This is a genomic window from Gemmiger sp. An50, from assembly GCF_002161595.1.
In the GTDB taxonomy this organism is placed as follows: Bacteria; Bacillota; Clostridia; order Oscillospirales; family Ruminococcaceae; genus Allofournierella.
The window spans coordinates 56696-172038 of the sequence record NZ_NFID01000005.1 but is presented as its reverse complement, the minus strand read 5'-3'; the positions used below and the strand labels follow the sequence as shown (position 1 = coordinate 172038).

At 60.9% G+C, this 115343-nt stretch carries 105 protein-coding genes, 2 tRNA genes and 2 pseudogenes (2 of these 109 running past the window's edge); 69 read left to right on the top strand and 40 right to left on the bottom strand.

Translation table 11 applies throughout. The features are described from left to right. Both yqeC and yqeB read left to right on the top strand, forming a co-directional pair. On the top strand, positions 1-285 hold the final stretch of the coding sequence (gene yqeC, locus B5G03_RS06880) for a selenium cofactor biosynthesis protein YqeC (RefSeq protein ID WP_087180997.1). It extends 450 nt beyond the left edge of the window; only the last 285 of its 735 coding nucleotides appear in the window; its start codon lies beyond the left edge, outside the window; the stop codon is at positions 283-285. Beyond that, positions 279-1073, top strand: a complete 795-nt coding sequence (gene yqeB / locus B5G03_RS06875; protein ID WP_087180996.1) for a selenium-dependent molybdenum cofactor biosynthesis protein YqeB — start codon at positions 279-281, stop codon at positions 1071-1073. Before yqeC ends, yqeB begins: the two co-directional genes overlap by 7 nt. 417 nt (positions 1074-1490) lie before the next feature. On the opposite strand, the gene B5G03_RS06870 is transcribed toward yqeB, so the two are convergent. Further along, positions 1491-2204 carry a LytR/AlgR family response regulator transcription factor gene (locus B5G03_RS06870; protein ID WP_087180995.1) on the bottom strand — a complete coding sequence of 238 codons (714 nt, stop codon included), beginning with the start codon at positions 2202-2204 and terminating at the stop codon, positions 1491-1493. Between the two features lie 31 nt (positions 2205-2235). Next, entirely contained in the window at positions 2236-2826 is a 591-nt protein-coding gene (locus B5G03_RS06865) for a nucleotidyltransferase family protein (protein WP_087180994.1), read from the bottom strand. Between the two features lie 191 nt (positions 2827-3017). Here B5G03_RS06865 and B5G03_RS06860 point away from each other — a divergent pair, with 191 nt between their 5' ends. Then, positions 3018-3347: a hypothetical protein gene (locus tag B5G03_RS06860; protein ID WP_087180993.1), complete on the top strand. Its 330-nt coding sequence runs from the start codon at positions 3018-3020 to the stop codon at positions 3345-3347. 53 nt (positions 3348-3400) lie between these two features. Here the strand turns inward: B5G03_RS06860 and B5G03_RS06855 are convergent, their stop codons facing one another. Then, positions 3401-4750, bottom strand: a complete 1350-nt coding sequence (locus B5G03_RS06855) for an MATE family efflux transporter (RefSeq protein ID WP_087180992.1) — start codon at positions 4748-4750, stop codon at positions 3401-3403. Between the two features lie 225 nt (positions 4751-4975). Here B5G03_RS06855 and B5G03_RS06850 point away from each other — a divergent pair, with 225 nt between their 5' ends. Further along, a complete protein-coding gene (locus tag B5G03_RS06850; protein ID WP_087180991.1) occupies positions 4976-6493 on the top strand; it encodes a glycosyltransferase family protein in 1518 nt (505 codons plus the stop codon). A gap of 16 nt (positions 6494-6509) precedes the next feature. Further along, on the top strand, positions 6510-7355 hold the full coding sequence (locus B5G03_RS06845; RefSeq protein ID WP_087180990.1) for a hypothetical protein: 846 nt from the start codon (positions 6510-6512) through the stop codon (positions 7353-7355). A gap of 40 nt (positions 7356-7395) precedes the next feature. On the opposite strand, the gene B5G03_RS06840 is transcribed toward B5G03_RS06845, so the two are convergent. Next, positions 7396-8178: a hypothetical protein gene (locus B5G03_RS06840; protein WP_087180989.1), complete on the bottom strand. Its 783-nt coding sequence runs from the start codon at positions 8176-8178 to the stop codon at positions 7396-7398. A 118-nt stretch (positions 8179-8296) separates the two neighbouring features. Here B5G03_RS06840 and B5G03_RS06835 point away from each other — a divergent pair, with 118 nt between their 5' ends. The 3 genes from B5G03_RS06835 to B5G03_RS06825 all read left to right on the top strand — a co-directional run bounded on the left by B5G03_RS06835 (position 8297) and on the right by B5G03_RS06825 (position 9633). Next, positions 8297-8509 carry a helix-turn-helix domain-containing protein gene (locus tag B5G03_RS06835; protein WP_343286893.1) on the top strand — a complete coding sequence of 71 codons (213 nt, stop codon included), beginning with the start codon at positions 8297-8299 and terminating at the stop codon, positions 8507-8509. A 187-nt stretch (positions 8510-8696) separates the two neighbouring features. Beyond that, positions 8697-8978 carry an autorepressor SdpR family transcription factor gene (locus tag B5G03_RS06830; protein ID WP_087180987.1) on the top strand — a complete coding sequence of 94 codons (282 nt, stop codon included), beginning with the start codon at positions 8697-8699 and terminating at the stop codon, positions 8976-8978. Continuing rightward, positions 8968-9633, top strand: a complete 666-nt coding sequence (locus tag B5G03_RS06825) for an SdpI family protein (RefSeq protein ID WP_087180986.1) — start codon at positions 8968-8970, stop codon at positions 9631-9633. Before B5G03_RS06830 ends, B5G03_RS06825 begins: the two co-directional genes overlap by 11 nt. Positions 9634-9691: 58 nt before the next feature. Here the strand turns inward: B5G03_RS06825 and clpB are convergent, their stop codons facing one another. The 8 genes from clpB to B5G03_RS06785 form a co-directional block, all read right to left on the bottom strand. Beyond that, positions 9692-12292 carry an ATP-dependent chaperone ClpB gene (gene clpB, locus B5G03_RS06820; RefSeq protein WP_087180985.1) on the bottom strand — a complete coding sequence of 867 codons (2601 nt, stop codon included), beginning with the start codon at positions 12290-12292 and terminating at the stop codon, positions 9692-9694. Between the two features lie 210 nt (positions 12293-12502). Continuing rightward, positions 12503-13549, bottom strand: coding sequence for a sulfate/molybdate ABC transporter ATP-binding protein (locus B5G03_RS06815; protein WP_087180984.1), 1047 nt, complete (start codon positions 13547-13549; stop codon positions 12503-12505). After that, a complete protein-coding gene (modB, locus tag B5G03_RS06810; RefSeq protein WP_087180983.1) occupies positions 13546-14211 on the bottom strand; it encodes a molybdate ABC transporter permease subunit in 666 nt (221 codons plus the stop codon). The genes B5G03_RS06815 and modB overlap by 4 nt, the downstream gene beginning before the upstream one ends. Positions 14212-14272: 61 nt before the next feature. Beyond that, a complete protein-coding gene (modA, locus tag B5G03_RS06805) occupies positions 14273-15163 on the bottom strand; it encodes a molybdate ABC transporter substrate-binding protein (RefSeq protein ID WP_087180982.1) in 891 nt (296 codons plus the stop codon). A 130-nt stretch (positions 15164-15293) separates the two neighbouring features. Next, a complete protein-coding gene (locus B5G03_RS06800; protein WP_087180981.1) occupies positions 15294-16316 on the bottom strand; it encodes a molybdopterin-binding protein in 1023 nt (340 codons plus the stop codon). Then, positions 16313-16828, bottom strand: coding sequence for an HD domain-containing protein (locus tag B5G03_RS06795; protein ID WP_087180980.1), 516 nt, complete (start codon positions 16826-16828; stop codon positions 16313-16315). The genes B5G03_RS06800 and B5G03_RS06795 overlap by 4 nt, the downstream gene beginning before the upstream one ends. After that, positions 16825-17802, bottom strand: coding sequence for an NTP transferase domain-containing protein (locus tag B5G03_RS06790; protein WP_087180979.1), 978 nt, complete (start codon positions 17800-17802; stop codon positions 16825-16827). The genes B5G03_RS06795 and B5G03_RS06790 overlap by 4 nt, the downstream gene beginning before the upstream one ends. 77 nt (positions 17803-17879) lie before the next feature. After that, positions 17880-18542 (bottom strand): TetR family transcriptional regulator, encoded by a 663-nt coding sequence (locus B5G03_RS06785; protein ID WP_087180978.1) that lies wholly within the window; start codon positions 18540-18542, stop codon positions 17880-17882. A 353-nt stretch (positions 18543-18895) separates the two neighbouring features. Between B5G03_RS06785 and B5G03_RS17995 the strand changes: the two genes are divergently transcribed. The 6 genes from B5G03_RS17995 (at position 18896) to B5G03_RS06755 (ending at position 28486) form a co-directional block, all read left to right on the top strand. Next, positions 18896-19780, top strand: a complete 885-nt coding sequence (locus B5G03_RS17995) for an MFS transporter (RefSeq protein WP_087180977.1) — start codon at positions 18896-18898, stop codon at positions 19778-19780. Next, a complete protein-coding gene (locus B5G03_RS06775) occupies positions 19777-22071 on the top strand; it encodes a xanthine dehydrogenase family protein molybdopterin-binding subunit (RefSeq protein WP_087180976.1) in 2295 nt (764 codons plus the stop codon). The genes B5G03_RS17995 and B5G03_RS06775 overlap by 4 nt, the downstream gene beginning before the upstream one ends. A 3-nt stretch (positions 22072-22074) precedes the next feature. Beyond that, the gene (locus B5G03_RS06770) at positions 22075-24441 is read left to right on the top strand and encodes an FAD-dependent oxidoreductase (protein WP_087180975.1); all 2367 of its coding nucleotides are present in this window, start codon (positions 22075-22077) and stop codon (positions 24439-24441) included. Between the two features lie 100 nt (positions 24442-24541). After that, positions 24542-24955, top strand: a complete 414-nt coding sequence (locus B5G03_RS06765) for an iron-sulfur cluster assembly scaffold protein (RefSeq protein WP_087180974.1) — start codon at positions 24542-24544, stop codon at positions 24953-24955. Positions 24956-25082: 127 nt separating this feature from the next. After that, positions 25083-26480, top strand: coding sequence for an aldehyde dehydrogenase family protein (locus B5G03_RS06760; protein ID WP_087180973.1), 1398 nt, complete (start codon positions 25083-25085; stop codon positions 26478-26480). Continuing rightward, entirely contained in the window at positions 26477-28486 is a 2010-nt protein-coding gene (locus B5G03_RS06755; protein ID WP_087180972.1) for an FUSC family protein, read from the top strand. The genes B5G03_RS06760 and B5G03_RS06755 overlap by 4 nt, the downstream gene beginning before the upstream one ends. Positions 28487-28540: 54 nt before the next feature. Here B5G03_RS06755 and B5G03_RS06750 read toward each other — a convergent pair whose 3' ends face one another. Continuing rightward, positions 28541-28918: an HsmA family protein gene (locus B5G03_RS06750; RefSeq protein WP_087180971.1), complete on the bottom strand. Its 378-nt coding sequence runs from the start codon at positions 28916-28918 to the stop codon at positions 28541-28543. 290 nt (positions 28919-29208) lie between these two features. On the opposite strand from B5G03_RS06750, the gene B5G03_RS06745 reads away from it, so the two are divergent. From B5G03_RS06745 to metA, 3 genes are all read left to right on the top strand, one after another. Beyond that, a complete protein-coding gene (locus B5G03_RS06745) occupies positions 29209-30489 on the top strand; it encodes an O-acetylhomoserine aminocarboxypropyltransferase/cysteine synthase family protein (protein WP_087180970.1) in 1281 nt (426 codons plus the stop codon). Between the two features lie 302 nt (positions 30490-30791). Next, a complete protein-coding gene (locus B5G03_RS06740) occupies positions 30792-33356 on the top strand; it encodes a heparinase II/III domain-containing protein (protein WP_087180969.1) in 2565 nt (854 codons plus the stop codon). 87 nt (positions 33357-33443) lie between these two features. After that, entirely contained in the window at positions 33444-34376 is a 933-nt protein-coding gene (metA, locus tag B5G03_RS06735; RefSeq protein WP_087180968.1) for a homoserine O-acetyltransferase MetA, read from the top strand. Between the two features lie 80 nt (positions 34377-34456). Here metA and B5G03_RS06730 read toward each other — a convergent pair whose 3' ends face one another. Beyond that, a complete protein-coding gene (locus B5G03_RS06730) occupies positions 34457-35620 on the bottom strand; it encodes a trigger factor (RefSeq protein WP_140401648.1) in 1164 nt (387 codons plus the stop codon). Between the two features lie 701 nt (positions 35621-36321). Between B5G03_RS06730 and B5G03_RS06725 the strand changes: the two genes are divergently transcribed. The 3 genes from B5G03_RS06725 (at position 36322) to B5G03_RS06715 (ending at position 39129) form a co-directional block, all read left to right on the top strand. After that, a complete protein-coding gene (locus B5G03_RS06725) occupies positions 36322-37350 on the top strand; it encodes an ABC transporter substrate-binding protein (protein WP_242962324.1) in 1029 nt (342 codons plus the stop codon). 68 nt (positions 37351-37418) lie between these two features. Beyond that, a complete protein-coding gene (locus B5G03_RS06720) occupies positions 37419-38324 on the top strand; it encodes an ABC transporter permease (protein WP_087180966.1) in 906 nt (301 codons plus the stop codon). Between the two features lies 1 nt (position 38325). Then, a complete protein-coding gene (locus B5G03_RS06715) occupies positions 38326-39129 on the top strand; it encodes an ABC transporter ATP-binding protein (protein ID WP_087180965.1) in 804 nt (267 codons plus the stop codon). A gap of 58 nt (positions 39130-39187) precedes the next feature. Here the strand turns inward: B5G03_RS06715 and B5G03_RS06710 are convergent, their stop codons facing one another. From B5G03_RS06710 to aroF, 4 genes are all read right to left on the bottom strand, one after another. After that, positions 39188-40339 carry an FAD:protein FMN transferase gene (locus tag B5G03_RS06710; protein ID WP_087180964.1) on the bottom strand — a complete coding sequence of 384 codons (1152 nt, stop codon included), beginning with the start codon at positions 40337-40339 and terminating at the stop codon, positions 39188-39190. Positions 40340-40481: 142 nt separating this feature from the next. Continuing rightward, complete coding sequence (locus B5G03_RS06705) at positions 40482-41573, bottom strand: hypothetical protein (RefSeq protein WP_087180963.1); 1092 nt, start codon at positions 41571-41573, stop codon at positions 40482-40484. A gap of 179 nt (positions 41574-41752) precedes the next feature. After that, complete coding sequence (locus B5G03_RS06700) at positions 41753-42172, bottom strand: DUF3783 domain-containing protein (RefSeq protein WP_087180962.1); 420 nt, start codon at positions 42170-42172, stop codon at positions 41753-41755. Between the two features lie 86 nt (positions 42173-42258). Next, entirely contained in the window at positions 42259-43272 is a 1014-nt protein-coding gene (gene aroF / locus B5G03_RS06695) for a 3-deoxy-7-phosphoheptulonate synthase (protein ID WP_087180961.1), read from the bottom strand. A 440-nt stretch (positions 43273-43712) separates the two neighbouring features. On the opposite strand from aroF, the gene ybaK reads away from it, so the two are divergent. From ybaK to purB, 11 genes are all read left to right on the top strand, one after another. After that, positions 43713-44198 carry a Cys-tRNA(Pro) deacylase gene (gene ybaK / locus B5G03_RS06690; protein ID WP_087180960.1) on the top strand — a complete coding sequence of 162 codons (486 nt, stop codon included), beginning with the start codon at positions 43713-43715 and terminating at the stop codon, positions 44196-44198. Positions 44199-44543: 345 nt separating this feature from the next. Further along, positions 44544-45047, top strand: coding sequence for a 5-(carboxyamino)imidazole ribonucleotide mutase (gene purE, locus B5G03_RS06685; RefSeq protein ID WP_087180959.1), 504 nt, complete (start codon positions 44544-44546; stop codon positions 45045-45047). A gap of 65 nt (positions 45048-45112) precedes the next feature. Next, positions 45113-45820, top strand: coding sequence for a phosphoribosylaminoimidazolesuccinocarboxamide synthase (gene purC, locus B5G03_RS06680; protein WP_087180958.1), 708 nt, complete (start codon positions 45113-45115; stop codon positions 45818-45820). Positions 45821-45838: 18 nt separating this feature from the next. Next, complete coding sequence (gene purF / locus B5G03_RS06675; protein ID WP_087180957.1) at positions 45839-47278, top strand: amidophosphoribosyltransferase; 1440 nt, start codon at positions 45839-45841, stop codon at positions 47276-47278. A gap of 73 nt (positions 47279-47351) precedes the next feature. Then, the gene (gene purM, locus B5G03_RS06670; protein WP_087180956.1) at positions 47352-48392 is read left to right on the top strand and encodes a phosphoribosylformylglycinamidine cyclo-ligase; all 1041 of its coding nucleotides are present in this window, start codon (positions 47352-47354) and stop codon (positions 48390-48392) included. Beyond that, entirely contained in the window at positions 48386-48982 is a 597-nt protein-coding gene (gene purN / locus B5G03_RS06665) for a phosphoribosylglycinamide formyltransferase (protein ID WP_087180955.1), read from the top strand. Before purM ends, purN begins: the two co-directional genes overlap by 7 nt. Before the next feature lie 41 nt (positions 48983-49023). Next, on the top strand, positions 49024-49761 hold the full coding sequence (locus B5G03_RS06660; RefSeq protein WP_087180954.1) for an IMP cyclohydrolase: 738 nt from the start codon (positions 49024-49026) through the stop codon (positions 49759-49761). Between the two features lie 16 nt (positions 49762-49777). Next, complete coding sequence (locus B5G03_RS06655; protein WP_087180953.1) at positions 49778-50950, top strand: phosphoribosylaminoimidazolecarboxamide formyltransferase; 1173 nt, start codon at positions 49778-49780, stop codon at positions 50948-50950. 339 nt (positions 50951-51289) lie between these two features. Further along, entirely contained in the window at positions 51290-52579 is a 1290-nt protein-coding gene (gene purD, locus B5G03_RS06650) for a phosphoribosylamine--glycine ligase (protein ID WP_087180952.1), read from the top strand. A 4-nt stretch (positions 52580-52583) separates the two neighbouring features. Continuing rightward, positions 52584-56285: a phosphoribosylformylglycinamidine synthase gene (locus B5G03_RS06645; RefSeq protein WP_087180951.1), complete on the top strand. Its 3702-nt coding sequence runs from the start codon at positions 52584-52586 to the stop codon at positions 56283-56285. 80 nt (positions 56286-56365) lie between these two features. Continuing rightward, positions 56366-57799 (top strand): adenylosuccinate lyase, encoded by a 1434-nt coding sequence (purB, locus tag B5G03_RS06640; protein WP_087180950.1) that lies wholly within the window; start codon positions 56366-56368, stop codon positions 57797-57799. Between the two features lie 98 nt (positions 57800-57897). Here purB and B5G03_RS06635 read toward each other — a convergent pair whose 3' ends face one another. Further along, the gene (locus B5G03_RS06635; protein ID WP_058962830.1) at positions 57898-58482 is read right to left on the bottom strand and encodes a TetR/AcrR family transcriptional regulator; all 585 of its coding nucleotides are present in this window, start codon (positions 58480-58482) and stop codon (positions 57898-57900) included. Positions 58483-58710: 228 nt separating this feature from the next. On the opposite strand from B5G03_RS06635, the gene B5G03_RS06630 reads away from it, so the two are divergent. The 22 genes from B5G03_RS06630 to B5G03_RS06530 all read left to right on the top strand — a co-directional run bounded on the left by B5G03_RS06630 (position 58711) and on the right by B5G03_RS06530 (position 80636). Beyond that, the gene (locus B5G03_RS06630) at positions 58711-59199 is read left to right on the top strand and encodes a pyridoxamine 5'-phosphate oxidase family protein (protein ID WP_087180949.1); all 489 of its coding nucleotides are present in this window, start codon (positions 58711-58713) and stop codon (positions 59197-59199) included. Between the two features lies 1 nt (position 59200). Continuing rightward, positions 59201-59929, top strand: coding sequence for a pseudouridine synthase (locus B5G03_RS06625; protein ID WP_087180948.1), 729 nt, complete (start codon positions 59201-59203; stop codon positions 59927-59929). Positions 59930-60186: 257 nt separating this feature from the next. Further along, the gene (locus tag B5G03_RS06620) at positions 60187-61269 is read left to right on the top strand and encodes a PucR family transcriptional regulator (protein ID WP_087180947.1); all 1083 of its coding nucleotides are present in this window, start codon (positions 60187-60189) and stop codon (positions 61267-61269) included. A 210-nt stretch (positions 61270-61479) separates the two neighbouring features. Then, complete coding sequence (gene ftsE / locus B5G03_RS06615) at positions 61480-62184, top strand: cell division ATP-binding protein FtsE (RefSeq protein WP_087180946.1); 705 nt, start codon at positions 61480-61482, stop codon at positions 62182-62184. After that, positions 62181-63089, top strand: a complete 909-nt coding sequence (ftsX, locus tag B5G03_RS06610; RefSeq protein ID WP_087180945.1) for a permease-like cell division protein FtsX — start codon at positions 62181-62183, stop codon at positions 63087-63089. Before ftsE ends, ftsX begins: the two co-directional genes overlap by 4 nt. A gap of 52 nt (positions 63090-63141) precedes the next feature. After that, complete coding sequence (locus tag B5G03_RS06605) at positions 63142-64296, top strand: murein hydrolase activator EnvC family protein (RefSeq protein WP_087180944.1); 1155 nt, start codon at positions 63142-63144, stop codon at positions 64294-64296. Then, a complete protein-coding gene (locus B5G03_RS17380; protein ID WP_162613360.1) occupies positions 64296-64433 on the top strand; it encodes a hypothetical protein in 138 nt (45 codons plus the stop codon). The genes B5G03_RS06605 and B5G03_RS17380 overlap by 1 nt, the downstream gene beginning before the upstream one ends. Positions 64434-64467: 34 nt before the next feature. Further along, entirely contained in the window at positions 64468-65808 is a 1341-nt protein-coding gene (locus B5G03_RS06600; RefSeq protein ID WP_087180943.1) for a S41 family peptidase, read from the top strand. Between the two features lie 116 nt (positions 65809-65924). Then, complete coding sequence (gene rsmA, locus B5G03_RS06595) at positions 65925-66785, top strand: 16S rRNA (adenine(1518)-N(6)/adenine(1519)-N(6))-dimethyltransferase RsmA (protein WP_087180942.1); 861 nt, start codon at positions 65925-65927, stop codon at positions 66783-66785. A gap of 122 nt (positions 66786-66907) precedes the next feature. Further along, a tRNA-Thr gene (locus B5G03_RS06590) sits at positions 66908-66983 on the top strand. Positions 66984-67140: 157 nt separating this feature from the next. After that, entirely contained in the window at positions 67141-67512 is a 372-nt protein-coding gene (locus B5G03_RS06585) for a four helix bundle protein (protein WP_242962322.1), read from the top strand. A 143-nt stretch (positions 67513-67655) separates the two neighbouring features. Continuing rightward, positions 67656-68537 (top strand): ROK family protein, encoded by an 882-nt coding sequence (locus B5G03_RS06580; RefSeq protein ID WP_087180941.1) that lies wholly within the window; start codon positions 67656-67658, stop codon positions 68535-68537. 37 nt (positions 68538-68574) lie between these two features. Continuing rightward, the gene (locus B5G03_RS06575; protein WP_087180940.1) at positions 68575-69189 is read left to right on the top strand and encodes a hypothetical protein; all 615 of its coding nucleotides are present in this window, start codon (positions 68575-68577) and stop codon (positions 69187-69189) included. 73 nt (positions 69190-69262) lie between these two features. Further along, positions 69263-69339, top strand: a tRNA-Ile gene (locus B5G03_RS06570). Positions 69340-69500: 161 nt separating this feature from the next. Continuing rightward, a complete protein-coding gene (locus tag B5G03_RS06565) occupies positions 69501-70763 on the top strand; it encodes a glycoside hydrolase family 10-like protein (protein ID WP_087180939.1) in 1263 nt (420 codons plus the stop codon). A gap of 161 nt (positions 70764-70924) precedes the next feature. After that, positions 70925-72610, top strand: a complete 1686-nt coding sequence (locus tag B5G03_RS06560) for a cache domain-containing sensor histidine kinase (protein ID WP_242962330.1) — start codon at positions 70925-70927, stop codon at positions 72608-72610. Between the two features lie 40 nt (positions 72611-72650). Next, complete coding sequence (locus B5G03_RS06555) at positions 72651-73676, top strand: helix-turn-helix transcriptional regulator (protein ID WP_087180937.1); 1026 nt, start codon at positions 72651-72653, stop codon at positions 73674-73676. Between the two features lie 124 nt (positions 73677-73800). Continuing rightward, positions 73801-75159 carry an ABC transporter substrate-binding protein gene (locus B5G03_RS06550; RefSeq protein ID WP_087180936.1) on the top strand — a complete coding sequence of 453 codons (1359 nt, stop codon included), beginning with the start codon at positions 73801-73803 and terminating at the stop codon, positions 75157-75159. 82 nt (positions 75160-75241) lie between these two features. Continuing rightward, complete coding sequence (locus tag B5G03_RS06545) at positions 75242-76138, top strand: carbohydrate ABC transporter permease (protein ID WP_087180935.1); 897 nt, start codon at positions 75242-75244, stop codon at positions 76136-76138. Continuing rightward, the gene (locus tag B5G03_RS06540) at positions 76135-76980 is read left to right on the top strand and encodes a carbohydrate ABC transporter permease (RefSeq protein WP_343286892.1); all 846 of its coding nucleotides are present in this window, start codon (positions 76135-76137) and stop codon (positions 76978-76980) included. The genes B5G03_RS06545 and B5G03_RS06540 overlap by 4 nt, the downstream gene beginning before the upstream one ends. A 52-nt stretch (positions 76981-77032) precedes the next feature. Beyond that, positions 77033-79837 carry a glycoside hydrolase family 2 TIM barrel-domain containing protein gene (locus tag B5G03_RS06535; RefSeq protein ID WP_087180934.1) on the top strand — a complete coding sequence of 935 codons (2805 nt, stop codon included), beginning with the start codon at positions 77033-77035 and terminating at the stop codon, positions 79835-79837. A gap of 226 nt (positions 79838-80063) precedes the next feature. Next, positions 80064-80636, top strand: a complete 573-nt coding sequence (locus B5G03_RS06530; protein WP_087180933.1) for a hypothetical protein — start codon at positions 80064-80066, stop codon at positions 80634-80636. A gap of 52 nt (positions 80637-80688) precedes the next feature. Here the strand turns inward: B5G03_RS06530 and B5G03_RS06525 are convergent, their stop codons facing one another. From B5G03_RS06525 to B5G03_RS06490, 9 genes and pseudogenes are all read right to left on the bottom strand, one after another. After that, positions 80689-81507 carry an N-acetylmuramoyl-L-alanine amidase family protein gene (locus tag B5G03_RS06525; protein ID WP_087180932.1) on the bottom strand — a complete coding sequence of 273 codons (819 nt, stop codon included), beginning with the start codon at positions 81505-81507 and terminating at the stop codon, positions 80689-80691. A 160-nt stretch (positions 81508-81667) separates the two neighbouring features. Beyond that, the gene (locus B5G03_RS06520) at positions 81668-82684 is read right to left on the bottom strand and encodes a C39 family peptidase (protein ID WP_087180931.1); all 1017 of its coding nucleotides are present in this window, start codon (positions 82682-82684) and stop codon (positions 81668-81670) included. A 201-nt stretch (positions 82685-82885) separates the two neighbouring features. After that, positions 82886-83986: a hypothetical protein gene (locus B5G03_RS06515; RefSeq protein ID WP_087180930.1), complete on the bottom strand. Its 1101-nt coding sequence runs from the start codon at positions 83984-83986 to the stop codon at positions 82886-82888. Positions 83987-84010: 24 nt separating this feature from the next. Then, a complete protein-coding gene (locus tag B5G03_RS06510; RefSeq protein ID WP_087180929.1) occupies positions 84011-85117 on the bottom strand; it encodes a hypothetical protein in 1107 nt (368 codons plus the stop codon). Continuing rightward, complete coding sequence (locus B5G03_RS06505; RefSeq protein WP_162613359.1) at positions 85114-86583, bottom strand: sensor histidine kinase; 1470 nt, start codon at positions 86581-86583, stop codon at positions 85114-85116. The genes B5G03_RS06510 and B5G03_RS06505 overlap by 4 nt, the downstream gene beginning before the upstream one ends. 14 nt (positions 86584-86597) lie before the next feature. Then, complete coding sequence (locus B5G03_RS06500; RefSeq protein WP_087180927.1) at positions 86598-87251, bottom strand: response regulator transcription factor; 654 nt, start codon at positions 87249-87251, stop codon at positions 86598-86600. A gap of 254 nt (positions 87252-87505) precedes the next feature. Next, a complete protein-coding gene (gene nrdG, locus B5G03_RS06495; protein WP_087180926.1) occupies positions 87506-88027 on the bottom strand; it encodes an anaerobic ribonucleoside-triphosphate reductase activating protein in 522 nt (173 codons plus the stop codon). 5 nt (positions 88028-88032) lie between these two features. Then, positions 88033-88137: pseudogene (gene nrdD / locus B5G03_RS17010) on the bottom strand (anaerobic ribonucleoside-triphosphate reductase); the annotation flags it as partial. Between the two features lie 711 nt (positions 88138-88848). Further along, positions 88849-91134, bottom strand: a complete 2286-nt coding sequence (locus B5G03_RS06490; RefSeq protein ID WP_087180925.1) for an anaerobic ribonucleoside triphosphate reductase — start codon at positions 91132-91134, stop codon at positions 88849-88851. Positions 91135-91407: 273 nt separating this feature from the next. Between B5G03_RS06490 and B5G03_RS06485 the strand changes: the two genes are divergently transcribed. After that, entirely contained in the window at positions 91408-91956 is a 549-nt protein-coding gene (locus tag B5G03_RS06485; protein WP_087180924.1) for a M48 family metallopeptidase, read from the top strand. Between the two features lie 143 nt (positions 91957-92099). Then, a complete protein-coding gene (locus B5G03_RS06480; protein ID WP_242962320.1) occupies positions 92100-93527 on the top strand; it encodes a lipopolysaccharide biosynthesis protein in 1428 nt (475 codons plus the stop codon). A 68-nt stretch (positions 93528-93595) separates the two neighbouring features. On the opposite strand, the gene B5G03_RS06475 is transcribed toward B5G03_RS06480, so the two are convergent. Then, the gene (locus B5G03_RS06475; protein WP_343286891.1) at positions 93596-94423 is read right to left on the bottom strand and encodes a glycosyltransferase family 8 protein; all 828 of its coding nucleotides are present in this window, start codon (positions 94421-94423) and stop codon (positions 93596-93598) included. A gap of 226 nt (positions 94424-94649) precedes the next feature. Between B5G03_RS06475 and B5G03_RS06470 the strand changes: the two genes are divergently transcribed. Continuing rightward, complete coding sequence (locus B5G03_RS06470) at positions 94650-95876, top strand: glycosyltransferase family 2 protein (RefSeq protein WP_162613358.1); 1227 nt, start codon at positions 94650-94652, stop codon at positions 95874-95876. A 60-nt stretch (positions 95877-95936) separates the two neighbouring features. Here the strand turns inward: B5G03_RS06470 and B5G03_RS06465 are convergent, their stop codons facing one another. After that, complete coding sequence (locus B5G03_RS06465) at positions 95937-96752, bottom strand: putative ABC transporter permease (protein WP_087180921.1); 816 nt, start codon at positions 96750-96752, stop codon at positions 95937-95939. 147 nt (positions 96753-96899) lie between these two features. On the opposite strand from B5G03_RS06465, the gene dinB reads away from it, so the two are divergent. The 3 genes from dinB to B5G03_RS06450 are packed head-to-tail and all read left to right on the top strand — an operon-like array spanning position 96900 to position 99197. Beyond that, complete coding sequence (dinB, locus tag B5G03_RS06460) at positions 96900-98171, top strand: DNA polymerase IV (protein ID WP_087180920.1); 1272 nt, start codon at positions 96900-96902, stop codon at positions 98169-98171. A gap of 48 nt (positions 98172-98219) precedes the next feature. After that, complete coding sequence (locus B5G03_RS06455) at positions 98220-98870, top strand: HAD family hydrolase (protein WP_087180919.1); 651 nt, start codon at positions 98220-98222, stop codon at positions 98868-98870. A gap of 45 nt (positions 98871-98915) precedes the next feature. After that, on the top strand, positions 98916-99197 hold the full coding sequence (locus B5G03_RS06450; protein ID WP_087180918.1) for a Dabb family protein: 282 nt from the start codon (positions 98916-98918) through the stop codon (positions 99195-99197). A gap of 73 nt (positions 99198-99270) precedes the next feature. Here B5G03_RS06450 and trmB read toward each other — a convergent pair whose 3' ends face one another. Together trmB and B5G03_RS06440 are read right to left on the bottom strand one after the other, a co-directional pair. Further along, a complete protein-coding gene (gene trmB / locus B5G03_RS06445; RefSeq protein ID WP_087180917.1) occupies positions 99271-100029 on the bottom strand; it encodes a tRNA (guanosine(46)-N7)-methyltransferase TrmB in 759 nt (252 codons plus the stop codon). Positions 100030-100080: 51 nt separating this feature from the next. Next, positions 100081-101250 carry an alanyl-tRNA editing protein gene (locus tag B5G03_RS06440; RefSeq protein ID WP_087180916.1) on the bottom strand — a complete coding sequence of 390 codons (1170 nt, stop codon included), beginning with the start codon at positions 101248-101250 and terminating at the stop codon, positions 100081-100083. 213 nt (positions 101251-101463) lie between these two features. Here B5G03_RS06440 and malQ point away from each other — a divergent pair, with 213 nt between their 5' ends. Both malQ and B5G03_RS06430 read left to right on the top strand, forming a co-directional pair. Then, positions 101464-103062, top strand: coding sequence for a 4-alpha-glucanotransferase (malQ, locus tag B5G03_RS06435; protein ID WP_087180915.1), 1599 nt, complete (start codon positions 101464-101466; stop codon positions 103060-103062). Positions 103063-103139: 77 nt separating this feature from the next. Then, a complete protein-coding gene (locus B5G03_RS06430; RefSeq protein WP_087180914.1) occupies positions 103140-103601 on the top strand; it encodes a hypothetical protein in 462 nt (153 codons plus the stop codon). A gap of 114 nt (positions 103602-103715) precedes the next feature. Here the strand turns inward: B5G03_RS06430 and B5G03_RS06425 are convergent, their stop codons facing one another. Further along, positions 103716-103937 (bottom strand): hypothetical protein, encoded by a 222-nt coding sequence (locus B5G03_RS06425; protein WP_087180913.1) that lies wholly within the window; start codon positions 103935-103937, stop codon positions 103716-103718. Between the two features lie 116 nt (positions 103938-104053). Between B5G03_RS06425 and B5G03_RS06420 the strand changes: the two genes are divergently transcribed. After that, positions 104054-104356 (top strand): hypothetical protein, encoded by a 303-nt coding sequence (locus B5G03_RS06420; protein ID WP_087180912.1) that lies wholly within the window; start codon positions 104054-104056, stop codon positions 104354-104356. On the opposite strand, the gene B5G03_RS06415 is transcribed toward B5G03_RS06420, so the two are convergent. From B5G03_RS06415 to B5G03_RS06385, 7 genes are all read right to left on the bottom strand, one after another. Further along, positions 104353-105042 (bottom strand): 5'-methylthioadenosine/adenosylhomocysteine nucleosidase, encoded by a 690-nt coding sequence (locus tag B5G03_RS06415; protein WP_087180911.1) that lies wholly within the window; start codon positions 105040-105042, stop codon positions 104353-104355. The two genes, B5G03_RS06420 and B5G03_RS06415, sit on opposite strands and share 4 nt — an antisense overlap. A 16-nt stretch (positions 105043-105058) precedes the next feature. Then, positions 105059-106171, bottom strand: a complete 1113-nt coding sequence (ychF, locus tag B5G03_RS06410) for a redox-regulated ATPase YchF (RefSeq protein WP_087180910.1) — start codon at positions 106169-106171, stop codon at positions 105059-105061. Between the two features lie 99 nt (positions 106172-106270). Beyond that, positions 106271-107464 (bottom strand): tyrosine-type recombinase/integrase, encoded by a 1194-nt coding sequence (locus tag B5G03_RS06405; RefSeq protein ID WP_087180909.1) that lies wholly within the window; start codon positions 107462-107464, stop codon positions 106271-106273. Between the two features lie 115 nt (positions 107465-107579). Continuing rightward, positions 107580-107786 (bottom strand): excisionase, encoded by a 207-nt coding sequence (locus B5G03_RS06400; RefSeq protein WP_006573485.1) that lies wholly within the window; start codon positions 107784-107786, stop codon positions 107580-107582. A gap of 117 nt (positions 107787-107903) precedes the next feature. Continuing rightward, the gene (locus B5G03_RS06395) at positions 107904-108311 is read right to left on the bottom strand and encodes a cysteine-rich VLP domain-containing protein (protein WP_083870425.1); all 408 of its coding nucleotides are present in this window, start codon (positions 108309-108311) and stop codon (positions 107904-107906) included. Then, complete coding sequence (locus B5G03_RS06390) at positions 108277-108690, bottom strand: replication initiator protein A (protein ID WP_052647213.1); 414 nt, start codon at positions 108688-108690, stop codon at positions 108277-108279. Before B5G03_RS06390 ends, B5G03_RS06395 begins: the two co-directional genes overlap by 35 nt. 228 nt (positions 108691-108918) lie before the next feature. Then, complete coding sequence (locus B5G03_RS06385; RefSeq protein ID WP_006573488.1) at positions 108919-109248, bottom strand: plasmid mobilization protein; 330 nt, start codon at positions 109246-109248, stop codon at positions 108919-108921. 610 nt (positions 109249-109858) lie between these two features. On the opposite strand from B5G03_RS06385, the gene B5G03_RS06380 reads away from it, so the two are divergent. The 7 genes and pseudogenes from B5G03_RS06380 to B5G03_RS06350 all read left to right on the top strand — a co-directional run. Further along, positions 109859-110452, top strand: coding sequence for a type IV toxin-antitoxin system AbiEi family antitoxin domain-containing protein (locus tag B5G03_RS06380; RefSeq protein ID WP_087180908.1), 594 nt, complete (start codon positions 109859-109861; stop codon positions 110450-110452). Beyond that, positions 110449-111273, top strand: a complete 825-nt coding sequence (locus tag B5G03_RS06375) for a nucleotidyl transferase AbiEii/AbiGii toxin family protein (protein ID WP_242962317.1) — start codon at positions 110449-110451, stop codon at positions 111271-111273. The genes B5G03_RS06380 and B5G03_RS06375 overlap by 4 nt, the downstream gene beginning before the upstream one ends. A gap of 162 nt (positions 111274-111435) precedes the next feature. After that, positions 111436-111849, top strand: a pseudogene (locus B5G03_RS06370) (DNA methyltransferase); the annotation flags it as partial. Positions 111850-112016: 167 nt separating this feature from the next. Further along, positions 112017-112997, top strand: a complete 981-nt coding sequence (locus B5G03_RS06365) for a hypothetical protein (protein WP_206423608.1) — start codon at positions 112017-112019, stop codon at positions 112995-112997. Positions 112998-113033: 36 nt separating this feature from the next. Further along, entirely contained in the window at positions 113034-113819 is a 786-nt protein-coding gene (locus B5G03_RS06360; protein WP_087180907.1) for a hypothetical protein, read from the top strand. Positions 113820-113825: 6 nt separating this feature from the next. Beyond that, on the top strand, positions 113826-114266 hold the full coding sequence (locus tag B5G03_RS06355) for a hypothetical protein (protein ID WP_006573576.1): 441 nt from the start codon (positions 113826-113828) through the stop codon (positions 114264-114266). A 200-nt stretch (positions 114267-114466) separates the two neighbouring features. Continuing rightward, on the top strand, positions 114467-115343 hold the 5' portion of the coding sequence (locus B5G03_RS06350) for a recombinase family protein (protein ID WP_006573578.1). 326 nt of this gene lie beyond the right edge of the window; 877 of the gene's 1203 nt are visible here — the first part of the coding sequence; the start codon lies at positions 114467-114469; the stop codon falls past the right edge of the window.

Below are 115343 nucleotides of genomic sequence, written 5' to 3'. Positions count from 1 at the left end.
CCTCTGGAGGAGGTCTGTTTCCGGGCCGAGCTGGCCGCCCGGCGGCTGGAGATACAGCCGAATCAGCCGGTCACGCCGGAGCTGCTGGCCCGGCTGGCGGCTTCGCCCTGGGGCCTGGCCAAGGGCAGCGAGGGGCGGCAGTTTGTGGTCCTGCTGAACCAGAGCGATATCTGTGAACAAGCGGACCTGCGCCGGGCGGTGCAGGCCGTAAAAAAAGAGAGCAGCGCCCGTGTGGTGAGCGCCGCTTTGCAGAAAAAGGAATGGAAAGAGGAATCAATATGTTGATTGTGATTCGAGGCGCCGGAGACATTGCCACCGGCATCGGCTGGCGTCTGTGGCAGTGCGGGTTTGATGTGGCCATGACCGACCTGCCCCAGCCCACCTGCATCCGCCGCACGGTGGCCTTCTCCACCGCGTTGGAGGAAGGGCAGTACACCGTGGAAGGCGTTACCGCCCTGGCCTGCCCGGATGTGGAAGCTGCCCGGGCGGCGCTGGCAAAGCGCTGCGTGGCGGTGATCCCGGACCCGGAGGGCGTGTGCATTGCAGCACTGCAGCCCGCCGTGGTGGTGGACGCGGTGCTGGCCAAGAAAAATCTGGGCACCACCCTTGCCGACGCGCCGCTGGTGATCGGGGTCGGCCCCGGCTTCTGCGCCGGGCAGGACTGTCACTATGTGGTGGAGACAAAGCGCGGTCACCGGCTGGGCCGGGTGATCGAGGAGGGCCCCGCCGCCCCCAATTCCGGCCTGCCCGGCAACATCATGGGCTACACCGGCGAGCGGATCATCCGCAGCACGGTCAGCGGCCGGTTCGAGCCGCTGTGCGCCATCGGCGATCTGGTCGAGGCCGGTCAGACGGTGGCCCGGGTGAACGGGGAGGAGCTGAAGGTGCAGATCCCCGGCATGATCCGGGGCATGCTGCACGAGGGTATTGAGGTTACGCCGGGCTTCAAGTGCGGCGACGTGGACCCCCGGAGCCGGGAAGCGGACTACACCACCATATCGGACAAGGCCCGGGCGGTGGCGGGCGGCGTGCTGGAGGCGGTGCTGCGCCGCTACGGCAGCCGGATGCAGTAAACCGGGAAAAGAGAAAAAAGACGGCAAGGGCAACACCGCACAATTCACGCCTGCCGGCTCAGGCGGCGTATCACGCCAAAATTTTCCGTGGGATTTTCCAAAAATGCTCGCCAATCCACCAAGGATTGGCTGTGCTTTTTGGTTCATCCCGCAAAAAATTTCCGGCGCGCTCCACCACCTGGAATCGTGCGGTATTGCCCAAAAACACAGGCCGCCGCGTACCCAAGCGGGTATGCGGCGGCCTGTGTTCCCTTGACCGACTCCGAAGAGATCGTGCAATTCCCCGCAGCTCCGCCCAAACCGGAACTGCGTACCATTATTATAACGCATTTTATGAAATAAAGAACAAAAAATGCACAGAATCAAGGCGATGCGACACAAAACGCGGGTTTTCTGCCCCAAAAGGGCAGGCGAGTCTCAGCCGTTCTGCCAGCGCAGAAACTCCTGACGCAGTTGGGAAAAGCGCTTGACGCTCACCGGGATGCGCTGGCCGTTTTTCAGGATGACCATGTAGTTGGAGAACCGGTCCACATAGCGCAGGTTCACCACGAAGCTGCGCTGCACCCGCAGAAAGCCCCGGCCCTCCAGCCGGTCGGCGATTTCCTGAATCGACACCCGGAATACCCGGGTACTCCAGAGAGCCGCGGCGGAAAAATGGGCGGTGACCGTGTGCCCGGCGGCTTCAAAATAACAAATCTGCTCCAGCGGCAGGAACACGTCCTCCCGGTCCGCCCGCAGGCACAGGGTGTTGGCGGGGGAGAACAGGGTCTCCCACAGGCTGTCCATGCAGGTGGTGAAGCTCTCCGGCAGGCGGGTCTTGAGCAGGTAGGCGAAGGCCCGCACCCGGTAGCCGTCCGGCGCGCAGTCCAGGGAATCCGAGGTCAGAATCACCGGCGTTTCCGGGCTCAGCGCCCACAGGCGGCCGGCGATCTCCAGGTTGGGGCACCCTGCGGCGCTCACCTGCAGAAACACGGCGGTACAGGGGTAGCTGCGGCAGAATTCCAGCAGCAGCTCCGGGCGGCTGAACTGCTCCACCCGGCAGTGAAGGTCACGCTGCTCCAGATAACTCTCGAGCAGGTCGGAAAGACGCCGGGCATCGGCAGGCTGCGTGTCGCAGATGGCAAACAGCATGAGGGGGACACTCCTTTGGGGATCATGGGGATCAGGGCAACGGGGGGGACTGCAGGGCCCGGGCGATACGCTCCAGCGCCTCGGGGGTATCGGCGTCCCACAGCTCGCAGGGCGACTGGGCTTCGGTGAGCCGTATCTGCTGGGGGCACTGCTTCAGAACGGCGCTGCCGCCGGTTTTCGGGGGCAGGCTGGCCAGCGCGGAAAAATGGGCCGCGCCGAAGAGCACCGGGCTTGCGCCCACCCCCTGCCAGGCAAGGCGGTGGATGCACTCCGGCTGCCGTTCAAAAGCCTGCGCCAGCGCGGCCAGGCTGGCAGGGCGGCACAGGGGCTGGTCGCCCTGGCAGACCAGGCAGCCGTCCATCCCCTCCATATACCGGATGCCCAGGCGGATCACGTCGCTGCGGTCCTCCCGGTCGTGCAGCAGGCAGGCGACGCCCCGTGCCGCGCACAGGTCCGCCACCTGGGGCCAGCGGGTGACCACCAGCGTTTTGGCAAACACGCCGGCCGGCAGGCAGTCCAGGGTATGCGCCAGCAGCGGCCGGCCGCACAGGTCCGCCAGCAGCTTGTTGGAGCCGAAGCGCTTGCCCTGGCCGCTGGCCAGGATCAGGCAGCCGATCTTCATGGCGCAAGCCCTCCTTTTTTACAGAAAATAAATGGTGACGAATGTCACTGTTTTTGGTTCTTATTGTAATATAATCGGGTAAGGGATGCAAGTATATGCGGCAAAACCCGTCGAATTGGTGGCATTTTTTGCAAAAAGAGCCTATAATGATGAAAACACCCGTGCGCCGGGCCTTCAAAGGAGAAGCGAGCATGATCCATTTCAACTATCCCAATTATCCCATGCAGTGGTACAAAAACAAGAACCCGGTGTCCGGCAACGCGGGCCAGTTCAACTACAAGGTCCTGCGGGACGGCGACGAGCTGGCCGCCTGGTGCTGGATGGGCATGTGGTGCATGGAAAAAACCAAGGACGTGAAGGAGCGGCGGTTTGCCTTTGGCGAGGAGGGCGTGGCCCAGGCCATTGCCTGGCTGAAGGAGGAATTCGACAGCCACAGCCGGGAGGAGATCGAGAGTAAGCTGGGCTTTTTCACCACCGAGCCCTATACCCCGCCGAAGGAAGAGAGCGGCGACGAACAATAAAACAGGGAGCGTCCCGGCCGGGGATGCTCCCTGTTTCTTTGATGAAAATGAAATTATACGGTTTTAATACGCCGCCAGCCGCCCCGCTTCCAGCGGATGACGAAGATCAGCGCCCGCAGATTTTCGTCCAGCGCAAAGGCCATCCACACGCCCACGAGCCCCAGCCCGAAGTGGATGCCCAGCAGCCAGGCCACGCCCACGCCCACGATCCACTGGCTGGCGATGCCCACCAGCACTGGAAAACGCACGTCGCCCACCGCCTGCAGGTTGCGCACCATCACGATGTTGAAGCAGCGGCCCAGCTCCAGAAAGACCTCCACGATCATCACGTTTCGGCCCAGCGCGATCACCTGCGGGTCGCTGCTGAACAGGCCCAGCAGCGGCTGGGCGAACACCGCCAGCACCGCCGCGATGATCAGGGTGATGGGGGTGAAGGTTTTCAGCGCGTTCCAGTTCTGCCGGTCCGCCTGGTCGAAGTCCTTCGCGCCCACGCAGTAGCCCACCACGATGGCCACCGCCTGGCTCACCGCGCTGATGAGCATGTAGCACACCTGGGCGAACATGGCGCAGTACATGCGGGTGGTCACCGCGAAGGTGCCCATCAGGTTCACGAACACCAGACTGGTGGACTGGGACAGATTGTAGGAAAGACCCTCGCCCCCGGCGGGCAGGCCGATGCCCAGAAACCGCTTGAGCAGACCGGTGGGGAAGGGCCGCAGCGCCTTCAGGCTCACCCGGGCGTTTTCAACCGTGTGGAAGAAGGCAAAGATCATCATCAGCATACCGGCGGTGCGGCAGATGCTTGTGGAGAGGGCCGCGCCCGCCGCGCCCAGCCGGGGCATGGGGCCGAGGCCATAGATGAAGGCGGTGTTGCCCACGATGTTGATCAGGTTGATCACGCCGGTGCTGAGCATGATGACCAGCATCTTTGCGTGGGCCCGCAGAAAGGCGCTGAAGGTGAGCATCAGCGCCTGGCAGGGCAGGCTGAGGGCGGTGATGAGCAGATAGCTCTTTGCTTCCGGCCGGGCCTCCATGGGCACCTGCATGATGCTGAACAGCCCGTCCGCGCCCAGCAGCAGGCCCCCGGTGATCACCAGGCTCACCGCCAGGTTCAGGCAGACGGCCAGGGTGTAGATCTGCTCCACCTTGTCGTACTCCCGCGCGCCCAGATACTGGCTGAGCATGATGGTGGCCGCCAGACTGATCACATTGAAGGTGAGGATCAGGGTGGTCATGATTTGGTTTGCGTTGCCCACGGCGGCAACGGCGGTGGCGTTGTAGCGGCTGAGCATGATCTGGTCGATGTTGCCCACCAGCATCTGCAAAAGCAGTTCGATGAACACCGGCCAGGTCATGGCCAGCAGCGAGAACTCGTGCCCCGCTACGGTGATTTTCTTGTTCAAAACGATTCCCCCTCTGCGGCGGCCCGGGGCCGCCTTGTAAAACCAGAAACATTATAGCGCAAACAAATTTGGCTTTACAGTTGGAAAATTGACGATTCTCACAGAAAGTGCACGCGTAATTTATGCACAATTTTGCCAACACCCGGTTTGGTTTACTTTTGCGGGGGTTTGTGATACCCTGATAAAGGATTTTTCGTGATTCTGAGCCATAAAGGAGGGCGCTTTTTGAACAGGACCATTCCCCGCACCACCCGGCTGGCCGCTGCCGTACTGGCGGTGCTGGCGCTGGCCGCCGCGTTCGTGCTGCGGTTTTCCTATTCCACCAGCTTTTTGTACCCGGAATACTGTGGGTTTGACTCCGCCATCTTTCAGACCATCGGCAAGTACTGGGCCCAAGGGGTTACCCCCTATGCCCAGCTGTTCGACCACAAGGGCCCGCTGATCTTTTTTGTGGACGCGGTGGGCTACTGGCTCCACGGCCGGTCCGGGGTGCTGGTGGTGCAGACCCTCAGCCTGGCCGCCGCCATCTGGGGGCTGTACCGGCTGGGGCGCACCGCCCTGTCCCGTCCCTGGGCGATGGGGGCCGCGGCGCTGGCGCTGGTCTATCTGGCCCGCACCTTCGACGAGGGCAACATGACTGAGGAGTACAGCCTGCCTTTTCTGGCCGTCAGCCTGTATCTGGCGGCGCACTGGTGCCTTGCCCGCCGGAACGACCCGGCCAAGCCCCATCCCTGGCAGTGGGCGGTGGTGTATGGGGTGTCCTTCGGGACCATTCTGATGCTGCGGGTCACCAGCGCGGTGGCGGTGTGCAGCTATGTGCTGGTGATCGCTCTGGCGCTGATGGTAAGCCGCCAGTGGAAAAACCTCTTCGCCAACATGGGCGGTTTTGTGGGCGGTTTTGCCCTCATTACCGGTCCCTTCGCGGTGTACTTTGCCTGCAAGGGCTCGCTGGGCGATATGCTCTACGGCACCATCGGGTACAACATCTTTTATGCCACAGAGTTTTCCATCGCGGAATACTACGGGAACAGCCAATGGGCAGCGCGTACCCTGACCCGGGTGCTCACGGATTTCGGCGCGCCGCTGTTTTTGCTGGCGGTGCTCTGTATCGCCAGCCTGGTACGGCGGAAAACCGACCTGCTGGCCTGGGGCGGGCTGCTGAGCACGGCGCTGAGTATGTATGTGCTGTTCACCAACCGCCCCTACGTGCATTACTTTATGATCGTCACCCCGCTGATTCCGCTGGCTTTTGTGCTGGCGGCGGAGCTTTTGCGGGGCGACAAGGGGCGTAAGCTGGCCTGGGCGGCGCCGGTGCTGTGCGGGCTGTGGGCGGTGAGTCTGCTGATTCGCCTGCCCGGCTGGAACGGGGACAGCTTCATGGCCCGTTACCCCTACGAGGTGTTGGATTACAACAACGCCGCCCGGTCCGCCGCGGCGGTGATCCCGGCCGAGGAGCGGGATTCGGTGCTGGGCTACAATGTGGACGCCCAGTGGTATCTGGCCACGGACATCCGGCCCTGTCAGCGGTATTTCATCCATCAGGACTGGCAGGCCGCCGAGGACCCGGGCATGCGCGGAGAGATCAATGAATCGCTTGGGCAGGACCCGCCCCTGTGGCTGGTGGTGGCCGGCCCGGCGGAGGACACGGTACAGCAGCTGCTGGACGAGCAGTACACCGCCGTGAGCGGCGAGCAGCAGTTCGACGAATATGCAAACTATGTGCTGTACCGCCGCAACAGCTGAAAGGAGAGAAAAACGCATGAAAGGGAAACGAGGCGTTTTTGCCCTGGCGGCGGCGATGTTGCTGTTGGCCTGCGGCTGCGCGGGGGAGCAGACTTCTTCCCAAAGCACGGCGCAGCTGCGCGCTTTGAAACCGGTGGAGGGCGCTGTGGTGGTGACCCAGCACGCCGGATTGTATGACGGGTATGAGGCGTACGGAGCCTTCACCGGCGATTGGGCCTTCGTGTATGGACAGGGCCAGGCGGGCTACCGGGCGGCGGGCGGCGAGTACAAGCCCTTGTATACGGCCAGTGCGGATGTGATTCTGCAGCAGTACGACGGCCCGACGGACGAGACCGGCCTGTGGCAGCGGATGGACTGGCTGGCCCAGCAGTATGCTTATCTGCCGGGAGCATCCATGGCCCCCTATTGCGCGGACGGGCTGTGGGGCTTCTGCGATCTGAACGGGACCCCTGTGCTGGAAGCCCAGTTCGCCAGTCTGGCGGAGCTGTGGGCCTATCAGGAAACGGTGGCCCCGCCGCTGCCCACTGCCGAGCCCCAGCAGCAGCCCGAGGGAGCCGAGACCTGGTGGGAGGACCCGGCGGACGAGGGCTTTTATGTGCTGGTGGGGGAGAAGATTCGCCGCTACAACGCCCAGGGCACCGAGCTGACCAGCCAGCCGCTGGCCCGGCTGACCCTGGAAACCGACGGCAAGGGAAAAAGCACCCTGACCATCACCGACCAGGACGGCTATCAGCTGCTGCAGCTGACCAGCACCCAGCCGGACCCGCTGCACACCGAAAGCGAGCTGCGCTTTGACGGCGACTGGTTCTACTGGAAAACCGACGAGGGCAGCGTGCTGCCCTGCCGCATCACGGTGGAATAACCAAACAGAAAACGCGCTGCGAGGATTCGCAGCGCGTTTTTTATTGCATCAGTTTAGCTACAAGGCTTCGACGAGCCTCGTCGTATTCCTGCTGTGTGATTAGCTCATTGGCCAGCATGTCGCTCAGTTCTTTCAGCTTGTCTGATGTGGCTTTTTCAGGGGGTGTATGCGGTGCGGGGGTCTGGCTTCGAGCAACCGTTTCATAGTCCTTGCCTGGCAGGAGGCGACGCAGATAGTTCAGGTCCTCAAAGGCCAGGTCAAACCGGTTGTCTGCGCCGTTTTCTTTGTAGTAAAGCTGGATGCAGCGGGTATCCTGAATGGTGGTGGATACGTTGATCGGATCGATCTTCCCGTGAAAGCCGGTGAGAAAGGAATAAGAGGAATTGCCGCCGGTTCCATTAATGATGGTGTTTACGTCTCCGGATTCTACATAAAAATAGATTTGATCCTTCGGAATCTGAACCAGCTTGAAATTTTCTTCTCCCACAGAAAGCTCAATGGGAAACCAACATAATGATTGGTCGGTACACCACATCAAATATTCGCCTTTTCGCACGGGTTCTGCGTTTTCGGGAATTTGATTTTCCACACTTTCCCGAACGGAGTTGAATTTACACTTCAGGAGCCAGTGCTCTTCAAACTCCTCCTCTTTTTGCCTGCGTTCCTCAGATTCTTCTTTCTGATAGATGCGATATCCAATAAAGAAGACAACTGCGCTGATTGAAAAGCAAATCAGCGCTTTGGGAAGATTGCCTCCAATCAGTGCGAACAGCCCAAGAACCAGTGGCCAGCCAAACAGGTTGAACAGAATCAAAAAACTCATGATCTCCTCTCTTTCTCATAAGTGTTCCAATACCCATGAACATTTTAATAAAGATATTTACTAAATTCAATAGTAAATATCTTTATTATGATAGGCTTGCCTCATTGAGGTGATCGAAATGATGGACTATGTGCGGATTATCCGGGATTTGCGGGAAGATGCGGATAAAACTCAGACGGAAATTGCGCAGGTTTTAGGTACGTCACAAACAATGTACGCGCGTTATGAGCGGGGGGCGAATGAACTGCCTATCCGCCATTTGATTTCACTTTGTCGGTATTACCGGGTTTCGGCAGACTATATTCTGGGGTTACGTTCAGATAAGCAGTAAACGTTATTCATTTACAAAAAGGAGTGAAAAGGGGCGCGGCAAAATTTTTGCCGCGCCCCTTTCGCTGCTCTTGACAGTGCCCGGGACCGGTGCTATACTGAAGATGCGAAGATATTTAGAAAAATATCTAAATATCGAAAAGAAAAAGAGAAGCAGCCCGAACCAGGGCGAAAGGAGGCTTGCGATCATGGGGGATGCGTTCAAGGCGTTGGCGGACCCGACCCGGCGGCATATTCTGGAGCTGCTCAGCGGCGGAGAGATGACCGCGGGCGACATTGCCGCCCAGTTTCAGATGGCAAAGCCGTCGGTCAGCCACCATCTGAGTATTCTGAAGGCGGCGGGCCTGGTCACCGACGAGCGGCGGGGGCAGAACATTGTGTATTGCCTGAACCTGACGGTGTTCCAGGAGCTGATGAAATGGTTTTACGATATGGGGTTTGCCAAGGGAGGCGAAAACAATGAAAAATAAAAAACTGCTGATCGCGCTGGGGGCGGTGTGCCTGGTGAATTTCATCGCACATCTGTGCTTTTATCCGACTATGCCGGACACGGTGCCCATGCACTGGGGCTTCAACGGTCAGGTGGACGGCTGGGGCCCGAAATACATGGTTCTGGTCACCGCGCTGATTCCGGCGGCGATCCTGCTTTTGATCGCGGTGGTGCCCAAGATCGACCCCCGCAGCGAGAATTTCCAGAAATTCGGCGGCATCTACCGGGGCTTTCTGGCGGGCATCGTGCTGTTTCTATGCGGAATCAGCTGGCTGAGTGAGCTTACCGTCTACAACGTCCTGCCGGACGGCAGCAGCCTGGTGGGCGTGCTGGTGAGCGGGGGCATCGGTATCCTGTTCATCCTGCTGGGCAACTACATGCCCCGTATCAAGCAGAACTACACCTTCGGCTGCCGCACCCCCTGGGCGCTGGCGGACGAGCACAACTGGAACCGCACCCAGCGCATGGGCGGCATCACCTTTGTGGTGATGGGCGTGGCGCTGCTGTTCCTGGGGCTGTTCGCCAAGGCCCTGGGCGAGGGGCTTACCTTTGGCGCGCTGCTGGTGGTCGTGCTGGGCGGCACTGCCTGGATCTTCGTCTACTCCTTCCTGGTGTTCAAGAAAATCATGCGATAAGCATAAAACTCCCCGTGGCCAGCGGCCACGGGGAGTTTTGCGTATTGGGAAAGGGGAATCAGCGCAGGATGAGCGCGCCGTTCTCCACGTCCACGGTGAGGGTATCGCCAGCGTTGTGAACGCCGCCGATGATCTCCCGGGCGATGAGGGTCTCCACACGGCTCTGGATAAACCGCTTCAGCGGCCGTGCGCCGTAGATGGGGTCGTAGCCCTCGTCGATGATGAAGTCCTTCGCCGCGTCGGTGACCGCCAGCTTCAGCTGTTTATCGGCCAGACGGCGGCGCAGGTCGTCCAGCTGCAATTCCACAATGCCGCCGATCTCATTCTTGGTCAGAGGTTTGTAGAAGACGATCTCGTCCAGACGGTTCAAAAACTCCGGACGGAACTGGCTCTTGAGCAGGCCGTCCACCGCCTTGCGGGCGTCCTCGCTGATCTGGCCGTCCTTGCCAATGCCCTCCAGAATATACTGGCTGCCCAGGTTGCTGGTCAGGATGATGATGGTGTTCTTGAAGTCCACCACACGGCCCTGGCTGTCGGTGATGTGGCCGTCGTCCAGCACCTGCAAGAGGATGTTGAACACATCCGGATGGGCCTTTTCCACCTCGTCGAACAGCACCACGCTGTAGGGATGGCGGCGCACCGCTTCGGTGAGCTGACCGCCCTCCTCATAGCCCACATAGCCCGGAGGCGCGCCGATCAGACGGCTGACGCTGAATTTCTCCATGTACTCGGTCATGTCGATGCGGACCATGTTTTTCTCGTCGTCGAACAGGGCCTGGGCCAGCGCCTTGGCCAGCTCGGTCTTGCCCACGCCGGTGGGGCCCAGGAAGAGGAAGCTGCCGATGGGGCGGTTGGGGTTCGCGATACCGGCCCGGCTGCGCAGGATGGCCTCGCTTACCTTGGTGACTGCCTCGGACTGGCCAATCACCCGCTTGTGCAGGATGTCCTCCAGGCCCAGCAGCTTCTCCCGTTCGCCTTCCACCAGCTTCTCCACCGGGATGCCGGTCCAGCGGGCCACGATGCGGGCGATTTCCTCGTCGGTCACCCGGTCACGCAGCAGGTTGTCCTGGGTCTGACCGGCGGCTTCGGCCTTCTTTTCCTCTTCGGCCAGCTGCTTTTGCAGTTCGGGCAGCTTGCCGTATTTCAGCTCGGCGGCCTTGTTCAGATCGTACTCCCGTTCGGCCTTTTCGATGGCGGCGTTCGTCTGCTCGATCTGCTCGCGGATGCTCTGCACCTTGCCGATGCTGTTCTTCTCGTTGTCCCACTGGGCCTTCATGGCCTTGAACTGCTCCCGCATCTCGGCCAGCTCCTTTTGCAGGGCGGCCAGGCGCTGGGCGCTCAGGGTGTCGGTCTCCTTTTTCAGGGCGGCCTCCTCGATCTCGTGCTGCATGATCTTGCGGCGCAGATCGTCCAGCTCGGCGGGCATGGAATCCATCTCGGTGCGGATCATGGCGCAGGCCTCGTCCACCAGGTCGATGGCCTTATCCGGCAGGAAACGGTCGGAGATATAACGGTTGGACAGGGTGGCCGCGGCGATCAGGGCACTGTCCTGAATCTTTACGCCGTGGAACACCTCGTAGCGTTCTTTTAAGCCGCGCAGGATGGAGATGGTGTCCTCCACGGTGGGCTCATCCACCATGACCGGCTGGAACCGGCGCTCCAGGGCAGGGTCCTTCTCGATGTACTGGCGGTACTCGTCCAGGGTGGTGGCGCCGATGCAGTGCAGCTCACCACGGGCCAGCAGCGGTTTCAGCAGGTTGCCCGCGTCCATGGCGCCGTCGGTTTTGCCCGCGCCCACGATGGTGTGCAGCTCGTCGATGAACAGGATGATCTGGCCTTCGCTCTTCTTGACCTCCTGCAATACGCTCTTCAAACGCTCCTCAAATTCGCCCCGGTACTTGGCACCGGCCACCAGAGCGCCCATGTCCAGGCTGAAGACCTTCCGGTCCTTCAGGTTCTCGGGCACGTCGCCCCGCACAATTCGCTGGGCAAGGCCCTCGGCGATGGCGGTTTTGCCCACGCCGGGCTCACCGATCAGGCAAGGGTTGTTCTTGCGTTTGCGGCTCAGAATACGGATCACATTCCGGATCTCGGTATCACGGCCGATCACCGGGTCCAGCTTCTGCTGCCGGGCCAGCTCCACCAGCTCCTGGCCGTACTTTTTCAGTACGTCGTAGGTGTCCTCGGGATGGTCGCTGGTCACCCGCTGGTTGCCCCGCACGCCGGAAAGTACGCTCAGGAATTTGTTCTTGTCGATGGAGAAGCGCTTCATCAGCTCGGATACCGCGCTGTTGGGGTTCTCGATGAGAGCCAGGAACACGTGCTCCACGCTCACATACTCGTCCTTCATGGCGGTGGCGGTGCTCTCGGCCGCGTTCAGCACCTTGTCGGTGGCGGCGGAGATGTAGATCTTATCCGCCTCCCGGCCGGAGCCGGTCACATGAGGCAGCAGCGCCACCTTCTGGGCGGCGGCGGAAACAAAATTGCCGGGCTCCACGCCCATCTGCTGTAACAGTTGCGGGATCAGACCCTGCTCCTGGTTAGCAATCGCGAAGAGCAAGTGCTCGGGTTCCAGGGTCTGGTTCTGGTATTCAATGGCGGTCTGCTGGGCACTTTGCAGCGCTTCCAGCGTCTTTTGTGTAAATTTGTTGGTGTTCATTGGGCAAGCCCCCTTTTCATTACCGAACAAAGTAAGAATTTTTATTTGTTTTAGCACTCTCGCGCTTCGACTGCTAACATTGTAAAACTGCTGGTTTTGCTTGTCAAGAGGGTTCACAGAAAATTAACATTTTTTCGGTGAGCGGGGCGCGAAAAAGCCCGGCCACCCTATTTTTAAATAGGATGGCCGGGCAAATCTTGGCGCAATCACTCAGCGGGTGAGCAAAAGAATGTTTTCCGGTGCGATGCCCAGCTGAGTGGGCAGGGGATTCGGGCGCTTGTCTTTGGTCATGCGCCACCAGATGTCCGGGGTGCCGGGGGTCTGGTTCGCGGCGCGCATCTGTACGATCCACTCAAAGGGCTCCTCGATCTGGCCGGTGTATTCCACGTCGAACCGGTTGGCCGGGGCCTTGGGGTGGAAGTAGTGAGCCCGGATGCCGATGGCGCACAGGTCCTCCGGCACAGGGCGGGCGGTGGTGAATTCCAGGCCGCCCCAGTCCTCCACCCAAACAGTGTTCGGGCCGGTGCGCCGGGCTGCCGCGATGTTCTTGCAGCCGGTGAGCCGCGCCGCCGCCCGGCTGCCCGGGTCGGCGAACACCTCCTTGGTGGCCCCGCAGCGCAGCACCTCGCCCTCGTCCAGAATGGCCAGACGGCCGCACATGTGGTAGGCCTCGTCCCGGCTGTGGGTCACCAGCAGCACGTCGCCGGAGAATTCCTTCAGTACCCGCAGCATGTCCAGCTGCAATTGTTCGCGCAGATGGCTGTCCAGCGCGGAGAAGGGCTCGTCCAGCAGCAGAACCTGAGGCCGGTTCACCAGAATACGGCCCAGCGCCACCCGCTGCTGCTGCCCGCCGGAAAGCTCGGCCGGGCGGCGGTGCTCCAGTCCCTGCAAACCCAGCAGCTCCACCGCCTGGCGGTAAAGGGCCTGCTTCTGGGTTTTGTTCTTTTCCCGGTGCAGGCCTGCCAGCAGGTTCTGGCGCACGGTCATGGTGGGGAAGAGGGCGTAGCTCTGGAACAGATACCCCACCCCACGCTGCTGGGGCGGCAGGTCGATGCGTTGTTCCGAGTCAAAGAGCGCCCGGCCGTCCAGCAGGATGCGGCCCCGGTCCGGCGTTTCCACTCCGGCGATGCAGCGCAGGGTCATGCTCTTGCCGCAGCCGGATGCACCCAGAAGGCCGGTGATGCCGCCGTTTGTCTCCAGCTTTACCTTTAAACGGAAGGAACCCAGGTCCTTCTCAATGTCCACAAACAGGCTCATGGGGCGCGCCTCCTTTGCTTTTGTTCCAGCAGGTTCACGGTGAGCAGCACCGCGGCGCTGATGGCCAGGTTCACCAGTACCCAGGCAAAGGCGGCCGCGTCGTCGCCGGTGCGCCAGAGCTGGTACACGGTGGTGGAGATGGTGGCGGTGCGCCCCGGGGTGTAGCCGATGAGCATGCTGGTGGCGCCGTACTCGCCCAGTGCCCGGGCGAAGGCCAGCACCGCGCCCGCCAGAATGCCCTGGCGGCAGGCGGGCATGCGCACCCGCCAGAAGATGTAAGTGTTGGAAAGCCCCAGCGTGCGGCCCGCGTCCGCCAGGCGCTCGTCGAAGCTCTCGAACGCGCCCCGGGCGGTGCGATACATCAGCGGGAAGGCCACCACCGAGGCGGTGAGGATGCCGCCGTACCAGGTCATCACAAACTTGATGCCGAAATTGGCGAGGAAGATGCCCAGCGGGCGCTTTGCGCCGAACACCAGCAGCAGAAAATAACCCACCACCGTGGGCGGCAGCACCAGCGGCAGGGTGAGCACCACGTCCAGCAGCCCCTTCACCGCCCGGGGCAGCCGGGCCACATAGTAGGCGGCGAAGATGCCGGAAAAGAACACCAGCACGCTGCTGATGGCCGCGATGCGCAGGGAATTCAACAGGGGATACCAGTCCATGTGGAAAACTCCAATCCGAAAAACGGGGCAAGGCAGATTCGCCTTGCCCCTGTTTGTGCCGTTATTTTACTGGGGAGAAACCGACCTCTTCAAATACCTGCATGGCCGCATCGGTCTGCAAGTAGTCCAGGAAGGCCTGCGCCTCCTCGCTGTGCTGGGAAACGTTCAGCACGGCGGCGGGGTAGATCACCTGGCCGCACATCTCCTCGGTGGCGTAATCCACCGGGGTGATCCCGGCGCTGAAAGCGTCGGTGCAGTAGACCACGCCGCAGTCCACGCTGCCCTCGGTGATCTGGGTGGTGACCTCCTTCACGTTGGAGCCGTAGGTGATCTTGCCGGCGTTTGCCAGGGCCTCCTCGTCCAGATTGTAATAGGCCAGGATCTGCTGGGTGTACTGGCCCACCGGCACGTCGCTGTTGCCCATGGCCATCAGGATGTCGGTGCCCTCCAGGGCTTTGGCCAGATCGTCAAAGCTGGCGATGGAGGCGTCGCTGCCCTCGGCCACGCACAGGGCCACCTTGTTTTCCAGCAGGTTCACCCGGGTGCCCTCGGCCACAAAGTCCAGGCCCTCGGTGTTCACGCTGGCGTCGGCGGTCTTGTCCAGCTGGTCCATCTGCTTCTGCCCGGCTGAGAGGAACACGTCACAGACCGCGCCCTCCTGGATCTGGGTCTTCAGGGTGCCGGAGGAGTCAAAGTTGAAGGTCAGGGTCACATTGGGGGCCACGACCTTGTAGTCCTCGGCGATCCGGTTCAGAGTCTCGGTCAGGCTGGCGGCGGCAAACACCGTCAGCTCCACCGGTTCGCCCCCGGTCTCGGTCTGAGAAGCGGATGCGGACGCCGCGCCGGAACCGGCGGACGCGGCAGAGGAGGGGGAAGCGGCGGAAGATGCGCCGCCGCCGCAGCCTGCCAGCGAGAACGCCAGCGCGAAGGCTGCGGCAAGTGCCTTTTTCATGGATAAAACTCCTTTTCCCGTATTTCAGGGAGATTTATTTTCAAAATGTGGATTTACACATTCTGAATCCAAACGGAGGAGCGCCCGCCCGACCGGCACGCAGCCGACAGAGCAGGAAAAAAGGTGCGGTTCAGGCCTTGCCGAAGCCGCAGTTGGGGAAGGTGCACACCGGGCAGTTCAGGCACAGCCCGCCGTTGCCGTAGGCGGCCAGCTGGTCGGGAGTGACCGGCACGCCTGCCACCAGATAGGGCAGCACCAGGTCGAAGATGGTGCGCTTGGCGTACATCACGCAGCCGGGCAGGCCGCACACCGGGCGGTTGCCCTCGGCGTAGGCCAGCAGGAACATGGCGCCCGGCAGCACCGGCGCGCCGTAGCTCACCACGCTGGCTCCGGTGTTCTTGATGGCCAGAGGGGTCTTGTCGTCCGGGTCCACGCTCATGCCGCCGGTGCACAGAACCATGTCCGCGCCCTCGCGCAGCATCTCGTTGGCCGCGGCGGTGATCTTCTCGTGATCGTCATTCAGAACGGTGTGCCAGGCCATCCGGCAGCCGTATTCCGCCAGCTTTTTCTCGATCACCGGGGTGAAGGAGTCCTGGATGCGGCCGTAGAACACCTCGTTGCCGGTGGTCACCACGCCCACCTTCAATTCCCGGAAGGGCACCAGCCGGAACAGCGGCTCCTCACCCACGGCGGCGCGGGCGGCTTCCATTTTGGAGGCCTCGATCACCAGCGGGATCACCCGCATGCCGGCCAGCTTGTCGCCCTTTTTCACCGCGAAACCGCTGTGACGGCAGGCCACCATCACCTCGTCCAGACGGTTCAAACGGAACAGGCGCTGGGTGTCGGCCAAAAACAGACCGTCCACCTCGGCGGTCAGCTCGATCTTGCCCTCGCTGGGCTCGCTGGCGGTCATGTGCTCGTTCTGGCACAAGCCGCGCAGGATTTCGGCCGCGTCGTTCTCGTGCAGATGGTTCTCGTCGTTTTCCCAGATATAGATGTGGTCCTTGCCCACGCTCAGCAGCACGGGCACATCCTCGGCCTTGATCACATGGCCCTTTTTGAACACGGGGCCTTTTTTCACGCCGGGAATAATCTGGGTAATGTCGTGGCAGAGCACCTGGCCCACCGCGTCCTCAGTCTTCATCAGTTTCATAACGGTTCTTCCTCCAGTATTTGCATGATCTCGTTCTCAATGGCAAGGGCAAGCGCGAGCTGATGCCGGTGGGCGGCCTTTGCCTCGGGAGTGGTGCATTTCACAGCGCTTTTTTCAAAGCGGTCTTTGATGGAAACAAGCGTGGTGCCCTGGACCCGCTTGTCCGCCCAGAAGAGGATCTGTTCCTCCCCCAAGGGAGAGGGGGCCAGCCCGGCGCCGTGGTGGCAGGCCACCAGCCGGGCGATCTGCTCAAACCCCATTTCCTCCAGAAGGAGGGCGGCCTTTTGGGGATGGGTGTGCCCGGCGGGGCGGCAGATGTCGTGCAGCAGCGCGGCAGACTGCAAAAGCGGAATGTCCAGCAAAAAGCCCTTTTTCTCCAGCGCCAGCGCGGTGCAGATGGCCAGACGGCTCACCGCCTGGCTGTGAGCCGTCACCGGGGCGGGCACCCGGCAGCGGCGCAGGAGGATGCCGATCTGAACCGCCGAGGGCGCGGCGGCGACCCCGGCCCTCATGAACGGCGGCGGCCAGCGGCCGCCGGGGGAAGGGGAAAGTCGGCAAAATGCTTCTGGAAAATGGCGTCGGCACTGGCGGCCAGTTCCTTCTGCATGGCCTTGCAGCGGATCAGCAGGTCATGGCCCCGGGGCGTGAGCCGGGAGCGGCCGCCCTGTGCGCCGCCGCTCTCCCGCTCCAGCAGGGAAAACCCCAGTGCCTCCTCGGCGTTCACGATGCGCCGCCAGGCGGTGGAGTAGGAGATGTGCATGCCGCGGCAGGCGTTCTGCATCGAGCCGCAGGCCTCCACCAGATCCAGAAAGCGGATGGTGGTCTCGTCAAAAACAGGGGCCTCCGCCAGGATGGCGGTGGTCAGGTCCAGCCGCAGGGTGCGGGGACCGCCGCAGGCCCGGGTGTAGTAGTGCAGCAGCTGGCTGTAGCTTTCGGGGGTGTCGGCGTCCATGCAGACGGCCGGGTCGTTCACCAGCACGTGAATGGGGCGGACCTCCAGCCGGGCCAGCGCGCTTTTCATGTTTTCCTGAGAGGGGGCTTCCAGCAGCGGGGCGATCAGCCGGGCGCTGAGCATGGCCGGGTGGCCTTTTTTGCCCTCGCACATGGGGCAGGCGAAGTCGGCCTTGCAGGCCATCAGCAGCTCCATGGTACGGCGGCTGGGCAGGGGAACGTCCGCCGGGGAAAACAGCAGCCGGTCACAGGTTCCCTCCAGGGCGGCGAGGCCCAGCTGGATGGAGTGGAACATCTGGGTGTGGGCGAAATCCGGGTTGTGTACCAGGGTGATATCCGTCCGTCCGGCAAAATGCTCCTCCAGCTCGTGGGCGTGCCAGCCGGTCACGATCACCACCGGGCCGACCCCGGCGGTGCGCATGGTTTGGATGATGTGGTCGATAAAGGCGCTTTTGCCGATGGGCAGAAGCGGTTTGAAGCGACCCATGCGGGAGGAGAGCCCTGCCGCAAGGATCAGTGCGCCAGTGGTTGACATGAACGATGCCTCCAGTGTCTGCCTGGAGGAAGAGATGCGGGCTGCAAAAACGCGCCGCAGGCAAAAACAAGCAGGGCTCAGGGCTGGCCGCACAGGATGGGCACGGTGGGCGGGGTGTGGGCGTCCGCAAAGGCGAAGGCGTCCTGAATGTCCCGCGTGATGGTGGCCTCATCCAGCCGGGCCAGCAGGCCCATGTGGTAGACGTGATAGTAGCAATACCGGTCGATGGGCAGAAAGCTGCTGTCGGTCAGGTACTCCCGGTACATCCGCCGCCGGGCGCCCAGGTCCAGATAAGCGGTGATGCGCAGGTCTTCCTCGGTGAACTCCTTGTGGAAATCCTCTGCGATGTCCCGGTAGATGTTCTCCATCGTGGCGACCTCGGTCACCTCCCACAGGCTCATCTGATTCTTATGGTAGAACAGGCCCCGGGTGCAGGGTGAGGCCATGATGGCCCGGTAGGCATAGATGTACATGACCGAATAACGCCAGTAGGCGTCCCGGTAGGCGTCGGGGAAGCTGTCGATATGGGCGCGCAGCGCGGCGAAGTACTCCTCGAACAGGGTGCCCATGATGAAATGCTTGTTTTTAAAGTGATAGGTGATGCTGCCCTTTGTGATGTGCAGCTCATCGGCGATTTTTTGAAAAGTGGTGGCGTCGTATCCGTACTGGCAGAACATGGCTTCCGCCACCCGCAGGATCTCTTCCTTCAGATTTTTTTTCGGTTCGGTCACAGCAGGCATGGTTCGTGTTCTCCGTATCAAAGTAAAGTCCAATATGGATTCTAACACATTATCCGTTATTTCACAAGAGAATGAACGCTTTTGTGAAAGAAAAAACTATACAAATACTAAAAAGTATAGCTATGCAAAACGCCAACTGTTTTTGCCGAAACGAAAGAAAAAGGAACAAAAAGCATGAAATCTTTCGGATAGCATCCACAAAAAACAAAGGATTCAGAAGAAAAGCGGGATAGTTTGTTGGCTGTTTAACGAACTTGGATAAAATTGTACTATACAAACGTGTGCTTGTATAGTAAAGTCCAACACAGTACAGGCATGGAAGATGAAATGAAGAGTTTGAAAGGAGTTTTTTTATGGCACAACAAGCTGCGCCGCAAGGCGCAAAAGCCTCCAAATGGCTGGCGCTTACCGCCGCCGTGCTGGCTTTTTCCTACACCTTTCTGAGCCGTTACATCTGGAGCCCCCTGATGACGGACGTGTCCAATGAGTTCGGCATCAGCGCCACCCAGGCGGGCCTGTATATGTCTGCCTTCTTCATGGGCTACCTGATCACCCAGATCCCCGGCGGCCTGATGGCGGACAAGCTGCAGCCCAAGTACATTCTGATCGTGTGCACCCTGTGCAGCGGCCTGGCCACTGCGCTGATGTCGGTGATCCCGGGCTATGCGCCGGGCCTTGCGCTGCGCATCATCACCGGCGTTTGCAGCGGCTGCGTTATGGCCAACTGCTCCAAGATCGTTGCGGTGAACTTTGCGCCCCAGGAGCGCGCCATCGGCATGGGCATCCTGCTTGCTTCGCCTCCCTTCGGCATCACTCTGGCCAACACCCTGCGCGACCGGCTGGGCTTCACCGGCCTGAAGGTGGGCTGCGGTGCAGGCGCCTGCGGCGCCTGCACCGTCATCATGAACGGCAAGGCTGTGACCTCCTGCATGATGCTGACCATGGACTGCGACGGCGCCCGTATCGTGACCATCGAGGGCCTGGCCGACGCGGTGACCGGCGAGCTGAGCGGCCTGCAGCGCTCCTTCGTGGACAACTGCGGCTACCAGTGCGGCTTCTGCACCCCGGGCATCATCATGACCGCCCAGGCGCTGCTGGAAAAGAACCCTGAGCCCACCGAGGAAGAGGTGCGCGAGGCTCTGGCGGGCAACTACTGCCGCTGCGGCACCCATTACAGCGCCGTGGAATCCATCATGGCTTATGTGGAAAAGAAAAAGAAAGAGGGGTGCGCACAATGAGCAATGAGATGCGTCATGTGGGCAAAGAGTCCAAGCGCCTGCTGGGTGAGCAGATCGTAACCGGCCGCGCCAAATACACCGGAGACTTCAAGCTACCGGGCATGAAGTACGGCAAGATCCTGCGCAGCCCCCATCCCTATGCCCGCATCAAGAGCATTGATGTGTCCGAGGCTCAGGCCATGGACGGCGTGCAGGCAGTGGTCACCTGGAAGGATGTGGACCGCAACATCTACATCACCAACGGCTTCACCCCGTCCAAGCATCACCACATCCTGGACGAGTACGTGCGCTACATCGGCGACGCGGTGGCTCTGGTGGTGGCCGACACCGAGGACCTGGCCTGCGAGGCCATGCAGAAGATCCGGGTGGACTACGAGGTGCTCAAGCCGGTGTTCACCATCGACGAGGCCCTGGCAGAGGGCGCTCCCCAGCTGTACCCCGAGTTCCCCCGCAACATCGCACCCCATAAGAACAACCTGAACTTCACCGTGGGCGACCCCGAAAAGGGCTTTGCCGAGTCCGACATCGTGGTGGAGCTGGACGCCGAGCTGGCCAGCGGCCAGAACCCGCTGCCCCTGGAGCCCCCGGTCATCATCGCCGAGTGGGTGGACGACACCGTGAACTTCATCGCCAGTGCCGCCGCGCCCGCCTATTGCCACCAGAACGTGGCCTCCTCGCTGAACATCCCCTATGAGAACGTTCGCTTGGTGGCTCCCGCCGTGGGCGGCAGCTTCGGCTCCAAGCTGTACAGCGGCAACGTGCACTGCCTGGTGTTCGCCGCCATCATGGCCAAGGCGGCCCACTGCCCGGTGCTGCTGCGCTACACTAAGGAAGAGCACTTCGCTGCGCACCAGAACCGCATGACCACCCGCGGCCATGTGAAGCTGGGCATGAAGAAGGACGGCACCGTCTGCGCCGTGACCCTGGACCAGCTGGCCGACGCGGGCTGCTGCGCCTCCACCCAGGAGTTCATGCTGGCGGTGGGCACCAACACCCTGCCCCTGCTGTGCAAGACCGACAACAAGCGCTTCAACGCCGACGTTGTGGTCACCAACCACGTGCCCTCCGGTTCCTTCCGCGGCTACGGTTATCTGGAATCCACCAACATCGTTGCCCGGGCCATTCAGGACGCCTGTGAGCAGGCCGATCTGGATCCCATGGCCTATTACGAAAAGAACGCTCTGCTGCTGGGCGAGCGCTACCACAACTCCATGGCGGAGCCTCACCCCTGGCAGCACAACAAATCCGCCGACTGGTCCGAGCTGGTGCGCGAGACCGCCAAGGCCTGCCGCTGGAACGAGCGCTGGAAGGGCTGGGGCGTGCCCACCTGGGTTTCCCCGGACGGCAAGCGCGTGCGCGGCATCGGCGTGGGCGCTGCCGGTCACTCCGACACCGGCGGCAAGCCCTCCAACGCCAACGTGACCATCACCGGTCTGGGCTCTGTGTATGTGTCCACCTGTATGGCCGAGTTCGGCGCGGGCACCCGCGACGTGGTGCTGAAGGTGGCCGCTGAGGAGCTGAACGTGCCTCTGGAAAGCGTGCGCCTGAGCGAGGCCGACACCGGCGCCACCCCGCCGGACTTCGGTTCCACCGGTTCCCGCTCCACCTACTGCGCCGGCATCGTGACCAAGCTGGCCTGCCAGGACGCCAAGCGCAAGATGTTCGAGCTGTGCCACGAGAAGTACGGCGTGCCCGTGGAGGACTGCGGCTTCCGGGACGGCTACGTATACCGCCTGTCCAACCCGGAGGAGAAGTACCCCCTGTTCCCCAAGCTGCTGGGCAAGGTGGACGGCATCACCGGCTGCGGCCACTTTGAGGGCGTACACAACTCCACCATCTTCCACCTGCAGGTGGTTGAGGTCGAGGTGGATCTGGAAATGGGCACCTTCAAGATCGTGGACCACTTCGGCGGCTCGGATGCGGGCGTCATCATCAACCCGCTGCCCCTGCGCAACCAGGTGCAGTCCTTCTACGCCGGCGTGGACATCGCCTGCATGGAGGAGACCGTGTGGGACGAAAACGACTACCGCGTGCTGAACCCCAGCAACATCGACTACAAAACCCGCACCTTCAACAATGTGGTTCCCCATAACCATATCGTTCTGGAATCCAACAAGAACCGGGAGAACGACTATCCCTTCGGCGCGTTCGGCGTGGGCGAGCCCCTGCTGGCCCCCGGCGGCCCGGCCATCCGTATGGCGATCTACAACGCCTGCGGCATCAAGCTGGACGACTATCCCTTTACTCCCGCAAAAGTTCTTGCAGCGCTGAAGGAAAAGGAGGGCAAATAAGCCATGAAGCATTTTGAACATATCAGCCCGTCCACCCTGGACGAGGCGGCCAGCCTGCTGAACGGCGGCGACGCCGTGCTCAGCGCCGGCGGCACCGACCTGGTGGGCGTTCTCAAGGAGGAGCTGCTGCCCCACTACCCCAGCCAGGTGGTCAGCCTGAAGCAGATCCCCGGCCTGGACGGCATCGAGGCCCGGGAGGACGGCCTGCATCTGGGCGCCATGGCCACCCTGGCCGACATCGCCGAATCTCCGGTGGTGAAGGAGGGCTGGGCGGCCCTGGCCGACGCGGCTTACAGCGTGGCCAGCCCCAACATCCGCAACCTGGCCACCGTGGGCGGCAACATCTGCCAGGACGTGCGCTGCTGGTACTACCGTTACCCCAACAGCATCGGCGGCCGCATCAACTGCGCCCGCAAGACCGGCAACCTGTGCAGCGCCATGATGGGTGAAAACCGTTTCCACTCCATCTTCGGCGCGGCCAAGGTCTGCGAGACCGCCTGCACCCACGAGTGCCCGGCCCACACCGACATCTCCGCTTACATGGAGCTGCTGCGTGCCGGTGATGTGGACGGCGCCGCCCGCATCATTCTGGAAGTCAATCCCATGCCCGCCATCACCAGCCGCGTCTGCGCCCACTTCTGCATGGAGGGCTGCAACCGCAACAAGTACGACGAGAGCTTGAACGTGGGCGGCGTGGAGCGCTATCTGGGCGACTACATCCTGGAGCACCACAGCGAGTACATGAAGGCCCCCGAGACCGAGAACGGCAAGCATGTGTCCATCGTTGGTTCCGGCCCCTCCGGCCTGACCGCCGCCTACTACCTGCGTCAGGCGGGCTATCAGGTCACCATCTACGAGCGGATGAAGGAAGCCGGCGGCTGCCTGAGCTACGCCATTCCTCCCTACCGTCTGCCCAAGGAAGTGGTTCGCAAGTTCGTGGCCACTCTGGAGGAGATGGGCGTTCAGTTCAAGCTGGGCGTACACGTGGGCGAGGACGTGCAGCTGGATGAGATCGTCAAATCCAGCGACAGCGTAATGCTGGACACCGGCACCTGGAAGCGTCCCCTGATCGGACTGGCCGGTGAGGAGATGACCCAGTTCGGTCTGGATTTCCTGGTGAGCGTGAACAACTACATCCTGGAAAAGCCCGGCTCCCGCGTAGTCGTTGTGGGCGGCGGCAACGTGGCCATGGACGTGGCCGTTACCGCAAAGCGCCTGGGCAGCGAGAGCGTGAAGATGGTCTGCCTGGAGCAGCGGGACAACATGCCCGCCAACGCCGAAGAGGTGGAGCGCGCTCTGGACGAGGGCGTGGAGATCCTGAACGGCTGGGGCCCCAAGGAGATCCTGCGTACCGAGAACAAGGTTTCCGGCATCGTGTTCAAGTCCTGCCCCAAGGTGCTGGACGAGACCGGCCGCTTTAACCCCATCTACGACGAGACCAACTGCATGCCCCTGGACGCAGACATCATCCTGATGGCCATCGGTCAGCGTGCCGACCTGGCCTTCCTGAACGGCGCTTATGAGGTGGAGACCGAGCGCGGCCGCATCAAGGTCCTGGACGGCAACAACACCTCCGTTCCCGGCATCTTCGCGGGCGGCGACGTGACCACCGGTCCCGCCACCGTCATCAAGGCGATCGCTGCCGGTCTGACCACCGCCAAGTCCATCAACAACTACTGCAAGCTGCCCGAGCTGCCGGTGGAGACCGTCACCCGGGACCGCAAGCACAAGAGCCTGGTCACCTTCGACTCCGGCTGCAAGAACTGCCATTCCGCCAGCCACGGCGCCATGCTGCGGGCTGAGGAGCGCGGCATCCACAAAGAGGACCAGAGCGGTCTGGATTCCTCTGCGGTGCGCTGCGAGGCCGGCCGCTGCTTCAACTGCGGCTGCCTGGCGGTGAACCCCAGCGATATGGCCAACATGCTGTACGCCTACGGTGCGAAGATCATCACCACCCAGCGTGAGCTGGATGCGGCCACCTTCTTTGCCACCAGCACCCGCGTGACCGACCTGCTGCGCAAGGGCGAGATCGTCACCGAGATCGTGGTGCCCCGCCTGCCCGAGGGCGCGGTGGCCCGGTACGACAAGTACCGCATCCGCGATTCCATCGACTTCGCGGTGGTGGCTGTGGCCAGCGTCTACCGGCTGAACAACGGCGTGGTGGAGGATGCTTCTCTGGTTCTGGGCGCTGTGGCTCCCATTCCCATGAAGCGCACCGGCGCCGAGGCCTACCTGAAGAGCAAGACCCTCACCGCCGAGGTGGCCGCTCAGGCCGCCGAGCTGGCCCTGGAGGGCGCTCTGCCGCTGGACAAGAACGCCTACAAGATCGACATGGCCAAGACCATGGTGCGCCGCAGCATGGGCTTTTAACAGCTGACCATACGGCGAAAGCCGTTTGATTCAAAACAGCAACCAGGGCGAGGGCGGGGGCCGGTGGGCCTCCGCCTTTGCCTCGCAGGAGGGACCAAAGATGGCGACCGATAAACAAAAAGTATTAGAGCTGGCGGCGGACCGGCAGCATGCACAGCTGCCGGTGGAGGCAAACGGCCTGGGCCAGGCAGAAGAGCCCCATTGCGGCGATCTGCTGCGCATCGGCCTGGTGGTGAACCCCCGCCAGGTGGTGGTGGACGCAGGCTTTACCATCACCGAAAGCGCCTGCCCCCCGGCAGTGGCCAGCGCGGTGATCGCCGTGCAGCTGGCGCTGAACAAGCCGGTGCTGGCGGCCTATACCGTGGATTGGAACGCCATCGCGGAGCAGATGAGCGACAGTGACGGGCTGGACAAGGAGCATGTGCACTGTGCCCGGATGGCGGAGCTGGCGCTCAAACGCGCGGTGCTGGACTACGCGGCGAAACGCGGCGCGGCACAGCAGCCGAACAACTGAATCAAACCAAAGCGGCGCGCCGTGCTGTTTTGGGGGCAAAGGGGTACGGTTTTGTCTTGCCCGGGTGTTTATGGTATAGTAATAAGGACAATAACCATACAAAACAGGCAGGAATCAGGAGAAATGAATGAAAACTGAACGACTGAACGAAACATCCGCCCGCGCTTTGCTGGATGCCCAGAAAAAATACTTTGCCACCGGGGCCACCCGGCCGCTGCAGTTCCGGCTGGGGCAGCTGGAAGCCCTGTACAAGGCGCTGGAGCGGCATACCCCGGCCCTGGAAGAGGCCCTGAAGCAGGATCTGGGCAAGAGCCGGTTCGAGAGCTATGCCAGCGAGATCGGCATGGTGCTGGCGGGCATTTCCCACATCCGCCGCCATCTGGCCCGCTGGATGAAGCCCCGCACAAAGCTTGCCCCGGTGCAGCTGTTCCCCGGCCGCAGCCGGGTGGAGCTGGTGCCCTATGGCTGTGTGTACATCCTGGGGCCCTACAACTATCCGGTGCAGCTGCTGCTGGAGCCGCTGGCCGAGGCGCTGGCCGCGGGCAACTGCGCGGTGGTCAGCCCCTCCGAGCTCACCCCCCATGTGGCCGAGGCAATCAGCACCATGCTGGCCGAGGTTTTCCCGCCGGAGTATGTGTGCTGTGTGCCTGCGGGCATCGAGAACAATACTCTGATGCTGCACAGCCGCTTTGATTACATCTTCTTCACCGGCAGCCCCCGGGTGGGCCGCATCGTGATGCAGGCTGCGGCGGAAAATCTGGTGCCGGTGACGCTGGAGCTGGGCGGCAAAAGCCCGGTGATCGTGGCAAAGGACGCTCATCTGCCCACCGCCTGCGAGCGCATTGTCTGGGGCAAGCTGATGAACGCGGGCCAGACCTGCGTGGCCCCGGACTACGTGCTGGTGGACCGGAGCATCCAGGAGGAATTTTTGCAGGGGCTGGAAGGGGCCATCCGGCGCTTTTACGGCGAGGATGCCCAGCAAAGCCCGGACTACGGCCGCATCGTGAATGAGGGCCACATCCGGCGGCTTAGCCGCATTCTGGAGGAGGACCGGGCCTTTGTCCGGTGCGGCGGCCGGGTGGATGCGGCGGACCGGTACATCGAGCCCACCATCCTTTGCCCGGACGGCATGGACGCGGCCTGCATGCAGGAGGAACTGTTCGGCCCGCTGCTGCCGGTGTTCGCCTACGATGACCTGACCGAAGCGCTGGAGACTATTAATAAAGGCGAGAAGCCGCTGGCGCTGTATGTGTTCAGCCAGAACAAGGCTCTGGTGCGCCGGGTGCTGGATTCCACCGCCAGCGGCGGCGTGAGCGTGAACGATACCATCGGCCATATTCTGGACCCGGACCTGCCCTTCGGCGGGGTGGGCCAGTCCGGCATGGGGGCCTACCACGGTCACGCGGGCTTTCTCACCTTTTCCCACCGACGCAGCGTTCTGCATCGGGGACTGTTCCCCATGCGCGCTGCCTTCCCCCCGTTCAGCGAAGCCGGCGAGCGCATCGTGCGCCGCCTGATGCGATGAGCGGGGGCAAATGGGCGGCCCTCTGGGCCGAGTTCACCCAGAAAAAGCTGCCTTCCATCCGGGCTAAGTGGGCGGCGGCGCTGCCCACCATTCTGGTTTCGCTGACCCTGCTGTTCAGCATCTGGGGCATCTTCGGGGTGCGGTACGTGGTGATGACCTCGTTTCTGACTCTGGTGTTCCGCACCCGCCACCGGCAGGATTTCCGTCCCCGGGAGCTGGCGCGCACGGCAGTGATGATGGCGGTGGTATGTCTTGCGGCCTTCGCGGCCGGGCGGGGCCTCTGGTGGGCCCTGGCGCTGAACCTGGTGGTGCCCTATGTGCTGGTGTATCTGCTCAGCTCAAAATTCAGCCCCAAGGCCTATTTCGTTTACGGCATGGAGTTCGTTTTTTTGCAGCTGATGCCCATCACGTCCGCTCAGCTGTCGGTGCAGCTGGCGGTGCTGGCCTACGGTCTGGCGGTGGTCACGGCGGCCCTGTGGATCCACGCCAGGATCATCCACCGGCGCAGGCACTTTGGTACCGTGCGCAAGGGCATGGATAACCTCTGCACCCAGCTGGAAAAGCTGGCCCGGGGCGAGAGCGTGAGCGCCGAGCACGCTGCGCTGCCGTCCATGATGATTCACATGACCCAGGTCATCTACGGCAGCCGGGGATATACTTACCTGGCCAACGGTTACGGCAAGGTGAACTATCTGTTTATGCTGCTGTTCCAGCGGTTTTACTATTTCACCGATCACTTTGTGCCCGGGGGCTGGCAGCCCGGCCAGGCGGATGCCGCCTGGCTGCTGGAGCTGGCGGAGCTGTTCCGCCGGGCCGAGCGGGAGCTGAACGGGCCGGAGCACCCGGAGCTGCGCCGCCGTCTGGACCAGCTGCGGGCCGGTCCGGGATTAAGCGACGGGCGGCAGAACGAAGCCATGGGCGAAATTCTGCGGGTGTTCGGCGCGGCGCTGGAAGCCCTGGAGCAGGTGCACCTCGCCCGCCCCATGAAGGACTGGAAGCTGCCTGGCGACCAGAACAAGGTGAAGGGGGTGCGGTACGCCTTCGGGCTGGACCAGTTCACCACCCGGTTTGCGGTGCGGCTCTCGGCGGTGCTCTGCCTGGGCTTCGGTTTTGTCTGGCTCACCGGGCTGGAGCACGCCTACTGGTACCCCATGACCGCCTTTCTGATGCTGATGCCCTATGCGGAGGAGAGCCGGATGAAGATCGGCAACCGTATTCTCGGCACGCTGGGCGGGGCGGTGGTGTCCATTCTGCTGATGTCGCTGTTCCACACCATGCCCCAGTACATGGCGATCATGGCGGTGATGACCTGCTTCATGTACTATGTGCCGGTCACCTCCTGGACTATGACGGTCTACACTACCTGCTACGGCATGACCCTGGCCCAGCTGCGGCTGGGGCTGATGGAATCGGTGGAGCTGCGCCTGGCCTATGTGGCGCTGGCGGCCGTCACCGCGGCACTGGCCAACCGGTTTTTGCTGCCCAATACCGCCGGACGGGAATTCCAAAAGAGCGTGGAAGAGCTGTTCGAGCTGGACCTGAGCCTGCTGGGACAGGTGCGGGAATACTGCCGCACCGGCAGCCAGGATCTGAACCGGATGCGGGACCGTCTGGTACATTCCCACCTTTTGGAAAACGAGATCAAAACCAGCCTGAAAGGGATGAGCAAGGCGGAGCAGGAGTTCTACAGCCAGATGCTGCCCATGAACCGGCAGTTGGTCAGTGAATTGGAGCAGATCAACGCCTATCTGCGCAGCCGTCCCCAGCTGCTGGGCACCGATCACAGCCGGATGGCCGCCGAGGTGCTGGACAATCTGGAGGATGCGATCCTGCGCATCAAGCTGAGCTACACCAAAAATGAGCTGGTGCCCTTCTTCGACACCGGCCGCAGCCCCCAGGCCTTCGGCCGTCTGGAGGAGAGTCTCTACTTCAACACCCTGGCGGTGAACTGTTTGCAGACGTTGCGCCAGATGAATGAATTGCTGGAGAGCAAGGCCAACGGGTAAAACAAAAGCAGCCGTGCGAAAAATCGCACGGCTGCTTTTGTTTGGTTCGTTTTATCAGGCCTGCATGCCCAGGAACATGCCCAGCACGTAGGGGACCAGCCAGATCAGCCACACAACGATGCTGAACCGGTGGAAGCTCTGCTGCTTTTCGGCGTTGCCGCGGGTGTAGACCAGGGTGGCCCACACCGCGTGGAACAGCATCAGCACGATGGCCAGCGCGCCGGTGATGCCGTGGGGGCTCAGCAGACTGGAGCCGTGGGCGATGGTGGACATGATGGTGGTGCCGGTGGTGTCGAACACCAGGCCGCACCAGAACAGGATCACGTGGCGCTTCTGCAGGCTGTGAGCCCGGCGCTCGGAAAAGACGCTCACGGTGTAAAAGAACAAAGCCAGGGTGATGGTAACGATGGCAGCGATCAGCTGAGTGGTCATAAGAATTGCTCCTCTCTGGATTGTATGGGCCCGTCAAAGGGGTCGGATTTGTTATTGAACGATGTTCATTATAGCCGGGCGGCAGGAGATTGTCAAGGCAAAGAAGGGAAAAAGACACAAGGAATGCACGATTGTGAACGTTGTTCAGAAAAGCTATTCCCATCCAGGCAAAGGTTTTTTGCCCGGCGGGGGGCGAGGCTCTTGCAAGATGTGCTTTAATCCATTAAAATACTGAATATACGGTCTGTTTTTCGGCGCCGCAATTCCAACGAAAAGAGAGGAAAACGATCATGGATCTTCGTTTCAATACCAAATGCGTCCAGGGCGGCTACACCCCCGGCAACGGCGAGCCCCGCCAGATCCCCATCATCCAGAGCACGACCTTTAAATACGACACCAGCGAGGATATGGGCAAGCTGTTCGATCTGGAGGCCTCCGGTTACTTCTACAGCCGCCTGCAGAACCCCACCTGCGATCATGTGGCGGCCAAGATCTGCGAGCTGGAGGGCGGCACCGCCGCCATGCTCACCGGCAGCGGCCAGTCGGCCAACTTCTATGCGGTGTTCAATATTGCGGGCTGCGGCGACCATGTGGTGAGCAGCGCCAGCATCTACGGCGGCAGCTTCAACCTGTTTGCGGTGACCATGAAGCGGATGGGCATCGAGTTCACCTTCGTGGACCCGGACTGCACCGAGGAGGAGCTGAACGCTGCCTTCCGGCCCAACACCAAGGCTGTGTTCGGCGAGACCATCGCCAACCCCGCCCTCACCGTGCTGGACATTGAAAAGTTCGCCAAGGCGGCCCATGCCCACGGCGTGCCCCTGATCGTGGACAACACCTTCGCCACTCCGGTGAACTGCCGTCCCTTCGAGTGGGGCGCGGATATCGTGACCCATTCCACCACCAAATATATGGACGGCCACGGCGCTGCCGTGGGCGGCTGCATCGTGGACAGCGGCAAGTTCGACTGGACTGCCTACCCGGAGAAGTTCGCCTGCCTGTGCACCCCGGACGAGAGCTACCACGGCGTGACCTACACCGAGCGCTTCGGCCTGGCCGGCGCCTATATTACCAAGGCCACCGCGCAGCTGATGCGCGACCTGGGCAGCGTACAGAGCCCCCAGAGCGCCTTCATCCTGAACCTGGGCCTGGAGAGCCTGCATGTGCGCATGAAGCGCCATTGCGAGAACGCCCTGGCCGTGGCTTCCTACCTGGAGAAGCACCCCAAGATCAGCTGGGTAAACTACTGCAGCCTGCCCGGCAACAAGTACTATGACCTGGCCCAGAAGTATCTGCCCAGCGGCAGCTGCGGCGTGGTGAGCTTCGGCATCAAGGGCGGCCGCACCGCTGCCGAGGTGTTCATGAAGCACCTGAAGGTGGGCGCCATCGAGACCCACGTGGCCGATGCCCGCACCTGCATCCTGCATCCCGCCAGCAGCACCCACCGCCAGATGAACGACGCCGAGCTGGCCGCCGCCGGCGTGGGCGCCGACCTGGTGCGTATGTCCTGCGGCCTGGAGGACGCACAGGACCTGATCGACGACATCGCCCAGGCCCTGGAGCAAGTCTGACCGGCAAAGAAACGCTGCAAAACCTGACAGCACGCTGCGCCCCGCCGGCGCCCGGAATCCCCGGGCGCCGGTGCGGGGCGTTTTGTGTGGTTGGAGATGTTCTGCTGATACCTGCTGCGTTCACCAATAAAATTCGCCATTTGTGGTTCACTTTTCTGTTGGCGACGGAGTATGTGTTGCATTGAGTAATGAGTTGATTGTGAGATTTTGCAAACACGGAATGAATACTCCAGGTGTTGGTGATGGGAATAAGATGCTATAATAGGTATGTAGTTTAAAAATTTAAAGGAGAGTAACTTATTATGCTTGAGCGTATGTTCGCAAAAAAACATACATTCTTTATGGGACTATGTGCAACATTGTTGATGCTTATGTTTGTCGGATGTGCCTATAATAATGAAGCAGTCAGCGTGATAAGCGGGGAAACATCGAATGTAGCGCAAAGCGTAGAACCGCTTTTGACGAGAGAAAAATATAACTGCAATCTTAGATATCCAGATCAAGACAAGGTCGTCCAGATGGCAGAGGACATGCTGCAGGGCAAATTGTATGTTCTTGATACGGAACAGCCACTTCCCTATGAGAGTGTAGAGTCACTGGATTGGAATGTGCAATATACAACACAGCCCAATACATTTCAGCTGTATCTGCAGTGTTTGAACCCGACCATGTATCTGACGAGAGCCTATGAGGTGTCGGGGAAAATCGAGTACTTGCAGCTGGCGGAAGAATTGATCCTTTCATGGAATGATTTTCGGCAGACCCCACAGGCCGAGGGAAACAGCTTTGTTTGGTATGACCATGGAACAGCTCTTCGGGCAAACAACCTGATTTACTACGCGCTCGTGGCTCGTGAATCTGAAAATTTAAGTGCTGAAACGGCAGAATTGATTGAAAGCATGCTCCGGGAACATGAAGAATTTCTTGCGGATGATGCAAACTATACCAAAAATCACAATCATGGTATTTTTCAGGATCAATCCTTGATTTACATTGCCTATTACCTGGATGATGAAAACTCGGAAGAATATTTGAACATTGCAAAAGAACGGCTTGCAGGACAAGAAGATTTTGCGTTTAACAGTGAAATGGTTCATGTGGAAAATTCACCAGGATATCAGGCTGGTGTTATGGACCTGTTCTGGGTAGTGGCAGACTTTTTGGAGCAGTATGGTGATGAGTATGGACAGCATATTCATGAAGATCTGGTGCAGGCTGCCCGTTTTATGAGCTATATTGTAAAGCCGAACGGGATTGTTGCAGAAATCGGTGACACAAACTCGGCAGCAAAAACAAATAAAGCGGATTCGGTTGAGGATATAAGTGCAGAGCAGCAGGAAACCATGACAACCGATCTGGAAACACTACAGGATTTGTATTTTGGCAGTACCGAACTGCAGTATGCACAAACCATGGGCCAGTACGGCCAGAAGCCGGAGGAAACAGCGGTATTTTATCCGCAGTCCGGCTATTATATCAGTCACAACAGCTGGGAAAAAGAAAATTATTCTCAATCTACCTGGCAGATGTTCAAATCCGGGTATGAGTCCAAAACACACAAGCACGCAGACGATAATTCCTTCATGTTGTATTCCAAGGGCTACGACATCTTTGTGGACCCGGGTTGGTACAATTACATGACAGGTGATCCCTATCGGGACTACTTTGTTTCGTCAAGCGCCCACAACACAGTCGTTGTGGATGGGAAAAGCTACTCTGCCACTGCAGAAAACAGCTGGAAAACGGGAATTTACGCCTGGGAGGATACCGCCGATTGGGACTATGTGCTGGGGTTCAACAACCAGTATACCGGCGTACAGTTCGACCGGCATTTCTACAATCTGGGCGACAGTATCATTTTATATGACAATATCGTGTCGGAGGATACCCACACCTACACGCAGCTTCTGCATGCGTCCGAAGAGATGGAGCTGGTGGAGGAAGGCCAGCAGGAGGTGCTGTTCCGGCTGGCAGATACAGGCTATTACGTGCGTGTAAAGCAGCTGATTCCCTGTGGCAGCAATCGTGTAACCTACGGCGGAGAAGATGGGGTCTTTAGCTATATTTCGAGAAGCATGGCCCAGTTGGATGAGATTTATACACTGGAATATTCCGTGACTGGAAGCAATGTGGATTTAGTGACCTTGATCACCATTGAGGATGAACAGGGGAAAGTGCAGGATCTGGAGGATATTGCCTATCATTCCGATCAGATGGCCTTTGAGGTTACAAAGGACAGCGGGGAAACATTCCAGATTCAGCTCAAAGCCCGTGAGCGTTTGGATTGGACGGATGTGGAAACACAACAGCTGAGTGGAGATACCTTCCGGTTTACAAACAACAATGAAGCGGAGGATTCGGAAGAATCGCTGCAGTACGCTTGGTATGTGGTGGAAAAGGATTCCGCAAAAGTTGTTGAGAAAACCGAATGGAGCACCGAAAACGTATTTGAATATACATTTTCAGAACCCAAGGAGTATCTGATCAAAGCCTATACGCACAGCGCCAACCAGCGTGCTACAGGTTCTGCAATCATCGCCCGGATCACGTATGACCAGGACAGTGGTAAGTACGGAGTTGTCACGGAACAGGAAGAAGCCCTGAACCTTGTGTATAATGGGCAGAGCTTGGAGAATCTGGGAGATAACACCTATCGGTTCACGGTGGATTACGACTATGCATGGAACAGTGAAATCAAGTGGTATATCTACAAAAATGGCGGATATTATACGGTTCAGCGCTCTGAAAATGAAAAAACGTTGACCTATCAGTTCACGGAGCCGGGCGATTATACAGTGATGTATTATCTGACAACGCCAAACGGAGACAATGAGTTCTGGAATTTTGAAAGAATTACAATTGAATGATTCACGATGTGACAGGGAAGGCTGCAACGCGGCAGGAGACGGATGGAATTGCCCTATCACAACGATAATTTGTGAGGAGTGTTTTTAATGCCGCTGATCATCCCGCAGAATCTGCCCGCCTACACCGCGCTGGGGCAGGAAAATGTATTTGTGATGCACCGCCAGCGGGCCGAGAGCCAGCAGATCCGTCCGCTGCGGATTTTGGCTTTGAACCTGATGCCCACCAAGATCGCCACCGAGACCCAGCTGGCCCGGCTGCTGGCCAACAGCCCCATCCAGGTGGAGCTGACCCTGCTGCACACCGCCAGCCATGCCGCCACCCATGTGGCGGGCGAGCATCTTTCCGCCTTTTACAAGACCTTTGACGAGGTGAAGGACCAACGGTTCGACGGCATGATCATCACCGGTGCGCCGGTGGAAAAGCTGCCCTTCGAGGAGGTGGACTACTGGCCCGAGCTGTGCCGCATCATGGAGTTTTCCAAGACCAATGTGTACTCCACCCTGCACGTGTGCTGGGGCGCGCAGGCGGCGCTGTATTATCACTTCGGCATCCAGAAGGAGCTGCTGAGCGAGAAGATGTTCGGCGTGTTTCCCCATCGGGTGACCCGGCCCTCCAACCCGCTGGTGCGGGGCTTCGACGAGGTGTTCTACGCCCCTCACTCCCGGCATACCGGGGTGCGGCGGGACCAGATCGAGGCCTGCGGCGCGCTGCGGGTACTGGCGGAAAGCGACGAGGCGGGCGTCTACCTGATGAGCACCGAGTCCGGCCGCCAGATCTTCGTGACCGGCCACCCGGAGTACGAGAAGTACACCCTGGACGCGGAGTACCGCCGGGATGTGGACAAGGGCCTGCCCATCCAGCCGCCCAAAAACTACTACCCGGACGACGACCCCGCCAAAGAGCCGCTCTACCGCTGGCGGGCCCACGCCTTTTTGCTCTACACCAACTGGCTGAACTACTACGTGTATCAGGATACTCCCTACGACCTGGCCACTCTGGCCCGGGTGGAGGAGAACTGAATTATCTGCGCAAACAAAAACCGCCCGGCGGAAGCTTCCGTCGGGCGGTTTTGCTGTTAAGATTGAAAATCAGGCGGCGATCAGGCCACGGTGGAGTTTTCCACCACGAAGTTGTAGCCGTTCTGGATGCGCAGCTGGTGCATGGGATAAGCGGTGCCGCCGTAGGTCTCCAGCGCCTTGTCGTAGTTGTCGCCGAATGCGTCCTTCAGGTCCTGCTCGGTGGGCTGCAGGCCCTCGGCGTCCGCGATGGTCTCGCAGATCATCTGCAGCTTGATCTGATCGGTGTACTGGGTCTTGAAGTCCTCACGGAAAGCATCCATGTTCTCGTAGCCGTACATCATCAGCAGGTATTCCACGGGCAGGCCGTTGGTGGCGGCGGTGTTGTTCAGGTTGGCCTCCTCCTGCTCCAGCATGGTGTTCAGGATGACCTCGGGAACTTCCTTCACCTTGGCGTTCTCCAGCAGGTAGTTCTGCAGGTACTGGGATTTGTTGTACTCGGTCAGGGTGTTCTTGATCTCCTCGTTGGCCTGGTCGGCAGTGGTCCAGCCGTACTGGCTCTGCAGGTTCTCAGCCACGAAGGCGTCGTCGAACTCGGGGTAGATGGGGTCGCCCTCGATGTAGTTGATGGTGGTCTTGAACACAGCTTCCTTGCCGGCCAGCACGATGGTGTTGCCGTCGGCGTCGGTGGAATCGTTGTAATCCTCAGGGAAGGTGACTACCACGTCGAAGGTCTCGCCGGGCTTGTGGCCGATGATCTGGGTCAGGAAATCGTCCACATAAGCGGTGGAACCGGCGGTCACGGTGGTGCCGGCGCCATTGGTGTTGCCGCCGGTGAATTCCACGCCGTCCACGCTGCCCACGTAGTCGATGTTCACCTGGTCGCCGTCCTCAACGGCGCGGTCGGTGATCTCGGTGGGGGTGGCGTACTGCTCCACAAAGGCCTGACGCTGGCTCTCCAGGTCCTCCTCGGTGGGGGTGATCTCGTCGGTGGGGATGGCGATGTTCTTGTAGTCGGGCAGGGTCACGTAATCGGTCAGGTTCACGTCTACCCACTTGCCGTCCTCGGTCAGGTTCTTGGAGAAGTCGATGTCCACCTGGGAAGCGGCGCTGGTGGAAGAAGAGCCGGATGCAGCGGAAGAGCTGCTGGTGCTGCCGGAAGAAGCGGCGCCGCCGCAGGCGGTGAGACCGGCGGCCATGGAAATGGCCAGAGCCAGTGCGGCCAAACGGATCATTGCATGTTTCAAAGGGATTTCCTCCTAATTCTGAAGGGGAGAAGCAGCTCCCCTTTTGTTTGTGTTTTGCCACAGAATAGTTCTATTATACACCACCCGGGGCCACAGAGCCAGTGGTTGGGCCAAAATTTACACATCTGTATTATTATACAAATTGTAATATCGGGGCGAGAAAAAACGGGAAATGCTTTTTTGCAGTAAATTGCTAAAATGCACTTGACAAACCGGCTGCCCTGTGGTTTAATGAGCCTAAACCGATGAGGCGGAGATAAAACTGCACAGCGCACTTCCAGAGAGTCCGGGTTGCTGGGAACCGGGCAGAGAGCGGGGCAGGGGGCCGAAAGGCCTGAAATGGACCGCCGAGGGCAGGGCGAACAAAGCGGGAAGCTTTCAGTAGCCTGGGCCGGGTACCTCCCGTTACAGAGGCAGGGCGTGTTGGCGCCCGGTGAGGTGGCTTCCAGTTTTGGGAAGCAAGCAAGGTGGCACCGCAAGTTTTGAAGAGATTCAGGACCTGTCCTTGCTCATGGCATCGCCATGGGCAAAGAGCAGGTCCTTTTGTTTTTGCCCGGCGCGTACACCAAACGATGCACCAAAGGAGGGCACATGCATGAAACGCTATGCCGAAAACAACCGGTTTTCCACACGATGGCGGGCAGGATGTTGAAAAAGCATGTCCATCCACCCATGACCAAACAACGAAAGGAAGACCGATGATGAAAACGATGAAAACCAGACTGACCGCCCTGTTTGCCGCCGCTGCCATGGGCCTGAGCCTTGCGGGCTGCGGCTCCGCCGCTTCCTCCGCCTCCGCCGCAGCTTCCGGCAGCGGCCAGCAGGCGGACTACACCGTGGGCATTCTCCAGTACACCAGCCATTCCAGCCTGGACGAGATCGCCGCGGCCATCCAGTCCGAGCTGGAGCAGCAGGCGCTGGCCGCAGGCGTCACCATCCGTGTGGAGCTGAAAAACGGCCAGGGCGACGCGGCCACCATCAACGACATCTGCAAGATGTTCGTGTCCGACAAGGTGGATCTGATCATCCCCATCGCTACCCCGGCAGCCACTGCGGCGGCTGCGGCGGTGCAGGGCACCGACATCCCCCTGGTCTACAGCGCGGTCACCGATCCGGTGGCGGCTCAGCTGGCCCAGAGCATGGAGGCCCCCGGCGAGAACATGACCGGCACCTCCGATTACATCGACACCGCCAAGATCCTGGACCTGGTGCTGGCCAACAACCCGGACACCAAGACCCTGGGCCTTATCTATAACCTGGGCGAGACCAACAGCGCGGCCACCATCGAGGCCCTGCGCCCGGTGCTGGAGGAGAAGGGCATCCAGGCGGTGGAGAGCACCGTCACCACCCCCGGCGAGGTGCAGATGGCCGCCCAGAACCTGGTGAGCAAGGGCGTGGACGCCATCTTCGTGCCCATCGACAACACGGTGGCCAGCGCCATGAGCGTGCTGGCGGATGAGGCCATCAAGGGCGGCGTGCCGGTCTATACCGCGGCGGACAGCCTGGTGCGGGACGGCGGTCTCGCCACCACCGGCGTCAACTACACCAAGCTGGGCGAGCTGACCGCCCAGATGGCGGTGCAGGTGCTGCAGGGCGAGGACCCCGCCACCATGCCGGTGCAGGTGCTGAACGACGGCATCGTGACCGTGAACACCACCACCGCGAAAGCCCTGGGCATCGACCCCAATGTGTTCGATCTCACCGGCGAGGGCTACGTGAGCGTGGAGTAAAACCGGAACAAACAGTGCCCGCCGCAGGCCGCGGCGGGCCATCCGTGTGTTGAAAAGGAGAAATCATTATGAGCATTATGCTGCTGCAGGGGGCGGTGGAGCAGGGCTTCATCTACGCTCTGGTCGCCCTGGCGCTGTATCTGTCCTACCGGACGCTGGACATTGCGGACCTGACCACCGACGGAACCTTTGTGCTGGGCTGTGCGGTAAGCGCGTCGCTGTGCAGCCTGGGCCAGCCGGTGCTGGGCCTGGTGGGCGGCTTCGGTGCGGGCCTTCTGGCGGGCTTCGTCACCGCATTCCTGCATACCCGACTCAAGATCCAGGCGATCCTGGCGGGCATCATCACCATGACCGGCCTGTACACCGTGAACCTGTGGGTGATGGGCGGCCGGGCCGACCTGCCCCTGTTGAAGGTGGATACCATCTTTACCTATACCCAGAGCCTTCTGGGCGAAAGCTACGGCAAGCTGATCACCGTGGCACTCATCACCTGCGTGGTGGGCGTGCTGCTGGCGCTGTTTTTGAAGACCCAGCTGGGCCTTTCCATCCGGGCCACCGGCGACAACCGGGACATGGTCTCCGCTTCCTCCATTGACCCCTCCTTCACCATCACCGTGGGCCTGTGCCTGGCCAACGGCCTGACTGCTCTGGCGGGCGGCGTGCTGGCCCAGTACCAGATGTCCAGCAACCTGAGCCTGGGCACCGGCGTGGTGGTTATCGGTCTGGCCAGCCTCATCATCGGCGAGGTGGTGGTGCGCCGGGGCGGCGTGGGCCGCTGCATCGCCGGGGCCATCGTGGGCTCGGTGATTTACCGGGTGCTGATGGTGTTTGCCCTGCGGGCCAGCGCCAACCCCGCGAATTTGAAGCTGATCAGCGCGGTGATCGTGGCGGTGGCCATCGGCTGGCCGGCTCTGGTGGACCGGCTGCGGCTGGAAAAGCGCAAAGCCGCCGCAAAACAGAAAGGGGGCCGTTGAGATGCTGTATCTGGAAAATCTGAGCAAGACCTTCGCGCCCGGAACCGTGAACGAAAAGCACGCGTTGAACGGGCTCAGCCTGCACCTGGAGCCGGGGGACTTCGCCGCCATCGTGGGGTCCAACGGCGCGGGCAAAAGCACCCTGTTCAGTGCCATCGCGGGCAGCTTCTTCACCGACAGCGGCCGCATTGTGCTGGACGGCAAGGACATCACCTTTGAAAAGGAGCACCGGCGCAGCCGTCAGATCGGCCGCCTGTTCCAGGACCCGCTGCGGGGCACCGCACCCCGCATGACCATCGAGGAAAATCTGGCTCTGGCCTATCTGCGGGCCAGCGGCAAGGGGGCCAGCTTTGGCCGCATCGGCAAGGCCGAGCGGGCGTTGTTCAAAGAAAAGCTGGCCGGTCTTGGTCTGGGTCTCGAGGACCGGATGAGCCAGCCGGTGGGCCTGCTCAGCGGCGGCCAGCGCCAGGCGCTGACCCTGCTCATGGCCACGCTGGTCACTCCCAAGCTTCTGCTGCTGGACGAGCACACCGCCGCGCTGGACCCGGCCACCGCCGACAAGGTGCTGGAGCTGACCCGGCGGATCGTGGCGGAAAATAAGATCACCTGCCTGATGATCACCCACAACATGCAAAGCGCTCTGGAGCTGGGCAATCGCACCCTGATGATGGATTCCGGCCGCATCGTGCTGGACCTGAAGGGAGAGCAGCGGGCCGGGCTTTCGGTGGAGGACCTGCTGCGCCTGTTCCGGGAGAACGCGGGCAAGCAGCTGGACGACGACCGCATCCTGCTCTCCGGCGAATAAGCAAACGAAAAAATCCCCCTGGAACCATTGGTTCCAGGGGGATTTTTGTTGGAAACGATCAGGGCTCGTAGCCCTCCAGGGTGGCCTTGACGGAATCGCCGAAGCCGGAGGAGTAGACCACCGAGCCGTCCTTCAGCATCCACATGACCTCCACGCCCTCCAGGCTTTCCACCAGGGCCTGGCCGTCCTCCAGAGTCAGGCAGAACAGGCCAGTGGACAAACAGTCGCCCAGGCCGGAGTCCGGCACCAGCACCGCCACGGCGGAGAAGTGATCCGCGGGCATCAGGGTGTCCGGGTCGATGATGTGGTTGTAGCGCTCGCCGTCCACCTCGTAAAAACGCTGGTAGTCGCCGCTGGTCACCAGGGCCATGTCCTCCATGTAAACGGACACCAGATAAGGCGCGTCGTTCACCACCTGACCGGCCATGTCCGCCGAGGCCCAGGGGTCCTGGATGCCGGCGGTCCACTGGGTGCCGTCCGGCTTGTGGCCGATGGTGCGCACGTTGCCGCCCACGCTCAGAATGGCACTGGCCAGACCCCGCTCCTCGGCGGCCCGGGCCACCATCTCCACCGCGTAGCCCTTGCCCACGCTGCCCACGTCCAGCTGCAGCTGGTCATCGGCAAAGTAGACGGTACCGGCTTCCTCGTCCAGCACCAGGTCGTCGATGCTGCAATGCTCGCTGGCGGCGGTCAGCTGGTCCATGGGGGGCAGCTGGGCGCTGTCCGGGTCGTTCAGGCCTGCTTCCCGGTAGTCGTGCCAGATGCTCAGCACTGCGCCGAAGGCCACATTCATCTGGCCGCTGGTGGTCTTGTACATTTCCTTGGATTCCACCAGCAGGTCCATGATCCGCTCATCCACCGCCACCGGGCCCTGGGCAGCACTGTGGTTCAGGTCGTACAGGTTGGTCACGCCCTCATAGTGGTTGTAGATGTCGTACAGCTGGTGGTACTCGGCCAGATCCTGATGCAAAGCGTCCATCTGCCGGTCCCATTCCTCCTCGCTGGGCGCGTAACCGATCACGGTGGTCACGGTGTCGAACACATCATACCAGCTGGCCGTGTATTTCTCCCATCCGGCCATGGCCGGGTCGGCGCTGGCCGAGGAAGCCTGAGAGGCGGAAGCGGACGTGGAAGCGGGGCTGCCGCAGCCGGCCAGCGAAGCGGCCAGCAGCACAGCGGCGCATCCCGCGCAGAGAAGACGTTTTACCATAGCAACAAAAGATCCTCCGTGTGAAGACTCAGGCCGCGCACAGCAGGGCGGGCCCGGAATGAATAACAGAAAACGGCCAGACCGCCGGGGCCTGGCCGTTTTTTCATTTTAACAGATCACGCCGTGATGCGCAAGTTGCTGATCAGGCCAGAGCCTTAGCAACAGCGTTGTTGAACTCGCGAACGTCCATGGTGCAGGAAGCAGCGATGTCGGCGTCGGTGGGACCATTGTGGCCCTCAGCGTCGGTCTCAACAGCAGCCACGTCGGCAGCGGTCTTGCCAACCAGCCAGGCAGCGTAGGCGTTGGCCTGCTCGAACCACTCCTTGCCGATGGGAGAAGCAGCGGTCATGCCGTAAGCTTCCTTCTGGGTCTGCTTGGGAACGATGGTCTCGTCCTTAGCAGCCACAGCGCCCTCTTCGGTGGTGGTGAACTTAGCCTGAGTGCAATCCCAGATGCTGCTGGTGATCTTGCCGTCAGCATCGGTGGTCACGGCAGCGTAGGTGGTATCGGTCTGAACCAGGCCCTCGCCCTCGTTGTCAGCGGGCTGAACAGCGGAAGAGCTGAACTCGGTGGACAGGCCCAGAGACAGGGTGTCCTCAGCGGAAGCGCCCAGAACCTGAGCGTTCTCGGTAGCCTGAGCAATGGCCTCGATGAAGTCGGTCACGCTCATGGTGCAGGAAGCAGCGATGTCGGCGTCAACGGGGCCGTTGTGGTCGCCGCCAACCTCGATGGCGCGAACTTCCTCAGCGGTCATGCCAACAACGTACTCAGCGAAGGCGTTAGCCTGCTCGTACCACTCTTTGCCGATGGGGGAAGCGCCCTTCATGTTGTACTCTTCCTTCAGCTCCTGCTTGGACTTGAAGGTAGCAGTGGTGTCGAAGGAACCGTCAGCCTTAACAGCGACCTTGTTCTGGGCAACATCCAGCTTGCAGCTGATGATCTTGCCGTCTTCGCCAACCAGAACAGCAGCGGCGGTGCTGTCGACCTGAGCGTTGCCGTCAGCGTCGGCATCAGCGTCGGAAACGCTGGTTTTGGAAACGATGGCCATACCGGTCTTCACGCCAGCCTCGGTAGCAGCAGCCTCAGAGGAAGCAGCCTCGGAGGAAGCGGCCTCGGAAGAAGCAGCAGTGGAAGAAGCGGTGGAAGTGGAAGTAGCGGTGCTGGAAGCGCCGCCGCAGGCTACCAGGCTGAAAGCCAGGCAGGCAGCCATGACCAAAGCAATAGCTTTTTTCATGATGTTGTTACTCCTCTCGATAATAAAATCGCACAAACACGCCCCGCCTGTTCTGCGGCGGGAAACAGCTATATTATAATTTCCTGACAGATGTTTGTCAATGTAAAAGGGTGCAGTAAAAAATGACAGTTTGGTTGCAAAATGCATAAAACCGTGCACATTTTGCATAAAATATAAGATTATTGCTCTTTTTGCGCAGTCTGTGCAGCGGCGCGGGCGGCAAAGGCCTCCCGTTCCTGCACCAGCTCCGCCAGCAGGGCGGCCAGAGTCCAGCCCTGGTTGGTGGGGGTGACCATGGCCTTCAGGGGGATGGATACGCCCCCGGCCCGCAGCCGGGTCAAAAAGGAATCCAGCCGGGAGCGGTCCAGCCCGTTCATGATGAGGGCGGCGGGGTAGTTTGCCTCAATGGCGGGCGCGCTGGCGGGGCCGGGGCCGCCGCACAGGCTGCCGATGGTCTGGCCGGTGTCGGCGGGGCCCACCGGGGTCAGGGTCAGGCCCTCGGCCCGGCAGGCGTCGGCCAGGGCGGCAAAGCCGGGTTCGGTGTCGGGGTAGTTCCACACCAGCGCACAGGGGGCCAGCGGACGGATACGTGCTTTCATGAAAGGCTCCTTTCGCCCCTCGGGCAGGTCCTGCCGGGGGCTTCAACCATAGTTTGCGTTGTCTTGGGTCGTTTATGCGGGAACGGTCAGTTCATCTCCTTGCCGAAGAAGGCTGCCTCCCGGCTGATGTCCTGCATCAGAGCGTCGAACTGGGGGCAGGTCAGGCTCTGGGCGCCGTCGCACTTGGCCCGGGCCGGGTCGTTGTGCACCTCGATCATCAAGCCGTCCGCACCGGCGGCCACCGCGGCCTTGGCCAGCGGCTCCACCATCCAGTTGATGCCTGCCGCGTGGCTGGGGTCGATGACCACCGGCAGGTGGCTCATGTGCTTGAGCATGGGCACGGCGGAGATGTCCAGCGTGTTGCGCATGCTGTTCTCAAAGGTGCGGATGCCCCGCTCGCACAGAATCACCTGCTCGCAGCCCTCGGCCATGATGTATTCGGCGCTCATCACGAACTCCTCCAGCGTGGCGGAAAGACCGCGCTTGAGCAGCACCGGCTTGCCCATGCGGCCCACCGCCTTGAGCAGCTCGAAGTTCTGCATGTTCCGCGCGCCCACCTGGATCAGGTCCACATCCTCGAACATGGGAATGTGCTCGGTGTTCATGATCTCGGTCACGATGGGCATGCCGGTTTTGGCCCGGGCATGGCGCAGCAGCTCCAGGCCCTCGGCCCGCATGCCCTGGAAGGAGTAGGGTGAGGTGCGGGGCTTGAAGGCGCCGCCGCGCAAAAGGCTCGCGCCGCTGGCCTTCACCTCATTTGCCACCAGGCAGATCTGCTCCTCGCTCTCCACGCTGCAGGGACCGGCGATCACCGCGAAGTGTCCGCCGCCGATCTTGGTGCTGCCGATCTGGACCACGGTGTCCTGGGGGTGGAACTTGCGGTTGGCCTTTTTGTAGGGCTCCGAGATGCGGCGCACCTGGTCCACCGCCGGATTGGCCAGCACCCAGCTTTCGGCCACGGCCTTGGTGTCGCCAACAAGGCCCAGAATGTGCTCCTGTTCGCCCAGGCTTTCGTGGATGGAAAGGCCCATGGCTTCCAGCTCGGCCCGCAGTGCGCGTACCGCGGCCTCGTTTGCGTCCTGTTTCAAAATGATAATCATACCAAAACTCCTCTTTCCTTATAACAACGTAAAGGGGCAGGCCCGGCGGGCACGGGGCCCGCAAAGAAAAAAGCCGGGGGCCTGCTTGCTGCAAGCCCCCGGCTGGGTCGTACCGGCAAAACCGATGCGAGGCGTGTTACACCGCCCGGGAATGTTCACAGCAAACCAAGACCTTGCCATAAAAAGCAAAGCCATAATAATAGTTTGCGGTAAACAGTCGAGCCATAAAAAGTCCTCACAATGCGGTTAAGTTAGGCCTAGCATACCACCAGGAAAAGGTGTTGTCAAGAAAAATTTATCCGGCTAAAGCGGCGCGGGGCGGTTGCGGGAAAAAAGCGAACGCATTATAATAGGTGAAAAACAAGGGCGATACCGAACGATTCCAGGCGTTGGCCGTGAATTGTCTGGGGTTGCCCAAGAGCCAAAAGGAGGCATGAGCCATGGCAGCCAAGCAAACCAAGACCAACGCCATGCGCAAGCTGGAGACCGAGAAGGTAGCCTATACCTTCCATGAATACGACCACGAGGACGGCGCCATCGACGGGGTGTCGGTGGCAAACAAGCTGGGGCAGGACCCGGCCCAGGTGTTCAAGACCCTGGTCACCCAGGGGGCGAGCAAGAATTTTTATGTGTTCGTGATTCCGGTGGCCGCCGAGCTGGACCTGAAAAAGGCCGCGAAGGCGGTGGGGGAAAAGAGCGTGGCCATGCTGCATGTGGCGGACCTGCTCAAGACCACCGGCTACATCCGGGGCGGCTGCAGCCCGGTGGGCATGAAAAAGCAGTTCGTCACCGTGATCGACTCCTCCGCCCAGGACAAGCCCACCGTAATGGTGAGCGCCGGGCGCATCGGAGCACAGGTGGAGCTGGCCCCCGCCGACCTGGCCCGGGTGACCAAAGCCCGCTTCGAAAGTATTACATTTGCGTGAAAAAACCACAGCATAAGTAATACTACAAGGGTTGACAATTGGTAAATATGCCAAAAAACAAAGGGGAATATTCAACAACCCGGCGAAACTTCTGAAAATGGGGGCGCGGGGTGCAAAGCGGTTGCATTTTGCCGGCCGGGCCTGCTAAACTAGGATTGTAAAATTCTTGTTAGGGGGTGCACCCATGAAGCGCGGATTCATTAAGATGAAGGGTTACGAAGCCGGTTTTGCAGCGCTGTTTGGGGAGAAAAGCACCCATAACGCAATCCTTGCCGTATAAAAGGCCGTAGTGCATGCGCACTGCGGTCTTTTTCGTTGGCGTTTCATCTGGGAGGGTTTCAAAACATGGAACAGAAAAAAGTAGCGATCCTGATGGGCAGCGACAGCGACTGGCCGGTGGTCAAGGCCGCCGCGGCCGAGCTCAAGCGCCTGGATATCCCCTGCGAGGCACACATCCTCAGCGCCCACCGCACCCCGGCGGCTGCCGCTGAATTTGCCAAAAACGCCCGTGCCGCGGGCTTCGGCGCCATCATCTGCGCCGCGGGCATGGCCGCCCATCTGGCGGGCGCCATCGCCGCCAACACCACCCTGCCGGTGATCGGCATTCCCATGAAGGGCGGCGCAGTGGACGGTCTGGACGCTCTGCTGGCCACGGTACAGATGCCCAGCGGCATCCCGGTGGCCACCGTTGCCCTGAACGGGGCCAAGAACGCCGCCATCCTGGCCGCTCAGATGCTGGCCATCACCGACGAGGCCCTGGCTGCCAAGCTGGACGCCGACCGGGCCGCCATGGCCGACCAGATCGCCGCCAAGGAAGAGAAGCTGCAGGCTGAGCTGGCTGCGCTGTAAGGCGGAACATTCCAACCAAGTTTACAAAATTTTATTTTACCCAACATCAAAAGGAGCAGAGAATCATGAACAAGCTGGAGCAGTTGTACGAAGGTAAAGCCAAGAAAGTATTCGCCACCGAGGACCCCAACCTGGTCATCGTGGATTACAAGGACGACGCCACCGCAGGCGACGGCGCCAAGAAGGGCACCATCCGCGGCAAGGGCGTTGTGAACAACAAGCTCTCCAACAACCTGATGAAGATGCTGGCTGAGCAGGGCGTGCCCACCCACTTTGTGGAGGAGCTGAGCGACCGCGAGACTCTGGTGAAGAAGGTCTCCATCGTTCCTCTGGAGGTCATCGTGCGCAACGTGGCCGCGGGCAGCTTCTCCAAGCGCTACGGCGTGGAAGAGGGCACCATCTTCAAGGCTCCCACCCTGGAGTTCAGCTACAAGAACGACGATCTGCACGATCCCCTGATCAACCACTACCATGCTCTGGCTCTGGAGCTGGCCACCCAGGAGGAGATCGACACCATCTCCGCCTACGCCTTCAAGGTGAATGAGATCCTGAGCAAGTACCTGCTGCAGTTCAACATCCGCCTGATCGACTTCAAGCTGGAGTTCGGCCGTCTGGCCGACGGCACCATCGTGCTGGCCGACGAGATCAGCCCCGACACCTGCCGTTTCTGGGACGCCACCACCGGCGCTCACCTGGACAAGGACCTGTTCCGCCGCGATCTGGGCGGTGAGGAAGAGGCTTATCAGGAAGTAATGAAGCGCCTGCTGGGCTAATAGAAAGGAATGCGGCCGATGTTTGATTACCTGGAAAGCAAGATCCACGATGAATGCGGCGTGTTCGCCGTTTACAGCCGTGACGAGGATATGGATGTGGTGGCCGACACCTACTACGGCCTGTACGCATTGCAGCACCGCGGACAGGAGAGCTGCGGCATCGCCGTGAATGAGGACGGCGTGATCCGCAGCCACAAGGACCTGGGGCTGGTGAACGAGGTGTTCACCCCCGAGGTGATCCGCCGCCTGGGCAAGGGCCAGATGGCCCTGGGCCACTGCCGCTACGCCCCCTATAAGGACCGTACCCGGTCCAGCAGTCAGCCCATGTTGGTCCGCCACATCAAGGGCACCATGGCCCTGGCCTTCAACGGCCAGCTCACCAACGCGGTGGAGCTGCGGGAGGAGCTGGAATTGAAGGGCGGCATCTTCCACACCACCAGCGACATCGAGGTCATCGCCTACGCCATCACCCGGGCCCGGCTGAACGCCGGAAGCATCCAGGAGGCGGTGGAGACGGCGGTGGACCGGCTTACTGGCGCGTACTCCCTGGTGGTTATGAGCCCCCGCAAGATCGTTGCGGCCCGCGACCCGCAGGGCATCCGCCCCCTGTGCCTGGGCAAGATCGGAGGCAGCGACGTGATCGCCAGCGAGAGCTGCGCCATCCACGCGGCGGGCGGCGAGTTCGTGCGGGACATCGCCCCCGGCGAGATCGTGGTCATCGACGAGGAGGGCGTGCACAGCATCGCCCACGCCTGCGGCCAGAAGACCGGCCTGTGCGTGTTTGAATACGTGTACTTCGCCCGGCCCGATTCCGTGGTGGACGGCGCTTCGGTCCACCGGGCCCGCCGCCGTGCGGGCGCCTTCCTGGCACTGGAGCATCCGGTGCAGGCGGACGTGGTCATCGGCGCGCCGGACTCCGGCCTGGACGCTGCCCTGGGCTACGCCCAGCAGAGCGGCATCCCCTACGGCATCGGCTTTTTGAAGAACAAATACATCGGGCGCACCTTCATCCAGCCCAGCCAGAAGCTGCGGGAGAACACCGTGCGCATCAAGCTGAACCCCATCGCGGATACCGTGGCGGGCAAGCGTGTGGTGCTGGTGGACGACTCCATCGTGCGCGGCACCACCTCCAAGCAGATTGTACAGCTGCTGCGGGAGGCGGGCGCCACCGAGGTCCACTTCCGGGCCTCCAGCCCCAAGTTCCTCTACCCCTGCTACTTCGGCACCGATGTGGACAGCCGGAAGAGCCTGATCGCGGCCAACTACACCACCGAGCAGATCGCCGAGCAGATCGGAGTGGACAGCCTGGGCTTCTTGAGCATCGAGAGCGTGAAGAAGATCGCCGAGGGCTGCAAGCTGGACTTCTGCGTGGGCTGCTTTACCGGCGAATACCCGGTGGAGCCTCCCAAGCGGGAATTTCAGGACAAATACTCCCAGAAGCTGAACAGCAACGACTAACGAATGAATCGCCGGGGCCATTTTTCCATGGCCCCGGCCTTGCCCGTGAAATGGGCGGTATAAGGAGGAACAAATGGAAAAGAGCTTTTCTGCCAGCTACGCTGCCGCCGGTGTGGACATCACCGCCGGTTACAAGGCTGTGGAACTGATGAAGCAGCATGTGGCCCGCACCGTGATCCCCGGCGTGATGGGTGGTCTGGGCGGCTTCGGCGGTCTGTTTGAGCTGGACTGCACCAATATGCCCCACCCGGTTCTGGTCAGTGGTACCGACGGCGTGGGCACCAAGCTGAAAATCGCCTTCCTGATGGACAAGCACGACACCGTGGGCATCGACTGCGTGGCCATGTGCGTGAACGACGTGGTCTGCGCCGGTGCCAAGCCCCTGATCTTCCTGGATTACATCGCCTGCGGTAAGAACGTGCCCGAGCGCATTGCCCAGATGGTGGCCGGTGTGGCCGAGGGCTGCGTGCAGGCAGGCTGCGCCCTGGTGGGCGGAGAGACCGCCGAGATGCCCGGCTTCTACCCGGAGGACGAGTACGACCTGGCGGGCTTCACCGTGGGCGCCGTGGACAAGAGCAAGATCCTGTCCAACGAGGCCATGGTCCCCGGCGACGTGATCATCGCCCTGCCTTCCTCCGGCGTGCATTCCAACGGCTTCTCTCTGGTGCGCCGGGTCTTTGACCTGGAGAACCATCCCGAGGTGCTCAAGGAGTACCACGAGGAGCTGGGCTGCACCCTGGGCGAGGCCCTGCTGGCTCCCACCCGCATCTACGTGAAGCAGGTTCTGGCCGTGATGGACCAGATCGCCGTGAAGGGCGTGTCCCACATCACCGGCGGCGGCTTCTACGAGAACATCCCCCGCAGCTTGAAAGCCGGCTGCAAGGCCGTCATCAAGAAGGAGGACGTGCGCACTCCCGCCCTGTTCGGCTTCATCCAGAAGGCGGGCAACATCCCCGAGCGTGATATGTTCAACACCTTCAACATGGGCGTTGGCATGATTCTGACCGTAGCCAAGGAAGACGCGGACAAGGCCCTGGCCATCCTGAAGGAGCAGGGCGAGGACGCCTACATCCTGGGCGTGATCGGCGAAGGCGAGGGCGTGGAGTTATGCTGAACATCGCGGTTCTGGTCTCCGGCGGCGGCACCAACCTGCAGGCCATCCTGGACAGCCAGGCCCGGGGGGAAATCCCCCACGGCCGGGTGAGCCTGGTGGTGGCATCCAAACCCGGCGTTTACGCGCTGGAGCGGGCCGAAAAGGCCGGTGTGCCCGGCGTGGTGGTGCGCCGCAAGGATTACGAGAGCAGCGAGGCCTTCGACGCGGCCCTGCTGAACGTTCTCGAGGAAAACCACATCGACCTGGTGGTGCTGGCGGGCTTTCTGTCCATTCTGGGGCCCAGCGTCATCGCCGCGTACCCGGAGCGCATCCTGAACGTGCACCCCAGCCTGATCCCCAGCTTCTGCGGCGAGGGTTTTTATGGCCTGCGGGTGCATGAAGCGGCTCTTGCCAAGGGCGTGAAGGTGACCGGCGCCACCGTGCATTTCGTGAACGAGATCTGCGACGGCGGCCGCATCCTCAAGCAGAAGGCCGTGGAGGTGCAGCCCGGCGATACCCCGGAGATTTTGCAGCGCCGGGTGATGGAGCAGGCGGAATGGATCATCCTGCCCGCTGCCATTGCAGAAGTCTGCGAAGAATACGATAAGTAAATTAAAATCTTTATCATACGATTTGGAATATGGAGGCCAAGATGGAACAGCTGGATCTGTACAAACTGGTGAACGAAAACGCCTACCCCGGCCGGGGCATCGTGCTGGGCCTTGCCCCCAGCGGCAAGAAGGCGCTGATCGCCTACTTTATCATGGGCCGCAGCGCCAACAGCCGCAACCGTGTGTTTGACCCGGTGCCCGAGATCGGCGGCATCCGCACCCTGGCGGCCGACCCCGCCAAGCTGGAGGACCCCAGCCTGATCATCTACAACCCGGTGCGCACCGTGGCGAATGCCCACATCGTGACCAACGGCGACCAGACCGACACCGTGTACGAGTTCATGGCCCGCGGCGAGCGCTTTGAGGACGCCCTGCGCACCCGCACCTTCGAGCCGGACGGCCCCAACTGGACCCCCCGCATCAGCGGCCTGGTGGAGCTGGAAGAGGGCAAATGCAGCTACAAGCTGTCCATTCTGAAGAGCGCCGACGGCAACGGCGAAAGCTGCCGCCGCTACTTCTTCGAGTATCCCATCCCGGTAGCGGGCGAGGGCCACTTCATCCACACCTACAAGTGCGACGGCAACCCCATCCCCAGCTTTGAGGGCGAGCCCGAGAAGGTCGCCCTGCCCGAGGAGGCCGAGGAGCTGGCCACCCGCCTGTGGGAGAACCTGAACGAGGACAACAAGGTCAGCCTGTTCGTGCGGGCCATCGACCTGGCCACCGGCGAGACCGAAGACGTGATCATCAACAAGTACGACGCTGTTTGCGACGAAGAATAAGGGGGAGAACGATACCATGACCGAACTGGAACTGAAATACGGCTGTAACCCCAACCAGAAGCCTGCCCGCATCTTCATCAAGGAGGGCGAGCTGCCGGTGACCGTTTTGAACGGCAAGCCCGGCTACATCAACTTTCTGGATGCGCTGAACTCCTGGCAGCTGGTCAAGGAGCTGAAAACCGCCACCGGCCTGCCCGCCGCCGCTTCCTTCAAGCACGTTTCCCCGGCGGGCGCGGCCCTGGGCCTGCCCCTGGACGACACTTTAAAGAAGATGTACTTCTGCGAGGGCCTGGAGCTGAGCCCTCTGGCCTGCGCCTACGCCCGCGCCCGCGGCGCCGACCGCATGAGCAGCTTCGGCGACTGGATCGCCCTGTCCGACGTGTGCGACGAGAGCACCGCCAAGGTCATCCAGCATGAGGTGACCGACGGCATCATCGCCCCCGGCTACACCGACGAGGCCCTGGCCATCCTGAAGGCAAAGCGCAAGGGCAATTACAACATCGTGCAGATCGACCCGGACTACGTGCCCGAGCCCATCGAGCGCAAGCAGGTCTACGGCATCGTGTTCGAGCAGGGCCGCAACGAGCTGAAGATCGACGAGTCCATGCTGGAGAACCTGGTCACCGACAACAAGACCCTCACCGACGAGCAGAAGCGTGACCTGATGCTCTGCCTCATCACCCTGAAATACACCCAGTCCAACAGCGTGTGCTACGCTCAGGGCGGCCAGGTGATCGGCGTGGGCGCCGGCCAGCAGAGCCGCATCCACTGCACCCGCCTGGCGGGCAACAAGGCCGACATCTGGCAGCTGCGCCATCATCCCAAGGTGCTGGCCCTGCCCTTCCGGCCGGATGTGGCCCGCCCCAACCGGGACAACGCCATCGACGTTTACATCAGCGACGAGTACGAGGATGTGATCGGCGACGACGTGTGGGCCGAGACCTTCACCGAGCAGCCCGCCCCCCTCACCGCTGAGGAAAAGAAGGCCTGGCTGGCCCAGGTGAAGGGCGTGGTGCTGGGCAGCGACGCCTTCTTCCCCTTCGGCGACAACATTGAGCGCGCCCGCCGCAGCGGCGTGGAAGCCATCGTGCAGCCCGGCGGTTCCATCCGGGACCAGCAGGTCATCGACACCTGCAACAAATACGGCATCGCCATGGCCTTCTGCGGCATCCGGCTGTTCCACCACTAAGCGGCCCGGACCCGCGCCGCACAAATTTGTGCGTTGGGCTTTTTGCCCTGCCGCGATTTTGTTATAATATAAGACGGAACCGCGCTATTCCAGGCGGTGGAACGCGTCAAAAAATTTTTTGTGAGATGAACCAAAAAGCACAGCCAATCCTTGGTGGATTGGCGAGCATTTTTGGAAAATATCACGGAAAATTTTGACGTGGGCCGCCGCCTGAGCCATAAGGCGTGAATGGCGTGGGGGCGTCTCGAGCCAGACGACCATAAATTTGCGTTCAAAGGCCGTCTGGCTTTTTGAATGCTCCACACTTGCCTGCATGGAACGAAAGAGGGAATCAAGCGCATGAAAATATTGGTTGTGGGTGGCGGCGGCCGTGAGCACGCCATCGTGAAAAAATTGAAGGAGAGCCCCCTTTGCACCGAGCTGTGGGCGGCCCCCGGCAACGGCGGCATCGCCTGCGACGCAAAATGCAAGAACATTCCGGCCACCGACATCGAGGCCCAGGTCGTCTTTGCGAAGGAAGAGGGCTTTGACTATGTGGTGGTCGCGCCGGACGATCCGTTGGCTCTGGGCCTGGTGGATAAGCTGGCCAAGACGGGCATCCCGGCCTTCGGCCCCAGCGCCGCCGCGGCCCGCATCGAGGCCAGCAAGGTGTTCAGCAAGGACCTGATGAAGAAGTACGGCATCCCCACCGCGAAGTACGAGGTGTTCACCGAGGCCGACGCGGCCATGGCCTACATCAAGGCCGAGGGCAGCTATCCGGTGGTCATCAAGGCGGACGGCCTGGCTCTGGGCAAGGGTGTGCTGATCTGCGGCAATGAAGCCGAGGCCGAGACCGCCCTGCACGAGATGATCGACGAGAAGAAGTTCGGCGCATCCGGCACCCGGGTGGTGGTGGAGGAGTTCCTCACCGGCCCCGAGGTGAGCGTGCTGGCCTTCGCCGACGGCGAGACCCTGAAGCCCATGGTTTCCAGCATGGACCACAAGCGCGCGCTGGACGGCGACGAGGGCCTGAACACCGGCGGCATGGGCACCATCGCCCCCAACCCCTGCTACACCCCCGAGGTGGCCGAGGAATGCCGCAAGCAGATCTTCGAGCCCACCATGAAGGCCATGCAGGCCGAGGGCTGCCCCTTCAAGGGATGCCTGTACTTCGGCCTGATGATCACCCCCAAGGGACCCCGGGTGATCGAGTATAACTGCCGCTTCGGCGACCCCGAGACCCAGGTGGTGCTGCCCCTTCTGGACAGCGACCTGCTGAAAATCATGCTGGCCTGCACGAACGGCACCCTGGCGGACACCGAGGTGAAGTTCAAGGATGAGAGCGCCGCCTGCGTGATTCTGGCCAGCGGCGGTTACCCCGAGCACTACGAAAAGGGCAAGGAGATCACCGGCCTTGTAGACGGCCAGGTGCCCGGCAGCGACGTGGTGGTCTACCACGCCGGTACCGCCGAAAAGGACGGCAACCTCGTGACCAGCGGCGGCCGCGTGCTGGGCGTGAGCGCCACTGCTCCCACCCTGGAAAAAGCGCTGGAAAAGGCCTACGCCGCCAGCGAGCAGATCCATTTTGACAAGCTGCACAAGCGTGCCGACATCGGCCGCCGTGCCCTGAACGCCTTAAAAGGAGAGTGAACCCATGGTATACCGCATCTATGTGGAAAAGAAGAAGGGCTTTGACCACGAGGCCCAAAACCTGCTGGGCGAAGTGCACGGCCTGCTGGGCATCCAGTCGGTGACCGGCCTGCGCATTCTGAACCGTTACGACGTGGAGGGTGTGAGCGAGGAGCTGTTCCGCAGCTGCATCCCCACCGTATTCAGCGAGCCTCCGGTGGACGACACCTGCGACCACTGCCCCGAGGCGGACGTGGTGTTCGCGGTGGAATACCTGCCCGGTCAGTTTGACCAGCGGGCCGCTTCCGCCAGCGAGTGCATCCAGCTGATCAGCCAGGGCGAGCGCCCCACCGTGCGCACCGCCCGGGTGTATCTGATCACCGGCAACCCCACCGAGGCGGAGCTGGCTCAGATCAAGAAGTACGTCATCAACCCGGTGGAGGCCCGCGAGGCCAGCCTCTCCCGCAAGGATACCCTGCAGATGGAGTACCCCACCCCCAGCACCGTGGAGACCCTCACCGGCTTCTGCGCGCTGGATGAGGAGGGCCTGGCCAACTTCGTGAAGGAGAAGGGCCTGGCCATGGACGAGGCGGACATCGCCTTCTGCCAGAAATACTTCCAGTCGGAGCAGCGGGACCCCACCATCACCGAGATCCGCATGATCGACACCTACTGGTCCGATCACTGCCGTCACACCACCTTCGGCACCATTCTGGACGAGATCGAGATCCGGGACGTGCAGGTGCAGAAGGCCTTCGACCATTACCTGGCCATGCGCAAGGCGGTGTACGCCGGCCGCAAGAAGAACATGTGCCTGATGGACCTTGCCACCATCGGCGCCAAGTATCTGGCCAGCATCGGCAAGCTGAAGAACCTGGACGAGTCCGAGGAGATCAACGCCTGCACCGTGAAGATCAAGTGCGACGTGGACGGCGAGGAGCAGGACTGGCTGTATCTGTTCAAGAACGAGACCCACAACCATCCCACCGAGATCGAGCCCTTCGGCGGCGCGGCCACCTGCATCGGCGGCGCCATCCGTGACCCCCTGTCCGGCCGCAGCTACGTCTACCAGGCCATGCGCGTGACCGGCGCGGGCGACCCGCTGGTTCCGGTGAGCGAGACCATGGCGGGCAAGCTGCCCCAGCGCAAGCTGGTCACCACCGCCGCCGCCGGTTACTCCAGCTACGGCAACCAGATCGGTCTGGCCACCGGTCAGGTGGATGAGCTGTACCACCCCGGCTACGTGGCCAAGCGCCTGGAGATCGGCGCTGTGGTGGGCGCGGCTCCCGCTTCCAACGTGCGCCGTGAGGTGCCCGCTGCCGGCGATATCGTGGTGCTGCTGGGCGGCGCCACCGGCCGCGACGGCTGCGGCGGCGCCACCGGCTCCTCCAAGGCCCACAAGCTGGAGAGCCTGGAAACCTGCGGCGCTGAGGTGCAGAAGGGCAACGCCCCCATCGAGCGCAAGCTGCAGCGGCTGTTCCGCCGTCCCGAGGCTACCCGCCTGATCAAGCGCTGCAACGACTTCGGCGCGGGCGGTGTGTCTGTTGCCATCGGCGAGCTGGCCGACGGCCTGGCCATCGACCTGGACGCCGTGCCCAAGAAGTACGAGGGCCTGGACGGCACCGAGCTGGCCATCAGCGAGAGCCAGGAGCGTATGGCCGTTGTGCTGGCGCCCCAGGACGTGGAGGCTTTTGTAAAGCTGGCCAATGAGGAAAACCTGGACGCCACCGTGGTGGCCACCGTCACCGAGGACCCCCGCCTGACCATGACCTGGAAGGGCAACACCATCGTAAACATCAGCCGCAACTTCCTGAACTCCAACGGCGCGGAGAAGCGCGCCCGGGTTCTGGTGTACGACTGCCAGGATTACAAGGTGAACTGGCAGGGCGAGACCCTTGCCGAGAAGATGCAGAACCTGGTCACCGACCTGAACGTGTGCAGCAAGAAGGGTCTGTCCGAGCGGTTCGATTCCACCATCGGCGCGGCCACCGTGCTCATGCCCTTCGGCGGCAAGTACCAGCTGACCCCGGCGCAGGCCATGGCCGCCAAGCTGCCGGTGAGCGGCGAGACCACCACCTGCAGCGGCATGGCTTGGGGCTACAACCCCTATCTGATGGAGAAAAAGCAGTACAGCGGCGCATACCTGGCCGTTGTGGAGAGCGTCTCCAAGCTGGTGGCCAGCGGCTTCCGTTATGAGGACGCCTACCTGACCTTCCAGGAATACTTCGAGCGTCTGGGCGACGCCCCCGAGCGCTGGGGCAAGCCCTTCGCCGCCCTGCTGGGCGCCCTGATGGCCCAGGTGGACCTGGGCGTGGCCGCCATCGGCGGCAAGGACAGCATGTCCGGCAGCTTCGAGGATCTGGATGTGCCTCCCACGCTGGTGAGCTTCGCCACCGCCATCGGCAACACCAAGAACGTCATCAGCCCCGAGTTCAAGGCAGCGGGCAGCAAGGTGGTCTGGCTGTATCCCGAGTATCAGGATAAGCTGGAGCTGCGCCCTGAGCCTCACAGCCTGAAGAAGCTGTATAAGAAGGTGGAGGGGCTGATCGCTGACCGTAAGGTGAAGGCCGCCTACACCCCCGGCTACGGCTGCGCCGCCGAGGCTCTGTTCAAGATGTGCCTGGGCAACCGGCTGGGCTTTGCCCTGGATGCTGCCCGTGACCCGGCCAGCCTGTTCCATCCCGCCTACGGCAGCTTCATTCTGGAAGTGGAGCCGGAGCTGGAGCTGGACGAGGGCGTGACCCTGGGCACCGTCACCGAGACCTACGCGCTGAAGATGGGCGGCGAGACCATCGACCTGGCCGCCCTGCAGGAGGCCTGGGAAGGCAAGCTGGAGCCGGTGTTCCCCTACCGCAAGGCGGGCGCCACCGTGGACAAGATCAGCTGCGAGGCCACCGAGCGCAAGGCTCCGGCCATCGGCATCGCCAAGCCCAAGGTCATCATCCCCGTATTCCCCGGCACCAACTGCGAGTACGACACCGCCCGCGCCTTTGCCCGGGCCGGTGCGGACCCGAAGGTGCTGGTCATCAACAACCTGAGCGCCTCGGCAGTCGCCGAGAGCTGCGCCGCCCTGACCCAGGCCATCCGGGAGAGCCAGATCGTGATGCTGCCCGGCGGCTTCTCCGGCGGCGACGAGCCGGACGGCAGCGCCAAGTTCATCACCGCCTTCCTGCGGGCTCCCTCGGTCACCGAGGCGGTGCACGAGCTGCTGCAAAAGCGCGACGGTCTGATGCTGGGCATCTGCAACGGCTTCCAGGCGCTGATCAAGCTGGGTCTCGTGCCCTACGGCGAGATCCGCCCCATCACCGCGGAATGTCCCACCCTGACCTTCAACACCATCAACCGCCACCAGAGCATGCTGGTGAACACCCGCATCGCTTCCAACAAGAGCCCCTGGCTGAGCCGCTGCAGCGTGGACGAGGTCCACACCATTGCCATCAGCCACGGCGAGGGCCGCTTCGTGGCCAGTGATGAGGTGGTGAAGAGCCTGATCGAGAACGGTCAGGTGGCCACTCAGTATGTGGACGCGGCGGGCCAGCCCACCATGGACCTGCGCTACAACCCCAACGGCAGCGTGCTGGCCATCGAGGGCATCACCAGCCCGGACGGCCGCGTGCTGGGCAAGATGGGCCACACCGAGCGCAGCGGCGACGAGCTGTACAAGAACGTGCCCGGCAACAAGTACCAGCCCCTGTTCGAGGGCGGCGTGGATTACTTCAAGCTGTAAGCCCAAAAAGAAAAGCGGGCGGGCGAGGCCTTATGCGCCCCGCCCGCCCTTTATGAGAAACCAGAGAAAGGGGAACCACTATGTCCCACGATAAATACATCTCTCCCTTCGAGACCCGTTACGCCTCCCCCGAGATGCAGTACATCTTCTCGGAGGACAACAAGTTCCGCACCTGGCGCCGGCTGTGGATCGCCCTGGCCAAGGCCGAGAAGGCCAACGGCCTGAACATCACCGACGAGCAGATCGCCGAGCTGGAGGCCCACAAGGACGACATCAACTATGAGGACGCCATCCGCCGCGAGAAGGAATGCCGTCACGACGTGATGAGCCATGTGTACGCCTACGGCCTGCAGTGCCCGAACGCCAAGGGCATCATCCACCTGGGCGCCACCAGCTGCTACGTGGGCGACAACACCGACGTGCTGGTGATGAAAGAAGGCCTGGAGCTGGTGCAGAAAAAGCTGGTGGGCGTTCTGGCCCTGCTGGCCAAGTTTGCCGATGAGTACAAGGACATGCCCGCTCTGGCTTACACCCATCTGCAGCCCGCCCAGCTTACCACCGTGGGCAAGCGCGCCAGCCTGTGGCTGAACGAGCTGTATATGGACTATGAAGAGATCACCAGCCGCATGAACGCTCTGGCCCTGCTGGGCAGCAAGGGCACCACCGGCACCCAGGCCAGCTTTGTGGAGCTGTTCGAGGGCGACTCCGCCCGCATCAAGGCGGTGGAGGCCTCCATCGCCGCCGAGCTGGGCTTCGACAAGGTGGTTCCCGTGTCCGGCCAGACCTACAGCCGCAAGGTGGACTTCCAGGTGCTGAGCGCACTGTCCGGCCTTGCCCAGAGCGCCATGAAGATGTGCACCGACATCCGCATCCTGGCCAACTTCAAGGAGATGGAAGAGCCCTTCGAGAAGAACCAGATCGGTTCCTCCGCCATGCCCTACAAGCGCAACCCCATGCGCTGCGAGCGCGTCTGCGCCCTGGCCCGCTACCTGATGGTGGACATCCTGAACCCGGCCTTCACCGCCGGTACCCAGTGGTTCGAGCGTACCCTGGACGACTCCGCCAACAAGCGTATCGCCGTGGCCGAGGCCTTCCTGGCTGCCGATTCCATCCTGAACATCCTGCTCAACGTCTGCGATGGCCTGGTGGTCTATCCCAAGGTCATCCGCAGCCGCGTGATGGCCGAGCTGCCCTTCATGGCCGCTGAGAACATCATGATGAGCGCTGTGAAGAAGGGCGGCGACCGTCAGGAGCTGCACGAGAAGCTGCGCCAGCACTCCATCGCCGCCGCCGCGCAGGTGAAGGAGGAGGGCAAGCCCAACGACCTGATCGACCGTGTGGTGAACGACGCCAGCTTCGGCCTGACCCACGCCGACATCGACGGCGTTCTGGTGCCCGAGCACTTCACCGGCCGCAGCGCCCAGCAGGTGGAAGAGTTCCTCGCCGAGGTCATCCGTCCCGTTCTGGCCGCTCACCCCGAAGCCGCCGGTCAGCACGCCGAGCTGAACGTCTGATTTTACAGGCTCAGCGGCTTCGGCTGCATAACAAAATGAAAATGACCCGCTGCCCAAAAGCAGCGGGTCATTTGTTGTGTAGGGAAGGGAACACAGCCTCAGGGACGGCAGCCCAGGGCGATGCGCAGCAGAAGGGCGTAATCGTCCAGCGAGCGGATCAGATCGTACTCGCCGCCCCGCTTGGCCCAGTCGGACCCGTGGCCCCGCACCGAGATCATCACCATGCGGGCGCACTGCTCCGGCGGGAAGGGGCAGGTGAACCTGCCGCTGGCCGCGCCCCGGATCATCAGCTCTTCCAGGATACGGCTGATGGGCCGGCTCTCGGAAAGATAGTTGCGCTTGGCGTCGTGGGCCGGTGCGCTGGTCAGACAGCGGCAGACCCCCGCGCCCACCCGCTGGCAGTAAACGCCGTAGCTGTGGATGAACCGGTCCAGATTGGCCGCCTCATCCGGCCCGAAGCGGGGGAGCACTTCCTGCTGGTAAAAATCGTCGATGCCCGCGAAAAAGGCCAAAAGCAGATCGGCTTTTTCCGGGAAATAGTGATAAAAGGTGCCAGTGGATATTCCGAGGCTGGTGCAGATGCCCCGCACGGTCAGGTTTTCGTAGCCCACCTGATCGATCATAGGGTAGATCTGTTCCAGCAGTTCCTGGCGGCGGGCATTCTTTTTGACCGCTGTCCGCATGGGGCGAGACCTCCTTTTCTGGCGCAAACGCGCATGCCGGCGCTCTGCCGGCAAACCATGAACCTATTATAGAACAATATACACAGAAAAACAAATGTTTTGTGGAAATAAATTGAAATAATATGGAAAACAAACCGCTGTGGCCTCTTTTCGGCGGAATATGCTATAATACCATACAGAAAATACGGCCCGGCCGGGCCGAAATGAGAAGGAAAGGCGGGAAAAACGATGCGGGATCTGTGCCGGGTCGATCGAAAATTGAGTGAGGAGGATGCAAAGGAGGTACTGCGCAAGGCAAGCTTCGGCATGCTGGCCACCATCAACGAGGACGGCTGGCCCTACGCCGTGCCCATGGCCTTTGCCCTGGAGGGCGACACCCTGTATTTCCATTCGGCCAAGCGGGGCCAGAAGCTGGAGAACATCACCCGGGACGCCCGGGCCAGCTTCACGGCGGTGCTCTACGCCCACAACGTGCCCGAGCGGTTCGAGGTGATCTACGCCAGCGCCATCGCCCAGGGTCAGGTGCGCATCCTCACCGAGGAGAGCGAGCGAATGGCGGCCATGCGGGCCATCTGCGAAAAATACTCCGCCGACCATGTGGACACCCCCGCCTACGAGCGCACCATGAAGGGCATGCCCGCGGTGGTCATGTTCGCGCTGGACATCCAGCAGCTGCGGGGCAAGGCCAACAAGGGCCGTCTGCTGGAGGAGAACTGAGATGCGGCTGGACAAGTTCGTTGCCCAGAGCCTGCAGCTGCCCCGCAGCGCGGCCCGCACCCTGATCACCAAGGGCCGGGTCACGGTGGACGGCCAGGTCTGCAAAAAGGCCGACACCGCCCTTTCCGGCGCGGAGACGGTGACCGCCGAGGGCAAATCCCTCACCTGCCAGCAGTTTGTGTACATTATGCTGAATAAGCCCAAGGGTGTGGTGAGCGCCAGCACCGACAAGCGGGACCGCACTGTGGTGGATCTTCTGGAAGGAGCCTTCCCCCGGCGGGAGCTGTTCCCGGCGGGCCGGCTGGACAAGACCAGCACCGGCTTTGTGCTGCTCACCGACGACGGAGCCTTTGCCCACGCCATCCTCTCGCCCCGCCGCCACGTGCCCAAGACCTACCGGGTGGAGCTGGATACCCCGGTCACCCCGGCCATGGTGGCCGCCTTCGAGGAGGGTGTGACTCTGGCTGACGGCGAAGTGATGAAGCCCGCGGGCCTCATTCCGGATCCGGAAAACCCCTATGCCGCCACCGTGGTGTTGCGCCAGGGGGTCTACCACCAGATCAAACGGATGTTCGGCGTGCTGGATGCAGGGGTCAACGAGCTGCACCGGCAGGCCATCGGGGGCCTTTCGCTGGACCCGGGCCTGGCCCCGGGCCAGTGGCGGGAGCTTTCTGCCCAGGAGCTGGCGCAGCTGGCACCCGAGCTTGCCCCGGGCGGGCAAAATGCCTGAAAATGGCTTTGCAAGGCCGTTTTTTTGCAGTTCTTTCAAAGAACTTACACAATTTTGTCGTAGGCTAAAAGGGTGCCTGGACCCGAAATTTTGGCCGGTATTCAAAATTACACAATAAATGGCAGAAAAAATCGTTGAAATATGTTGCAAAAGTATATTCCCTTGTGTAAAATATACACAGAGAGCCTGTGCAATTGTTCAAATATCACAAAGCTTATTGTGGAAAACATTACCGTCAAATAAAAGGGGAGCGTATTATGGCAAACAGAGTGTTTCAGGGTGTTGTCTACCAGATGAAGGACGCCATCAATCGGGTGGTCGGTGTGGTGGATGAGACCGGCACCGTGATTTCCTGTTCCGATCTGAATATGATCGGCGAGGTGCGGGACGGCTTTGTGGCCGAGCGCCTGGCCGGGGACTGCTTCGTCAAGGACGGCTGCAGCTACCATCAGTTCAGCTCCAACAAGCACAACGACTACGCTGTGTATGTGGAAGGCACCGACGAGACCGCCGCCCAGTTTGCCAGCCTGCTCGCCATCAGCCTGCAGAGCATCAAGCAGTACCACGACGAGAAGTTCGACAAGGCCAACTTCATCAAGAACGTGGTGCTGGATAACATCCTGCCCGGCGACATCTACGCCAAGGCCCGCGAGCTGCACTTTGCCACCGATGTATCCCGGGTGGTGTTCCTGATCCGCGTGACCAGCGGCACCGATATCTCCGCCTACGACGTGGTGAGCAGCCTGTTCCCGGACAAGCAGAAGGACTTCGTGTTCAACATCAGCGAGACCGACACCGTGCTGGTGAAGGAGATCAAGCGGGGCATCGACCAGAAGGATCTGGAAAAGCTGGCCTCCAGCATCGTGGATACCCTGTCCGGCGAGCACTACATCAAGGCCACTGTGGGCATCGGCACTCCCATCGCCAACGTGAAGGACCTGGCCGCCAGCTTCAAGGAAGCCCAGGTGGCCATGGAGGTGGGCAAGGTGTTCGACACCGAGCAGGCCATCATCAGCTACGACAATCTGGGCATCGCCCGTCTGATCTATCAGCTGCCCACCACCCTGTGCGAGATGTTCCTGCGCGAGGTGTTCAAGCAGGGCAGCATCGAGAGCCTGGACAACGAGACCCTGTTCACCATCCAGCGCTTCTTCGAGAATAACCTGAACGTTTCCGAGACCAGCCGCGGCCTGTTTGTGCACCGCAACACCCTGGTGTACCGCCTGGAGAAGATCAAAAAGCTCACCGGCCTGGATCTGCGGGAGTTCGACGACGCCATCGTGTTCAAGGTGGCGCTGATGGTAAAGAAATATCTGAGCGCCAACCCGGCAAAATATTGATCACGCGCAGGCCCCAGGGCCTGTGCCGGGCGGCGATGTCTGCCCATGGGCCGGCCGCTATGCCGCGCCGCGGTGCTGTTTTTGCATCGCGGTGCTGGTTGTTTGCGCCGGCCCTCGTTTTGTAACAGCGAAACAGCAAGCTAAAAAAGGAAAAACAGGCCGCACCGGCGGCCGTGCCGCCCGGCTGCGGGCGGCGTATGGGGAGAAAAAATGATTGTATTTGACCGCGTTTCCAAGGTGTACCCCGGGGGCAACACCGCACTGAAAAATGTGAGCCTTCACATCCAAAAAGGCGAGTTCGTGTTCGTTCTGGGCCATTCCGGCGCGGGCAAATCCACCTTCCTGAAGCTGATCCTGCGGGAGGAAAAAGCCACCAGCGGCCGGGTGTTCGTGAACGGCAAGGACCTGACCCGCATGAAGGAGAAGGACGTGCCCTACCTGCGCCGCAACATGGGCGTGGTGTTCCAGGACTTCCGTCTCATTCCCAGCATGACCGCCTACGAGAACGTGGCCTTCGCCATGCGGGTGACCAACATCCCCGAAAAGAAGATCGCCAGCCGGGTGCCCTATGTGTTCAGCCTGGTGGGCCTTTCCGAGAAAATGGACAAATACCCGGACGAGCTTTCCGGCGGCGAGCAGCAGCGTGTGGCGCTGGCCCGCGCTCTGGTGCACAGCCCCCAGCTGATCATCGCCGACGAGCCCACCGGCAACATCGACCCGGAGCTGAGCGTGGAGATGATGGAGCTGCTCAGCGCCATCAACAGCGTGGGCATCACCGTGGTGGTGGTTACCCACGAGCATGAGCTGGCCCGCCATTTCAGCAAGCGGGTCATCACCATTGACCACGGCAACGTGATCGGCGACTCCCAGAACCGGCAGGACGCCGGGGAAGATGCAGGGGAGGTGATCCTGTGAAGTGGTCCAGCTTTAAATACCTTGCCCGCCAGGGCCTTCACAACATGATCAACAACCGGCTGATGAGCTTTGCCAGCGTGGGCGTGCTCACCGTCTGCCTCATCATCACCGGCGTTGCGGGCCTGTTCACCGCCAACATGAACAGCCTGATGCTGTATCTGCGCAGCCAGAACGAGGTGGTCGTCTACCTGGACGAAAACCTGGACGAGACCGGTCTTGCCTCGGTGGACAGCGCCCTGCGCTCCATCAGCGGCCTGAAGGAAGTGACCTACGTCTCCAAGGACGAGGCCCTGGACCTGATGCGGGATTCCATGGGCGACAAGGCCGATCTGTTCGACGTGTTCGAGGGCGAGGAAAACCCCTTCCTGGCCAACTACAAGGTGGTTTTGCAGGACGTGGGCCAGATGGATGAGATCGTGCCCCAGCTGGAGAGCATCTCCGGCGTAGTGGACGTGAACGTGCCCACCGGCCTGTCCGACCTGGTGGTGAACATTCACAAGGCGGTCACCGTCATCAGCGTGGGCCTTGTGGTGGTGCTGGGCTTCGTGAGCATCGTGGTCATCAGCAACACCATCCGCCTCACCGTGTTCGCCCGCCGCAAGGAGATCAACATCATGAAGTACGTGGGCGCCACCAACGGCTTCATCCGCCTGCCCTTCTTTGTGGAGGGCATCGCCGTGGGCCTGATCGCCGGTCTGATCTCCTCGGCCATCGTACTGGGCGGCTATCAGCTGCTGATCATCTACAGCGTGGATTTCCCCGCCTTCTGGGGCGCCATCCTGAACGACGTGCTGCTGGGCATGGGTCAGGTCTGGTGGAAGGTGCTGATCGCTTTCTTGGCCTTCGGCAGCCTGATCGGCAGCGTGGGCACCGCCACCTCCATTCGCAAATACCTGCACGTATAAACCGCGATCCGCGGCCGGCCGGCCGCGGGCGCCAGCAAAAGGAGCGATTCTCATGAGCAAGCAACTTCGAGCACCCTGGCGGCGGGCGCTGTGCGGCGCGCTGGCCCTTTGCATGGCTGCCGCATGCGGCGGCGCGGCGGTGAACGCCGACTATAAATCCGACTGGGAGAAGGCTGAGCAGGAGCTGAAAAAGGAAGAACAGGTCCTTCAGCAGATCAAAAACGATAAGAACAAGGCTGAGCAGCAGAAAAAGAGTCTGGAAAATCAGCAGACCATCATCATCAGCCAGATCAACGATACCATCGACCAGATCAACCAGAAGAACAGCGAGATCGCCATCCAGCAGCAGGCCATCGCGGACCAGCAAGCCGTGATCGACGCGCGCTGGGAGGACTTCAAGGAGCGCATGCAGGCCATGCAGGTGATGCAGGATACCGGCGCCGTGGCGGTGCTGGCCAGCGCCCAGAGCCTGTACGACCTGCTCACCTATTCCGACAACCTGCAGCGCATCAGCGAAAAGGACACCGAGATCCTGCAGGAGATGAACGACGAGAAGGCCCGGCTGGAGGAAGAGGAGGCCGAGCTGGAGGCAGCCAAGGCGGATCTGGAGGAAGCGAAAGCCGCGTTGGATACCAAGGAAAACCAGCTGGCCGCCAACATCCAGGCCCAGAAGCAGACCATCAGCGACAAGGAGGCCGCGGCCCAGGCCCAGGAGACCGTGGTGGCCGAAAAGCAGAAGAAGGCCGATGAGGCCGAGAAACAGTTCCAGGCCTGGGTGGCCAGCCAGGCGTCCACCGGCAGTGGTGTGTCCGCCGAGGGCTTCCGCTGGCCCCTGGATATCGCCGGCCGGGTGACCACCGAGTTCGGCGCCACCCAGAACATCAACGGCGTGATCCAGACCGGTCACAGCGGCATGGACATCGCCGCCCCCGGTGGCACCCCCATCAAGGCCGCCCATGACGGCGTCATCTCCTCCACCACCGGCCACTGGAGCTACGGCAACGTGGTCATGGTGGACAACGGCGACGGCGTGACCACCCTGTACGCCCACATGAGCAGCATTGCCGTGGGCGTGGGCCAGTCGGTGAAGCAGGGCGACGTGATCGGCTATGTGGGAAATACAGGAAATTCCTACGGCAACCACCTGCACTTTGAGGTGCGCATCAACGGCGTGAAGCAGAACCCCCGCAACTACGTGGCGTTCTGATGTCCGCCCCCAACAATGAAAGGAGCCCCATGAAGGACAACAAAAAACTCGTTCGCACCGTGAGTCTGGCGCTTGCCGTGCTCATGGCGCTCACCATCTTCAGCTCCCTGGCGATCCAGATCGCCTACCTGATCTGACCGGCGGGAACGCCACGGAGGAAGAAGCAAGACCATGAATAAGAAAATCAGCATCAGCATGGCGCTGACCATCGCCATCATCGCCATGACGGTGACCTTTTCCATCACCATGATTCTGGCGCGCCAGATGTTCGACGCCACCATCCCTTCCGTTAAGGAAAAGGAGAGCATGTACAGCAAAATCGCCGAGCTGGACAAGTACGTGCGCGCCAACTACTACGGCGACATCCAGGACGCCACCCTGAACGACATGATGGCCTACGGCTATGTGCTGGGCATCGGCGACAAGAACGCCAACTACTACACCGCGAAGCAGTACGCCGAGCTGGTGGAGGTGCAGAACGGCAACATCATGGGCATCGGCGTGGAGGTGGTGAAGGATTCCTCGGGCTATGCCCGCATCACCAAGGTCTACGATTCCAGCCCCGCCTCCGAGCTGGGCCTGCAGGTGGGCGGCTTCATCACCGCCATCAACGGCGGCGAGGTGAAGGGCCTGACCGCCGCCAACGTGACCGCTCAGCTGCAGGGCGAGGCGGGCACCGAGGTCACCGTGACCTACATGGCGCCGGACGGCACCACCGCCGACCATACCATCAACCGCAGCCGCTACACCATCCCCAGCGTGGAATACCAGATGCTGGGTGAGAGCTACGGCTATATCAAGATTTACCGGTTCGACGGCACCACCCAGAGCACCTTCAGCAAGGCGGTGGAGGAGCTGCAGAATCAGGGCGCCAAGGCCCTGGTCTTCGACCTGCGCGACAACGCGGGCGGCCAGATGGACGTGGCGGTGAACTGCATCGACCAGCTGGTGCCCGAGGCGGACATCGTGTTCGCGGAGGACAAGAACGGCGAGCAGACCCTGCTGGGTTCCAGCGACGAGAGTCATGTGGATCTGCCCATGGTAGTGCTGGTAAACAGCGGCACCGCCAGCACTGCGGAGCTGTTTGCCGCCAGCCTGCGCCAGCTTTCCGGCGCGCAGCTGGTGGGCACCACCACCGCGGGCAAGGGCACCATCCAGGCGGAGCCCCACCGCATGAGCGACGGCAGCGCCGTGGTCATCACCACTGCCAAGATGCTCACCTCGGACAAGACCAGCTTCGACGGTACCGGTCTGACCGTGGACGTGGAGGTGGCCGCCAAGGCCGACGGCAGCGACACCACGCTGGTGAGCGTGGAGGAGGATACCCAGGTGCAGAAGGCGCTGGGCGTGGCACAGACCATGAACGGCGGAACTTCGGCCAACGGCGATTCTTCCAGCAGCGCGGCCAGCGGTGATGCATCCGCCAGCCAGAGCACCAGCGAAGGCGGCGAGGCTACCAGCGAGGGCGCGGATTCCGCGGCCCCCGCCAGCGAAAGCACCGACGGCGAATAAATCCTAAATATGATTCCGCAGCGCTCCGGCGGCCCGTGCAGATGGGCCGCGGGGCGCTGCTGTCTGCCCGGGCAAAGGTCCGGGCGGGCACGATACAAACAGAAAGGCGGGACCCTATGCCCAATTTAACGGATATTTCCACCATCCGGGACCTGTGTGCCCGGTATGATTTTGCGCTGTCCAAGGGGTTCGGGCAGAACTTCATCGTGAACCCCGGCATCTGCCCCAAGATCGTGGAGGCAGCGGGCATCGACAAGAGCTGGGGCGTGATCGAGGTGGGCCCCGGTGTGGGCGTGCTCACCAAGGAGCTGGCCCTGCGGGCGAACAAGGTTGTGGCCATCGAGGTGGACCAGCGCCTGCCGCCCCTGCTGGCGGAAACGCTGGCCGAGTTCGATAATGTGGAGATCCTTTTGCAGGACGTGCTGAAGGTGGACCTGGCCGGGCTGATCCGGGAGAAGTTTGCCGGAATGCCGGTGGCCGTGTGCGCCAACCTGCCCTATTACATCACCAGTCCCATCCTGATGCGGCTATTGGAGGAAAAGCTGCCCATCCAGCACATCACGGTCATGGTGCAGAAGGAGGCGGCGGACCGCATCACCGCCACCCCGGGCACCCGCGAGGCGGGCGCCATCAGCTACGCGGTGGATTACTACGCAAAGCCCCGGCTGCTGTTCACGGTGCAGCCCGGCAGCTTCTATCCGCCGCCGAAGGTGACCAGCGCGGTGATCCAGCTGCAGGTGCGCGAGCAGCCTGCGGTGCAGGTGGAGGACGAAGCGGGCTTTTTCAAGCTGGTGCGGGCGGCCTTCGGCCAGCGGCGCAAGACCGCGGCCAATTCCATCAGCAACGGCATGGGCCTGCCCAAGGCGAAGGTGGCCGCCGCGCTCCAGGCGGCGGGCCTGAGCCCCACCGCCCGCCCTGAACAGCTGACGCTGGAGGACTTCTGCGCGCTGCAAAAAGCGCTGGCCGAGGTAAAATAACCGGCCGGTTTGAACGGAAGGAAGATTGCCGCCGGTCCCTGAAACATGGAAAAAGGGGACCGGCGGCAAAAACCGTCTTGCGCCCGGGCGCTTTTTTTGGTATAATATTTCTTGCTGAATATGCTGGTGTAGCACAGCTGGTAGTGCAGCTGATTTGTAATCAGCAGGTCGGGGGTTCGAATCCGTCCACCAGCTCCAAAAATCGACAAGTTCCGCCAAGGAGCTTGTCGATTTTTCCTTATTCACTCTTCACCGTTCACTTTTCACTGAGCCGGCAGAGTCGATTTTTGGAAGGGAAGAGTGAAGAGCGAATAGTGAATAAGTAAGGTGTGCCGCATGCGCAGCACGGATTTTAATGGTTAAGGTGATGCCCATGCCCAGTCCTTTGCAAGATAAATCCAAAGCCTTTGCGCTGGAAATTATCCGGGTGTGCAATGAAATCAAGCGTGACAAACGGGAGAGCGTTCTTACCAATCAACTGATCCGTTCCGGCACCAGCGTGGGGGCGAATATCCGGGAAGCCATGTATGCCCACGGTAAGGCTGATTTTATTGCAAAATTGCAGATTGCCTTGAAGGAGTGCTCGGAAAGTGAGTACTGGCTGGAGCTGCTGATCGAAAGCGGTTATTATAACGATTCCGCCATTTTAAAGCAATGCACAGAGGTCAAGCGTCTGCTCATTGCGTCCATCAATACCGCAAAGAGAACTACACCTGCCGGAGGGTGAGACTTCAGTGTGCCGCATGCTGCAAATGCTTGCGGCGCATTTTTTATATCAGACCGCGCTTCTCTTCCAAATTCCGTCGGAGTTTGCTATAATAGCCCTCAAACAGACCTTTTTGCACCCGAGCATGAATGGAGGCTTTTTCAATGAAAACAGCGTGTGTGGACATCGGCGGTACTTATATCAAAACGGCGGTTCTGGAAAACGGGCAGCTGAGCGCTTTGCAGGAGACGCCCACCAATGCACCCGCCGGAGCGCAGAAAATGCTGGAAACCGTGGCGGGGCTTGTGCGCGGAATGCCCGGCGTACAGTGTGTGGGCATTTCCACCGCCGGTGAGGTGGAGCTGCAGACCGGCCGCATCCGGTTTGCCTGCAACATTCCCGGTTATACCGGCATGAACCCGAAACAGCTGCTGGAGCAGCAGCTGCAGCTGCCTGCGGCGGTGGAAAACGACGTGAACGCCGCCGCTGTGGGGGAATATGCTTTTGGTGCGGCCAGAGGAATGAAGGATTTTCTGATGCTCACCTTTGGCACCGGCATTGGCGGAGCGGCCTTTTTGAATGGCCAGCTCTACCGGGGCGGTTTGGGCAGCGCCGGGGAGTTCGGCGGCCTTATTACCCACCCGGAAGCGGTGGACCCGGCCAGCCAGGGTACGGGCAGCTATGAGCGCTACGCCAGTACCACTGCACTGGTGAAACGGGTGAGTGCCCGGTTCCCGGAGCTTACCGACGGCCGCGCCATTTTCGCCCGGCTGGAGAACCAGGACGTGCGGGCTGAGGTGGACGGCTGGATCAGCGAGATCAGCTACGGTCTGGTGTCGCTCATTCATGCCTTCGATCCCGAAGCGGTGGTGCTGGGCGGTGGCGTGATGAAACAGGAATACATCCAGCAGCAGCTGAACGGACGGCTTCAGGCTTTGCTGAAGCCCAGCTTCCGGAGCTGCCGCCTGATTCCGGCGCAGCTGGGCAACCAGGCGGGCCTGATGGGCGCGGGGTACCTGGCAAACCGGAAGGCCGGGCTGGATTGATAATGCGCGGTATAACCAAAAAAGGAGGCGAAGGAATTTGCCGGATTTGTATGTGATGTTTTCCCACACCAACACCGGAATGGGCCGGATGATCCGGGCGGTGACCAAAAGCAGCTATAACCATGTGTCCATCAGCCTGCGGCCGGACCTGGCGGTCTGCTATTCCTTTGCCCGCCGCAACAAGCACAATGCCCTGGCGGGCGGTTTTGTGGCCGAGGATGCGGGCCGTCTGTGCGATGAGGGCGACATCCAGGTCAGAGTCTGCCGGGTGCCGGTGACCCAGCGCCAGTTCGACGCCGCCCGCAACATGCTCATGGTCTGCCGGGCGCAGCCGGGCCGCACCATCTACAATACATACGGGGCCATGGCCAGCGTGGTGGGCTTCCACCTGGCGCTGCCCGGGGCCTTCACCTGTGTGGAGTTTGTCAGCCGCTGCCTGGGGCTGCGGGTCATCCAGGTGCAGTCGCTGCTGCACCGGCTGGAACGCTTCACCATCTACGAGGGCAGCTATCTGGAATACACCCGCGCCGCGGTGCAGCGGCAGGGCGAGTACTTCCGCCCTCTGAGCACCGTGGATGTGGTGCGCCGCAACGCCGGGCATTTCGGCGACCTGAGCTTGCGCCTGGTGTGCAAGGTGTACGGCAAGATCTGAACCGCAAAAAATGCTTTGCAACCGCGGCCGGTTCTGGTATAATAAAAATATTCGAGCGGTTCGCCGCCCGTAAGGGCCATTAGCTCAGCTGGTCAGAGCTGTCGGCTCATAACCGATTGGTCCCGGGTTCAAGTCCTGGATGGCCCACCACAAGCGCCTCGCTGCTTTGCAGCGGGGCGTTTTGCGTGTCGGGGGCTCGCTGTGCTATAATAAGCACGAATCGCCCCGCATAGGAATGAAACAGGGCGCGGGCCGCCCGTCTGCGGGGCAGTCCACGCAAACAGCCCGCCCCCCAAAAAAGGAGTTGATCCATGATGTGGAATAAAATATTCGCCCTGCTCACCGCCGCCTGCCTGGCGGTGAGTCTGGCCGCCTGCGGCGGTTCGCCTGCCGCATCCCAGCAAGCGGGCAGCCAGACCGGCAGCCCCATTGCAAACGACACCGGCGACGAAGCCGAAAAGCCTGCCCAGCCCGGGCGGGAATACCGGGCCATGTGGGTGAGTTATCTGGAGTGGCAGCAGTTCGACTTCTCCAGCGCCGAGGCCTTCCGGGCCGGCGCCGAGGAGATGATGGCCAACTGCAAGGACCTGGGCCTGAACACCGTGATCGCCCAGGTGCGCCCCTTCGCGGATGCGCTGTACCCCAGCCAGTATTTCCCCTGGAGCCATCTGTGCACCGGAACCCAGGGTCAGGACCCGGGCTTCGACCCCCTGGCCATCCTGATCGAGACCGCCCACGCCCAGGGCCTGGAGCTGGAGGCCTGGCTGAACCCCTATCGGGTGCAGCTGAGCGCCAGCATGCCCGGCCAGCTGGCGGAAAATAACCCTGCCGTCACCAGCCCCGAGCTGGTCAAGCAGGCGGGGGAGGGGCTGTACTTCGACCCCTCCAGCGAAACGGTGCGCCAGCTGATCGTGGACGGCGTGACCGAGATCGTGACGAATTACGAGGTGGACGGCATCCACTTTGACGACTATTTCTACCCCACCACCGAGGCCTCCTTCGACGAGGCGGAATACGCCGCCTCCGGCAGCTCCCTGAGCCTGGAGGACTGGCGGCGGGACAACGTGAACCAGCTGGTAAAGGCAGTGTACGACGCCATCAAGTCGGAGAAGCCGGAGGTCCGGTTCGGAATCAGTCCCCAAGGGAATATGGATAATAATTATAACGGTCAGTATAGTGATGTGGCCCTCTGGCTGAGCACACCGGGCTATGTGGATTACATACTGCCCCAGCTGTACTGGGGCTACGGCTACACCACCTCCGGCGGGCAGACTCGGTTCGGCTTCGAGAACATCACCAAGGAGTGGGCCGCGCTGGAGCGGGCCGAGGGGGTATCCCTCTACTTCGGGCTGGGCGCCTACCGCATCGGCGACGGGGACGGCGGCAACTACGACAACGCGGTGACCCAGTGGCAGAGCGGCCGCAATCTGGCGGATATGATCGCCACTGGCAGGGAAGTTGGCGCGGACGGCTACGTGCTTTACCGCTACGACTTTTTGTTCCACAACAGCACCTGGGCAGACCTGGCCGCCAGCGAGTGCGCGGCCATCCGGGCGGAAAATCAGGTGGCATAACAGAAAAAACACAGGGCAGGAGAGACCCCGCTGGGGCCTCTCCTGCTTTTTGTTTTCGGGCCGGACGGCAAAAGTTACGATTTCAAAACCGGTTGCCGTCTGCTATACTAGGGGGCAGAGTGTGTAAAAATTCACCACAGAAGGAGAGATTCCTTGTGAAAATGAGCGGCTCCCAATACCCGTTGAAAACACTGTTCTACCGCATGTTTTCCCTGCTGGTGGTGATCCCGCTGGTCGTGGTGTTCCTGGTGGCGGCGGTGATCCTGAACCATCTGATGCGGACCTCGGCGATGAACACCATCTCCGCCTTTCAGGAGACGGTGGCCACTACCCTGTACACCGACATGAAGTCCGCCGCGCTGCAGCTGTCTCATTTTGTGTACGTGAACAACGGCGAATTCATGGAGCTGGCCGACCAGGTCTACCACAGCACCGGCAGCCAGCAGTATCTCTACAGCCAGCGGCTGGAACAGGCCTTCAACACCGCCATGGTCCCTTCCCAGAACATCATTGGCGGTCACTTCTTCATGAAGGAGGGCGGCGGCGTCTCGGTGAAGGAGAACGTGTCGGTGGCGGACGAGTGGCTGCGCAAGGAAGGCTGGTACACCGCCGCCATGCAGCGGCCCAACAATGTGATCATCGGCGGCTACGACACCAGCAAGCACCAGCTCACCGGCAACACCCAGAAGGGCCGCCAGCTGATGCTGGTGAGCGCCATGACTCCGGACTACATCACCGGCCGGAGCGGAAACATCGAACTGGTGGCCTACTTCACCACCTCCCAGGTGAGCGAGATCCTGCAAAGCGCCCGTTCGGCGGGGGATATGGGCACCACCCTGCTGCTGGATGAAAACGGCAGACTGCTCTTCGGCGACATGGGCGACGAACAGCTGGCCGCCTGGTTTAACGCCAACGGTCCCGGCCTGAAGGAGGGCACCTTCAACCGGCGGGCCGCCCTGGAGGAGGGCGAGGGCGAAAGAAATCATCTGTTCATCGTGAGCACGCTGCCCTACACCGGCTGGCGCATCGTCACCTTTGTGGAGCAGGCCAGCGTGACCCAGCGGGTGCTGGGGGTGGGGCTGGCGCTGTTCCTGGTGGTGTTCGGACTGCTGAGCCTGTTCTATGTGTTCTCCCGCTATTTTCTGGATTCCATCGTGATGCCGGTGCAGGCTCTGGCCGACGGCATGGACCGGGTGGCGGCCAATGATCTGACCGTACAGCTGCAGCCGGCGGGCCATCAGGAGATCCGGCGGCTGATCGGCTCCTTCAACCAGATGGTGCTCAGCCTGAGCAACATGCTGGCCATCAACGAGGAGGCCCAAAAGCGCAAGCACCAGGCCGAGATGCACGCCCTGCAAAGCCAGATCAATCCCCACTTTGTGGTGAATACCCTGAATTCCATTCGATTTATGGCCCAGATGTCCGGCTTTGACGGCATCCGGAAGATGGCCCAGGCGCTGGGCAACATCGTGGCCTGCTCCTTCCGCAGCAGCACCAGCTTCTACACCGTGCGCCAGGAGCTGGACCTGCTGGACAGCTACCTCTACATCATGCGCATCCGCTATGCGGACAGCTTTGAGGTGCGCTATGAGGTGGAGCCGGATTGCCAGGAATGCCGGGTGCCCCGGCTCACGCTGCAGCCCATTGTGGAGAATGCCATCGTGCATGGCTTTGCCTGCATGGGGGAGGAGCTGGGCCAAATCTGCATCGGCGCATGCCGCCGGGGTGATGAGCTCTGGCTGGAGGTGAGCGACAACGGCTGCGGTATGGACGCGGCGGCGGTGGAAGCGGCGCTGAACGGCGACCCGCTGCAGCCGCCCGCGGCCGGAGCAGGCACAGGGCGGTGAGAACCTTGCGCCCGGCAGCTACGGCGCGGCCATCTTCTCGGTGGATGATCTGTCCGCCTGCACCGCCCGCTTCGGGGGCGACCTGCGGGAAAAGCTGGACAAGCCCATGCTGGAGCTTGCCCGCCAGATTCCCCGGGTGGCGGGCCGGGCCAGCATCCGGGCGGCGGGCCCGGACCAGTACGAGCTGTTCTGGCAGGTGCGGGACAAGACCCGCTACTACAACACCATGCTCTCGGTGGTGCGTCAGATCCAGTCGGTCTGGCGGGATTACATGAACCTGAGCGTCTCCGCCGCCATGAGCGATATGGTGGACCGGGAGGGGCTGCGGGATGTGGCCGAGCTGTGCGGCGCGCTGCTCTGCCTGGCCGCGCTGGATGAGCCGGGGGCGGTGTGTACCCAGCACGGCAGCGAGGCTCTGGCCCGGGATTACCTGCGGCTTGGCCCGGCGTGCGACGGCCTGGTGGAGGCGCTGCACACCGGCAGCGAGGAGGAGTATGAGCGGCAGCAGGCGGAATTCTTCCGCCAGCTGGATCAGCTGCAGGGCGAGGAGCACACCCGGCGGGTGCTGGTGCTGCTGGCCTGGCTGGCGTACAAACAGCGGGAGTGCGGTCTGCCCGGCACCGGGTCCGCGGGCAGGCGGCAGGCGGTGCAGGCGCTGGCCAGCGAGGGTGAGCGGAGCCTCTGGCTGCGCAACGTGCTGCGCCAGGAGCGGGAAGGCAGCGGCAAAAAGCGCTGGCAGGCCGACCCCATCGCCCGGGCCCGGCGCTTCATGGAGGACAACTTCACCGACCACTCTTTGACCCTGAAGATGGTGGCGGACCAGGTGGGCTTCAACGAGAAATATTTCAGCGCCCAGTTCACCAAGCGGTGCGGCTGCACCTTTGTGGCCTATCTGAACCAGCTGCGGCTTCGCTATGCCCAGCAGCTGCTCAGCGGCACCGACCTGAAGATTTATGAGATCAGCGACCGGGCGGGATACAACAGTATTGAGCATTTTACCCACACATTCAAAAAGAACTTGGGCATTTCGCCCAAAGACTACCGGATGAAGGGGGAAAACACCTAACAAAACCGCAAGAACTCCAACTTGTCTTCATGGAAAGAACACGGGTGCGGGCCGTATAATGGAACCATGGAAACGGGCAGGCCAGACAGCGGCCGGCCACAACATAAAAACGGAGGAAAATCACATGAAGAACAAGATAATCAGTGCGGTTCTGGCAGCAGTGCTGCTGGCCGGATCTCTGGCAGGCTGCGGCGGCGCGGCCGGCACGGCTTCTGGAAGCACCGCAAGCACGGCTTCGGGCAGCGGCGAGAGCACCGCGGCCGTGAACGAGGAGCTGAGCGGCGAGCTGGTGTTCGCCATCTGGGACAACAACCTGATGCAGTACATCGACGACAACGACATGGTGGGCAAGTTCCAGGAACGCTACCCCAATGCCGAGATCGAGGTGGAGAAGATCAAGGACGACAGCGAGTACTGGAACGCCATGAAGATGCGCGCCTCCGCCAACCAGCTGCCCGACGTGATGTTCAACAAGCCCTTCACCCTGTCCCGCTTCAAGGATTACCTGCTGGACCTGTCCGACCTGGAGGCCGCCAAGAACAACACCCTGGCCGAGGGCTACGCCATCGACGGCAAGGTTCTGGGCGTTCCCATGACCGCCGGTTACGAGTACGTGTACTACTGGAAGGATATGTTCAAGGAGGCGGGCGTGGAAGTGCCCACCACCTGGGAAGAGCTGAAGACCGTTTCCAAGACGCTGCAGGAGTACTACGGCGCCAAGGACCCGGACTTCATGGCCATCGCGCTGGGCGCCAAGGATGAGTGGCCCGACTACCCCTACATGGAGTTCATGCCCGCTCTGGTGAACGGCAACGGCCAGAACTGGAACGACATGGCCGCCACCGACACCCCCTTCTCTGAGGGCACCGACATCAACATCGCTTATCACCGGGTCTACGACCTGTTCACCTCCGGCGTATTCGGCAAGGACCCCCTGGGTCTGGGCAACGATCAGGCCACCTCTCTGTTCGCTCAGAAGAAGGCTGCCATCATCGCTCTGGGCGACTGGGGCCTGCAGAACATCGAAGCCGGTGCCGAGAGCATCGACGAGCTGGGCACCTTCTACCTGCCGGTGCGTGAGACCGCCGAAGAGCCCTTCCGCTGCGTGGTCCAGGGCGACAGCTTCATGGGCGTGACCACCCACAGCAAGAACCCCGAGCTGGCCAAGACCTTTGTGGAGTGGTTCTACAGCGAGGACTGGTACCCCGGCTACATCGAGTACGTTTCCAGCGCCTCCTCCATGGAGAACTTCCCCAAGGAGAAGCACCCCGTTCTGGCTGAGGCCGACGCTCTGCAGCCGGATGCCGAGATGGTGATGTACGACGGCGGCGGCGACAACTTCACCGCTCTGCAGAACGAGACCACCTTCGACTACAAGAAGCTGGGCGCGCAGATGTTCACCGAGGGCTTCGATCTGGACGCCGCGCTGGCCGAGCTGGACAGCAAGTGGACGGCTGCCCGGGCAAAGCTGGGCATCCAGTGATCCGGCAAGGCTGCCGAACCGATTCGCGGGGCCGCTTTCGAGCGGCCCCTTTTTTATCCGGAAAAATGGGAGTGTGTGAAGGATGAGATCGTTGAATCAACAGCGCCGGGTGTTCATCATTGTGGCGCTGATCGTTCCGGTGCTGCTGCTGGCGGGCTTTGTGATGGTCCCGGCGCTGGATTTGATCCGCATGAGCTTTACCGACTGGGACGGCTATTCCCCCACGAGCAATTTTATCGCCCTGGAAAACTATAAGGAAATGCTGCACAACAAGGATTTGTGGCAGTCGCTGGGCAACAACGCGGTGTACTTCTTCGTGCATCTGCTCATGATCCCGGTGGAGCTGGCCTTCGCGGTGCTGCTGACCTCCCGGCTGCGGGCCGCGGGCTTTTACAAGACCATGGTCTTTCTGCCCTACATCATCAACGGCGTGGCCATCGCCTACGCGTTTTCCTACTTCTTCTCGCCGGTGAACGGCGCCTTCGACGGCATTCTGGAGGCTCTGCGGCTGGGCATGCTCAAGCGCAGCTGGCTGTCCGACCCGGAGATCGTGAACTTCGTGCTGGCCTTCGTTTCTCTCTGGCGCTTCTCGGGCTATCATGTTATCCTGTTTATGGCGGCACTGCAATCCGTCTCCCGGGACGTGCAGGAGGCGGCGGTGATCGACGGCGCCAACACCTGGCAGATGTTCCGCTACATCCAGATCCCCTCCATCATGCTGATGGTGGACTTCGTTCTGTTCGACAACATCCGCGGCGCGCTGCAGGTCTTCGACATCCCCTTCGTGATGACCGCGGGCGGACCGGGCTATGCGTCCAGCACCTTCACGCTGTACACCATCAACACGGCCTTTGAGTTCGCGGACTTCGGCATGGCCTCCACCATGGCGGTGGCCATCATGGCCATGATCATCGTGATCTATCTGGTCCAGAACAAGATCATCCACGGTCTGATTTTGAAGGAGGGCAAAAACAGATGAAAAGCTCCATGAAACAGCGGGCGTTCATCGCCCAGATCGTCAAGCAGCTGATCTGCATCGGCATGGTGGTGATCGTGGTCACTCCCATCCTGCTCACCCTCTTCGCCTCGCTGAAGACCAAGGCGGACATGGTGAACACCTCGCCCCTGACCCTGCCCCTTTCCAGCGCCACGCTGGAAAACTACGCCGAGGTATTCGGCAACAAATACCTGCTCATCGGCTTCAAGAACACCCTGATCATCCTGGTGGTGAGAATCCTGTTCAACGTGATGCTGGGCACCGTGACCGCCTTCATCATCGAGCGGTTCCAGTTCCGGGGCAAAAAGCTGATCGTGGGCATGTTCTTCGTGGGCATGCTGGTGCCCACCTTCGTCACCGAGATCGCCCGCTTCAAGATCATCAACAGCCTGGGCCTGTACAATACCCTGGGCGCGCCCATCGTGATCTACATCGCGGCGGACCTGATGCAGCTGTACATCTACCGGCAGTTCATCTCCACGCTGTCGCCCTCGCTGGACGAGAGCGCCCTGCTGGACGGCTGCAGCTACTTCGGCCTGTTCGGCCGCATCATCTTCCCGCTGCTGGCCCCCGCCACCGCCACGGTGGTCATCATCAAGGCCATCACCATCATCAACGACATGTACATTCCTTACCTGTACATGCCCAAGAACAAGCTGCGCACCCTGACCACCTTCCTGATGGACTACGCCAACGCGCAGCAGGGCTCCTGGCAGAGCCTGGCGGCGGGCATCATCGTGATCATGCTGCCCACCATTCTGATCTATGTATTCTTCCAGCGCTACATCCTGGCCGGCGTTTCCGCCGGTGCGGTGAAGGAATAAACGGCAGGCGGCGCAACGCGCGCCGCCCTTCAAAAAGGAGAGAAACACATTGATGCAGCCTGATTTGAATTGGCTCGTGGACCCGGAGGTCTTTGCGGTGGGGCGCTTGCCCGCTCATTCGGACCACCGCTGGTACCAGACCGAGGCCGAGCTGGCCCAAAAGACCATGACCCTGCGCCAGAGCCTTGGCGGGGAATGGCAGTTTGCCTACAGCCCGAATCCCGCCGCCCGGCCCGCGGATTTCTGGCGGGAGGAGGCCGACCGTTCGGCCTTCGGCCGCATCCAGGTGCCCGGTCATGTGGAGCTGCAGGGCTACGGCCAGATCCAGTACATCAACACCATGTATCCCTGGGACGGCCGCAGCGGCCTGCGTCCGCCCCAGATCGACTGGAACGACGCGCCGGTGAGCAGCTATGTGCGCCGGTTCGACCTGGACCCGGCGCTGGCGGGCAAGCGGGTCTGCATCTGCCTGGAAGGGGTGGAGCAGGCGTTCTACCTGTGGCTGAACGGCAGGTTCATCGGCTACAGCGAGGACTCCTTCACCCCCGCCCACTTTGATCTGACCGAAGCCATCCGCCCGAAGGACAACCTGCTCTGTGTAGAGGTGCACAAACGCAGCAGCGCGGGCTGGCTGGAGGACCAGGACTTCTTCCGATTCAGCGGCATCTTCCGGCCGGTGTACCTGTATGCAAAGCCGGAGATCCATGTGGAGGACCTGTGGCTGCGGGCGGGCCTTGCCGAGGACAACACCACCGGCACCCTGGCCCCCCGGCTGCGTCTTTCCGGCGAGAGCGAGGGCGCGGCGGTGGAATGCCGGGTATCCGACCCGGCGGGCCGGGTGCTGTTCGAGGGTCCGGTGGACCCCAGCGGGGCCACGGCCATCCGCCTGCCCGGCGTGCAGGCCTGGGACCACGAGCATCCGGCGCTGTATTCGGTGCTGTTCACCGTGAAAAATGCCGCGGGCCGGGTGGTGGAGCTGGTGCCCTATTCCACCGGCTTCCGCCGCTTTGAACTGAAAAATGGCCTGCTGCTTTTGAACGGCAAGCGGGTGATGTTTAACGGCGTGAACCGCCACGAGTGGAGCGCCGAGCGGGGCCGCGCCATCACCGACGAGGATATGGACCGGGCCATGGCCACCTTCCGCCGGGCCAACATCAACGCGGTGCGCACCTGCCATTACCCGGACCAGAGCCGCTGGTACGACCTGTGCGACGAAAACGGCATCTACATGATCGACGAGACCAACCTGGAGAGCCACGGCTCCTGGCAGAAGATGGGCGCGGTGGAGCCCAGCTGGAACGTGCCCGGTAGCCTGCCCCAGTGGAAGGAATGCGTGGTGGACCGGGCCCGCTCCATGTTCGAGCGGGACAAAAACCACACCGCCATCCTGTTCTGGTCCTGCGGCAACGAATCCTACGCAGGCGAGGACATCCTGGCCATGAGTGAGTTTTTCCACGAAAACGATCCCAGCCGTCTGGTGCATTACGAAGGCGTGTTCCACAACCGGGAATTCGACCGCATCAGCGACGTGGAAAGCCGCATGTACGCCACCCCCGAGGCCATTCGGGAATATCTGGAGGCAAAACCGGCAAAGCCCTTCCTGCTGTGCGAGTACATGCACGACATGGGCAACAGTCTGGGTGGCATGGAAAGCTACATCCGCCTGGGCGAGGAGTTCGACCAGTATCAGGGCGGCTTCATCTGGGACTATATGGACCAGGCCCTCTGGCGCACCGACAGCCTGGGCCGCCGGGTGCTGGGCTACGGCGGCGACTTCGGCGAGCGCCCCACCGACTACAATTTCAGCGCCAACGGCATCGTGTTTGCGGACGGCAGCGAAAAGCCCGCCATGCAGGAGGTGCGCTACTGGTATTCCACCCCGGAGCAGCGCGCTGCCCATGACGAGCAAAACCGGCGGGCGGCAGAGCAGTCCGCCCGCCAGCTGGCCGCGGAGAAACAGGAGCGGGCCGGCCGGGCCGAAGCCGCGCCGGACCTGACCGTCATTCAGGGCGACGTGAACCTGGGCGTGCAGGGCAAGGACTTTGAGGTGCTCTTCTCCTTCACCGAAGCGGGGCCGGTGTCGCTGGTCTCCAAGGGGGTCCAGTGGCTCTACCGGGCCCCCCGGCCCGCGCTGTGGCGGGCTTCCACCGAAAACGACATCGGCAACGGCTTTGCGGCAAAGAGCGCGGCCTGGATGGCGGCGGACGCCTTTGCCCGCTGCACCGGCTGGACCGTGCGGGAAAAAGGCCCCCGCAAGGTGGAGATCGCCTATACCTTCGCCTTTGCCGCCGTGCCCGACGCGAAGGTGGAGCTGGTTTACACGGTGGATGCCGCCGGTACCCTGCGGGTGAAGGCGGAGTTCACCGGTGCGCCCGGCCTGCCGGAGCTGCCGGTGTTCGGCGTGCGGCTGGTTCTGCCCGAGCCCGCGTCCGCCGTGGGCTGGACCGGCCTTTCCGGCGAGACCTACCCGGACCGGAAGAAGGGCGGGGTCTTCGGCCGCCATACCGAGAGCCCCCACATCCCGGATTATCTGGTGCCCCAGGACTGCGGCGTACACATGGACACCCACCGGTTCACCCTGGAGCGGCGGGCCGCCGGTCAGGCCAATGCCGCCCGGCTGGAGGTGTGCATGGAAAGCGAGCCCTTCGCCTTCAGCGCGCTGCCCTATACCGCTCAGGAGCTGCAGAACGCCGACCATCGGGAGCAGCTTCCGGCCACCGGCCGCACCGTGGTCACGGTGATGGGCGCGGTGCGCGGCGTGGGCGGCATCGACAGCTGGGGCGCGGATGTGGAGCCCGCCTACCGGCTGAGCGCCGAGCGGGACTATCAGCTGGAATTCGCGGTCCGGCTCGGATGAGCTGAATCCAAGTGACGAGCAGCCTTCTTTGACTTCGGAAACGGAGCGGGGAAGGCTGCTTTTTTCTGCCTGCTTGTAAGCCGGTGGGTTTTGGATTATAATAAAAGGGCATCCACCCATCGTCTGGTCCTGTTTTCAACGGGGCAAGGCTGGGGGAACATGGAAGAAAAACCGGACTTACGGGCGGCCTTCTCTGGCCTGTGCCCGCGAAACGGAGGACACGACTATGAAACGAATGAAATCTCTGCTTGCCCTGGGCCTTGCGTTGGCCATGGCGGCATTTTGTCTGACCGGCTGCTCCGGCAGCAGCGAGGAAGAGGCCGAAAGCCAGGCCGTGGAGGAGACCTACATCGCCTCGCAGGCGGGCGGCAGCATCACCTGGCCGGAAGGGCTGGATACCAGCGCCGCCTTCGCCACCCAGCTGGACGAGGCCACCGGTACCCTGTATGTGGTGTTCAACAGCGTGCAGAACCGGTTCACCAACTACTTCACCCCGGTGGGGGATTCCATCACGGTGACCAGCTATGCCACCAGTGAGAAGGATACCGCCACCAAACAGTATCTGGTGACCCTGTGGGAGGAGACCGAAAACGGCCGCGCCTACGTGAACGGCCACACCATCGAGTTCGCCACCGGCGGCGACTGCGCCAGCGCCACCTTCGACGGCCTGACCCCCGGCAAGAACTACAAGATCGGCATCGCCTACATGAGCGGCGTATACCGCATCAGCGGCGGGCTGAGCGTGAGCGGCCTGTCCGGCGCGCAGGCTTTGGATGTGGATAACACCGAGGCCGCCTGAATCGCAGCAGATAAAAATCCCCTTTCCGGCTGGAAAGGGGATTTTTTTGTGGTCAGGAGGCGCTTTCCTCCGGCTCGGGGGAAAGGCCGTAATACTGGCGGATGGCCCGGTAGTAGCAGCGGGCGGCCAGCTGGCAGCCCTCCGGCGAGGCGAAGGCCGCCAGATCGCTTTCGCTCGTGATGAAGCACTGTTCGGCCAGCACCGAGGCGCAGCCGGTGCTGTTCACCATGGCGAAGCTGGGGTAACCCTCCGGATTGGTGTCGCTGCGCTCCCGGATGATCCGCTGGTCGTTCTCGTCGTAATAGGCGTAGCGCACACCGCCGTCGCCCCGAAGAGATGCCCCGGCAGCGCTCATCTCGGCGGTGATGAAGTCCGCAAAGCGCAGGCTGTTCTTGTTGTACTGGTTGCCCGGCGGGGCGGGGAAGCACTCAAAACCGCTGGCCTGGCCGGAGCCGCCGTCTGAATTCATGTGGATGGACAGCGAGAGGGTGGCGTCCGAGCGGGCCACCCGCTTGGCCCGGTCGGCGGCGGGCAGGTCCTCGTCCCAGTCCGAGCGGCACATCACCGGAACGATGTCCGGGTCGGCCTCCAGCAGGTCCCACAGGGCCTGGGCGGTGGCCTGGGTCAGGTCGCATTCCCGCACGCCGTCCACTCCGATGGCGCCGGTGTCCGAGCCGGCGTGGCCCGCGTCGATGGCCACGATGCGGGCCTGCTTGGTGGGGTCGTCCTCCCGCTGGGCGGAAAAGCGGGCCAGCGCGATCCAGAAGGCGCCGGCCAGCAGCACCAGAGCAAGGATAGGGGCCGCCAGCCGGAGCAGGGGCGCCCGCTTTCTTCTGCGCCGCCGGGGGCGGCGAAGGGTTGCAGTTGGCATAAAAAAATGGTCCTTTCCCGAGAAAAGTCGAAAACAGTCGTCTTTTATAAGACGAGAAAAGCCCCCCGACTATTTCGTTTTCGGGCAAAAAAGCCCAGCCGGATGGCTGGGCTTTTGCCCCCGAGGGGCTGTAAGGAGGAGTTGAAAGGCAAAAAACAGGTCAGCGCAGCACCACCGCGCGGCTGCCCATGGCGGTGTAGATGCTCTCGAACCGGTCCCGTTCGATGCAGGAATCGCCCTGCATGGGGTCGGCCAGATAGCACTGGTTCTCGTCCATGCCGGTGAGCACCACGCAATGCAGGTTGCCGTAGGGGGTGTAGGTGCTGCCGTCCGGCAGCGTCCAGGTGAAGGAGGTGTTGAACCGGGGCTGCTCGTAGTCCTGGGTGAACCACACCGCCACCGGTGTGCCCTGGCGCAGCAGCTGTTCCAGCCGGTCCATATCCGCGCCGGTCTCGCTTTGGGCCCGCAGGCTGGAGCCCTGGTCCCGCAGCCAGGCGTTGGCCGCCTCGATGATGGGACCCTCAAAGCAGTACCAGCCGTTCGAAGAGCTGGCGGGGTCGCCCGCATAGGCCTGCTCCGGGTCCGGCCCGTAGCGGTTGGGGCCGCTGTAGCTGAAGCTCTGGCGGGGCAGATAATCCACGCCCAGAGATACCAGGTCCACCGAGCAGCCGTTGTATTCCAGCAGGGTGGCCAGGCTCGCCGCCTCACAGCCGTTGGGCAGCGCGGGCTCCTGAAACACGGTCTGCACTGTGAGGATGCCGCTGCCGTCAAAAGCGGGCGCGCCGGTCTCGGGCGCGGGGGCCGGGTTGGCAATGGCCTGCCCGGTGGCCAGGCTGCCCAGCGAAGCCAGCAGCCGGTGCTGGGCCAGCAGGTCGAACACCGAGAACAGGGCCGCGGCACAGAGGGCCAGCACCATCAGCTTGCCCAGCAAGGCGGCCAGCGCGTGCCGCCGTCTGCGGCGGCGGGCCGGAGCATGGGCGGCCGCGGGCCGACGGTAAACGGTGGGCGCGGGAGCCGCCGCCCGGGCGCTCGCCCGCTGGGGCTGAGGATAAGGAGAGACCGGCCGCTCAGGGGGACGGCGCACCGCCCGGCGCTGGGCAGGCAGAGAAGGGGCACAGACCGCCGCGGAATATACGGGGCGGCGGGCATTTTGAACGGAAAGAGTACGGGCGGCCATGGCGGCGGACCTCCTTTTGCAGCATTTGTCTAATTGGACGCACCAGCCGCGAAAAGATCACGGGCATTGTGTCCTTTGGCTGCCTTTATTATAAAAGGAGGAAGGAAACCAAGTCGCCAAAAAGATGTATCAAAGTTGCAAATTTTGAGCAATTTTCACTCGTTTCCGCTGTGCGCGGGAGGCGCCGCCGGAAAACGAGGCTCACTGGATGCCGAAGCCGGTGTAGGTTTTCAGCAGTGGGTCGTAATAGAACCCCAGCACGTTGTAGTCGGACTGGAGCAGGATCAGATAGCAGCCGTCCTGGCGAAGGATCTGCAAATCGAGAAAATAGACCCGCTGGTAATATTCCTGCAAAAATCGCTCCAGCGCCTCCGGGTTCTTCTGGTCCGGCTTTTTCATGCCCTGTTCCTCCCAGGGGGAAACGTCGCTCGCTTTGTTGTTGCTGATAAAAAGCCGCTCAAACAGGTCCAGGGTGGCCCGTGCGCTGGAATAGGAGATTTCGGAGGAGGGTTCTTCGGCAATGGATTCGTCGACAGCCTGGGCCACATAGGGAAACCAGGGAACAAAGCTGTACAGCGCATTGCTCAGCGGGCCGCAGCTGTAATAGGGGGCGCTGCCGGGGTCCCCGGCCAGCATAGTCAGATCGTCCAGAATGGTTCGGTAGGCTTCCTCGTACTGCTCCTCGGTGGCGGGCGTCATGGAGGAGTCCGGAGTGATGACAGCGGTGTAGCACAGCTGGTCCGTTCCGTTGCCCCGGCCGCTGCTGACGTTCAGCACGCCCTGATAGACAGAAAACTCGGTGTTGTCGCCGCACTGGACCTGGACGGGGATGTTGTCGTAAAAGCGGCAGATGACGTTGTCGGTGTAATAGGAGTAGCAGGCCATATCGTCGCTGCGCTCGCTTATGCCGCTTATGTCGCTCACGGGTACGCAGGTGTTCATCAGCATGGTCAGAAGGTCCAGAAAGCCGGTTTCCTCCAGTGCCTGCTGGGGGGAATAGGGCAGCGGATAGCCGTTTGCCCGGGCCAGGTCATGGTAGCGGGCGCGGGGCCAGAATTCCAGCCGGTCGGTGCGCTGGCCGATCACGTTGTACACCGGCAGGGCGGCGAAGGAATCCTGCTGCCCGGCGGGGTTGACGATGCGCCCCGCGGCCCAGGCGGCCGATGTGCCGCCCGCCGCCAGAATGAACACGGTGAGCAGGCCGAACGCCAGATTTGCCCGCAGCGCGCCGGGCTTTGCGCGTTTTGCGGCGCCGCGCCTGGGAACGCCGGGCGCTTTGGGTTTTGATTGCTTTTTTGGCATAGGGTGTTTCCTTTCAACGCAGGGTCACAGCAGCTGAAGGCCGATTCCGCACCAGGTTTTGAGCACCGGACTGTAGTAAATGCCCAGGGTGGCGGAGCCGCCGTCCAACTCGGCGCTGATCAGCACCAGATAGCAGTCCTCCAGCCGAAGCACCTGCAGGGTGTAGCCGCGCTCCTGGAAATACTCCTGCAGCAGGGCGTCGGCCTGGGCCGGGTCTGCCAGGTTGTAGGGGAAGGAGCCGGTGTTGTACAGCTGCTCAAGCAGCTGCCCCATGTTTTTGGCCAGATCGGTCAGGTTCAGCGCCTGACGGGCGGAAAACTGGTACTTTTTCTGGAAGGCCTCCGGGTCCATGTTGGCGAGCAGGTTCTCCAGCGTGTGGAAGCTGTTCAACCGGGAGGAGCACAGCTGCTGCAGATCGTCCACCACACTGCAATAGGCGGTCTCAAAGGCCTGTTCGTCCGGCGCTTCATCCGGCAAAAACAGCAGGGTGAAGCAAAGGGGGCGTCGCTCGTTGGCGTCGGAGCGGCCCAGGCTCATCTCGAGATGACCGGGAATTTTCTGCCCGGTATGGGTGGAATAGATGCAGGGGATATTTTCCCAGAAGGTGCAGCTCACCAGCTGGAAGGGATTGGTGTGGGACCAGGCGGGCTCCACGGCGGTCTCCTGCGCGCTCAGGGAACCGTTGGCCCGGCTGTTCATCAGCTCGTTCAGCGGAAACAGAAGGTTCAGCTGGGAAAGAGCGTCCAGCGCGAAGAGGGGGGATGAGTTGAAACGGGATATGGGTGTGGCGTCGTGATACTGGGCAACGGCCCAGAAATCTGCCCGGTCTGCCCGCTGGCTCACCACGTTGTAGGCGGGCAGGGCTTTCAGGCTGCCCACCCGCAGGTCGGGCAGGATCAGCCACTGGGCCAGGGCGAACAGGCACAGGCCGCTGCCTGCCAGCAGCCCCAGCGTGAGGACCCAAAACCGGGAAAAAATCCGGCGGGGCCTGGAGCTCTTGCGGGGAACCGGAGCCGGTTTGCGGGCGGCGCCGGCCTGTTTGGCCGGGGCGTTTTTTGCCGCGGGCGGCTTTGCGTTTGCCGGGCCCGGTGCCGCACCGGGGCGGGCGGCCTGTTCGCGCCGGATCTTCATGAAGCGCCGCCTCCTTCCGCTGCGCCATCCGCCGAAGCGGGCGGGAAGCTGAGGGTGATGAGGGTGCCCTCGCCCAGGCGGCTGTCGATGGCAAAGCTACCCTTGTGGATGCGGCAGATCTCCTCGCACAGGGCAAGGCCCAGGCCCGCGCCGCCGGCCTTGCGGCTGCGGGATTTATCCACCATGTAGAAGGGCTGGCGAATCTTTTCCAGCTCCTTTTGGGGAATGCCCTGGCCGTGGTCCCGGATGAGGATCTCGATGCGGCCGCCCTTGCGGTGGGCCAGCAGCTGGATCAGGCTGCCCTCGGGGCTGGCCTTGCGGCCGTTGTCGATGAAGTTATAGAGCAGCGATTTGAACAGCTCCCGGTCCATCTCCATCCAGAGCCCGGGCTCGCAGCCGTATTGCAGGGCCAGACGGCTGCTGTGCAGCACCGGCTGCATGGCGGTGGCCACCTCGCCGATCACGCCGGAAAGCTCCTCCGAGGTGAACACCAGGTTCTGGCTGCCCACGTTCAGAAGCTCCATCAGCTTGCCGGACAAGCTGCGCATCCGCTTGGTTTCGTCCAGAATGATGCCCGCGTATTCCCGGCGTTTTTTCTCCGGCACGTCCTTTTGCAGGTACAACAGGTCCGCAAAGCCCAGAATGCTGGTCAGGGGCGTTTTCATCTCGTGAGCCATGTTGGCGATGAAGGTCTTCTGGTCCTGGGCCACCTGCTCCAGCTGGCCCACGTGCTGCTGCACGGCCTGGGCCATCCGGTTCAGGTCCTTGCCCAGATCGGCTACCTCGTCCGCTCCGGCCAGCTGCACCCGCTCGGCGTAGTTGCCATGGGCGATGCGGCGGGACGCGCGGGACAGCTGCTCCAGACGGCGCAGCTGCACCTTGACCAGCACCAGCAACACCACGGCGGCCGCCAGGCTCACCACCATGCCGAAGGAAAGAGCGGTGACCGCCTGGCGCTGCAGCTGCGCGCCCAGATCGGTCACGTCGAACACGCATACCATGCGAAAGTCCGTCTGCTCCAACGGCAGAGGGGAATTGAGGGCCAGCAGCAGCCGGTCCCTCTGGGAGAAGATGCGGGTGTAGGTGAGAGAGCTGTCCTGATATTCGCTGCCGGTCAGGTTGGCGGTGTGACACAGGCCGGTGGTATCGTCGCGAAAGGGGTTGCCGCTGGAATCATACAGCTGGAAGGCCAGCATGTAGCTGTCGGTCTCCTGGCTGGACAGGGCGGACCGCACCGCCTGCCGGGTCTCGGTATCGCTCAGGCTGATCTGGCCGGATTGCAGCCGCTGGTTCACCACGTTGGTTTTGATGGCGTTCATCAGCGACTGCTGCTGCAAAGCGGCCCGCTGCTTTTCCCGCTGCCACAGCTGGGTCTGGGTATTGTTCAAAAACAAAAGGCTCAGCCCGCCGGTGGCCAGCACCAGCAGCGCCAGAGAGGACAAAAAGATCTTCTGCCACAGTTTCACGGGCATGGCTCCTTTCAGTGTTCCAGCCGGTATCCGATACGGGGCAGGGTGACCAGCTTGCCGGAAAGCCCCAGCTTCTGGCGCAGCCGCTGCACATGGATGTCCACGGTGCGGGTCTCACCGGCGAAGTCGTAGCCCCACACCAGCGAGAGCAGCTTGTCCCGGGAGAGGGCCAGGTCCTGGTTCTGCAAAAAGACCCGCAGCAGTTCAAATTCCTTGGGGCTCAGGGCCACCGGCTTGCCGTTCAGGGTCACGGTGTGGCTGGAAAGGTCCTGCTGGATGCCCCGGTACTCCAGAACCTCACGGCCCTTGCCCCGGCGGCGCAGGGCCACCTCCACGCGGGCCAGCAGCTCCAATGCCTCGAAGGGCTTGGCGATGTAATCCTCGGCGCCCAGATGCAGCCCGCGCACCTTGTCGGCCACCTGCTGCATGGCGGAAAGAAAGATCACCGGGGTGCCCTGGCTGGCCACCCGTTCCATTACAGAGAAACCGTCCAGCCCGGGGAGCATCACGTCCAGCAGCACCAGATCGTAGCCGCCCGCGAAGATGCGCTCCACCGCCTGCGCGCCGTCGGCGCAGATCTCGCAGCTGTAGCCGCCCAGGGAAAGGGTGGCTTCGATCATCTGGGCAATGTGTTCTTCGTCTTCTACAATCAGGATGTGTGCCATGGTCGTATTTCCTCCTTTGGTTCCGGCCGGGCCGGAAAACCGATCGCGTTACGCTTATTCTATCATATCATATCCGGCCGCAAAATGGGCCAATTGGCAAAATCCTGCCGCAAAAACAGGAATATTGCCCTCCTATTTATTATTGCATAGAAAGGGTAACGCTGTCGGCAAGAAGTTGTATCAAAACTGCAAACAAGGCCCCCGCGCCGCCGGAAATGTCCGGGGTGCGGGGGCCTTGTTTAAAACATGTGCGGTTATTGGTGCTCCCCCACCCAGCGTTCGCGGGTCTCCCACACGGCTTTGCCCTGGGCAAGGCACTGGGGAAGGTCCAGAATGCGCTGGTTGCGGCTGCCCCGGAAGCGCAGCTCCAGGCTCATCTCGTCCTGCACAAAGGGTCCGTCGATGAGGGTGTCCAGCAGGGTCAGAAGCTCCTTCTGGGCGGGGGTGCCGTGCTCGTAAAGCTCCTCAAAGGTGTAGCCGGTGTAGCTTGCCACCTCGTAACCGGCGGCGCGGGCCAGCCGGACAAATTCCAGCATTTCGGGCCCGGCCTGGGCGAAGGGCTCGCCGCCGGACAGGGTGATGCCGCGGCAGAGCGGATTCTTCTTTGCCATCTGGATGAGCTGATCGGGGGTGAAGGGAGTCCCGCCCTCGAAGGGCCAGGTCTCGGGGTTATGACAGCCGGGGCAATGGTGGGGGCAGCCCTGGAAAAATACGGTGAACCGGAGGCCGGGGCCGTCCACGATGCTGTCTCCGGCGAAGCCTGCTACCTGCAGCATGGCGCTTACAGATGCTTTACGCGGTCGCGCTCTTCGGCCTTCTTGGCGTCGTTCCATTTGTCCATGGTGCCGACCAGGTAGCCGGTGATGCGGCGGATGCGCTCGAAGGGAACGTCCTTACCAACGACGGATTGTTTCTGCATAGCGGACATAGAAAACTCCTCCTTTTACAAAACGCCGCCCGCCCGAACAGCAGGGCGGCGATAAAAAATTCAAAAGCAATCGGGTGATATACCCTATTATAGAAAGAACACCGGCGGCACAGCGTTGCCGAAGCAACAAAACAATTGTGCAGGCTCAATCAGCAAAGTGCACCGGGCCAATAAGGCCGTTTGATGTTTTTGCTGAGGAAAGCCGGTGCGGAAGGCTGGCGTATCGGACCCGGTCAACGGTCGAGTCCGGTAAAAAGGCAGCCAGCGGTCATCGCTGAGGAAAGCCGGTGCGGAAGGCTGGCGTATCGAACCCGGTCAACGGTCGGGTCCGGTAAAAAGGCAGCCAGCGGTCATCGCTGAGGAAAGCCGGTGCGGAAGGCTGGTGTATCGGACCCGGTCAACGGTCGGGTCCGGTAAAAAGGCAGCCAGCGGTCATCGCTGAGGAAAGCCCGGTGCGGAAGGCTGGCGTATCGCACCCGGTCAACGGTCGAGTCCGTTAAAAAAGGCCGTTTGATGTTTTTGCTGAGGAAAGCCGGGTGCCGCGGATTTGTGAACCGGAGCAAACCGCCGGTCGGGTCCGGTAAAAAGGCAGCCAGCGGTCATCGCTGAGAAAAGCCCGGTGCGGAAGGCTGGCGTATCGCACCCGGTCAACGGTCGGGTCCGCTAAAATTATTCGCAGCCGCAGAAGGTGGGGACACCGGGATACTTTTTGCGCAGCTCATCCAGCTTTTCGGGGCTCAGAGCCTCGCCGCTGCGGCGGCCGCAGCGGGGGCATACGTCGCCGATCACGCCAACGTAGCCGCAAACGGGGTCGCGGTCCACGGGATGGTTGATGCTGCCGTAGCCCACGCCGCTGTCGTGCATGCAGCGGACTACGCTCTCAAAGGCCTCCAGGTTGTTGGCGGTGTCGCCGTCCAGTTCCACGTAGCTGATGTGACCCGCGTTGGTCAGGGCGTGGTAGGGACCCTCCTTCTGGATCTTGTCGTAGGCGGAGATGGGATACCACACAGGAATGTGGAAGCTGTTGGTGTAGTATTCCCGGTCAGTTACGCCGGGAATGATGCCAAACCGCTTCTGGTCCATGCGGGTGAACCGGCCGGACAGACCCTCGGCGGGGGTGGCCAGCAGGGTGAAGTTCATCTTCATCTCGGCGCTCTTGCGGTCGCAGTAATCCCGCATGTGGCCGATGATCTCCAGACCCTTCTTCTGCATCTCGTCGCTCTCGCCGTGATGGTGGCCGTACAGAGCGGTCAGGGTCTCGGCAAGACCGATGAAGCCGATGGACAGGGTGCCGTGCTTCAGCACCTCACGCACCTCGTCGGCGGGTCCCAGCTGGTCGGAATCCAGCCATACGCCCTGGCCCATCAGGAAGGGATAGTTGTAAACGCGCTTGGCCGCCTGGATCTCGAACCGGTCCAGCAGCTGGTTTGCCACCAGGTCCATCATGGCGTCCAGACTCTCGTAGAACTTGGCCTCGTCGTGGTCGGCCAGAATCGCCAGACGGGGCAGGTTGATGGAGGTGAAGCTCAGGTTGCCGCGGCTGTAGCTGATCTGGCGCTCCGGGTCGTAAACGTTGCCCATCACGCGGGTGCGGCAGCCCATGGTGGCAACCTCGGTCTCGGGCCGGCCGGGCACGTAGTACTGCAGGTTGAAGGGGGCGTCCAGGAACACGTAGTTGGGGAACAGCCGCTTGGCGCTCACCTTCATGCTCAGCTTGAACAGGTCGTAGTTGGGGTCGCCCTCGTTGTAGTTCACGCCCTCTTTTACTTTAAAGATGTGGATGGGGAAGATGGGGGTCTCGCCGTGGCCCAGACCTGCGTCCTCCGCCAGCAGGATGTTGTGAATCACCATCCGGCCCTCGGGGCTGGTATCGGTGCCGTAGTTGATGCTGCTGAAGGGAGTCTGCGCACCGGCACGGCTGTGCATGGTGTTCAGGTTGTGCACAAAGCCCTCCATGGCCTGGTAGGTATCCCGGTCGGTCTGCTTCCAGGCCCGGCGGCGGGCAGTGGCCACCAGACGCTTGGCGGTGTGCTCATCCACACGGCCGCTGGCTGCCAGAGCCTCGGCCACGATGCGGTCGAACTCCTCGGCGCCCGTCTCCAGGCGGGGCTGCTGGTCCAGCTCGGTGACGGCTTTGTCCACCATCTGGTTCACAAAGCCTGCCTCATCCTCGGTCTCCAGCACGTCCTCCAGGCTCTCGGTCAGCTTCTTGCGGTAGGCCCGGGCAAAGGTCTTGCTCACGCCCTCGGCCATGCCGTAGTCAAAGTTCGGGATGCTCTGACCGCCGTGCTGGTCGTTCTGGTTGGACTGGATGGCGATGGCCGCCAGCGCCGCGTAGCTGCCGATGCTGTTGGGCTCGCGCAGGAAACCGTGGCCGGTGGAGAACCCGCCGTGGAACAGGCGCAGAATGTCGATCTGGCAGCAGGTGGTGGTCAGGGAATAGAAATCAAAGTCATGAATGTGGATGTCGCCCTCACGGTAGGCCTTGGCCTGCTCGGGACGCAGCAGATACGCCGCGTTGTAGGCCTTGGCGCCGGCGGTGCCGATCTGCAGCATGCTGCCCATGGCGGTGTTGCCGTCGATGTTGGCGTTGTCGCGCTTCATGTCGCTGGCGCGGGCGTCCACATTGGTGATCTCGTCGATGGTCTTCATCAGGCTGGTGTTCGCCTCGCGGATGCGGGTGCGGTTCGCCCGGTACAGGATATACTGCTTGGCGGCCGCGTCGTGACCGGTCTCCATCAGCGCGGTCTCCACCGCGTCCTGAATCTGTTCGATCTGAGGGGACTCCTCGCCGCAATCCATCTCCAGCTGGCGGGCGGCCCGGGTGGCAATGCGGTCGGCTTCGGCGGCATCCCCTTCCTTGGCGGCTTCCAGCGCCTTCATAATGGCGGCGGTGATCTTGCTCTGATCGTAGAGCACCACACGGCCGTCGCGCTTAATTACACTTTTGATCATGGCGATTCTCCTCATGCAACTGTTACTTTGGTGCGGCAAAAAAATACAGAGCGTAAAGAACTACCCTCTGTATTTTGGGGTGATTCGGCCGCGATTACTATTATTGCACTAGATATAGTAGAAGTCAATAGATTCCCGGTGCCGATACGGAACAAGAACGGCCAAGCTTTTCGGGGAAAATTTGTGAGATATGATGACTTGACGAGCCAAACCGGGAACGGATGTGATACAATAAATAGGTCGGAAAACTTTGCCAGGGGGTGGAAAAGCAAGATGGCAGGCCAAATTCGCCGGGTGGCGGGGTTAGAATATGAACTTGTTCGAAAAAAGGTGAAGAATCTGAACCTGCGGGTGCGTCGGGACGGCACGGTGGCCGTGAGCGTGCCCATGAGGGTGAGCGCGGACCAGGCGGACGCCTTTGTGGCCCAGCGAATGGGCTGGGTGATCGGGGCAAAACAGCAGGTGGCCCGGGCCGCCCGCAAACAGCAGGACTGCCCGCCGCCCTCGAAGGAGGAGTGCCTGGCGCTGTTTGAGCCCATCAGCCAAAAGGTGTATCCGGCCTTTGCCGGGGTGCTGGGCGGCCAGCCGCCCCAGCTGCAGGTGCGGGACATGACCAGCCGGTGGGGCGTGTGCAATATGGAAAAGAAGCGTATTACGCTGGCCTCCCGGCTGGCGCTGCAGCCCCGGGCAGCGGTGGAATATGTGATCGTGCATGAATACTGCCATTTTGTGCATCCCAACCACCAGAAGGAGTTCTGGGCCCTGGTGGAGCAGTTTTTGCCGGACTGGAAAGCGCGCCGGGCGATGCTGCGGCATGGATAAGGACGGGTTCGTCCGGATTCCATGGACATTTCGCCCCACGGGCGATATAATATAGGTTCGGCCAAAGAAAATTTTGGCTCCACATCACATAAGGTAAAGTAAAATATATTAGAAAAGGCATTCAACAAGGAGGGCCGCCGGGCGTGGAAAACAAATACAAAAAGCTGATGAGCAACACTATGCTGTTCGCCATCAGCAACTTTTCCTCCAAACTGCTCAGCATCATCTTGCAGCCATACATCACCTTCGCCATGGGCGAGGTGGACGAGGTGGGCATCACCAAGCTTGTCCAGCAGATCGGTTCGCTGCTGATCCCGCTGGTGAGCATGGGCGTGAGCTTCGCCATCATCCGCTTCGGTCTGGAAAAGGCCAACAGCAAAAGCCAGGTGTTCACCAATGGTCTTGTGACCATCGGCATGGGCTTCGCCCTGATGCTCATCTGTTACCCGGTGCTGCGGCTGATCCCGCTGTTCAGCGATTACGCATTGCTTTTGTATGTGCACGTGCTGGTGAGCTGCCTGCGCACCCTGTGCACCCAGTTCGTGCGCAGCCGCCAGCTGAACCGGCTGGTGGCGGTGGACGGCGTGTTGTGCAGCGCCACCAACCTGGGCTTCATGATCCTGTTCTTATCGGGCATGAAGATGGGAGCCTCCGGCTACATTCTGGCCATCATCTGCAGCGACGCGCTGAGCGCTTTGTTCGTGTTCCTGGTGGCAAACCTGCGGCGCTATCTGCATGTGAGAAGCTTCAACAAAGAGCTGTGGGGCCGGATGATGCGCTACGCGCTGCCCATGGTCCCGGCCCAGATCAGCTTCTGGGTCATCAACGCCAGCGACCTGTTCTTCGTGCAGGCCATGTGCGAGGGCTACCAGGGCCAGACCGGCGAATACTGGACCGGCCTGTTGGGCGTGGGCTATTTTTTGCCCACCATCCTCACGGTGCTGGGCACCATCTTTTATGAGGCCTGGCAGCTGTCCGCCGTGACCGAGGAAAAGGGCCGCGCCGCCTTCTTCAGCCGGGTGTTCGGCATCTATCAGGCGCTGCTCTTCTGCTGCTGCAGCGGCATCATCCTGCTCTGCCGCCCGCTGATGTTCATGTTCAAGGCCAACTTCTACGACGCCTGGCAGTTCGTGCCCATGCTCACCCTGGCCACCCTGTTCAACTGCTTCAACCAGTTTTTGAACAGCATCTACATGGTGGAAAAGCGCAGCACCCTGTCGCTGTACACCATGCTGGCGGGCGCCATCGCCAACGCCGGGCTGAACTGGGCGCTGATCCCGCTGATGGGTGCCAACGGCGCCACCCTGGCCAGCCTCATCAGCTATTTCATCGTGTTCCTGCTGCGGGCCATCAACACCCGCGGTCTGATGCACATGAACTTCGCGCCGCTGCGCCTGACCATCAACTGCGCGCTGATCGGTGCGGAGACGGTGCTCATGCTCAAGGAGACGCCGGGATGGGCGATCTGGTGCACCCTGCTCACCGCTGTGATCTGCCTGTTCAACCTGCAGGGCATCCTGGGCATGCTGCGCCAGCTGCTGCGCCGCCGCGCTCCCCGCAAACATGCCTGACCCATAAAAACAAGCCGCCCCCGGGCCGTGCGTTTTGCACAAAGCCCGGGGGCGGTTTTTGTTGGCATTCAGTCCGGCAGTGCCAGCTGGGTCAGGCGCATGTAGTGCTTGTACAGGGGGCCGAAGCGGCGGCGGTAGCCCGGCTTCCAGGGCTTGGCCTTGCCGCAGAAGTGGAGCACGGCGGTGTGGGTGAGTACCCAGTCCATGTCGCAGTCGCCGCCGCTGCGCAGATAGTAGTTGTTAAAATTGCGGGCGTCGTAGTTCCAGACCGCGTCATCCAGCGCCAGGACCCGCTCGCCATAGAGCATGTTGAGCAGGTCCTGGTCCGGGAACAGCAGCTCCCGGGCGTGCTTTTTGGTGAAGGCGAAGAGGGCGGCCGGGTCGATCCAGCGGCGGGCAGCATCCAGGTCGATGAGCAGCACGCCGGAGTTGTAGTAGTTGTGGTTGGTGCCCAGCCGCACCTGGTTCACGCTGTTGGCCAGCTCGGTTTTGCCGGTGTGGGCCGCCGCCGCGAACATCCGGCCCGCAAGGTCCAGCTCCCACAGAGGGCGCAGCGGGTTGATGACCAGGATGTCCGGGTCCAGATAGATCACCCGGTGCATCTCCTGGGGCAGCAGCTGACCGGCCAGCAGCCGGTAGTACATCTCCTGGGGATACTGGCGGGTGAGGGGGGCGTCCCGGAACAGCTCCTCGCCTGCGGTGAGCGGATGCAGCGAGAAGCCCAGCAGGCCGCAGCGGCGCTCCAGCCGGGCCAGGTGCGCGGGGGTAAGGGAGCGGTGGATCAGCCAGACCGACACCGTTTCTCCCGGGTTGGAGGCGTGCAGAGAGGTGAGCATTACCTCCAGCTGGGGCAGGTAATGTTCGTTCAGGGTCACCAGAATGGAAATGGCAGACAAAAATAACACCTCGTTGTGCCGCCGGAAAACCCCGGCGGGGATTCGGACGCAATGGCGTCCTTTTTTGTTATGGTACCACCTTTGGGGCCGAAATATATGAAGTTTCTGCAAAGAAACCAAAATTTTGCCCCATAGATGAAGAATCCGGCCGTAAAGGTTCGTTGCATGGGCACAGGCGGGCGGAACTGACCCCCGCAGCCCCATGCCAAACAGGGAGGTCGATACCATGGCAGAGTTGTTTTTTTCGATCAGCCGCTTCTGGCTGTTGCTGATGGGCATTTGCTGCGCCTATCAGCTGGGCTACACCCTTTTGAGTCTTGTGAAAACGCCCCACTGGAAGCTGGGGCCGTGTACCAACAAATATGCGGTGCTCATCTGCGCCCGCAACGAGGCAGCGGTGCTGCCAAAGCTTTTGGAAAGCCTGCGCGCCCAGGATTACCCCGGCGTGCTGGACTTGTATGTGGCGGCGGACAACTGCACCGACGACACCGCCCGCCTGGCCCGCAAGGCCGGGGCCACCGTGTTCGAGCGCTGCGACCGGACCCGGGTGGGCAAGGGCTACGCGCTGGATTTCCTTGTGCACCGCATCTGGGCCGAGGGCAAGCACTACGACGGCTACATCCTCTTTGACGCGGACAACCTGGCCCGGCCGGATTTTGTGCGCCGGCTGGACGGGGTGTTTTCCACCGGCTGCCCGGTGGTGGCGGGCTACCGGAACACCAAGAACTACCGGGGCTGGGTGGCCGCGGGCCAGGGCCTGTGCTTCATCCGGGAGGTGCGCTTTCTGAATTCGCCCCGCACCCTGCTGGGCTTCAGCGGCAACGTGACCGGCACCGGCTTTCTGGTGAGCGAGGAGATTCTGCGGGAAGCGGGCGGCTGGCCCTGGCACTGCCTGTGCGAGGACCTGGAGTTCTCCACCGTGCAGATGGTCGCCGGGCGGCGCATCGCCTACTGCCCCCAGGCGGAATATTTTGACGAGCAGCCCGCCGCCCTCTCCCAGAGCGTGCGCCAGCGGCTGCGCTGGTGCAAGGGCTTTTTGCAGGTGATGGCAGCACGGGGCCCCGCCATGGGCCGTGCGGCGCTGCGGGGCAGCTGGTCCTGCGCCGACCTGCTTATCAGCCGCATTGCGCCGGTGCTGTTCAACCTGCTGGCCCTGGGTTTTGCTGCCGCGGGGGCGGTGCTCTCCGGCGGGGCGCTGGTGGCCCTGGGCGCGCTGGGCCGCATCCTTGTCTGCGGCTACCTATCCATGATGGCCATGGCGGCGCTGACCACCTGCACCGAGTGGAAGCGCATCCAGGCCCCCATCACCCAGAAGCTGGCGGGCATTTTTACCTTTCCATTTTATATGGCCACCTATCTGCCCATCGCCCTGGCCGCCTGCGTGCGGAAGGTGGAATGGACCCCGGTGGCTCACACCCGGGCCGTGACCCTGAACCAGCTGGACGTGGGCTGAACCGAAAAAACAAAACGCCCTTGCTGTTTTTCACAGCAAGGGCGTTCTTTTGCGGGTAAATCAGCGGTGCAGCCGCTCGTGCAGGGTCTCTTTCAGCTCGGCCAGCAGCTCGTTGTGACGCAGGTCCTTCATGGCGGGGAAGGCCTTCATCAGACGGGCCGCGCCAAAGAGCCGGGTGTCCAGAATGCGGGCCTGCAAAAAGTCCCGCCGGGCCTCCAGCTCGGCCAGCTTCTGGGGCAGAGCCTGGCGGCCCTCCTCCAGCTTTTCATCTGCCGCCAGGGCCGCGTCGCCCAGGTTGCGGCTGATGGTATCGCTGCCCTTGCGCAGGGCGGCAACCACCTTTTCCAGCTCGCCCAGGTCACGCTCCAGGCCGATCAGGGTGCGCAGTGTCACCGCCACGTCCGCCGCCAGCACCGCCAGCCACAGCGCCAGCAAAGCAAGGCCTACCGGCCGGGGCATCCAGTCCACAAAGCGGCTCACCGGCAGGTGGATCACCTTCACCGCGAACATGACCACCAGGCCCCAGGCCAGGCTGAATTTCAGGCAGATGTAACCGCCCAGATTGAATTTCTGCTTGGAATAATCCCACCAGGTGGTGTGAAACAATGTTTTCAGTGCCCAGCCGGTGACCAGCTCCAGCGCGTTGGTGAGCAGAACGCTGCCCACGAACAGGGTGAGCGGCTGGTGGACCAGCGGGCCCAGAACCATAAGTACAATTACCATGCCGAAGCCGTAGATGGGGCAGACCGGACCGTTCAAAAAGCCCCGGTTCACCCATTTGCCGGTGCGCACGGTGCAGAACACCACCTCCAGGCACCAGCCCAAAAAGGCGTAGATCAAAAAGTACCAAAGGATCGCGTACAGGGAATGTTCCATTCAGATACCACCTCTCATAAAGCGGCGCCGCGGGATGCACGGGTGCAGAATCGCAGAGCGTCACCCTAACATTATAGCATCCCGCCGCCCTCGCGTGATATAATCAGAAAAGAAAAATGAAAAATTTACAAAAAGGGGGCCTGCCAGGTGGACCGCTGGATCTTTCATTGCGACTGCAACAGCTTTTATGCCAGTGTGGAACTGCTGCGCCACCCGGACCTGCGGGACAAGTGCGTGGCCGTCTGCGGCGACCCGGAGGGCCGCCACGGCATCGTGCTGGCCAAGAACGAGCCCGCCAAGCGGATGGGAGTGAAGACCGCCGAGGTCATCTGGCAGGCAAAGCGCAAATGTCCGGATTTGATTTTGCTGCCGCCCCACCGGGAATATTACCGGAAGTACTCGAAAATCATCAATGAAATATACTGCAAGTATACCGACCGGGTGGAGCCCTTCGGCATCGACGAGAGCTGGCTGGACGTGACCGGCACCTGGCAGCTGTTCGCCGAAAGCCCGGCGGCGCTGGCAGACCAGCTGCGGGCCGAGGTGAAGGCGGCCACCGGGCTGACCATCTCGGTGGGCGTGAGCTTCAACAAGGTGTTCGCAAAGCTGGGCAGCGACTACAAAAAGCCGGACGCCACCACCCTCATTACCCGGGAAAATTTTCACGAAATTGTCTGGCCGCTGCCGGTGGGGGACCTTTTGTATGTGGGGGCCTCGGCCCAGCGGCGGCTGGCCGGGATGGGCATTGCCACCATCGGCGAGCTGGCGGCGGCCCGGCCGGAGGCGCTGGCCGAGGCGCTGGGCAAGCTGGGGCTGGAGCTGAGCCGTTACGCCCGAGGCGAGGACGAGGCCCCGGTGCGCCGCTGGGGCGAGAAGGAACCCATCAAGAGCGTGGGCAACGGCTCCACCTTCCGGCGCAACATCAAGGGCCCGGCGGAGATCCGCTCGGCACTGAACGTGCTGGCGGACGAGGTGGCCGGGCGGCTGCGGCGGCATGGCGTCTGGGCCGGGGCGGTGCAGGTGACCATCCGGGACCCGGACCTGAAAACCATCACCCGGCAAAAGCAGCTGCCCATGAGCACCCATCTGGCCCGGGACCTGGCAAACGCCTGCTGGGAGCTGATGGAGAAAAACTGGGACATGGCCCGCCCGGTGCGGATGCTCACCGTCACCGCGCTGGCCATCACTGAGGAGCCCTTCGCGGTGCAGCAGAGCCTGTTCGATGATGCGCCCAAAACCGATCCCAAGCGGGAAAAACTGGAAAAAAGCCTGGACGCCATCCGCAAAAAGTACGGCCGGGGCGCCATCGGGGCGGGGAGCATCCTGCACAACGACATGGGCCTGGGCGAGCTGACCATCCGCTCGCAGCAGGACGAGGAAGAGGAAGAGTTCGACGAAAAGGTGAAGGGCCCGCTGTGAGCATCACACAAACCGGGGGAAAGAGCCTGACGAAATGGGGAGGAACGTATGATCGAAGCGGTATTGTTTGATATGGACGGCCTGATGTTCGACACCGAGCGGATGTATCAGAAGGCCTGGCTGGAAGCCGGGCAGCAGATGGGGGTGCCCATGCGCCCCGAGGTGGTGGACCGGATGCGGGGCCGCAACCGGCTGGGCTGTGCCCAGGTGTGCCGGGAGGTGTTCGGCGAGGACTTCGACTTTGACTCCATGCGCACTGTCTGCCGGGCCATCATGGCCCGCTGGATCGAGGAGGATGGTCTGCCGGTGAAGCCGGGGCTGTATGAGCTGCTGGCCGAGCTGGAGCGGCGGGGCATCCCGGCGGTGCTGGCCACCAGCACTACACGGGACAGCGCCTGGGGCCACCTGCAGCGGGCCAAGGTGGACCGGTACTTTGTGGGCGCGGTCTGCGGCGATGAGGTGACCCGCTCAAAGCCCCACCCGGAGGTGTTTTTGAAGGCGGCGGCCCTGGCGGGCAAGGATCCGAAAAACTGTCTGGTTCTGGAGGACAGCCCCGCCGGAGTGCGGGCAGGCGCGGCGGCGGGCTGTTTCACCGTGATGGTGCCGGACCTGACCGGCCCGGACGAGGAGCTGAAAGCCCTGGCCGGAGCGATTCTGCCGGACCTCGGTCAGGTCATTCCTCTGCTGGACCGGAATTAAAGCTGTTTTATTTGCAATTTTAAATACGAAAAGGAGAGAGTAAACGTGATTAAACACATTGTATTGTGGGAGCTGGCCGACAAGGACCAGGCGGATGCCAATGCCGCCAAAATGAAGGAGCAGCTGGAAGCGCTGGTGGGTCAGGCCCCCGGCCTTCTGAGCGCCCAGGTGGGCCGTGGCTTCGTGGGCTGCGACGTGGCCCTGATCGCCGAGCTGGAAAGCCGCGAGGCGCTGGAGGCCTACCAGAACTTCGAGCCCCATGTGGCCATCAAGAACTGGATCGGCACCATTGCAAAGAGCCGCACCGTCTGCGACTTTGAGTGCTGAGCAACACGCAAACAAAAACCGCCCCTTTCCCGTAGTTGGGAAAGGGGCGGTTGCTTATTATAAAAGGGAGGGCTTACTGGATGCCCTGGGCGGCGCGGATGGCGGCGCTTTCTTCCTTGTCCCGCTGGTTGCGGGCGGCCACCGCAGCGGCCAGCTCGTCGACCGTCATGGGCTTCTTCACCGCGATCAGCGCCTTGGTGGGGATGCCCTGCTCGGTGAACATGGCCTCGTGCTCGGTGCGGATGTTCCACTCCGGCTCCTCGGCATGAAGGTCGAAGGTCTTCCACACGATCTCGTAGCCCGCCTCGGGGAAGTAATTCAGGCTGTCCCGGAAGAGGTCGTCGTCGTCGGTCTTGAAGTAGATCTCGCCGTTTTCCTCCAGAATGGTCCGGTAAAGGGCCAGCTGGCGGGTGTGGGTGAGCCGGTGCTTTTTGTGGGCCAGCTTCTTGTTCCAGGGATTGCAGAAGTTGATGTAGATGCGCTGCACCGTGTCCCGCTCGTTGAAGGCGTTCAGGATGCGCTCGATGTCCAGGCTCATGATCATCACGTTGTCCGGAGTCATGCCCTTTTCCGCGTAGATGCGCTCGATGTTCCGCTTGGCCAGGATCAGCACCTTGTCGGTGATGTCGATGCCCAGATAGTTGATGTCCGGGTGGGCGCTGGCCAGCCGGGCCAGAAAGCCGCCCTTGCCGCAGCCCAGCTCCAGATGCACCGGCTGCTGGGGCCGGGCAAAGACGCTGTGCCAGCGGCCCTTGTTCTCCAGCGGGGCGTGGGCGTGGTAGTCGCAGGCCAGCAGCTCCGGCCGGGCGTAGGGTTTGAATCGCATTCTCATGTTCTATGGTTCTCCTTCACAAGTGTTTGTCTGAAAAGCAATAAAAGATGCTCAGGGCTGGATAGCATCCCGCAAAAAGGCTTGTACCGCGTCAAATTCGCCGGTCAGGCTGCCCTGTACAAAGCCGGGCTTGCCGCCGCCCCGGCCCGCGAAGGCCTGGTTCAACTGCTTGCACAGCCCCCGCAGGTCCGCCCCCGGCGCGGTGCAGGCCAGCGCGTAGGCAAGACCACCGTTTTCGGTGGGGCTGAAGGCCGCGCAAAGGCCGTCGGTGCGCTCGCTCAGCGCCGCGCAGAGCCGCCGCAGTCCGTCCGGGCCGAGGTTGGGCCGCAGCAGAATGGCAGCTTCGCCGGGCTGCACGCCCTCGGACAGAACCGCAAACAGCTCGTTCTCCGCCTGCACGGACCGGTAGCGGGCGGCTTCCAGCTCGCCGCTTTGGCGCTGCACCGCCTCGGCCAGCTGGCCCGCCTTTGCGGACAGGGTGGCCCGGATGGCGGCAGCCTCCGCCCGCTGGGCTTCAAAGTACCGCAGCGCCCGCACGCCGCACACCACGAACAGCCGCACGCCGCTTTTGTAGTTCTGCCAGTCGATGATCTTCACCATGCCCACTTGGCCGGTGCGTTCCACATGGGTGCCGCAGCAGGCGCAGCAGTCCGCACCCGGCACCGTCACGATGCGCACCGGGCCCTCCAGCTCCTTTTTGCTCCGGTAGGTCAGGTCGGCCAGCTCTTCCTTGGTGTGCCACACCGCATCCACCGGCACGTCCTGCCAGATCACCCGGTTGGCCCGGGCTTCGGCTTCGGCCAGCCCCTCGTCCGAGATGGGAACGCTGGTGTCCATGGTCAGGTAGTCCTGCCCGATGTGAAAGCCCACGTTCTCCGCCCCGAACATGGCGTGCAGCGTGCCGGACAGAATGTGCTCGCCGGTGTGCTGCTGGCTCATCTCCAGCCGCCGGGCAAGGTCCACCTGGCCGGTGACCGTCTCGCCCACTGCCAGCGGGGCCGAGAGCCGGTGCACCACCTGGCCGCCCTTTTCGTGTACGTCCAGAACATCCGCGCCGCCCAGGGTGCCCCGGTCGGCGGGCTGGCCGCCCCCCTCCGGGTAAAAGGCGGTGCGGTCCAACGTCACGGCCCAGGCCTCGCCCTCCTGAGTGCAGCTGAGCACCCGGGCAGTGAACTCGCCCACCGGCGGCTGAATATAATAAAGCGCTTCGGTCTGCGTCATAAAAAGCTCCTTTGTGCAAAAAAGCCCGCGGGCTGCGGGCAGGGTATCCGCTGAGTGCATCTATTATAGCACAAAAGAGCCATACTTTGCGCGCACCGATGCCATTTTGCCGCGCTTTATGCTATAATAAGAACAATTCTATACAAGATAAGGGCCCCGGCGCGCCGTGAGGGGGAAGCCCCGGGACCACACAGCGAAAAAGGAGCGGTTGTTATGCGGGAATGCGGCGTGTTGATGCCTGTGTCCAGCCTGCCGGGGCCTTACGGCATCGGCAGCTTCGGCAAGCAGGCCTATGCCTTTGTGGACTTTTTGGCCCAGGCGGGCCAGCAGATCTGGCAGATTTTGCCCCTTTCGCCCACCGGCTACGGCGACAGCCCCTATCAGAGCTGCTCGGCCTTTGCCATCAATCCCTATTTCATCGACCTGGACACCCTGCGGGAAGAGGGCCTTCTGGAAAAGGAAGAGTACGGCACCATCGACTGGGGAGAAAGCCCGGAGGCGGTGGACTACGGTGCGCTGTACGAGGGGCGCTTTACGGTGCTGCGGCAGGCCTATGCGCGGTTTCAGGCCTGGCTGCCGGACGATTACTACACCTTCTGCTTCTGGAACGAGGACTGGCTGGAGGACTACGCCCTCTACATGACCGCCAAGGGCCTGAACAAGATGAAGGCCTATCCGGAATGGCCCGCGCCGCTGCGCACCCGGCAGCCCCAGGCGCTGGAGCAGCTGCGCGCCGAGAACGCCGAGGAGCTGGGCTTCTGGCGGTTTTTGCAGTACCAGGGCTACCGCCAGTGGATGGCCCTGAAGGCCTACGCCAACGGCAAGGGCGTGCAGATTCTGGGCGACATCCCCATCTATGTAGCGGCAGACTCCGCCGACGCCTGGGCCGGCGGCAAGCTGTTCCAGGTGGATGAGGAGGGCAAGCTCACCCGGGTGGCGGGCTGCCCGCCGGACTACTTCTCCGAGGACGGCCAGCTCTGGGGCAACCCGCTGTACGACTGGCCCCAGCACAAGGCCAGCGGCTATGCCTGGTGGATTCGCCGGGTGGAGCACGCGCTCACCATGTACGACCGGCTGCGCATCGACCACTTCCGCGCCTTCGATACCTATTACGCCATCCCCGCCGGGCGGGAAAACGCCCGGGTGGGCGACTGGGAATACGGCCCCGGCATGGACCTGTTCCGCGCCCTGGAGGAAAAGCTGGGCAAGCTGCCCATCGTGGCCGAGGACCTGGGCGATCTGTTCGACAGCGTGCGGGTGCTGCTGAAGGAGAGCGGCTATCCGGGCATGAAGGTGATGCAGTTCGCCTTCGGCGGCACGGCGGAGAACGAGTATCTGCCCCATAACCACATCCCCAACTGCGTGGTCTATCCCGGCACCCACGACAACACCACCTTGCGGGACTGGCTGAAAAACGGCGATCCCAAGGAGTTGGCCCGGGCCAAGAATTACCTGGGACTGAACGCCATGGAGGGCTCGGTGCGGGGCTTCTTGCGGGGTGTGCTGTCCAGCTGCGCTAATCTGGCGGTGATCCCCATGGCCGACTGGCTGGAGCTGGGGGCCGAGGGCCGCATCAACACCCCCGGCACCGGCATGGGCAACTGGACCTGGCGCGCCAAAGAGGGCGCTTTCACCTTGGCGCTTGCCCAGCGCATCCGGCGCACCTGTGCCCGCTACGGCCGCTGCGCGCCGCTGCCCGAGCCGGAGGAGGCACGGCCGATGATTTCGGTTCAGAAGCACGCCCAAGAGGCCGATTCCGACAAGGCGGTGCAAAAAGCTGCCGCCGCGCCGAAAAAGGCGGAAAAAGAATAAACAAAACCCCCTTTGGGAACACTGGCTTTTGCCGGGGCAAGATCGCTCCGCCAGCCAGTTTCAAAGGGGGCTTTTTAATGAATGAACGAAGAAACGACCAGAACCACGGCGATAACGACAACCAGGCCGTGCTCAACGAGATCGTGCGCAACACCGAGATGGGTAAAAACAGCCTGGACCAGCTGATCGGCGTGACCGACGACAAGCAATTGAAGGCCAGCCTGCTGGCCCAGCAGAGGGAATACCGCCGCATCAATCAGCAGGCCCACGCGGCCATGGCCGCCCTTGGGGAGCAGAGCCACGGCCAGAGCCCGGCGGTGAAGCTGATGTCCAAAATGGGCATCTGGACCGAGACCCTCACCGACCGTTCCACCCGCAACCTGGCGGATATGGTCATCCAGGGGGCCAACCAGGGCGTGATGGACTGCGAAAAGGCCCGCAAGGATCACCCGGAGGCCAGCACCGGCGCGCTGGGGCTGCTGAACGAATTGCAGCAGTTCGAGGAGCGCACCGCCCGCCAGATGCGGGAGTACCTGTGAGTCAAAACAAAAAACGAGAGGGCAGGCGCCGGTCCGCCAATGGACCGGCGCCTGCCCTTTTCTGTGTGTATGCCATGGATGTGCGCCCGCGCCGCGCGGGCATAAGGGATGGGTTTACAATGCGTCCAGAACCACGTCCAGCAGCTGGGCCGGGTCCAGAGCGCCTTCGGTGCAGCGGTCCGCAAGAGCCGCCGCAAAGGAAGGGTCGGTGGATACGTCGCAAACGAAGGCCAGCTGCCGGCCGCCGGGCAGAGCCACTGCTTCAATGCCGTAGCTCACATAGCGGCCCAGTTCAGGCGCTTCAAGCTCCTGTCGAACGATCTGATAACGGATCAAGCACAACGACCTCCTCCGCAGTGGCCGGTGTGCGGCGTGCGGCTCGCCGGGTTGCGTAACTTCCTTTCATTGAATAAATTCCCCCTTTTCATGAAGCATAACGCAGCGGGGGACAAATGTCGACGAACTGCCTGTTCGGGTTTTCGCTGTTTGGGGAAAAGCTGCGGGCCCAATGGGCTCCGGGCGGGCAAAAAGAGGACGAAAAAAAGCCGGACCGCAGAGTTTTCCACGGTCCGGCGCTGATTCTGTTGAAAACTTTTATCCCCACAAAACGCCGGAAAGCCCTGTGGCAAAGAGACTTTTGCCCGCTCTTTCCGGCGGCGGGAACGGGAGAATTGTTGAAAAAAGGGACGGCGCAGGCGGCAGGGCCTGCACCGTCCGATTTGCGTTATTTTCCGGCCGGTTTTGCGCTGGCTTAGTCCAGCGTTTCCAGCATCCGGGCCACAATGCGGGTGGCGGTGGTCACGTATTCACTGATGCTGAATTTTTTTACCACCAGGACCTCGTGACCCGCTTCGTCGGCGTTGTCGCTCATGGCGCGCAGCACCACGCAGGGCACGTTGTTCTTGGCGGCGATCTGGGCCACAGCCGCGCCCTCCATCTCCACGCAGTCCGGGTCCACCTTGGCGGCGATGGCGTTCTTGGTGGCGCTGTCGCCCACGAACTGGTCGCCGGTGGCGATCTTGCCCGCGATGGCCTTCACGCCCACCTCTTCGCAGGCGGCCATGGCGGCCTTGACCATCTCCTCATCGCCGGGGTATTCGGCGGTGAAGGGGGCGGACTGGGCGATCATGTCGTCCTGGGCGTCGTGGTAGACCACGGTCTTGCCCACCACCACGTCGCCGATGCCGATTTTGGCGGTCATGTTGCCGGCGATGCCGGAGAAGATGATGCGCTGAGCGCCGAACTTGGTGATAAGTACCTGGGTGGTGGCGGCGGCGTTGGCCTTGCCCATACCGGCGCAGCAGACCACTACCTGCTTGTCACCCAGCATGCCCCGGTGATATTCCACCCCGGCGTAGGGCTCGATGGACACCCCGTCCAGCAAAGCGCACAGCTGCTCCACTTCGTCGGGCATGGCGCCCATGATGCCGATGATCTCCATTGCGTCCTCCTTTGAATCAAACATTGAACAGGAACTCGATGATGTCGCCGTCCTGCACCACGTACTCCTTGCCCTCGGTGTGCTGCAGGCCCTTGGCCTTCACGGTGGCCATGTTGAAGTCGCAGGCGGCGAAGTCCTCGTAATGCACCACGCTGGCGCGGATGAAGCCGCGCTCGAAGTCGGAGTGGATCTTGCCTGCGGCCTGGGGAGCCTTGGTGCCCTTGCGGATGGTCCAGGCGCGGCACTCCTTCTTGCCGTCGGTCAGGTAGGAGATCAGGCCCAGCAGGCTGTAGCTGGCCTTGATCAGGTTGTCCAGACCGGTGGCCTCGATGCCCATCTCGTGCAGGAACTCCTTCTTCTCCTCGGGAGAGTAGTCGGCGATGTCCTCCTCGGTCTTGGCGCAGATGGGAATGCACTCTGCGCCCTCCTCGGCGGCCAGCTTCTTCACGGCCTGGTAGTGCACGTTCTCGTCCATGCCCTCCATCAGGTCGTCCTCGCTCATGTTGGCGGCGTAGATCACCGGCTTGTAGGTGAGCAGGCCCATCTCCTTCAGCTGCAGCGCCTGGTCCTCGTCCTCCAGGTCGAAGTCGAAGCTGCGGGCGTTCTTGCCCTTGCCCAGATGGTCGGCCAGCTGCTCCAGCCAGGCGGCGGAGGCGCCGGCCTTCTTGTCGCCGGTCTTGGCGGCCTTGGCGAAGCGGGCGGCCCGGTTGGAGACAACCTCCAGGTCGCTCAGGATCAGCTCGGTGTCGATGGTTTCGATGTCGCGCAGGGGGTCCACGCTGCCGTCCACGTGTACGATGTCGGTGCCGCCGAAGCAGCGCACCACGTGCACGATGGCGTCACACTCGCGGATGTTGCCCAGGAACTTGTTGCCCAGACCCTCACCCTTGGATGCGCCCTTCACCAGACCGGCGATGTCCACGAACTCCACGATGGCGGGAGTCTTCTTGTTGGTGTCCCAGATCTCGGCCAGCTTGTCCAGCCGGGCGTCCGGCACGGGCACGATGCCGGTGTTGGGGTCGATGGTGCAGAAGGGGTAGTTGGCCGCGGCGGCGTTCTTGGTGCTGGTGATGGCGTTGAACAGGGTGCTCTTGCCCACGTTGGGCAGGCCCACGATACCTAATTTCATATATGATCATTCTCCTTTGATTTTTCTCGTATTTTCAAGGGTTTTCGGGTTTGGCGTTTTGGCTCTTACGCCATTTTTACGCCATTTACGCGTTGAGTTTCATGCGTTTTCATCGGAAACCCGATTTTTCTCAAACTGCCGAACAGCCTGATCAAGGGAATCGGTGGTCACATGGACATACCGATCCATGGTGGTTTTAATGCTGGCGTGTCCCAGCAATTTCTGCAATACCTTTGGCTGAATCCCGCTTTCGATTGCTCTTGTGGCGTAAGTATGGCGTAACGCGTGCATACAAAAGCGTTTGATTCCTGCCTCATCGCAGATTTTGTAAAGATGTGTGTCATAGGAGCTGTTCTTGGCTGGCTCTCCCGTTCGCCAGTTGATAAATACAAGGTCACGCATGACAAGTTTTGCGATGGAGCCGGTGCGCCGGTCAATATACTCCAGGGTTTGTGACAGGAGCGGTGATTCTTTCCGGTTCTCCCGGCTATCCCAGACAGATTGCAGAATTTCACAGGCACGGTCCGTGAGTGGAATGGTGCGGTAGCTGTGCTGCGTTTTGGACGGCCCAGCTCGCCATGTGTGCAGGCCATGCCGGAATTCCAGCGTCTTATTAACTGTAAGGGTTCGCTTTTCCAAGTCGATTGCATCCCACGTCAGACCGATCAGTTCTCCGGTACGCAGACCGGTTTCCAAAATCAAAGCGTACTGGTAGTAGTTATGCGAATTTCTGGCAGCTTGAAGAAACAGGCTTTGTTCCTGCCGGGTGAGAAATTTGATGTCATCCACGGCACGAACGGGCTTGGTATACCGCACGCCGTCCATTGGATGCTTGGCGATCACATCGTTCATTTTTGCAGCCTTGAACATGGTTCCCATTGTGATATACGCCTGACGGATGGTGGAACCTGCATAGATTGCATCCATCTGTAACAGCACTTTCTTGCAGTGCATGGGCTTGACACTGGAAATTGCCATCCGGCCAATGACTGGCTGGATGTTGTGTGCATATCGCTCCCGGTAGTTACGCAGGGTATTGGGAGCTAAATCGCCCACAATATTCTCAATCCAAAAGCCAAACCATTCGTCAACCGTTGTTTCCGTCGGCACAAAAATGTCCTCGTGCTGGTCGGCAAATCTTGCTTCTTCAATCCAGTTTTTTGCTTCGGGAACGGTCTGGAAATACTTTTCGTGGCGTTTCCCTGATTTATCGACAAAGCGTGCGTGATACAACCCGTCCTTTCTTTGGTAGATGCCTTTGCCACACTCTTTGCCTTTGAGGTTTTTTCCCATAATGTACTCCTTTCATGCCAAGGAAAAGAGCACACCACTACACGATAATGATAGCACATAATGCTCTTTTTCTCAAGGTGCATTGCCCATGATTTTCCTGAACCTGTCAGAAAAATCAGATCACCAGTTTCTGGCTGATATATTCCTCAAATTCCTTTCGCTTTACCAGCTTTTTGGTGCCTACGAAAAGAACAAACGGACAGTTGGGTGAGCGCAGCATACTGTCAATTTTGTTGATCCCAATATTGCTGTATTCGGCGGCCTCCCTCGTTGTGAGGGTCATCTTCAAGTGGATTGGTACTTTTTCCATACGATTATCCATGCTGCATCCTCCTTTATGTAGACAGATTGAACGGCTATTTTGGGGGATAGAGGGAAAATCCCCCGGCCCCTTTGTACTGCTTCTGAAATTCCGTGCAAATAAGCGGCTTTTGTGAGGTTATTTGTCTACTCTCGACCGCCGTTTTCGGGCATAGGCGGCTTTCTGTTTCCGATGTACGTTGGCTGCACAGTCGGCACAGTATTTGGCACGTCCAGAACCGGCAATGAAATAAGAACCGCAAATTTGACAGCGCCTGCTTCCCCGGGGGCGTAAAATCTCATTTTCAAGATTTGGGTCACTGGGCAGCACTGCGTGACGGAAATACCGGCAATTCAGGCTGTAACTGATGCTCTGCGGACAGACCTGCTCTTCGCCGTCATCCAGCAGCAGGCAGCTGCCGTCTGCGTAATTGCAGCATCCTTTGACGAGCCTTCGGACGCTGCGGGCCTGCTTGGGTGTAAGGCGGGGTAAGGTGCCATCAGGCTGCCGATCAATCGGTTTCTGCACACATATTTTCCTCCACATACAGTGCTACCTCCTTCTTTGTAATGAGCTTAGCGTTGGCCGGATAATTGAGTGTTATCACTGCCGGTCTGCCGAGACCCTGTTTTTTGCGGCAAATTAAACCGCTCTTTTCCAGCTGCTGAAAGATCCGTGTGACGCTTTGACGGCTGCGATGCAGCTTTTCTTCTGCCTGCTCCACCGTAAAATAGAGCCGGATCGCGCCATCCTTTTCAATATAGCCGTTGACCTTGGAAATGCTTGCCCGATCCAACATCAGTGCATACAGCACCTTTGCATCGTTGCCGAGACCTGCAAAGCAATCGTCCATTAGAAAGCGTGGAAACGGTATATATGAGGCTGCCGGACTTTCTGTGGTGAACTTGTAGAATAACGGTTTCATACATCCTCCTATCCCATCTATCCATTCTGTGTATTGATTGGATTGATGGATGATTTTCTTGAGAGTTGATTTTTTCTTATTGATTAGGGTATGAATTTCATACATGATAACCGTCTGAATATCCACGGCCAAGAAATCCGGTTAGGGTACGGTCTTGAGGGGTGCAAAATCCATGAACTGAAAAGCCGTATACGGAAAAACCGTACACGGATAAGCCCAATGCGGAGATCATAGTTCAGCTTGTTGTGCCTGTTTCAGTAGTTCCCAGATTTCTTTCTGTTTCGCCTTTAATTCGGCTACATCCTCGGCGTAGAAGTGATCGGTCTGGTTGATGCGGCGACAAATCTGGTTGATGTTAGCAGAAACCCGGCTGACGGCAGCTGCCAACTTTTTTTGTTCGGTGTAATCCACCTTGATGATGTAACCGTCAATGAGCATTTTCCTTGCATATGCCCCCACGTTTTTTGTGCCAAGCTGTGCCATCTTGTGGCGAATCAACTGGCGCTCCTGCTCGGTCACGCAGATTTCAATGCGAATTGGTCTGGTGCGGTTGGCCATGTGGAATCCTCCTTTCACCCTACAACGGACATTCAATGCCGAAAACTTGGTACCTACGGCAAAAAAATATAGAACCCCTTCACTTTACAACGGACATTTTCTGTGAAAAAAACAGGGTGCTCCTCAAAAACTTTTGAGGGATAGTAGGGAAGAAACAAATTGCCCTTCACTTTACAACGGACATTTTTAGGCCGCTTTGGGGGGGACTCCAAAAAAATTTTTCTTCACCCTGCAACAGGCATCTTCTGCCGGAAATCTGGTATTCAAAGAGAGAGTTTCACAACTCTGCGGAGTTGTGAAAACCGCCGGTAAAAAGCAATTACTTCGTAATCACTTCATACCGGCGGTTGTAAAATCTGCCTTATTCAAAACACAGGGATTTTATGCAGAAGCCAAAAAGGAATCGTGAGGATAGAGAGAATAGCAAGCACAGTCGGTGTCCGTACACCCGGCGATTTTGGCTTGTTGGGAACATCCCAAACCCTGTGTCCTTTGTTGACTTTAATCGTAATTAAAAGAACATTATTTTCAAAATGTTTCTGAACGTGCCGTTGACTATCATCATAATAGTGGCTATAATATTATTGCGTTAAAACAGTGAGGTGACTGCATGAACTATATTGCCGAACTTACTGACATTGCCAGAGAACATGGCGGGATTATCGAAACAAAAGTTGCGGCGCAGCGCGGCATATCCAAGGCCATGCTCTACAAGCTGTGCAAAGCAAATAAGATCCAGCGTATTGTAAAAGGGCAGTATATTCTGCCGGATGAACTGGAAGATGAACTGCTGTCTATCAGCAGGCGGTCGGCTCAGATTGTTTTCTCCCACGAGACGGCCTTGTTCCTCCACGGCATTTCTGACCGCACTCCCTTTGAACACACGATCACCGCCCCATCCGGATGCATCCCTTCGGCGGCAATCAAGGCGGAGTGCAAGGTGTACTATATCAAGCCGGAGTTGTTTACCTTGGGCCGGACAGAGAAAAAAACACCTGCCGGGAATCTGGTGCCCTGCTATGATCTGGAACGTACCATCTGCGACTGTGTCCGCAGCCGCAATAAGCTGGGGACGGAAACTTTTCTGGCGGCGTTAAAGCTGTATGCAGCCAGCCCGAAAAAAGATTTGAATCAGCTGAATTCCTACGCAAAGCAGATGCGGGTTGCCAATGTTTTGCGCCAGTATTTGGAGGTGCTGTTGTGAGCAAAGCCATGAGTTTGAAGGCAAAAATCCGAAATATTGCCAAACAGAAAAATATCCCTGCCCAGGTAATTTTGCAGAACTATATGTTTGAACGGCTGCTGGTTCGCCTTGCCGCCTCTGCCTACAAAGAGAAGTTTGTCCTGAAAGGCGGTATGCTGGTGGCGGCCATTGTGGGGCTGGACAACCGTGCAACGATGGATTTGGACACTACCCTAAAAAATCTGCCTTTAACGCCGGAGGCAATTCGCTCCGCGCTGGAAGAAATTTGTGCCATGCCCTCTGACGATGAAGTGACTTTTGAGTTCGGTACGATTTCTCCCATCCGGGAGGACGATATTTACGGTGGCTATCGGGTCGCCCTGACCGCAAAATTTGAAACGCTGCTTACGCCGCTGAGCATCGATGTGTCCACCGGAGATGCCATCACGCCCCATGCGGTGCCCTATCAGTTTGCCGAGATTTTTGACGAGGAAAAGTCTTACGAACTGTGGGCCTACAACATCGAGACCGTTATGGCCGAGAAGGTAGAAACCATTCTGCGGCGCAGCGTGTTCAATACTCGCCCCAGAGATTTCTATGATGCCTACATACTGGCTTCCACCCAGAAATTTGACAAGGACGTATTCGCTCAGGCACTGCGGGCAACAGCGGCCCACCGCGGTACCACAGAACAGATCGCCGATGTGCCGGGAATCCTGCGCAACATTGAGGAAAGCCCCCAGCTGCGGGCCATGTGGGAAAAATACCGCAAGCAATTCGCCTATGCGCAGGACATTACCTATGAGCAGATTCTGGATGCGGTAAGAATGCTGGTTGCGTAAACAGCAATAGCGCGTATCCAGCGGATAACGATGAATAATATGGGGAAAATTTAGTCCTGCCCAGACGGGACAGGTCTTTCACGCACATAGTTTTAGGAGGATTTCACCATGCCGACACTGGAATGGATTGGAAAAGAGAAAGTGATTAACCACCATTAGGAGGTGCCGTTCCGGGTGTTGGAGCGCCGGTACAGCTTTGATGAAAATGGACAGACGGACGCCGACAACGGCAGCGTGAATATGGTCATCCGGAGCGACAATCTGGAGGCGCTGAAAGCCCTGCTGCCCCGGTATGAGGGACGGGTGAAGTGCATCTATATTGATCCGCCCTACAACACCGGCAACGAGGGCTGGGTATACAACGACAATGTAAATGACCCCAAGATCAAAAAGTGGCTGGGTGAAGTGGTTGGCAAAGAGGGCGAGGATCTTTCCCGGCACGACAAGTGGCTGTGTATGATGTATCCCCGGCTGAAACTGCTGCAAAAGCTGCTGGCGGAAGATGGGGTTATTTTTATCAGTATTGATGATACCGAGTATGCAAATCTGAAACTGATTTGTGACGAAATTTTTGGAAACAACTGGAACGCCGCAGAAAGCAGCAGGAACAGCCCGAAAACACCCCCAAAACTGACACTATGCTGGACGAAGCGGAAAAGGCGGGAAACGCCTACAATGACGCAATCCGTCAGGGCGGGAGCGACCCGCAGACACAAAATCTTCCTTGGGAGGTACGGGAACAGGTGACGACATTCCATGTGCAGTCACAGTTTCAGGAGGACATCGCCACGCTGATGATTCCTCAGTTCTTTCAGGTGATCCCCCAGACGCTGTATACCGATGGGGATTTTGAACTGCTGGAAAAAGAACAGCTGGCCGAGGGCTTTACCTTGAAAGGCAAGCCCTACGATATTGATTTTGCTGCTGCCGACGATGAAATCGTGCAGGTGGATGTGCGCCAGAACGAAGGCGGACTGCCCAAGGTGTTCAAAATGTCCAATGCCGATCAGCGGTATTTCAAAGAATGTTTCAACAGCCTGCCGCCGGAAGGCCGGGTGCGCCGGTGCAAGGCGCTGATGCTGCGGCAGCTGAACAAGCTGAACATGGTGGATGCAGGAGAGCTTTCCGCCTATGTTGACCGCATTGTGGACGATATGGACAAAGCGCAGCTTGCGGCGATGGAAAAAGCACCGCTGGGCTACGCCGAAAAAATCCGCAGAAAGATCGAGCAGCTCCTGACGCAGCACTACAAAGAGACCTTTGCCCAATGGCTGGAAACGGAACGGGTTGTATGCAGGCCGTCTTACCGGCTGCCCAGCATGATTCATCCTGTTAACAGCACGGGTATGTTCGGCGGCTCCCTCTATCAAGCAGAGGAAGATATGAACCAGTTGGAGAAGGATCTAGTTATGGAACTGACTGCGCTGCCTAATATCCGCTGGTGGCATCGGAATATTGCACGGCAGGGATTTGCAATCAACGGATTTATCAATCATTACCCGGATATTATGGTCATGACCAACGGCGGAAAGGTTATCTTGGTGGAGACAAAGGGCGATCACCTGAAAAATGATGACAGCCGTGATAAAATCGAAGTGGGCCGTGCATGGCGCAATGCAGCCGGAAATCAGTATCGCTACTACATGGTGTTCCGGGACGGGGATAATCTGCCCAGTGGCGCAGTCAGCATGAGTCAGTTTTTGGAGTTGCTTCGCGCGTTGTGATTCTTTGTGCTAATCAGATTGGAGGAGGGATATTTCTTGAAGTTTTGTAATTTTCTCTTGCGTGTGGATGGAATACGGGAGGCGGCAAGAGACGATTTTGAGGCAGTGATCGAGAAGGGATTGCGTACATATAGACCCGTGCGCCAGAAATATCTGTATTCAATCGAGATGGAGATTGTAGAGGAAAGATTTTTCTGGATGTCCTGTGACTATGATGATGCAAAAAGATTCCGCGATTTTGTAATCAACAGAGAAACTGGCGAAAGGCAGCCGAATCCGAGGTCTAAAGAACAAATAGAGCCGAAGCAGCAATTTTTTGCCTGTTATGATTGTGCAACGCATATGCTGTATCTGAATGACATGACGCGACGGCCTTTTCTGGAAAAATACCTGAGTGATACACTTCAAAAAGAGTTCAAAATCAACAATGTTTACGCATCAGTGGATGAATTTTGCGATCGGGTAAAAACCATCCGTGGATTTCAATATACGCAAGTTGACAATCTGTTCAGTCGAAACAGCGACTTATTTATGCAGATCGGAAATATGTGGGGACAAGATTTGCCAAGCAAGATTCAGCTGAAAATGACATATGGCGATATTCCAGTGCATGGTGGCGGCAGGCAAATCATAGACATTTTCAGACATCATAAAGAAGAATTTGACAATGTCATTATAATCGGATGCGATGACGAAGGCGTAGAGCAAACCTTTGATTTTTCCTCTTTATTGAAGCATCTTGAGATTCATCCGGTCAAAGACGAAAATGAACAATTTACGCCCGATGAAGTGAAGGAGCTTCTGCTAAAGGAATTGAGGTGATTGTCCATGTATAAACGCCATAAGCGCCAGATTTTGCTTTGCGTAATAGTTACTACCGCTGCGGCGTTTATGTTCGATTTGAGCTTTGAACCAATCGCAGAGATTGCTGTCACGGTAGCTTCTATTGCAATGGGTGTATACATTGCGGCTGTTTCTGCACTGTTGGGAAGCCAATATGCCAAAGAGCTGAAAGAAACACCGGACAAAGAGCAGCCAACGAAAACATTGCTGGGGGTTTTAGCTGGATATTTTCGGTATGCAGGTATTTCATGCATTCTGCTGATTGTGGTAAGCTGTCTGTTTTTGATTCCGTCAAACATCAGCTTTTCTCCGTTGCTGTTAAAAGCGGGAGGAGCTGTATCATACGGCCTTTTTTCATCGAATATTCTTCTCCTTTGGCTTATTCTCCTGTTTTTGGTGAATTCCCTTGGGAAATCAGTCAAATGATTCTAAATGCCGAAATATTCGGGGGCAGCAGATGTGTTTCTGCTGCCTTTTTTCATGATGACATTCTGGTGCAGTGCTTCAGATGGTCATAAATACAGTAGAAGGATGTGATTGCTATGAAAATGCAAGTTCAATGGAGGGGGATGATGGGCCGATGCAGAATAAGGGTGTTTCCTTAAAGATCTGCGCCGGAATATAGTATGGCAAAACCGCTTGATCCCCAAAAAATAGAGGCGATGCGGCGATCCAGCGCAAGGGCAGAACGCAGAAATCAAAAGCGCAACCAGATGCGGGAAGAGATTGCACGCAACCAGTCCGGCAATGGCGTTATTGTGATTCCACCGCAGAAAAGCGCGGAGGCTCCTGCTCCGTTCAAAAAATTACGAGTAGCAGCGTACTGCCGCGTCAGCACACAGGAGGAACAGCAGGTCGGCAGCTTTGAGATGCAGGTGCATCATTTCACAAAGCGCATAGAGGCTAATCCCGAATGGGAAATGGTGGAGATTTATCAGGATGAAGGCATTAGCGCTACCACCATCGAAAAACGTCTCGGCTTCCAGAAAATGATTGCAGATGCTGTGGATGGCAAAATTGACCTGATATTAACCAAAAGCATCAGTCGTTTTGGAAGAAATATTGTGGATATTCTGAATAATCTTCGGACGCTGTCTGCGCTGAATCCACCGGTATCCGTCGAGTTTGAGACGGAAGGAATCACCTATACTGGTGACGGCAAAAATAATCTGCTGATTGCGCTTCTATCCGCACTGGCTGAAATGGAATCCCAGCAGAAGAGTGAAGCAATCAAAGCTGGCATCCGCTGGCGTATGGCTGAGGGTATCTATAAATTCTCGGTGCATAATACGCTTGGATTCTATCGCGATCACTTCGGACGGCTTGTGATTGAACCTACAGAGGCCCGAATTGTCGAGTATATCTATGAAAGCTGCTTGGAAGGAGCGGCACCCGCAGAAATAGCAGCGGCATTGACAGAGCAGGGGATCAAATCTCCGATGGGGAATGATAGCTGGTCTCCCGGTACCGTTCGAAGTATTCTAAGAAATGAAAAATACTGTG

Coding starts and splice junctions, on each gene's coding strand:
- yqeB (WP_087180996.1), top strand. CDS start 279: ATGTTGATTGTGATTCGAGGCGCCGGAGACATTGCCACCGGCATCGGC.
- B5G03_RS06870 (WP_087180995.1), bottom strand. CDS start 2,204: ATGCTGTTTGCCATCTGCGACACGCAGCCTGCCGATGCCCGGCGTCTT.
- B5G03_RS06865 (WP_087180994.1), bottom strand. CDS start 2,826: ATGAAGATCGGCTGCCTGATCCTGGCCAGCGGCCAGGGCAAGCGCTTC.
- B5G03_RS06860 (WP_087180993.1), top strand. CDS start 3,018: ATGATCCATTTCAACTATCCCAATTATCCCATGCAGTGGTACAAAAAC.
- B5G03_RS06845 (WP_087180990.1), top strand. CDS start 6,510: ATGAAAGGGAAACGAGGCGTTTTTGCCCTGGCGGCGGCGATGTTGCTG.
- B5G03_RS06840 (WP_087180989.1), bottom strand. CDS start 8,178: ATGAGTTTTTTGATTCTGTTCAACCTGTTTGGCTGGCCACTGGTTCTT.
- B5G03_RS06835 (WP_343286893.1), top strand. CDS start 8,297: ATGATGGACTATGTGCGGATTATCCGGGATTTGCGGGAAGATGCGGAT.
- B5G03_RS06830 (WP_087180987.1), top strand. CDS start 8,697: ATGGGGGATGCGTTCAAGGCGTTGGCGGACCCGACCCGGCGGCATATT.
- B5G03_RS06825 (WP_087180986.1), top strand. CDS start 8,968: ATGAAAAATAAAAAACTGCTGATCGCGCTGGGGGCGGTGTGCCTGGTG.
- clpB (WP_087180985.1), bottom strand. CDS start 12,292: ATGAACACCAACAAATTTACACAAAAGACGCTGGAAGCGCTGCAAAGT.
- B5G03_RS06815 (WP_087180984.1), bottom strand. CDS start 13,549: ATGAGCCTGTTTGTGGACATTGAGAAGGACCTGGGTTCCTTCCGTTTA.
- modB (WP_087180983.1), bottom strand. CDS start 14,211: ATGGACTGGTATCCCCTGTTGAATTCCCTGCGCATCGCGGCCATCAGC.
- modA (WP_087180982.1), bottom strand. CDS start 15,163: ATGAAAAAGGCACTTGCCGCAGCCTTCGCGCTGGCGTTCTCGCTGGCA.
- B5G03_RS06800 (WP_087180981.1), bottom strand. CDS start 16,316: ATGAAACTGATGAAGACTGAGGACGCGGTGGGCCAGGTGCTCTGCCAC.
- B5G03_RS06795 (WP_087180980.1), bottom strand. CDS start 16,828: ATGAGGGCCGGGGTCGCCGCCGCGCCCTCGGCGGTTCAGATCGGCATC.
- B5G03_RS06790 (WP_087180979.1), bottom strand. CDS start 17,802: ATGTCAACCACTGGCGCACTGATCCTTGCGGCAGGGCTCTCCTCCCGC.
- B5G03_RS06785 (WP_087180978.1), bottom strand. CDS start 18,542: ATGCCTGCTGTGACCGAACCGAAAAAAAATCTGAAGGAAGAGATCCTG.
- B5G03_RS17995 (WP_087180977.1), top strand. CDS start 18,896: ATGGCACAACAAGCTGCGCCGCAAGGCGCAAAAGCCTCCAAATGGCTG.
- B5G03_RS06775 (WP_087180976.1), top strand. CDS start 19,777: ATGAGCAATGAGATGCGTCATGTGGGCAAAGAGTCCAAGCGCCTGCTG.
- B5G03_RS06770 (WP_087180975.1), top strand. CDS start 22,075: ATGAAGCATTTTGAACATATCAGCCCGTCCACCCTGGACGAGGCGGCC.
- B5G03_RS06765 (WP_087180974.1), top strand. CDS start 24,542: ATGGCGACCGATAAACAAAAAGTATTAGAGCTGGCGGCGGACCGGCAG.
- B5G03_RS06760 (WP_087180973.1), top strand. CDS start 25,083: ATGAAAACTGAACGACTGAACGAAACATCCGCCCGCGCTTTGCTGGAT.
- B5G03_RS06755 (WP_087180972.1), top strand. CDS start 26,477: ATGAGCGGGGGCAAATGGGCGGCCCTCTGGGCCGAGTTCACCCAGAAA.
- B5G03_RS06750 (WP_087180971.1), bottom strand. CDS start 28,918: ATGACCACTCAGCTGATCGCTGCCATCGTTACCATCACCCTGGCTTTG.
- B5G03_RS06745 (WP_087180970.1), top strand. CDS start 29,209: ATGGATCTTCGTTTCAATACCAAATGCGTCCAGGGCGGCTACACCCCC.
- B5G03_RS06740 (WP_087180969.1), top strand. CDS start 30,792: ATGCTTGAGCGTATGTTCGCAAAAAAACATACATTCTTTATGGGACTA.
- metA (WP_087180968.1), top strand. CDS start 33,444: ATGCCGCTGATCATCCCGCAGAATCTGCCCGCCTACACCGCGCTGGGG.
- B5G03_RS06725 (WP_242962324.1), top strand. CDS start 36,322: ATGAAAACGATGAAAACCAGACTGACCGCCCTGTTTGCCGCCGCTGCC.
- B5G03_RS06720 (WP_087180966.1), top strand. CDS start 37,419: ATGAGCATTATGCTGCTGCAGGGGGCGGTGGAGCAGGGCTTCATCTAC.
- B5G03_RS06715 (WP_087180965.1), top strand. CDS start 38,326: ATGCTGTATCTGGAAAATCTGAGCAAGACCTTCGCGCCCGGAACCGTG.
- B5G03_RS06710 (WP_087180964.1), bottom strand. CDS start 40,339: ATGGTAAAACGTCTTCTCTGCGCGGGATGCGCCGCTGTGCTGCTGGCC.
- B5G03_RS06705 (WP_087180963.1), bottom strand. CDS start 41,573: ATGAAAAAAGCTATTGCTTTGGTCATGGCTGCCTGCCTGGCTTTCAGC.
- B5G03_RS06700 (WP_087180962.1), bottom strand. CDS start 42,172: ATGAAAGCACGTATCCGTCCGCTGGCCCCCTGTGCGCTGGTGTGGAAC.
- aroF (WP_087180961.1), bottom strand. CDS start 43,272: ATGATTATCATTTTGAAACAGGACGCAAACGAGGCCGCGGTACGCGCA.
- ybaK (WP_087180960.1), top strand. CDS start 43,713: ATGGCAGCCAAGCAAACCAAGACCAACGCCATGCGCAAGCTGGAGACC.
- purE (WP_087180959.1), top strand. CDS start 44,544: ATGGAACAGAAAAAAGTAGCGATCCTGATGGGCAGCGACAGCGACTGG.
- purC (WP_087180958.1), top strand. CDS start 45,113: ATGAACAAGCTGGAGCAGTTGTACGAAGGTAAAGCCAAGAAAGTATTC.
- purF (WP_087180957.1), top strand. CDS start 45,839: ATGTTTGATTACCTGGAAAGCAAGATCCACGATGAATGCGGCGTGTTC.
- purM (WP_087180956.1), top strand. CDS start 47,352: ATGGAAAAGAGCTTTTCTGCCAGCTACGCTGCCGCCGGTGTGGACATC.
- purN (WP_087180955.1), top strand. CDS start 48,386: ATGCTGAACATCGCGGTTCTGGTCTCCGGCGGCGGCACCAACCTGCAG.
- B5G03_RS06660 (WP_087180954.1), top strand. CDS start 49,024: ATGGAACAGCTGGATCTGTACAAACTGGTGAACGAAAACGCCTACCCC.
- B5G03_RS06655 (WP_087180953.1), top strand. CDS start 49,778: ATGACCGAACTGGAACTGAAATACGGCTGTAACCCCAACCAGAAGCCT.
- purD (WP_087180952.1), top strand. CDS start 51,290: ATGAAAATATTGGTTGTGGGTGGCGGCGGCCGTGAGCACGCCATCGTG.
- B5G03_RS06645 (WP_087180951.1), top strand. CDS start 52,584: ATGGTATACCGCATCTATGTGGAAAAGAAGAAGGGCTTTGACCACGAG.
- purB (WP_087180950.1), top strand. CDS start 56,366: ATGTCCCACGATAAATACATCTCTCCCTTCGAGACCCGTTACGCCTCC.
- B5G03_RS06635 (WP_058962830.1), bottom strand. CDS start 58,482: ATGCGGACAGCGGTCAAAAAGAATGCCCGCCGCCAGGAACTGCTGGAA.
- B5G03_RS06630 (WP_087180949.1), top strand. CDS start 58,711: ATGCGGGATCTGTGCCGGGTCGATCGAAAATTGAGTGAGGAGGATGCA.
- B5G03_RS06625 (WP_087180948.1), top strand. CDS start 59,201: ATGCGGCTGGACAAGTTCGTTGCCCAGAGCCTGCAGCTGCCCCGCAGC.
- B5G03_RS06620 (WP_087180947.1), top strand. CDS start 60,187: ATGGCAAACAGAGTGTTTCAGGGTGTTGTCTACCAGATGAAGGACGCC.
- ftsE (WP_087180946.1), top strand. CDS start 61,480: ATGATTGTATTTGACCGCGTTTCCAAGGTGTACCCCGGGGGCAACACC.
- B5G03_RS06605 (WP_087180944.1), top strand. CDS start 63,142: ATGAGCAAGCAACTTCGAGCACCCTGGCGGCGGGCGCTGTGCGGCGCG.
- B5G03_RS17380 (WP_162613360.1), top strand. CDS start 64,296: ATGTCCGCCCCCAACAATGAAAGGAGCCCCATGAAGGACAACAAAAAA.
- B5G03_RS06600 (WP_087180943.1), top strand. CDS start 64,468: ATGAATAAGAAAATCAGCATCAGCATGGCGCTGACCATCGCCATCATC.
- rsmA (WP_087180942.1), top strand. CDS start 65,925: ATGCCCAATTTAACGGATATTTCCACCATCCGGGACCTGTGTGCCCGG.
- B5G03_RS06585 (WP_242962322.1), top strand. CDS start 67,141: ATGGTTAAGGTGATGCCCATGCCCAGTCCTTTGCAAGATAAATCCAAA.
- B5G03_RS06580 (WP_087180941.1), top strand. CDS start 67,656: ATGAAAACAGCGTGTGTGGACATCGGCGGTACTTATATCAAAACGGCG.
- B5G03_RS06565 (WP_087180939.1), top strand. CDS start 69,501: ATGATGTGGAATAAAATATTCGCCCTGCTCACCGCCGCCTGCCTGGCG.
- B5G03_RS06560 (WP_242962330.1), top strand. CDS start 70,925: ATGAGCGGCTCCCAATACCCGTTGAAAACACTGTTCTACCGCATGTTT.
- B5G03_RS06550 (WP_087180936.1), top strand. CDS start 73,801: ATGAAGAACAAGATAATCAGTGCGGTTCTGGCAGCAGTGCTGCTGGCC.
- B5G03_RS06545 (WP_087180935.1), top strand. CDS start 75,242: ATGAGATCGTTGAATCAACAGCGCCGGGTGTTCATCATTGTGGCGCTG.
- B5G03_RS06540 (WP_343286892.1), top strand. CDS start 76,135: ATGAAAAGCTCCATGAAACAGCGGGCGTTCATCGCCCAGATCGTCAAG.
- B5G03_RS06535 (WP_087180934.1), top strand. CDS start 77,033: ATGCAGCCTGATTTGAATTGGCTCGTGGACCCGGAGGTCTTTGCGGTG.
- B5G03_RS06530 (WP_087180933.1), top strand. CDS start 80,064: ATGAAACGAATGAAATCTCTGCTTGCCCTGGGCCTTGCGTTGGCCATG.
- B5G03_RS06525 (WP_087180932.1), bottom strand. CDS start 81,507: ATGCCAACTGCAACCCTTCGCCGCCCCCGGCGGCGCAGAAGAAAGCGG.
- B5G03_RS06520 (WP_087180931.1), bottom strand. CDS start 82,684: ATGGCCGCCCGTACTCTTTCCGTTCAAAATGCCCGCCGCCCCGTATAT.
- B5G03_RS06515 (WP_087180930.1), bottom strand. CDS start 83,986: ATGCCAAAAAAGCAATCAAAACCCAAAGCGCCCGGCGTTCCCAGGCGC.
- B5G03_RS06510 (WP_087180929.1), bottom strand. CDS start 85,117: ATGAAGATCCGGCGCGAACAGGCCGCCCGCCCCGGTGCGGCACCGGGC.
- B5G03_RS06500 (WP_087180927.1), bottom strand. CDS start 87,251: ATGGCACACATCCTGATTGTAGAAGACGAAGAACACATTGCCCAGATG.
- nrdG (WP_087180926.1), bottom strand. CDS start 88,027: ATGCTGCAGGTAGCAGGCTTCGCCGGAGACAGCATCGTGGACGGCCCC.
- B5G03_RS06490 (WP_087180925.1), bottom strand. CDS start 91,134: ATGATCAAAAGTGTAATTAAGCGCGACGGCCGTGTGGTGCTCTACGAT.
- B5G03_RS06485 (WP_087180924.1), top strand. CDS start 91,408: ATGGCAGGCCAAATTCGCCGGGTGGCGGGGTTAGAATATGAACTTGTT.
- B5G03_RS06470 (WP_162613358.1), top strand. CDS start 94,650: ATGGCAGAGTTGTTTTTTTCGATCAGCCGCTTCTGGCTGTTGCTGATG.
- B5G03_RS06465 (WP_087180921.1), bottom strand. CDS start 96,752: ATGGAACATTCCCTGTACGCGATCCTTTGGTACTTTTTGATCTACGCC.
- B5G03_RS06455 (WP_087180919.1), top strand. CDS start 98,220: ATGATCGAAGCGGTATTGTTTGATATGGACGGCCTGATGTTCGACACC.
- trmB (WP_087180917.1), bottom strand. CDS start 100,029: ATGAGAATGCGATTCAAACCCTACGCCCGGCCGGAGCTGCTGGCCTGC.
- B5G03_RS06440 (WP_087180916.1), bottom strand. CDS start 101,250: ATGACGCAGACCGAAGCGCTTTATTATATTCAGCCGCCGGTGGGCGAG.
- malQ (WP_087180915.1), top strand. CDS start 101,464: ATGCGGGAATGCGGCGTGTTGATGCCTGTGTCCAGCCTGCCGGGGCCT.
- B5G03_RS06430 (WP_087180914.1), top strand. CDS start 103,140: ATGAATGAACGAAGAAACGACCAGAACCACGGCGATAACGACAACCAG.
- B5G03_RS06420 (WP_087180912.1), top strand. CDS start 104,054: ATGTCGACGAACTGCCTGTTCGGGTTTTCGCTGTTTGGGGAAAAGCTG.
- B5G03_RS06415 (WP_087180911.1), bottom strand. CDS start 105,042: ATGGAGATCATCGGCATCATGGGCGCCATGCCCGACGAAGTGGAGCAG.
- ychF (WP_087180910.1), bottom strand. CDS start 106,171: ATGAAATTAGGTATCGTGGGCCTGCCCAACGTGGGCAAGAGCACCCTG.
- B5G03_RS06405 (WP_087180909.1), bottom strand. CDS start 107,464: ATGGGAAAAAACCTCAAAGGCAAAGAGTGTGGCAAAGGCATCTACCAA.
- B5G03_RS06400 (WP_006573485.1), bottom strand. CDS start 107,786: ATGGATAATCGTATGGAAAAAGTACCAATCCACTTGAAGATGACCCTC.
- B5G03_RS06395 (WP_083870425.1), bottom strand. CDS start 108,311: ATGTGGAGGAAAATATGTGTGCAGAAACCGATTGATCGGCAGCCTGAT.
- B5G03_RS06390 (WP_052647213.1), bottom strand. CDS start 108,690: ATGAAACCGTTATTCTACAAGTTCACCACAGAAAGTCCGGCAGCCTCA.
- B5G03_RS06385 (WP_006573488.1), bottom strand. CDS start 109,248: ATGGCCAACCGCACCAGACCAATTCGCATTGAAATCTGCGTGACCGAG.
- B5G03_RS06380 (WP_087180908.1), top strand. CDS start 109,859: ATGAACTATATTGCCGAACTTACTGACATTGCCAGAGAACATGGCGGG.
- B5G03_RS06355 (WP_006573576.1), top strand. CDS start 113,826: ATGTATAAACGCCATAAGCGCCAGATTTTGCTTTGCGTAATAGTTACT.